Source organism: Ottowia oryzae (assembly GCF_003008535.1).
Lineage (GTDB): Bacteria > Pseudomonadota > Gammaproteobacteria > Burkholderiales > Burkholderiaceae_C > Ottowia > Ottowia oryzae.
The window spans coordinates 2808703-2923704 of the sequence record NZ_CP027666.1 but is presented as its reverse complement, the minus strand read 5'-3'; the positions used below and the strand labels follow the sequence as shown (position 1 = coordinate 2923704).

Below are 115002 nucleotides of genomic sequence, written 5' to 3'. Positions count from 1 at the left end.
GCACCGGCAGACCTTTGAAGTGGCTTGCCACGTGGCAGAACGCAATTTGACGCAAGTCGGCCAGGGCGCGTCGCGCCGCGCGGCCGAACAGGCGGCCGCCGCAGCCATGTTGCAGGCGCTGGAACAATCCGTGCAGAAATGAATGCTACAAATGATATAGCTGGCGGCGCTGGTGCAGAGGGCGCTGGCGGCCAATTGGACTCGAATTCGTCGCCTTCGCCGCTGGCGCCAGGCGCGGCTGCTGGTGAGGCCCAGCGCTGTGGGCTGATCGCCATCGTCGGCAAGCCCAACGTGGGCAAGTCCACCTTGCTGAATGCGCTGGTGGGGCAAAAGATCAGCATCACCAGCCGCAAGGCGCAGACCACGCGGCACCGTATCACCGGCATCCGCACGCTGGCCAACGGCGAGGGCGGCGGCACCCAGTTCGTCTTCGTCGATACACCGGGCTTTCAGACGCGGCACACGGCGGCGCTGAACAAGTCGCTGAACAAGACGGTGCTGGGCGCGATCGACGGGGTGGATCTGGTGCTGTTCGTGGTGGAGGCCGGCAGCTTCACATTGGGCGATGCCAAGGTGCTGTCGCTGCTGCGCAGCGAGACGCCCACGATTCTGGTGGCCAACAAGCTCGACACCGTGCATCGCCGCGCTGAAATCGCGCCCTGGCTCAAGAGCATGCAAGAGCGCCACCCCTTCGCTGAATTCGTGCCGATGTCCGCCAAGAACCCGCGCGACGTGGCGCACCTGCTGCATGTTTGCGAGCGCTATCTGCCCGTGCAGCCTTGGTGGTACAGCGAAGACGAGCTGACCGACCGCAGCGAGAAGTTTCTGGCGATGGAGGTCGTGCGTGAAAAGCTGTTCCGCCTGACCGGCGACGAGCTGCCCTACACCTCCACGGTGATCATCGAAAAGTTCGAGGAAGAAAAGAGCAAGCAGCACAACCGCATGGTGCGCATTGCCGCCACCATCGTGGTGGAGCGCGACGGCCACAAGGCCATGGTCATTGGTGACAAAGGCGAGCGCCTGAAGCGCATTGGCACAGAAGCGCGCCAGGAGCTTGAAAAGCTGATGGATGCCAAGGTATTTCTGGAGTTGTGGGTCAAGGTCAAATCCGGCTGGGCCGATGATGAGGCCCGGGTGCGCAGCTTCGGCTATGAATGAGGGCCGCCCTGCAGCGTTCGCATGGCGCATTCGCGCCGGCGGCACCACGCCGTGCGTCGGCCAGGGCCGATCAACCAAGTCCCGCGCACTCGGCGTCCGCCAGGTCTTGGTGATGCCATCGGTCGCTGGCCCCACCGTCGGAGCCTGAGCTGAAGCGCGTTTCGCACGAACCGGCTTACGTGCTGCACCACTACGACTGGAGCGAATCCAGCGTGATCGTGGAAGCCTTCACCCGCTCGCACGGGCGCATCGCGCTGGTGGCCAAGGGGGCCAAGCGGCCTTCGTCCAACTTTCGCCCGGTGCTATTGCCTTTGCAGCAGCTCTCGCTGAGCTGGAGCGGCGATGCCGAGATTCGCACGCTGAAAAGCGCGGAATGGGGCGGCGGCCAGGTCATGCCCACGGGCGAGGCGCTGCTGTCGGGCTACTACGCCAACGAGCTGCTCATCCGCCTGTTGGCGCGCGAAGACGCGCACCCGCGCCTGTTCGACGCCTACGCCACGCTGGTGCACGTGCTGGCCGCGCAAGAGGGCGAATCGCTGGTCGCGGCCGCGCTGCGCGCTTTCGAGCTGCTGGTGCTGCGTGAGGCGGGCCATCTGCCCGCGCTCGACGTGCAAACCCTGACGCTGGGCGCGTTGAAGGGCGACCAGCCCTACCGCCTGGTCGCCGAAGGCGGCCTGCGCGCCGCGCACGACGACGACGGCGCCTGGCTGCTGGGCGCGCAGTGGCTGTCGCTCAGCCGCGCGCTGGCCGATGAGGCGCCGCTCACCGCCACGCTGCAGGCGGCCGCGGCGCTGCCCGGCGAGCAGCGTGCCCACCTGCGCCAGCAACTGCGCGAGCTGCTCCACTACCATTGCGGCGTCGGCACGCTGCGCACGCGGCAGCTGATGATGGATTTGCAATCGCTGCAGGCGCCGTCCAGCCGGTCCAAGGGCGCCGCACCCCTGCCGTAATACCGCCGTGACCCACACCACCCAGCTTTCCGTCAACGTCAACAAGGTCGCCCTGGTGCGCAACACGCGCCACCTGGGTATTCCCAGCGTGCTGCGCGCGGCCGAGCAGTGCCTGCGCGCGGGCGCGAACGGCATCACCGTGCACCCGCGCCCCGATGAGCGCCACATCCGCCCGCGCGACGTTTTCGAGCTGGCTGAGTTGCTGCAAGGCTGGCCGGGGCGCGAATACAACATCGAAGGCAACCCCACGCAGAACCTGATGGGTTTCCTGCGCGATCTGGCGGCGCGCGGCCAGGCACCCACGCAATGCACCTTTGTGCCCGATGGCGAAGACCAGTTCACCAGCGACCACGGCTGGCCCTTGGCCGACGCCGCCGCCCGCGCCCGCATCGCGCCGCTGATCGCCGAGGCGCGCGCGCTGGGCGTGCGCGTCAGCCTGTTCATGGATGCCGACGCCGCGCTGATGCCCTGGGCGCGCGAGCTGGGCGCCGACCGCGTCGAGCTGTACACCGAGCCCTACGCCGCCGCCTACGCCGACCCCGCGCAGCGCGCCGAGCAGATCGCGCGCTACGCCCATGCCGCGCGCGCCGCACTGGACGCGGGCCTGGGCGTCAACGCCGGGCACGACCTGAACCGCGACAACCTGGGCCACTTCCTGGAGCAAGTGCCGGGCGTGGCCGAAGTGTCCATCGGCCACGCCTTCATCGCCGATGCGCTGGAGCTGGGCTACGCCGACACCGTGCTGGCGTACCTGCGCTGCATGGGCCGCGCCTGATTGATCCTGAATAAATAGCTTCCAACGCTTGCCAGCAAAGCGCTGGCGGCCATTTTCGTTCCAAGTCCATGCCCGCCAGAGCCGCCACCCGCCTCACCACCAACGAACTGCGAAAACGGCTCGCTGCCTTTGCCCACCAATGGCAGGGCACCAGCAGCGAACGCGCCGACGAAAAGCTCTTCACCGCCGACTTTCTGGCCTGCTTCGGCATTGCCGCGCACCAGTACCAGCGCGAATACCGTGTCACCCTGGCCGACGGCGGCACCGGCTACATGGATGGCTTCATCCCCGGCAAAGTCATCGTCGAAGGCAAAAGCCTGGGCAAAGACCTCAAAAAAGCCCGCCAGCAGGCCGAAGCCTACCGCTGGGCCTGCCCGCCGCACCAGCAGCCGCGCTACGTGCTGCTGCACGACTTTGGCCGCTTCGCCCTGTTCGACCTGGCGCAGGACGCGCAGCACACCTGCACCCTGGCCGAGCTGCCCCGGCACGCCGAGTGGTTCCGCTTTCTCACCGACGACACCCCGCCCGTCATCACCGAAGAAACCGAGGCCGACCGCCGCGCCGCCGAGCAAATGGCCGCGCTGCACGACGCCCTGCTGCGCAGCAACTTCACCGGGCGCGACCTCGAAACCTTCCTCACCCGCCTGCTGTTCTGCCTGTTCGCCGACGACACCGCCATCTTTGGCGACGACGGCCAGTTCCGCCGCCTCATCGAAGCCACCCGAGACGACGGCAAAGACCTGGGCGCCACCCTGGCCGAATTGTTCGAGGTGCTCGACACCGCCCCCGCCCAGCGCAGCCGCCTGCTCGACGAAGCCCTGGCTGCCTTCGCCTGGGTCAACGGCCAGCTCTTTGCCGGGCGCACCCGCATCCCCGCCTTCGACAGCACCCTGCGCCAGCTGCTGCTGGACTGCGTGCGGCTCGACTGGTCCGGCATCTCGCCCGCCATCTTCGGCGCCATGTTCCAGGGCGTGCTCGAACAGCAGACCCCCGACCAGAGCCGCACCGCCAGCCGCCGCGAGCTGGGCGCGCACTACACGTCCGAGCGCAACATCCTGCGCGCCATCAACCCCCTGTTCATGGACGGCCTGCGCGCCCAACTGCACGCCGCTGGCAGCAGCCGCGCGCGCCTGCAGGCGCTGTACGACAAGCTGCCCCGCATCCGCGTGCTAGACCCCGCCTGCGGCTGCGGCAACTTTCTCGTCATCGCCTACCGCGAGCTGCGGCGGCTGGAGATGGCCCTCATCGAGCGCCTGTTCAGCAAAGGCGGGCAAAGCCGCGGCCTGCTCGACATCGGCACCCTCAGCCGCGTCAACGTCGACCAGTTCTACGGCATCGAAATCGACCAGAGCGCCGCCCACATCGCCCAGGTGGCCCTGTGGATCACCGACCACCAGATGAACCTGGAGGCCGCCAGCCTGTTCGGCAGCACCCGCCCCAGCGTGCCCCTGGTGCACAGCCCGCATATCCGCCACGCCAACGCCCTGCGCGTGGACTGGGCCGACGTGCTGGCGCCGGGCGACTGCAGCTACATCGTGGGCAATCCGCCGTTTGTGGGCTACAGCAACCAGACCAGGGCGCAGAAGGAAGACCTGGAAGCGGTATACGGCAACACCAAGGGCGTGGGCGTGCTGGACTACGTGGCGGCCTGGTACCTCAAGGCCGCGCACTACATGCAGGCCAACCCGCTTGTGCACACGGCCTTTGTGTCCACCAACAGCATCAGCCAGGGCGAGCAGGTGGCCGCCCTGTGGTCGCTGCTGCTGCCGATGGGCGCGCACATCCACTTTGCGCACCGCACCTTCAAGTGGAGCAACGAAGGGCGCGGCGTGGCCGCCGTGCATTGCGTCATCATCGGTTTTGCCCTGTGCCCGCCCGCGCAGCCCGTGCGCGTGTTCGATTACGGCGACGACATTGCCGGCGAGGGCGTTGAAAGCGTGGTCAGCCGGCTCAACCCCTACCTGGTCGATGCCCCCACCGTGCTGCTGGACAAGCGGCGAAAGCCGCTGCAGGACGGCGTGCCTGAAATGTCATACGGCAGCAAGCCTACGGATGGCGGGCACCTGCTGCTGTCCGCCGAAGAAGCCGAACACATTCGCGCCACCGATCCGGTGGCGGCGCGCTACATCGCCCCGTTTCTGGGGGCGGATGAATTCATCAACAACGTGTCGCGCTTTTGCCTGTGGCTGGTTGAGGCGACTTCTGCGGACAAGGCCGCATCACCCGAGCTGAAGCGGCGGCTGGCTGCGGTGCGTGCCATGCGTATGCAAAGCAGCAAGGTGCCCACTCAACTTTTAGCCCAGACCCCGCATCTGTTCGGGGAAATACGTCAGACGGACAAGCCGTATTTGCTGGTTCCAAGCGTTTCGTCAGAGAGGCGCCGCATCGTACCGATCGGCTACATGCCGGCCGAGGTCATTGCCAGCAATCTGGTGTTCATGCTCCCCAACGCCACCCCGTACCACTTCGGCATGCTGTGCAGCACCATGCACAACGCCTGGATGCGCACCGTGGCCGGGCGGCTGAAAAGCGACTACCGCTACTCCAACACCATCGTCTACAACAACTACCCCTGGCCGCAGCCGCTGGCAGACAAGCACCGCCAGGCCGTCGAAACCGCAGCCCAGGCCGTGCTGGACGCCCGCCAGCGCGAATTCGACCTGTGCGCCAAGGCCGGCCAGCATGCCAGCATGGCGCTGCTCTACAACCCCGACACCATGCCCGCCGAACTCGCCCGCGCCCATGCCGCGCTCGACCGCGCCGTCGATGCCGCCTACGGCTACAAGGGTGGCAAGGAGGACGCCAGCCGCGTGGCCTTTCTGTTTGGCCTGTACCAGCAACTGGCCGCGCCGCTGGACGTGCCGGCCAGACCCACGCGCCGCAGGCGCGCAAAGCCGCTTGACAACTCCTGATTCAATAGCTGCTCGCGCCCGTCCATCAAGCGCTGGCGGCTGATTTGGCTTGTAAAAATGATCTACGGCATCGGCACCGACATTTGCGACATTCGCCGCATCCGCGCCAGCTTTGAGCGGCATGGCGAGCGCTTTGCCGAAAAAATCCTGTCCGACGCCGAGCTGGCCGTCTGGCGCCGCCGCGGTGCGCGCTGGCCCGAGCGCGGCGTGCGCTACCTGGCCACCCGCTTTTCGGCCAAAGAGGCGTTCAGCAAGGCCATCGGCCTGGGCATGCGCCTGCCCATGCACTGGCGGCTGTGCGAGATCGCCAACCGCCCCAGCGGCGAGCCGGTGATCGTGCTGCACGGCGAGCTGAAGCCCTGGTTTGAAGCCAGGGGCCTGACGGCGCACATCACCGTGACGGACGAAAGCGAATACGCGGCCAGCTTCTGCGTGGTTGAGCGCGCAGGCACAGCGGCCTGAGCAAGTCTTATCAAGCCAATCGAGCTGTAGCGCCCGTGCGGCGTGCGCCAGCAGCTATCAAAACATGAGAGCGGCTACACTGCCGCACCGCTTCACTCTAGGGGCCAACGCGGCCCGCGCCACCATGGAAATCCAGTCGCCCCTGCTCATCGACATTGCCGGCACCGAACTCACCACAGACGACCGCCGGCGCCTGTCGCACCCGCTGGTCGGCGGCTTGATCTTGTTCACGCGCAACTGGCAAAGCCGCGCACAGCTGACGGCGCTCACGGCCAGCATCCACCGCCTGCGCCGCGACCTGCTGATCTGCGTGGACCATGAAGGCGGGCGCGTGCAGCGCTTTCGCACCGATGGCTTCACCCACCTGCCGCCCATGCGCGCGCTGGGCGATTTGTGGATGCAAGACCCCATGCGCGCGCAAGACGCGGCCAGCGCCTGCGGCCACGTGCTGGCGGCTGAGCTGCGCGCCTGCGGGGTCGATTTTTCCTTCACCCCCGTGCTGGATCTGGACTGGAGCGAGCAGGGCGCTGCACCAGGCCCATCGCGCAGCACAGTGATTGGCGACCGCGCCTTTCACGCCGACCCGCGCGTCGTGACCATGCTGGCCAAAAGCGTGGCGCACGGCATGCTGCGCGCGGGCATGGCGCATTGCGGCAAGCACTTTCCGGGGCACGGCCACGTGGCGGCCGATTCGCACACGCACGTGCCCATCGACCGGCGCACGCTGCGCGCCATCCTGCAGGACGACGCCGCGCCCTACGGCTGGCAGCGCAGCACGCTCACCGCCGTGATGGCCGCGCACGTGGTGTACCCGCGTGTGGACGCGCGCCCGGCGGGCTATTCGGCGCGCTGGCTGCAGGCCGTGCTGCGCGGGCGCCTGGGCTTTGGCGGCGCCGTGTTCACCGACGATCTGTCCATGGAAGGCGCGCGCCACATCGGCGGCCAGCAGCTGACCCCCACCGAAGCCGTGCTGGCCGCGCTGGACGCGGGGTGCGACTTGGCGCTGATGTGCAACCAGTCGCTGCAAGGCGGCGACGTGCTGGACGACGTGATCGACGGGCTGGCCAAAGCCCAGCTGACCGGCCGCTGGCGCCCCAGCGCCGCCGCCGACGCGCGCCGCACGGCCTTGATACCCGCCACGTCGTCGCCAGATTGGGACGAACTGATGCGATCGCCCGAGTACCTGCAGTCGCTGGGGCTGCTCCCTGATACGAATCCGCCCTCAAGAATATAAGAACCGTTCGGGCTGAGCCTGTCGAAGCCCTGCGCGGTGCATGCACTTCGACAAGCTCAGTGCGAACGGTTTCTGACGGATTGAACGCAATTTGGTAATAGCCTGGATCAGCCCAGCTTTCGTGACAGAAAGCCGAACTTTGCAGGTCAATTCACGTCAAAATGCCATGAACGACATGCCTTACCGCTACCTCACCCCTCCTGCCGCCGCGCCCGGCAATGCTGCCGAGCGTTTTTTTGGCCGCCTGATGAGCCTGATGGTCTGGACGCTGCTGGCCACCATGGGCGTGGTGTTCGCGCTCAGCCTGCTGGTGTGGCTGGCGGTGATGGTCGTCACCAGCCTGATCGCTAGCGTGTTCACCGGCCGGCCCGCCGCCGTCACCGTGCTGTGGCGCCGCTACCGCGACATGACGCGCGGCCTGGCCCGCCAGGGCTGGCGCAAGGCTGAGCCCGCCAGCGCCACGCCGCGCGCCGACGCCAACGGCTTCACCGGCGCTGCCCCCACGGCGCCCACCGCCGTGCAGGACGTGGGCTGGCGCGAAGTGAAAGCGCCCGCGCCCGACGCGGCCGGGCACACCCCCTCGCACCCCTGATCGGCTGGCGCCTCTGGCGCGCCCCTTCATCCGCGCGCGCTGGCATGCCACCGCGCGCGGTGTCGTTTTGGGTGCTTCTGATTTCATAGCTGCTAGCGCTGGTGGCACCTGCGCCAGAGGCCGTTTGGTTCATTGAAATTCAACATGTGATCGGCCGCGCTGCCTGCGCGGCGCCCGCACCGCCGGGTGCGCTACGATGCCGCCAAGGCCCGCCATACGCCGTTGGCGGCGGGCCATCCAAGGCAAGACCGGAGACAAGCATGGCCGCCACTGCGCTCGACGCCTTCACCCAGGCGCGGGATTTCCTGCTCAAGCATCGAACCGACTACACCACCGCGTACCGCGATTTCCAGTGGCCCGCGCTGACCGAGTTCAACTGGGCGCTGGACTATTTCGACGCCATGGCCCGCGGCAACGACGCCACGGCCCTGCACATCGTGGCCGAAGACGGCAGCGAAGTGCGCCGCAGCTTTGCGCAACTCAGCGCCCGCTCGGGCCAGGTGGCCAACTGGCTGCGCGCGCAAGGTGTGCAGCGCGGCGACCGCATTCTGCTGATGATGGGCAATGAGCTGCCCCTGTGGGAGCTGATGCTGGCCTGCATCAAGCTGGGTGCGGTGATGATCCCCGCCACGCCGATGCTGACGCCCGACGACCTGGCCGACCGCCTGGCGCGCGGCAAGGTGAGCCACGTGGCCGCCGCCAGCGAACACGCGCCCAAGTTCGCCGACCTGCGCGGCCGCTTCACCCGCATCGCCGTGGGCCAGCCCGTGGCGGGTTGGCTCGACTACGCCGACAGCGCCACTGCGCCGGCCGATTTCACGCCCGACGGCCCCACGCAGGCCACCGACCCGCTGCTGCTGTATTTCACCAGCGGCACCACGTCCAAGCCCAAGCTGGTGCTGCACACGCACCAAAGCTACCCGGTGGGGCACCTCAGCACCATGTACTGGATCGGCCTGCAGCCCGGCGACGTGCACCTGAACATCAGCTCGCCCGGCTGGGCCAAGCACGCCTGGAGCTGCTTTTTCGCGCCGTGGAACGCGGGCGCCACCGTCTTCATCTTCAACTACAGCCGTTTTGCGGCGCCCGCGCTGCTCAAAGCCATCGAGCAGCACCGCGTGACCACGCTGTGCGCGCCACCCACCGTGTGGCGCATGTTGATCCAGGAAGACCTGCGCCCCTGGGCCGCCCGCCTGGCGCTGCGCGAAGTGCTGGGCGCGGGCGAGCCGCTGAACCCCGAAATCATCGACCAGGTGCAACAGGCCTGGGGCCTGACGTTGCGCGACGGCTTCGGCCAGACCGAAACCACGGCGCAGATCGGCAACACGCCGGGCCAGCCCGTCAAGCCCGGCAGCATGGGCCGGCCCTTGCCCGGCTACGAAGTGGTGTTGCTGGACGTGGACGACAACCCGGCCGACGAAGGCGAAGTGGGCCTGAACCTGGCCGTGCGCCCGTTGGGCCTGATGGTGGGCTACGAAGACAGCGCCCAGGCCACCACCAACGTCATGCGCGAGGGCTGCTACCACACCGGCGACACCGCCACGCGCGACGCCGACGGCTACATCACCTTCGTGGGCCGCGCGGACGATGTGTTCAAGGCCAGCGACTACCGCATCAGCCCGTTTGAGCTGGAAAGCGTGCTGATCGAGCACCCCGCCGTGACCGAGGTGGCCATCGTCCCCAGCCCCGACGCGCTGCGCCTGGCCGTGCCCAAGGCCTACGTCACCGTGGGCCTGGGGCACGCGCCGGGGCCAGAGCTGGCCGAAGACATCCTGAGCTTTGCGCGCGCGCGCCTGGCGCCGTACCAGCGCGTGCGCCGCCTGCAGTTTGTCGATGAGCTGCCCAAGACCATCAGCGGCAAGATCCGGCGCGTGCAGATGCGCCGGTCAGAGGCCGAACGCAGCGCCGCGCCCGAAGCGCGCGGCCCGCTGGAGTTTTTCGAGGAAGACTTTGCGGCGCTGAAGCCTTGATCGATGCGGCCTCCAATGCGCCCTGATGGGCCTTGATGCGGCGAGGGCGTTGCCGGTTCATCAGTCCAATCCGACGCCAGCGCCCGTCTGACGTGCGCCGGGTGCTCTCATCGGGATAGCGGTGGGTGCGCGGGGCCGGATGGGACGGTCCGCCTTCGCGCAGCCAGCGGATCGGTCGATTGGCTTCAAAAAAGATAGCTGCCAGTGCAGGCGCAGACTGCGCTGCAGGTCGATTTAGCTGGTATTCGGCGCCTCATGCCAAATTGCGTTCAATCCGTCAGAAACCGTTCGCACTGAGCTTGTCGAAGTGCATGCACCGCGCAGGGCTTCGACCCTTCGACAAGCTCAGGACAGGCCAGGCTCAGCCCGAACGGTTCTTATATTTTTGAGGGCGGATTCGTATCAGCCGTCGCCAGGCGCCCGGAAGTCGGTGCCCGCCCGCCAGCGGCGCAGCGATTTCTGAAAGAACAGCGTGTTCGGCACCTGGAGCAGGGCGCCCGGGTGCGCGGCGTCTTGGTCTTGCATGACGGTGTAGATCAACCGGATGTCGACCACGCGGCCCTTGATTCCGGGCTTGTCGCCCGAGTCGATCACCTCCACCACGTCGCCTTCGCGAAACGGCCGGGTGGTGAAGATCAGCAGCGCGCAGAACAGGTTGGACAGCACGCTCCATGCGGCAAAAAACGCCACCGCCGCCACGGTCACGAAGCTGGTGATGCCCGTCCACAGCACGGTGGATGACACGCCAATGCGCTCGAGCACCGCCACCACCGCCACGCCGTAGATCACCCAGCGCGCCAGGTTGCGCGTGGGCGCCACCACGTTGGCGGGCAGCTGGTAGCGCTGGCCCAGCCGGGTCAGCAAACGCCGGATCAGCGCCTGCAGCACCCAGGCCACCGCCACGATGGCGGCCACCTGCAGCGTGGGCCAGATCACGTCCGACCAGCCAACAGCCCAGGCGGGCAAGTAGGGTTTGATGGGTTCCATGGGGTGAGGATAGAGGCAAGGCCCGGCGGCGGTGTGGCGCGACGCGCGGCTGGGGTGGGTAAGCAGTGGCCGTCTAGGCGCGATCGGCAGCGTGATGCGCGGTAGGCCGGTCAGAGCGCGTCGGCTGACGCGCGCCTTCGATGTTTCACGCTGTGCTGGGCTTCGTCGGCGCCTCATGACCAGCGGCGAACAAACCCAGCCGCTGCATCACACGCCTTTATGGCAAATCGCCTTCCAGCGCAGGCTGCACCAGCGCCAGCAGCTTCCAAAAAAATAGTGAAAGCATCGCGGACGCACGCCTGGAAGTAGCCAGCGCAGGCCCATGCTTGTCACGCAGCGTGCCGGGCGGGATGCTTCTTGCCCACTGAAACGCTGCCGCCGACTCACGCAACTTCGCACCGTGGCTGTCCGAGGCGCGGCCAGCGGTGCGGCCGGGCCGCACCGCGCGCGTTCACTTGCTTTCGTGCCGCAGCGCCGGGAAGAGGATCACGTCGCGGATGCTGGCGCTGTCGGTCAGCAGCATCATGAAGCGGTCGATGCCCACGCCGCAGCCGCCGGTGGGCGGCATGCCGTATTCCAGCGCGCGCACGAAGTCGGCGTCGTAGAACATGGCTTCGTCGTCGCCCGAATCCTTGGCGCTGGCCTGCGCCTGAAAGCGCGCGGCCTGGTCTTCGGCGTCGTTCAGCTCGCTGAAACCGTTGGCCATTTCGCGGCCGGTGATGTACAGCTCAAAGCGCTCGGTCACCTCGGGGCGCTGGTCGTTGGCGCGCGCCAGCGGGCTGATCTCGGTGGGGTGTTCCATGATGAAGGTGGGCTCCCACAGCTCGGATTCCACCGCTTCTTCAAAGTACATCACCTGCAGCGCGGGCAGGCTGCGCTGCGACAGCTTGTTCTTGTCTTCCGACAGGCCCAGCTTTTTCAGGCGGGCGATCAGCTCGGCGGCGTCGTCCACGCCCGCGCCGATGTCGGTGTGCGCGTGAATCGCTTCGCGGATGGTCAGGCGCTTGAAGGGCTGGCTCAAATCGACCGCGCGGCCCTGGTACTGCAACTGCAGGCCGCCCGTGGCCTGGCGCGCGGTGGCGCGCAGCAGGTCTTCGGTGTAGGTCATCAAGTCCTGGTAGTTCCAGTACGCGGCGTAGAACTCCATCATCGTGAATTCGGGGTTGTGCCGCACGCTGATGCCTTCGTTGCGGAAGCTGCGGTTGATCTCGAACACGCGCTCGAAGCCACCGACGATCAGGCGCTTGAGGTACAGCTCAGGCGCGATGCGCAGGTACATCTGCTGGTCGAGTGCGTTGTGGTGCGTGACGAAGGGCTTGGCGTTGGCGCCGCCCGGAATGGGGTGCAGCATGGGGGTTTCCACCTCCATGAAACCGTGCTCGGTCATGAAGCCGCGCATGGCCGCCAGCGTGCGGCTGCGCGCGGCAAAGCGCTCGCGCGCGGCCTCGTCCATGATCAGGTCGACGTAGCGCTGGCGGTACTTCAGCTCCTGGTCTTGCATGCCGTGGAACTTGTCGGGCAGCGGGCGCAGGCTTTTGGTCAGCAGGCGGATGCGAGTGGCGTGGATGGACAGCTCGCCCGTCTTGGTTTTGAACAGGTGGCCTTCCACCGCCACGATGTCGCCCAGGTCCCAATGCTTGAAGGCGGCGTAGTCGGCCTCGCCCACGTCGTCGCGGGCGATGTAGGCCTGGATGCGGCCGGTGGCGTCTTGAATCGTGGCAAAGCTGGCCTTGCCCATCACGCGTTTGAGCATCATGCGGCCGGCCACGCTGGCCAGCACTTGCTTGCCTGCGGCGATGTCGGCGTCGAACGCTTCTTTTTCGATAGCGCCATGCGCTTGGTGCAGCTGCGCTGCGCGGTCTTTGGGCTTGAAATCGTTGGGGAAGGCCACCGCGCCGGTTTCCGCCTGGCTTTGGCGCAAACCCTTGAGCTTCTCGCGCCGTTCGGCGATCAGCTTGTTCTCATCTTGTTCGGGCGCGGCATCCGGTGCGGGCGTGGCGGTGGTGTTCATGGGGTTCTGGTAAGGATTCGGGGCCCGGTTGCGCAAAGTGGCGCGGCAAGCGGCGGGATAATCGCGGTTGACCGCACATCCTGTGCCTGATTTTGGGCAGAACCCGCAATTTTAGGCGCGCACGGCGCCCCTTCAATGTCTAAGCCCCCGTCTTTCCGCTGCTACCGCAAAACCGCCCACGCCCGTGCGTGCGCGGCGGCGGGCGCGAGGTGCGCGGCTTGACAAAGCGCCCAGGCCCCACGCTGGCCACCGACGCGCTGACGCTGCTGGCCGGCGGCGCGCTGGCGCAGCTGCTGCCCTTGCTGCTGGGGCCCGTGCTGACGCGCCTTTTCACGCCCCAGGCGTTTGGCGTGTTCACCCAGTTCACCACCATCGCCGCCACGCTGGCCGTGGTGGCCAGCCTGCGTTACGAGCAGGCTTTGCCGATGGCGCTGGACGAGGATGACGGCGCGGCGCTGCTGGCGCTGGCCTTGCGCGTCCTGCTCGTGGCCATCGGCATCAGCGTACCGCTGGCCTGGGCGCTGCACGCCGGGGGCTGGCTGCCCTTGCCGGCGCTGCTGCCCTTGGCATTGGCGGGGGCGGGCCTGTTGCAGGTGTTGATGCTGTGGGCCAACCGGGCGCGGCGGTTCAGGGCTTTGGCGATCAGCCGCGTGTTGCAGTACGGCGGCGGCGCGCTTTTGCAGTTGCTGGCTGGGCTGCTGCTGTGGCAGGGCGCACCCAGCGGGGTGGAGGGCGCCTGGGCGCTGGTGGCGGCGCCCTTGGTGGCGCAATGGCTGGCCCTGGCGTGCCTGTTGCGGCCTGCGCCCCGGCAGGGGTGGGGCCACGTGCTGGCACCAGCCGGTGCGGCGCTGCGCTTACGCATGAAAGCCATGGCACGCCGCTTCAAGGATTTCGCCTGGGTGAACAGCCCGCACGCCTTTTTGGGCACCGCGCAAGACGCCGTGGCCGTGGCCTTGATCATTGCCTGGGCGGGCGACCCGGCCGCTGGCTTTTGGGGCCTGGCCCTGCGGTACCTGAAGGCGCCGGCCACGTTGATCGGCAGCGCCGTGTCGCAAGCGCTGTACCCGCGCCTGGCCGCAGCGGCCTTGCCTGAAGGGCGCCGAATGGTTCGGCAGGTGATGGCGTTGCTGGGCGCCTGCGCATTGGCCCTGGCGCTGGTGCTGGTGCTGGCGGGGCCGTGGCTTTTCGCCATGGTGTTCGGCCCTTCCTGGCGCGAGGCGGGCGAATTGGCGCGCGCCTTGTCGCCCTACATCGGCGCGCACTTTGTGGCCGCGCCGCTGGCCGTGGTGACCATGGCCTGGGGGGCGCAGCGATGGGCGTTTCGCGTGGCACTGGTGGGGCAGTTGGTGTTTGCGGTGGCGCTGGCCGCGGGCCTGCACTGGGGCGGGCTGGTCGGGGGCGGCTGGGCCGTGTCGGCCGCCATGCTGCCGTACTTCGGCTACTACTTCTGGCGGCTGGCGCATTGGACGGGGCCTGTGGCCACGGCGTCGGCCACCGGGCAGGGGAGTGCGGCATGACGGGCGTGCGCGCATGGGTGAACCGGCTGCGTCGGCGCGCGTGGCGCTGGGTGTTCTTTCGCATGGTGTTTGGCGAACGCAGCGGCGGCGCTTTGCTGGCGGGCACGCGCATATCGCCATCGACCTGCATCGAGCACGAAGAGCGCCTGGTGCTGGAAGACGACGTGTTCATTGGTCACTTCAATTTCATCGAGGCCAGCGCCGGTGTGCGCATTGGCAGGGGATCGCAAATCACCAACTACGTCAGCATCGTCAGCCACAGCACGCACCGGGCGGTGCGCGCGGCCGCTGCCTTGTCGGGCAACGACTCGCCCGCGTCGGATGGCGCCGTCGTGCGCCAGCCGATCGAGATCGGCCAGCGCTGCTTCATTGGCCCACACAGCACCATCGAGGCGGGCACCGTGCTGGGCCACGGCACGCTGGTCGCCAGCCACAGCCGGGTTCGCGGGCGCTTCCCAGACTTCGCGGTGCTGGCGGGCAGCCCGGCCACCGTGGTGGGCGACACGCGCGAGCCAGATCGGGCGTGGCTGGCCGCCCATCCGCAATTGAGAGATGGTTACGAAGCGTGGCTGCGCTCGGTAGCGGCAGAGGCCAAGCCATGACTGCGCCGCACCTGGTTCTGCTGGGCGACGCCACCAGCCCGCACGTTCAGCGCTGGTCGCGCGAGATGCTGGCGCGCGACTGGCGGGTCTCGCTGGTCACCGCGCGCCCGCAGCCTATCGACGGGGTGGCGCAAAAGGTGCTGCGGCCGGTGCGCCGCTCCAGCGACTGGCTGTGGCGCGTGGGTGAAGCCCGCGTCACCATCCGAGGCTTGCAGCCCGACATCGTGCACGCGCACTACGTCACCTCCTACGGCTACCTGGGCGCGCGCGCTGCGCGCCATCCGCTGGTGATGACGGCCTGGGGTACCGACCTGCTGGTCACGCCGAGGCGCCACGCGGCCCTGCGCTGGCTCACGGCCTGGGCCTTGCGCCAGGCTGACCTGGTCACCGGCGATTCGCAGGATTTGCTGGCGGTGTCGCGCCAGCTGGCGCCCCGGACCCCGGCCAAGCTCATTCATTGGGGCGTGGACCGCGGCCGCTTCGCGCCCGCCGATTGGGCGCAGAAGGAGCCGCTGGCGGCGGTCAGCCTGCGCAGCTGGGAGCCCAATTACCGCATCGACACCATCATCGAAGCACTGGCGCGTGTGCGCCAGCGCTTCGCCGGGGTGCACCTGCACTTGCTGGGCGGCGGCAGCCAGGAGGCGCAGCTGCGCGAGCAGGTGCAGCGGCTGGGTCTACAAGACGCCGTTCGCTTTCATGGTCGGCTGGACGACGCCGGCATGGCCGCCGTGCTGGCGCGCAGCCAGCTGTCCATCAGCGTGCCTCAAAGCGACGCCACCTCGGTTTCCGTGCTGGAAAGCATGGCCTGCGGCCTGCCGGTGATCGCCAGCGATCTGCCCGCCAACCGGGAATGGCTGGCGCCTGCCATGCTGGTGCCTTCTGGCGACGTGGGCGCGCTGGCCGAACGCTGGCAAGCGCTTTTGGCCGACGACGCAAAGGCGAGGGCGGTGGGACAGGCCAACGCCGAGCGGATCGCGCAAGAGGGCGACCGGCGGGCACAGATGGATGCGATGGATGCGCTGTACCGGCGCCTGCTTCGACGCGAGGGCGTGGTATGAGCCAAGCCGGCAGAACGAACCATGTCGACCCTGGCGTGCCGGACTGCACGCGCCTGCAGGGCGCTGGCGACGAACGCCTGGTGAGCATCGTCGTGCCGTGCCGCAACGAGCGCGAGCACATCGATGCGTTTCTGGACAGCGCCACCGCGCAGCAGTTGCCTGCCGGGTGGCGCATGGAAATCCTGGTGGCCGATGGCGAAAGCGACGATGGCACGGGCGAGCGCATTCAGGCGCGCGCCGCTTTGGACGCGCGGCTGGTGCCTGTCGCCAACCCGGGCCGCATCGTCTCGACCGGCTTGAATGCCTGCCTGGCCCGTGCACGCGGCGCGGTGATTGTGCGCATGGACGTCCACACGCAATTCGCGCCGGATTACGTCGCGCAGTGCATCGCCGCCCTGCAGCGCACGAGCGCCGACAACGTGGGCGGTGCGTGGGTCGCGCGGGGCGAAGGCGCGATGGGGCAGGCCATTGCCGCCGCGTTTCAAAGCCGCTGGGTGGTGGGTGGGGCGCTGTCGCGCGATGTCGCCTACGAAGGCGAGGCCGACACCGTCTACCTGGGCTGTTGGCCGCGCCAGACCTTTGCGCGCGTGGGTGGGTTTGATGAAACCCTGGTGCGCAATCAGGACGACGAGCACAACCTGCGCCTGCGACTGACGGGCGGTCGCGTGTGGCAAAGCGCGCTGATTCGGTCGTGGTACCGCCCGCGCGACGCGCTGGGCCATCTGTTTCGCCAGCAGGTTCAGTACGGTTACTGGCGCCCGTTTGTGATGAAAAAGCATGGTCAGCCCGGATCGGTTCGCCAATTGGTGCCCGCGGTCTTCGTGGCTGCGTTGGTGGTGACAGCCATGCTTGCGTGGGCATGGCCGTGGCCATTCGTTGGCCTGATCGCGGTCTATGCGACGTACGTGCTAGGGGTATCGGGGGGCGCGGCGTGGCCATCCACAGCCGCTCGCGCGGGCGGGCCTGCGTCATGGGGCAAAATCCAACGGTTTGTTTCGCTGGCGCCGCGTGTTTTTCTGGCGGTGGCGGCCTACCACCTGGGTTACGGCCTCGGGACGTGGCGGGGTTTGTTCGACCTGGCCCGCGGGCGACGCCTCTCGGGCGCGCTTGCAAAACTCACGCGTTGATGCCCTGTTTTCCTTCTTTGGATTGATATTGCTCTGATGTCTGCTGCTAAGTCATTGATTCCGTTTGCGCGGCCAGATGTTGGCGACGCGGAAATCGACGCCGTCGCGCGCGTGATGCGCACGGGTTGGTTATCGACCGGTGCCGAGACGCGGGCGTTCGAGCAGGAGTTTTCCGCATTTCTGGGCGATGGCCTGCAAGCGGTGGCGGTCAACTCGGCCACCGCCGGGCTGCATCTGGCGCTGGAAGCAATCGGCATTGGCCCCGGCGATGAGGTGATTGCGCCCACGCTGACCTTCACCGCCACGGTCGAAGTCGCCCGCTACCTGGGTGCGGACGCGGTGTTGGTGGATGTGGACCCGGTCACGCTGAACATGGACCCGGCCGCGTTGGAAGCGGCCATCACCCCGCGGACCAAGGCCATCCTGCCCGTGCATTACAGCGGTCTGGCCTGCGACATGGAGGCGATCTACGCCGTGGCCCAGCGCCACGGCCTGAAGGTGGTTGAAGACGCGGCCCACTCGCTGCCCACCACGTACAAGGGCGCGACCATCGGCACGCTGCCCAGCGCGGCGACGGTGTTCAGCTTTTACGCCAACAAAACCATGACGACCGGCGAGGGCGGCATGGTGATCACGCGCGACGAGGCGCTGGCAGCGCGCATGCGCGTCATGCGTTTGCACGGCATCAGCCGCGACGCGTTTGACCGCTTCACCAGCACCAAGCCTGCGTGGCACTACGAGATCGTGGCGCCCGGCTTCAAGTACAACATGACCGACATGGCTTCTGCCGTGGGCCGGGTTCAGTTGCAGCGCCTGCCCGCGTTCCTGGCGCGGCGCCAGCAGTTGGCGGCGCGCTACATGCGTGAATTGCGCGACCTGCCGCTGGTCCTGCCGGCCGACGCGCCACCGGGCGAGAAGCACGCCTGGCACATGTACGTGGTGCGCCTGTCGGACGACGCCCGTGTCACGCGCGATGAGGTCATCCAGCGGCTCAGCGACGCGGGCATTGGCACCAGCGTGCACTACCTGCCGCTGCACCGTCAGCCTTACTGGCGTGATCGCTACAGCCTGCGGGCTGAAGACTATCCCGTGGCCGACAAGGCTTTCGAGCGGATGATCAGCATCCCGCTGTACACGACGATGACGGACGACGACCAGACCCGCGTCATCGCCGAGCTGAGCGCAATTCTGCGCTGACCCAAAGTGCGCGGCCAAAGGCGCAGCGGGCTTGGCGCCGTGCGGTTGGTGCGTCGGCAGCCGCCAAGTTGCGCCCGCCGCGTGTCCTGCGTGGTGCTGTCGCGCTTCATGGGGCGGCTTCAGCGCTGCTGCGAAAGGCCAACGTGACCACGGCGAGCCCCGGTTTCGCCAAGCGCGCGATGGACGTTGCGCTGGCCGCGCCTGCGCTGGCCATCCTGGCGCCGGCCATGCTGTGCATTGCGCTCTGGGTGCGCCTGGATTCGCCTGGGCCCGCCCTGTACCGCCAGCAACGCGTGGGGCGCGGCGGCAAGGTGTTTCGCATCCACAAGTTCCGCACGATGCGCGTGCATGACGGCAGTGGGCCGCAGGTCACCGTGGCGGGCGATACGCGGGTGACGCGCGCTGGGCGCTGGCTGCGGCGCACCAAGCTGGACGAGCTGCCGCAACTGATCGACGTGCTCAAGGGCGACATGAGCCTGGTGGGCCCGCGCCCTGAGGTGTCGCACTACATGGCGCTGTACCCTGCCGAGGCAAGGGCGCAGATCCTCTCAGTGCGCCCCGGCATTACCGACCGCGCGGCGATTGAATTCCGGGACGAAGAGCGCATCCTCGCTGGCGCGGCCGATCCGGCGGCCGCCTACGTGGCGCATATCATGCCGGTCAAGCAGCGCTATTACCTGGCGTACGTAGCGCGGCACAGTGTGGCGGGGGATCTGCGCATCCTCTGGGACACCTTGAAGGCGCTGGTGCGCTGAACTTAATTTCATGAAAAACTGCCTTCCAGCGCCCGCCCCATCAGCGCTGACAGCTATCTTTGTCATAGCGATCCGTTCCGTTGCCAACGCCCAGCCGGCTGGGGTGTCGCAGTGCTGAAAGGCTGGCGCAGCCTGATCGTCAGCCAGAACTGGCTGGTCGATTTACCGCTGATTGTGTTCGGCTGGTGGGCGGCGTTCTGGCTGCGCTTCAACCTGGGCATTCCTTCGCCATACCGGCAAGAAGCCTTGGCTACCACGCTGCCGGCGGCCGTCTGCATGGCCGCCGGGCTGGTGCTGCTGCGCGTGCCGCGCCAGTCCTGGCGCTACGTCAGCCTGGCCGACTTGCGGCAACTGGCCTTGGGCGTGGCGGTGGGCGGCTTGCTGACGATTGCGGTGGTGATGGGCCTGCGCATCGACGGTTTCCCGCGCTCGGTACTGCTGATCTGGCCCCTGCTCACGCTGATGCTGCTGGCGGGCAGCCGCGCGACGTGGCGCACGCTCAAAGAGCGCCCCCAGGCGCAGCTGGCGGGTGCGGCGGCGCAGCAGCCCTTGCTGGTCGTGGGCACTTTGCCCGAGGCGGACCACGCCTTGCGCGCGCTCAAGGGCGTGGCGGGCTGGCAGGTGGTCGGTATCGTCGCGCCCAGCGCGGCCGACGTGGGGCGCACGCTGCAAGGTGTGCCCGTGCTGGGCGGCGCCGAGGTGCTGGACGAGGTGGCGCGCCAGCACGGCGTGACCACGCTGCTGCTGGCGGGCGCGCCGGGGGCCGAGTTGCGGCGCGAAATGCTGCTGCGCTCCAGCGGGCTGGGCCTGAACCTGCTGACGCTGCCCACGGCCGAAGAAATGCTGGGCCCGGACGCCGTTGGCCGCCCGCGCAGCGTGCGGCTGGAAGACCTGCTGGGCCGCGTGCCCGTGCAGCTGGATGCGCAGGGCTTGTCGCAGCTGCTGACGGGCCAGACCGTGCTGGTCACGGGCGCGGGCGGCTCCATCGGCTCTGAGCTTTGCCGCCAGGTGGCGCGCTTTGGCGTGGCGCGGCTGGTTTGCGTGGATGTGTCCGAGTTCGCGGTGTACCAGCTCGAGCAGCAGCTGCGCCAGTCGCACCCCGGCATGGCCGTCAGTTACTACACCGCCAACGTGCGCGAGCTGGATCGCCTGCGCGCCATCGCGCACCGCCACCGGCCCAACGTGGTGCTGCACGCGGCCGCGTACAAGCACGTGCCGCTGATGGAGACCGACAACGAGATCGAGGCGCTGCGCACCAATGTGCTGGGCACCTTGAACGCGGCCACGGTGGCCGGCGAAGTGGGCGCGGCGCGCTTCGTGCTGATTTCAACCGACAAGGCCGTCAACCCCACCAACGTGATGGGCGCCAGCAAGCGCGTGGCCGAGCAGGTGGTGCAGGCGGTGGCGCAGACCTTCCCGGCAACGCGGTTTATTGCCGTGCGCTTTGGCAACGTGCTGGGCTCCAGCGGCTCGGTCGTGCCGCTGTTTGAGGCGCAACTGGCGCGCGGCGGCCCGCTGACCGTGACGCACCCAGACATCGTGCGCTACTTCATGACCATCCCCGAGGCGACGCAGCTGGTGCTGCAGGCAGGGCTGATGGGGCAGACCGGCCAGATCTTCGTGCTGGACATGGGTGAGCCGGTCAAGATAGTCGAGCTGGCCCGCATGATGATCCGACTGTCTGGCAAGACCGAGGCGGACATCCCCATCGCCTTCACCGGCCTGCGCCCGGGTGAAAAGCTGTTTGAAGAACTGCTGGCCGACGACGAAACCACCGCGCCCACGCCGCACCCCAAGCTGCGCGTGGCGCAGGTCGCGCCTTCGCAGGCGGATGCGCTGGGGCAGGTCGAGGCCTGGCTGGCCCAGGCGGGGCCTTCACCCACGCCGCAGGCGCTGCGCCACTGGCTGCAGGAGCGGGTGCCGGAATACCGCCCGCAACCGGCGGTGTTTTGAGGTGGTCCTAAGCAAAAAAGGCCTCCAGCGCCCGTCCATTCAGCGCTGGCAGCTATGAAAATTGAAGCGTTGCCAGCTGCCCGCGGGCCGCTTCATGGCGTCGATGTGCCGATGCCTGCCTTCGCCAGAAAGTCGGCCACCAGCTCCAGGCGCAGCAAAGGATTGTCCAGGCTCATCAGCCGCTGCCGCGTGGCCGCGGGCAGGGGCAGCAGCTCACACCAGCGGTTGGATACCCACGCGCAGTCGTCGTAGTGCGCGTCGGCGTCGCCGTAGTCCTGCGCACCACCGGGGCGCAGTTGCAGCTTGGCGCGCACCTGCTGCAAGGCCTGGGCGACGGCGGTCAGATCGGTGGGCACGGGCACCGTGGCGTCGTCGGCCAGCAGCGTGACGTCGGCCACCCACAGGCCGTGTTTCAGCCGGCTTTGGCGGTCGATGCGAAAGCGCTGCGCCCCGGCGCATTGCAGCGACAGCAGGCCTGGCTGCTCCTTCACCAGGCTGGCAATGTGGGCGAGGGTACCGATGGACTCAAGTTGCTCGTCCGGGGCGCCGGGGCGAATCACTTCGCTGCCCTGGCGCAGCGACACCACGCCGAAAGGCGCACCGGCTTCGTGGCAACGGCGCACCATGTCGAGGTAGCGCACCTCAAAGACCTTGAGCGACAGATGCCCGCCAGGAAAAAGCACCGTATCGAGAGGGAAAAGCGGAAGCTGCGTCAGCGTGAGGAGAATTTCAGTCATGGATGAGTGCGCCCGCCGCCCTGACAGGGCAGTGTGCTGCGGCGCCGCGGCTATCATCGCACGCACATCGAGGGTGCATGTGCCCGTGCACCCGCCGCTCTGCCTAACCCGACCGATTTCCCCTGCCCATGCTGTTCGACGTGATCAATTTTCTGCTGGAAGTGGTCAGCACGCTGATTGGCGGCGCCTGCCTGCTGCGCATGTACATGCACTGGCGGGGAATGGGCATGGGCAACCCGGTGGGTCGGCTGGTGATGGCGCTGAGCGACTGGCTGGTGCGCCCGCTGCAGCGCGCGCTGCCGCCTTCGGCCAAGGTGGACGCCGCCAATCTGTTGGGCGCGTGGCTGCTCAAACTGGTTCAGTACGGCGTTTTCATGGCCATGCTGGGCATGACGCATTGGGCCTTACTACCGGTGCTGGCCTTGCTGGGCGTGGGGAAACTGGCGGCATCCGTGGCGACGGCGCTCATTGTGGTGGCGGCGGTGCTTTCGTGGACGCAGCCGCACTCGCCGGTTGCCGATGTTCTGAACCGGCTGACGGCGCCGCTGCTGGCGCCACTGCGGCGCTTCATCCCATTGGTGGGCGGTGTGGATCTGACCCCGATGGCCGCCGTGGTGGTGCTTCAGGTGCTGGGCATGGTGCTGGGCTCGGCGCAGGCGCGGTTGCTGGGCGCCGGCTTGCTTGCCGCAGTTTGATCCGCCAGCGGCTGCGCCCAGCCTTCGCGCTGCCCCCGCTCAACAGCGGGGTGCATGCCAAGCAGGGTTTTATTGAACCGCGTCGGCCGGCTGGCGCTGAAGCATCGCCAGGATGTTGGCGATTCTCTCGCGCAGTTCACGGCGGTCACAGATGAAGTCCACTGCGCCCTTGGATTCCAGGAACTCCGCGCGCTGGAAGCCCTCTGGCAAGGTCACGCGCACGGTGTTCTCGATCACGCGCGGGCCGGCAAAGCCGATCAGCGCCTTGGGCTCGGCAATCACCACGTCACCCACAAAGGCAAAGCCAGCCGACACGCCACCCATGGTGGGGTCGGTCAGCACGCTGATGTAGGGCAGGCCTTTCTTGGCCAGGCGCGTCAGCGCAGCGTTGGTCTTGGCCATCTGCATCAGCGACAGCAGGCCTTCCTGCATGCGCGCACCGCCGGTCGCGGTAAAGCAGATGAAGGGCACTTTCTGCTCGATCGCGGTTTCAACGCCGCGCACGAAGCGCTCGCCCACCACACTGCCCATCGAGCCGCCCATGAATTCAAACTCAAAGGCGGCAGCGACCAGGTTGATGGAGTGCACGGCACCGCCCATCACCACCAGCGCGTCGGTCTCGCCCGTGGCTTCCATTGCCTCTTTCAGCCGCTCGGGGTACTTGCGACTGTCCTTGAACTTGAGCGGATCTACCGGCACCACTTCTTGGCCCAGCTCGTAGCGGCCCTCGGCGTCGAGAAAGACGTTCAGCCGCTCGCGCGCGCCAATGCGGTGGTGGTGGCCGCAATGCGGGCAGACGTTCTGGTTTTGCTCCAGATCGGTCTTGTAAAGCACCGTCTCGCATTGCGGGCACTTGATCCATAGCCCTTCAGGCATTTGACGCCGCTCAGCGGCGTCGGATTTCTGGATCTTGGGGGGCAGGAGTTTTTCAAGCCAACTCATGGTTCAACAAGCCTTTTAGTTCAGCAACCAGCGGCCACCGAAGGGACGAACCCAACGATCCGTCGAAAACACTGGGCCGCATTGTGCGCCAGCAACCGGAACAGGCCGAAACCTGTGGGTTCAATACCTGTGGGTTCAATATTCGCGCGTCAAGCATCCAACGCTGCCCGAATGGGCTGCAGGAAATCCGCCGCTGCCGCAACCACCTTCTCGTGCGGCTGCTCATCGATCACCTGGATCAGGCGGCTGCCGATGACCACAGCGTCGGCCACGCGGCCCACGGCGCGGGCGGTGTCCGCGTCGCGGATGCCAAAGCCCACGCCCACCGGAATCTTCACATGCTGGCGAATGCGGGGCAGCGTCGCCTCGACTTCAGCGGTGTTCAGCGCGCCAGAGCCCGTCACGCCGCGCAGCGACACGTAGTAGACGTAGCCGCTGGCCACATCGGCCACCTGCTGCATGCGCTGCTCGGTCGAGGTGGGCGCCAGCAGGAAGATCAGGTCCATGTCGCTGGCGCGCAGCTTCGCGGCAAATTCGGCGCATTCCTCGGGTGGGTAGTCGACGATCAGCACGCCATCCACGCCTGCGGCGGCCGCGTCGCGCACGAAGGCGTCGGCGCCGTGCTGCTGGTCGTAGCGCTCGACCGGGTTGGCGTAGCCCATCAGCACCACCGGCGTGGCGCTGTCGGTTGCGCGGAATTCGCGCACCATGGCCAGCACCTGGGCCAGGCCGATGCCCAGCGCCAAGGCGCGGTCACCTGCCTTTTGAATCACCGGGCCGTCGGCGCTGGGGTCGGAAAACGGCACGCCCAGCTCGATCACATCGGCACCTGCGGCGACCATGCCGTGCATCAGCGCGGGCGTGATGTCGGCATAGGGGAAGCCTGCAGTGACGTAAGGAATCAACGCCTTGCGGCCCTCGGCCTTCAGCTTGGCGAAGGTGGTGGCGATGCGGCTCATGCGCGCTCTCCTTGCGCGGGGGCGCCTTTGACGACATGGCCGCGCATCGAGGGGCGATCGTAAAAGTCGGCCCCGTCCAGGTCGGCGACCGTGCCAATGTCTTTGTCGCCGCGGCCAGACAGGCACACCAGGATGGATTGGTCTGGCCGCATGGTCGGCGCCAGCTTCATGGCATACGCCATCGCGTGGCTGGATTCCAGCGCAGGGATGATGCCCTCGGTGCGGCACAGGTGGTGGAATGCCGCCAGCGCTTCGGCGTCGGTGGCGCCCACGTACTCGGCGCGGCCAATGTCTTTGAGCCACGCATGTTCGGGGCCGACGCCGGGGTAATCCAGCCCCGCGCTGATGCTGTGCGTTTCGGTGATCTGGCCGTTGGCGTCCTGCAGGATGAAGGTGCGGTTGCCGTGCAGCACCCCGCTGCTGCCGCGCTGAAGGCTGGCCGAATGTTTGCCACTGTCCAGCCCCTCGCCGGCGGCCTCGACACCGATCAGGCGCGTGCCTTCGTAGGGGATGTAGGGGTAGAAGATGCCCATGGCGTTGCTGCCGCCGCCCACGCAGGCGACGACGGCATCGGGCTGCTCGCTGGCTGCTTTCTGGTCGGCCAGCATGGCGGGCATTTGCTCAAGGCATTCGCGGCCGATCACGCTCTGGAAGTCGCGCACCATCATCGGGTAGGGGTGCGGGCCCGCCACCGTGCCGATGATGTAGAAGGTGTTGTCCACATGGGCCACCCAGTCGCGCATGGCCTCGTTCAGCGCGTCTTTCAGCGTTTTGCTGCCGGATTCGACCGGCACCACGGTGGCGCCCAGCAGCTTCATGCGGTACACGTTGGGGCTTTGGCGCTTGACGTCTTCGCTGCCCATGTACACCACGCATTCCATGCCATAGCGCGCGCAGATGGTGGCTGTGGCCACGCCGTGCTGGCCCGCGCCGGTTTCGGCAATGATGCGCGGCTTGCCCATGCGCTTGGCCAGCATCGCTTGGCCGATCACGTTGTTGATCTTGTGGGCGCCGGTGTGGTTGAGGTCTTCGCGCTTGAGGTAGATCTGCGCGCCGCCCAACTCGCGGCTGGTGCGTGCCGCGTGGTAGACCGGGGACGGGCGGCCCACGTAGTGCGCCAGTTCGTACTGAAACTCGGCCAGAAAAGCCGGGTCGTGCTGGTAGCGCGCGTAGGCGTCCTTCAGCTCGTTGATGGCGTAGGTGAGGGTTTCTGAGACAAAGCTGCCGCCGTAGCGGCCAAAGTGCCCGCTGGCATCGGGCTGGTGATAGGTGGTCATGGAAGATAGGGATAGGCTGCGTCCGCTGCACGCACGGCAGCGACGAAGCGGTCAATTTTGTCGGCGTCTTTGATGCCCTTGAGCGGCTGGCCGTCAGGGCCATCGGCTTCGACGCCGGATGAAACGTCAACCGCGAGCGAGAGACCCCGCCCGCGCAGCGCGGCAATGCCTGCGCTCACATTTGCAGGTGTTAACCCACCAGCCAAAACGAGGTGAGCGGGTATGTTTGCTGGCAGCTGTGACCAATCGAATGTCCTTCCGCCTCCGCCGTAGCCCTGGACGTGCGCGTCCAGAAGCAGGGCCTGTGCCTGCGCGAAGTCGTGCGCAAATTCTAGCAAGTCGAACGGCGCGGCGCCGTCCGTCGGTAGGCGCGCCGCGCGCCAGAACGGGCGCTGCAGTCGGGCGGCCAGCGCGGCGCATTCCGCTGGCGATTCATCACCATGAAATTGAATGGTAGCGCCCGCCACCATTGCGCAAGCAGCTTCTATATTGATAGCATCCTCGTTCACGAACAGCAGCACCGGCGTGACCATGGGAGGCAACAGGCGCGCCAGTTGTGCGGCCCTGGCCGGTTCGACGTAGCGCGGACTCTTGGGATAGAGGTTGAATCCAATGGCGTCAGCGCCGGCGGCCACCACCGCGGCCACGTCGGCTTCACACGTCAGGCCGCAAATCTTGATGCGTGTGCGTGGGGCGGGGCGACTGCCCGTGGGCGAAGTATCAGCGGTCATGGCAGCCAATCATAGGCGGCGGTGCGCTCTGGCAACGCCCAGTGCGCGTCGTAAACCGGACCGAGAAAATACAGGCCGTCGGGCGAAAACGTAGGCGCGGCGGCATCGCGATCGCGCGCGGCCAGCACGTCGGCCATCCAGTCGGCCGGCTTGAGGCCCTGGCCGACCTGAATCAAGCAGCCCATCAGGTTGCGGATCATGTGGTGCAAGAAAGCGTTGGCCGCGAAATCAAACCGCCAATACGCGCCGCGCCGCTGAATGCCCACGTGCGTGAGGTGTTTGACGGGCGACAGCGCCTGGCAAGCCGAGGCGCGAAACGAGGTGAAATCGTGCTCACCCAACAAATGGGCTGCGGCGGCCAGCATCGCTTCGCCGTCCAGCGGCCGGAACGACCAGCCTACGCGGCCAGCATCGAGGGAGGGGCGCACGGGTGATTCACGAAGCAAATACGCGTAGCGGCGCCCCAGCGCACTGGCGCGGGCGTGGAAGGTGTCGGCAACGGGTTGCGCCCACTCTACCGCGATGTCGGCTGGCAAGAACCGGTTGGTGCCGCGTACCCAGGAGAACGGCTCGCGATCGATCTGCGAGTCGAAGTGCACAACCTGCATCAAGCCGTGCACGCCCGCGTCCGTTCGGCCCGCGCAAAGCGTGTGGATGGGTTCGGCCGCAAATTGAGCCAGGGCGCGCTCCAGCCGGTCTTGAACCGTCTGGCCCGATGGCTGGCTTTGCCAGCCTTGGTAGGCCGTGCCGAGGTAACTGATGCCAAGAGCGATGCGCACCGGGGAATTGTCGCTTAAGGAAGAAGTGAGGCCAGGCCAATGGCAAAAGACGCGAGCGGTCGGGGTCGCCAAAAAAGAAACGGCGCCCATGGGGCGCCGCTTGGGGCATGAGCGTCCGCGCAGTGCAAGGACGCTCGGGCCAGGCAGGATCAGCTGAGTTCGGCCAGGAAGCGCTCTGCGCGGGCGCGCATCGAGCCAGAAGACTCGGCAATCACTTCCTTCACCAGTGCGCGGGCGCCTTCGGTGTCGCCAATGGCGTGGAATTCTTGCGCCAGCGAGAGCTTGGTGCCTACGGGGTCTTCATCGGCATCGTCAGGCTGCTCGGTACGCAGTTCGCCGCCAGAGCGAGAATCCGGATCGACCGACAGGGCATCCATATCGAAATCGATCATGCCCGAGTTCCGGCCACCAGCAGGTGCGATCGGTGCAGCAGCGGTGCGAACAGGCGCGCTGGGCGCGGCTGAGTCGGGGCGCAGCTCGGAAGGTGGCGAGAAGTCCATGTCCAAATCGAGATCGACCGGGACGGCGGCGGTCGGCACTTCCGCTGCGGGGGCGGCGACCGGCGCCGGACGCACGGGTGCGGCTGCGGCAGGAGCGCTGGGGGTGCGGGCAGGCGCTGCCGCCGGCGCGCGCACCGGGGCGTCATCCAGGTCCAGGTTCAGATCCAGCGGAATGCCGGAGCTGGCGGCGCCTTTCTTGTCGATCAGCTGTGCGGTTTGGGGCTCGGTATCAGCGCCGAACGAGGGGCGAACCGGTACCGGCGCCGTTCGCGCCACAGGTGCGCCACCTGGTTTGTAGAGCGGATTGTCCGGATCGAGCTCGGCCCCCAGATTGGTGATCGAAACCCAGTCAGCGCCTTCACCGTTGGTCAGATGGTAGGCCTCGGTAGCGATGGCCTCCAGGGCGCGGGCATCGCGGCGCTTGGCGTAGATGGCGGCCAGATTCTTATGGATGGCGACGCGGCCCGGCTGGGTGCGCAGGGCTTCCTTGAGGATTTCCTCGGCTTGCATGTCGCGGCCATAGGCCAGGTAAACGTCGGCTTCGGCGACAGGGTCGACGTCGCCAGCGGCGTCCAACTGGCTGGGCGAGTAAGCCATGGAGGAAGCGCCACCACTGACAGGGCCAGCGTCCTTTGTGTTCACTCTTTGGCCGCCGCTGGCGCCGAAGAAGGAATCGGGCTGCAGGCGGCTTTCGATGAAAGCGCTGTCCAGCGGCGCCGCGTTCTTCTTGGCTTTGCGCGAGCGGTAAACGCCGAAGCCGATCAGGCCAAGCGCAGCAAGCACGCCGGCGGGAATCAGAGGGTTCTCGGCCAGAGTGTCCAGGAAGGACGGCTCTTCGACGGGAGCAGGTGCGGGTGCTGGCCGCTTGCGTGCCGCTGCAGCAGAGGCGGCAGACGCGCGAGCTGCTGCTTCCTGGGCGGCCGCAGCGGCTTCAGAAGCTGCATCGGATGCAGCGCTGGCAGCGGGCAGTGCGTCGGAAGCTGCCGACACTGCGGCACTGGCGGTCGACAAAGCCGCGCTGGCTGCGTCCGTGGCGGCGACAGCAGCAGCCGAGGCCGTTGCTGCAGCGGCGGAAGCTGCCGATGCCACTGGCGAAGCGCTGGGTGCCGGGGCGGCGACGGGCACGGAAATGCCGGGGGTGGCAGACCCGGTTGGCTTGCCAGTTGCGGGGCCAGAAGCCGCCTGCAGCTTGGCCAAGTCTTCGATGTTCTTGTTCAGTTCGGCGACACGTTCCGACTGCTCTTTGGCTTGGCGCGATTGCGCAACTTTGGATTCCGCGCCGCTTGGTGTTGCCCCTTTGGAAAGGGTGAGGCGATCTTGGGTGGGCGCCGGTGCGCGGCTGTCCTGAACCTGAGCTTGCACGCCACCCGAAGCGCTGCGGCCAACAGCCACCGTAGGGGTGGATTGAACGCGAGACGCCAGGCCACGTCGGAAGCCGCTGAAGTCTTTCGTCTGCGCGACGACAGCGCGGCGGGCATCGCGGCGGGACACTGCGGAGGCTTGCTCGGCCGTAGGCATGTTCAGCACTGCGCCGGCGCGCATGCGATTCACGTTGCCACCGACGAAAGCGTTGGGGTTGGCGCGCAGCATGGCGATCAGCATCTGGTCGAGCGAGACGCCTTGCGCGCCTGCGGCACTGGCGATGCCGTAAGCCGTATCGCCGCGCTGCACCGTCACTTGCCCACCGCCGCCGGACGCCTCAGACGCGGCGGGTGCGGGGGTAGGGTTGGCGCGACGCGAAGGACGCGCGGGCCGCTCGGCACGCTCTACCGGTGCGGATTCAGGGCGCGCCGGAGTGGTTTGCTGCGCCACGGGGGCTGGCGCGGTGACGACGGGGGCAGGTGCAGGCGGCGCCGAAGGGGCGGTGCGCGATTCGGTCACGGTGACCGGGGGCGGTGCGGCGCGGCCAGGGGGATCGACCAGCATGGTGTAGTCGCGAACCACACGGCCATTGGCCCAGTTCGCTTCAATCACCATGCCCAAGAAGGGCTCATTGATGGGCTTGTCACCCACGACGCGCAGGTAAGCCTGACCATTCGGGCGGCGGTGCAGGGTGACGCGGGCACCACTCAAGGATGCGCTGTACTCAACGCCGGCAGCGCGAAAAGCCTGCGGGCTGCCCATGCTGGCCTGCAGCGAAGAAGCCTCTTCCGAGGAAATCTGGGGCACTTCGATTTCGGCGCGCAGCGGCTCGCCCAGCGAAGACCGGACGGTGACAGCGCCCAGCGCCAAGGCCTGGGCGTCCAGGCTGGCGCCCAGCAACGCGAGGCCGGCGGCACTGGCCAGAAGGCCTTTTTTCCAGAACGGAGCGGTGCTTCCGTGGGGCAACGACGATCCCATCTGGATCAAGGCGGTCTTATTCTGCATAGCGGATAAATGGCAGGCGTAGCCTGGCCGAGACGAAATTGAAAATCGACATTAACATCAACAAATTAGGCTGACAAGCTGAGACACCGGTTAACTCTTCTCACAAGTTACCCCGGCGCCGAAAGCGTCGCCTGGATGTTGTCGGTTGGCAACGACGGGCGGCAGACAGCCGCCCGAGCGCAAGGGTATCAGGCCTCAAGCAGGATGCGCAGCATGCGGCGCAGCGGCTCGGCCGCCCCCCAGAGCAGTTGATCGCCGATGGTGAAGGCGCCCAGGTACTCCGGCCCCATGGCCAGCTTGCGGATCCTGCCCACAGGAATGGTCATCGTGCCGGTGACGGCCACCGGGGTCAGGTCGGCCAGGGTAGCTTCCTTGTTGTTCGGCACGACCTTCACCCAGTCGTTGTCTGCGGCGATCATGGCCTCGATCTCGTCCAGCGGCACGTCCTTCTTCAGTTTGAAGGTCAAGGCTTGGCTGTGGCAGCGCATGGCGCCTACGCGCACACAGAAGCCGTCCACTGGAATCGCGGCGCTTTCAAAGCCTTCGCCCAAGCCAAGGATCTTGTTCGTCTCGGCCATTCCTTTCCACTCTTCGCGGCTGACCCCGTTGCCCATGTCCTTATCGATCCACGGGATCAGCGAGCCGCCCAGCGGCACGCCGAAGTTGGCCGTTTCTTCGGCCGTGAGCGCGCGCTGCTTGGCGATGACTTTGCGGTCGATCTCGAGGATGGCGCTTTTGGGGTCCTGCAAAAGCGCCTTGACCTCGGCGTTGAGCGTGCCGAATTGGGTCAGCAGTTCGCGCATGTGTTGTGCGCCGCCGCCGCTGGCGGCTTGGTAGGTCTGCGTGCTCATCCATTCGACGAGGCCGGCCTTGTACAGCGCGCCAACGCCCATCAGCATGCAGCTGACGGTGCAGTTGCCGCCAATCCAATTGTTGCCGCCCTTGGCCATGGCCGACTGGATCACAGGCAGATTGACCGGATCCAGCACGATCACGGCGTCGCTGTTCATGCGCAATGTGCTGGCTGCGTCGATCCAGTGGCCTTTCCAGCCCGCTGCGCGCAGCTTGGGGAACACCTCAGACGTGTAATCGCCACCCTGGCAGGTCAGGATCACGTCGCACTTCTTCAGTGCGTCCAGATCGTGTGCATCCTTGAGGGTTTTATCATTCTTGGCCATTGCGGGGGCTGCACCGCCCGCGTTGCTGGTCGAAAAGAAGATGGGCTCGATCAGGCTGAAATCGTTCTCGGCCTCCATGCGATCCATGAGCACGGAACCGACCATCCCCCGCCAGCCGACGAGGCCTACGACGTTGCCAACTTTCATTTTCTTGCGCGCCTTTCAAACAAAGTTAATCTGTTTGACCCCTCCGGCTCGTCAGGAGCTCCGGGTAGGCGGGCGCACGACGAACCAGACTGGAGTCAGTCTTTCTTGGTGGTCGTGGTAATGCGTGAACGCAGCGCGGCCAGCGAACCGACGGAGGGCGTCGGAAGCGTGCGGTGGAAGCAGGCCAGGGCGTTCATGAATTCGGCATTGTAGCGGCCAACGCTGTTCGTTTTGCCGGCAACCCTGTGCGGAGCCCGCAAACTGTGGGCCCCAAACGACGCGCCGCCCGCCAACGCAATTCGGTGAAAGGCGTTGGCGGGCGGCGCTGCCGGGCGCGGAGGGCGCTCAGGTCGGGTCGATAAAGCTGCGCAGTTTGTCGCTGCGGCTCGGGTGCTTGAGCTTGCGCAGCGCCTTCGCTTCGATCTGGCGGATGCGTTCGCGCGTCACATCGAACTGCTTGCCGACTTCTTCCAGCGTGTGGTCGGTTGACATTTCAATGCCAAAGCGCATGCGCAGCACCTTGGCTTCGCGCGGGGTCAGCGAATCCAGGATGTCCTTGACCACGTCACGCAGGCCAGCCTGCATGGCCGCCTCGATAGGCGCCGTGTTGTTCGAGTCCTCGATGAAGTCGCCCAGGTGGCTGTCATCGTCGTCCCCGATCGGCGTTTCCATGGAGATCGGCTCTTTGGCGATCTTCATGATCTTGCGGATCTTGTCCTCGGGCATTTCCATCTTTTCAGACAGGATGCCTGCGTCGGGCTCGAAACCGAATTCCTGCAGATGCTGACGCGAAATGCGGTTCATCTTGTTGATCGTCTCGATCATGTGCACCGGAATGCGGATGGTGCGCGCCTGATCGGCGATTGAGCGGGTGATGGCCTGGCGAATCCACCACGTCGCGTAGGTCGAGAACTTGTAGCCGCGGCGATATTCGAACTTGTCCACCGCCTTCATCAGGCCGATGTTGCCCTCTTGAATCAAATCGAGGAACTGCAGGCCGCGGTTGGTGTACTTCTTGGCAATCGAGATCACCAGGCGCAGGTTGGCCTCGATCATCTCTTTCTTCGCGTCACGCGAGGCGGCTTCGCCTTCGTTCATGCGCTTGTTGATGTCTTTCAGCTCGTCCAGGGGCACCACGACTTGCGATTGCAGGTCGAGCAGCTTTTGCTGCAGATCTTGCACGGGCGGGATGTTGCGCTCCATTACCGTGCTCCAGGGCTTGCCGGCAGCGGCCTGCTTTTCCACCCACTTCAGGTCCAGCAGGTAAGAGCGCACCTTGTTGCCATTGCGGTCACGGCCAGAGAAATCGGCGATGAACTGCTCTTGCGGATAGCCGCATTTGTCCACCACGATGCGGCGCAGCTCGCGCTCGTACTTGCGAACGTCGTCCACGCGGCTGCGCAGCATGTCGCACAGCTTTTCAATGGTTTTGGCGGTAAAACGGATCGTCATCAGACGCTCCGACAGCGCGGCCTGGGCCTTCACGTAATTGGGCGAACCCCAGCCTTCCTTGTCGTAGGCCTTGTGCACCTTCTCGAACAGACCGGCGATCTCGTCAAAGCGCTCCAGCGCCTGGTTCTTCAGCGCTTCGAGCAGCTTGGTCATGGCCTTGGAGCCGCCCTTGCCGTCGTCGTCGTCCTCTTCGTCGTATTCGTCGAAGTCTTCTTCGGCCACGTAGTCGTCGTTTTCGTCGGCGTCGGCAAAGCCGTCCACCACGGTGTTGATGACGACCTTGCCTTCACGAATCTCCTCGGCCATGCGCAGGATTTCCGCGATGGTGGATGGGCTGGCGCTGATCGCCTCCATCATGGCCATCAGGCCACCTTCGATGCGCTTGGCGATTTCAATTTCGCCTTCGCGCGTCAGCAGTTCGACGGTGCCCATCTCGCGCATGTACATGCGCACGGGGTCGGTCGTTCGGCCGAATTCGCTGTCCACGGTAGACAGCGCGGCTTCGGCCGCTTCCTCGGCTTCTTCTTCGCTGGAGCCGGACGGTGCGTTGTCCGTGATGATCAGCGCTTCGGCGTCGGGCGTCTGCTCGTACACCGCCACGCCCAAGTCGTTCAGCGTGGCGATCACGGCTTCGAGCGTTTCCGCGTCGAACAGCTTGTCGGGCAAGTGGTCGGAAATCTCGACGTGGGTCAGGTAGCCGCGCGTCTTGCCCAGCTTCAGCAGGGTTTTCAGGTTGGAGCGGCGGGCGCTCATTTCCTCTTCGGACAGGATGGTTTCATCCAGGCCGAATTCCTTCATCAAGGCGCGTTCTTTCGCCTTGCTGATCTTCATGCGCAAGGGTTTCGGCTTTTCGGCACCGGCTTCGGGTGCTGCCACCACCACTTCGGGCTCGCCCTGCAGATCGTCTTCGATGTCCGCCATGTCCGCGTCGTCGGCCGAAGCCTTGCCGGGCCGGCCGCGCTTAGCGGGGGCCGATTTTTCAGCAGCGGCTTTTGCCGGGCGACCGGCCTTTTTGGCGGGCGCAGCGGCAGCGGAGGCGGTTTTCTTTGCGGCGGGCTTGGCCGCTTTTTTCAACAACTCGTCTGCCTGGGCGGTCAGCGACTTGCTGGAAACGGTTTTGGCGGCAACCTTGGCGGCGGGCTTGGGACTGTTGGGCATGAATCAACCTTGCAATGGGTGCGCGATGGCGCCGCGCGGCCTATGCAGGCAGCCGCGGAGCTTCAAGGGCGCAACAAACGGACAACGGAACTGCGCGCTGCAAACTGGCTTGGCCTTGTGACAAGGCAGGTCGGCTGCAGGCACTCCGTCAGGGCAAGGGGAGGGCGATCATTTGGGGTGCAGTCCTTGCGGTATGTTGGCCATCCCTTGGGTAAGGTAGGGCGCGCTTGACGTAGGCGCGCTGGCCGGGCCGGAGGTGCTGCTGTCGCTCTTGCCGGTGACAAGCCTTTAATTATAGCGTCGCAGCCTGGTTTCAAGGGCGCTGGACACACTTTGGTGTCGCCCGAGCAGCGCTGGATTGCGCCGCGGCTCTTCTGGACCTGGTCAAAGGCCAAGCACACCTACCAGGCCGATCAGGGTGGTCAATCGACCGATTCCCTCGGCTGAGGGCGCTTCAGCGCAGCCAGCTCGCGCGTCAGCGACTGGTACAGCGGCGCGTCGCCGGCGGCCAGCGCGGCGTCCATGCCGCGCTTGATCTGCGCCTCATGTTCTTGCCGCAGGATGTCGCGCAGGTCGGTGGCGCTGGCTTCGATGCCTTCGTACTGCTCCACCATCACCTGCTGCGCCACGCTGGCGTAGGGCTGCTCGACCACCGCCTCGCGCAGCGCCGCCCAGGGCTGCGGCCCGTGGTCCAGCATTTGTCCGGACAGCCATACGAAAAGCGGCCCGTGGGGCGCTGGCAGGTCGCACAGCATGGCTTGCTCAACCTGGCTGATCTGGTCCCACAGCGCGGGCTCGGTCAGCACGATTTGCAGTGCGCGGCTGGCGCGCGAGCCGGGTTGGGCTCGCACGGGGCGCCCCGCCTGACGGCCTTCGCGCGCTTCAGGCCTTTGTGAAGAAAACTGCGGTTTGCGCCCATCCGGCTTGCGCTGGTAGCTCCTGTTTTCAGAGCGTTCGCCACCCATGCGACGTGCGCCAGGGCGCTGCAGGCCCCAAAGCTGCTCCAGCTCGTGCGTGCCCAGCTGCACTTGCGCCGCAATCTCACTCAGCAGCTGCTGCGCCAGTGCGCCAGCGGGCAGCGCCTGCCACAGCGGGCGCGCGTTGGCCGCGAAGTGCGACCGCCCCTCGGCACTGGCCATGTCGCAGCCTTCGGTGGCGGCCTCCAGCATGAAGCGCGACAGCGGGGTGGCTTGGCGCACGGCTTCGCCAAACGCCTCGGCGCCCTCGGCGCGGATGAAGCTGTCCGGGTCGTGCTCGGGTGGGAGAAACAGAAACTTGATGCTGCGCGTGTCGGTGGCCATGGCCAGCGCGGCGTCGAGTGCCTTGCGCGCGGCGCGTCGCCCGGCCGCGTCGCCGTCAAAACTGAACACCACGCTGTCGGTGAAGCGAAACAGCTTTTGCACATGCTCGGGCGTGCAGGCCGTGCCTAGCGTGGCCACGGCGTTGCCAAAACCCAGCTGCGCCAGGGCCACCACGTCCATGTAGCCCTCGGTGACCAGCGCGTAGCCGTGTTCGCGCAAGGCGCTGCGCGCTTCAAACAGCCCGTACAGCTCGCGGCCCTTGTGGAACACCGGGGTTTCGGGCGAATTGAGGTACTTGGGCTTCTCGTCGCCCAGCACGCGCCCGCCAAAGCCGATCACGTCGCCCTTGACGCTGCGAATGGGGAACATCACCCGGTCACGAAAACGGTCGTAGCGCTTGCCGTCGTCGTCTTCGCCGGTGATGACCAGGCCGCTTTCATCGAGCAGCGGGTCGGCGTAGTCGGGGAACACGCTGGCCAGGGCGCGCCAGCCTTCGGGGGCGTAGCCCAGCCCGAACTGCTTGGCGATTTGCCCCGACAGGCCTCGCTGCTTGAGGTACGCGACCGCCTTGGGTGAGTGCTTCAGGTGGTCGCGGTAGGCGTCGGCCGCGCGCTGCAGCACGCTGGTCAGCGTGGCGCGCTGGGCGGTTTCTTGTGCGGCGCGTTCGCGCTCGGCGGGGCTGCGTTCGTCCTCGGGCACCTGCATGCCGTACTGCTGGGCCAGATCGTGCACCACTTCGACAAAGCCGGCGCCGGTGTGGTCCATCAGAAAACCGATGGCGTTGCCGTTCTTGCCGCAACCAAAGCAGTGATAGAACTGTTTCGACGGGCTGACGGTGAACGAGGGCGATTTTTCGCTGTGAAACGGGCACAGCCCCGAGAAATTCGCGCCGGTTTTCTTCAGCTGCACATAGCGGCCGACGATTTCCACCACGTCGGCGCGCGCCAGAAGTTCCTGAATGAAATGTTGCGGGATGGCCACGGGTCGATTGTGACGGATGGGCGGTGCGCGCGGGACGCGCTGGCGCGCCATGGCCCTTCAGCGCGGGGCGTTTTCAGGTGCGGCGCGCCCGCAGCATCAGTTGCACGTCTTCGATCTGCAGGCCGGCGGGCAGTTTGTCCAGCCCGTCCACGCGCAGCGCGACTTCGGGCGGCAGATCGTGCGCCTGGCCGCTGTCCAGGTCGATCCAGTGCGGGTGCAGCGTGGGATTGCTGTCGTACACCACGGCGCCAGTGCCGGTGTGCAGCTCGCGCAGCAAGCCTGCCTGCGCGAACTGAGCCAGCGTGGCGTAGACGGTGGCGCGCGAAATCGGCGCCCGGCTGTCGGCGTCAGGCGCTTTGTTTTTGATAGCTGCTGGCGCACTGCTGGCAGGCTCCAGAAGCAGTTTAAGCACCTCATCTGCGGTGAGGTGCGTGGGGCGCGTCAGCATCACCTGCGCCACCGCCAGGCGCTGGCGCGTGGGCTGCAGGCCTGCATTGCGCAGGCGCTGCACCATGGCCAGATCAGGCGGTGGGCGCTGTGCCATGGTCGCGCTGCGCTTACTTCTTGCCCGGCACGACGATCGGCGCGAAGGGGTCGGGGCGCGGGGTGGCGTCGCTCGACACCGGCAGGATCGGCAGCGTGATCTTCGGCTGGTCGCCCGTCAGCGTTTTCAGGAAGGCCACGATCTGGGCGTTTTCCTCTTTCGAGTACACGCGCCCCAACTGCAGCCGGCCCATGATGTCCACCGCCTCGGTCAGTGTTTTGGCCGCGCCGTCGTGGAAGTACGGGTAGGTCAGCTCAACGTTGCGCAGCGTGGGCACCTTGAAGGTGAAGCGGTCAATGGCGTTGCCGGTGACGGCAGAGCGGCCCTCAGCCGGGTGGTTGGTCTTGTACTCCTCCACCACGCCCATCTTCATGAACATGGTGCCACCCACGGCCGGGCCGTTGTGGCAGGCCACGCAGCCGGACGACTTGAACAGCTGGTAGCCCTTCAGTTCAACATCGGTGATGGCTTTCTTGTCGCCCTTGAGCCATTGGTCAAACCGCGAATTGGGCGTGACCAGCGTGGCTTCGAACGCGGCCAGGGCGTCGGTCACCTGCTGGATGTCGATCGCGTCGACCTTGTAGACGCTCTTGAATTCCTTCACGTAGCCGGGAATGGACTGCAGCGTGGCCACGGCCGCGTCGTGCGTGGAGGCCATCTCGATCGGGTTGGCGATGGGGCCACCAGCCTGGGCGGCCAAGTCCTTGGCGCGGCCGTCCCAGAACTGGGCGATGCTCAGGCCCGAGTTCAACACCGTGGGCGAATTGATGCCGCCTTTTTGCCAACGGTCACCAATCGAGGCGGCGACGTTGTCGCTGCCGCCCATGCTGAGGTTGTGGCACGAGTTGCAAGAGATAAAGCCCGAGCGCGACAGCCGGGGGTCGAACCACAGCTTCTTGCCCAGTTCGACCTTGGCCGGATCGGTCACCTTGGCGGGCTGCAGCGGCTGGATGGGTTCGTCGTTGGCGGACTGCACCGGCAAGGACAAGCCCATGATCAACGCGGCAGCGGCCAGGCCAAGTGTGGTGGGAAGAAATGGCTTGCGTTTCATCGTGAACCTCTCTAGTTGTGAACCCCTCGTCTGGACGCTGTCCAGCCTTTGTAAGAATTGTGTCAAGAGTGGTTGCGGTAGGCTTTGCGGTGGGTCTACGCCGGGTGTTACTGACGCTATATGCGCTATAGACGCTTGGGACGCCATGTCAGGCCGGTGTGGGCGTCGCTGGCTATGATGGAATGAGCCGTACAAACACGAAGGCGCCCGAGCGCCGCCCCCTGCCCGAACGACGGAGGAGAATCCCGTGGCCAGCATCTACGACACCGACCTGCCGCGCACCCCCGCCAACTACGCGCCGATGACGCCGCTGGTCTTCATCCAGCGCACCGCGGAGGTCTATCCCAACCACCTGGCCATCGTGCATGGCGCGCTGCGCCGCAGCTGGGCCGAGACGTACGCGCGCACCCGCCAGCTGGCCAGCGCGCTGCAAAAGGCCGGTATCCGCAAGAACGACACCGTGGCCGTCATGCTGCCCAACACGCCGCCGATGGTGGAGGCGCATTTCGGTGTGCCGATGGCCGGTGCGGTGCTCAATACCCTGAACACCCGGCTCGACCCGGAGGCGGTGGCCTTTATGTTGGACCATGGTGAGGCCAAGGCCCTGATCGTCGACCCGGAATTCGCCAGCATCGTCAAGAAGGCGCTGCCGCTGCGCCAGTCCAAGGCGCCGCTGCTGGTGATCGACGTGGAAGACGCGCTGTACGGCGAAGGCGAGAAGCTGGGCAGCACCACCTACGACGCGTTTGTCGCCACCGGCGACCCCGACTTCGAATGGCACCTGCCCGCTGATGAGTGGGACGCCATCGCGCTGAACTACACCAGCGGCACCACGGGCAACCCCAAGGGCGTGGTCTACCACCACCGGGGCGCGGCCACCAACGCCGTCAGCAACGTGCTGGAATGGGACATGCCCAAGCACGCGGTGTATCTGTGGACGCTGCCCATGTTCCACTGCAATGGCTGGTGCTTTCCGTGGACGGTGGCCGCGCGCGCGGGCGTCAACGTGTGCTTGCGCCGCGTGGAGGCCAAAGCCATCTTCGACGCCATCCGCCAGCACGGCGTCACGCACTACTGCGGCGCGCCCATCGTGCACGGCTTGCTGGTCAACGCGCCGGCCGAGTTGAAGGAAGGCGTGCCGCGCGGCGTGAAATGCATGGTGGCCGGTGCAGCGCCACCGGCTTCGATGATCGAAGGCATGGAAGAAATGGGGTTCGATCTGACCCACGTGTACGGCCTGACCGAGGTGTACGGCCCCGCCACCGTGTGCGCCAAGCAAGACAGCTGGGCCGCGCTGGACATTGGCGAGCGCGCGCGACTGAACGCGCGCCAGGGCGTGCGCTATCACCTGCAGCGCGACGCCCGCGTGATCAACCCCGAGACGATGCAGCCCGTGCCGATGGACGGAGAAACCATGGGCGAAATCATGTTCCGCGGCAACATCGCGATGAAGGGCTACCTGAAGAACCCCAAGGCGACGGACGAGGCCTTCGCCGGCGGCTGGTTCCACAGCGGCGACCTGGCCGTGCAGTACCCCGACGGCTACATCAAGATCAAGGACCGCAGCAAGGACATCATCATCTCGGGCGGCGAAAACATTTCGTCCATCGAGGTGGAAGACGTGCTGTACCGCCACCCGGCGGTCATGGCGGCGGCCGTGGTGGCCAAGCCCGACCCGAAGTGGGGCGAAACGCCGTGCGCGTTTGTGGAGCTCAAGCCCGGCGCCGAAGTGACCGCCGCCGACATCGTGGCGCACTGCAAGCAGCACCTGGCCGGCTTCAAGGTGCCGCGCGCCATCGTCTTTGGCGAGCTGCCCAAGACCAGCACCGGCAAGATCCAGAAGTTCGAGCTGCGCAAGCAGGCCGGCTCGGCCGAAGCCATCGACGTGTGATCGTCGGCGCGGTGGCCTGAGGGCGCTGCGGCACGTCCGCGCAGCGCCCGGGCGCACCGCCGCTGGCCACCGTGCGCTTGGCGGCGCGGCCAGTGATTCATGCACTTGCGGCCGTGCGGCCATCCTTCTTCACCGCTTTGGCGCCACGCCGCTAACACTCAGTTGCGGCCCCGCTGCGGCCAGTTGTCGCCCGGTTGCAGCCCATTTGCCGCGATCCTTCTGCTATTACATAGATAGCTGCCAGCGCTAGCCGGTGCTGCGCGGGGAACCAATCCGGCCCCTCATCCTCCATCAGTCTTTCGCGGTGCGTGCGCTGGCCTGCCAACAGTGGGCCGCCCGCACCTCAAGACATGGGCGGCCGTCACACTCGGCGCCCAGAATGATCCGAGGAGGCATTCGAATGGACCAACTTCCCCCATTTTCATTGGACCAGCCCTGGGCTCAGGCTACCCTGGGCGTGCTGGGCCTGCTGCTCGTCGCGTGGGTGGCGCAGTGGCTGGCGCGGCAGGTGCTGGCGCGCGGCCTGGCGCGCTTGGCGGCGCACACCCAGCCGGGCGTGGTGGCGGTGCTGCTCAACCCTGGCGTGCTCAGCCGCGCCGCGCAGATCGTGCCCACGCTGGTCATCCAGCTGGGCATTGGCCTGGTGGAGCACCTGCCGCCCACGCTGGTCACGGTGGTGCAGAACGTGGCCGCGGCGCTGACGGTGCTGTGCATCGCACGCACGCTGATCGAGGTGCTCAGCGTCACGCAAACCGTGCACCAGCAGCGCGCGCTGGCCGAGGGCACCGAGCGGTCGCGCTCGATCAAGTCGTACATCCAGCTGGGGCAGTTGGTGGTGGGCGCCGCCGCGGTGGTGGTGATGATCGCCGCGCTGGCCGACAAATCGCCGCTGATCGTGCTGTCGGGCTTTGGCGCCATGTCGGCGGTGCTGATGCTGGTGTTTCAGGACACCATCAAGTCGTTTGCCGCGGGCTTGCAGATCGAAGGCAACGACATGCTGCGCGTGGGCGACTGGATCGAGATGCCGCAGGCCGGGGCCGACGGCGATGTGATCGACATCGCGCTGAACACGGTAAAGGTGCAGAACTGGGACAAGACCATCGTCACCATTCCCACCTGGAAGCTGATGAGCGAGAGCTTCAAGAACTGGCGCGGCATGAGCGAATCGGGCGGGCGGCGCATCAAGCGCACGCTGATGATCGACGCGGGCAGCATCCGCTTTCTGGACGACGAAGAGATCGACCGGCTGAGCGAGGTCGAGCTGATCGCCGATTACGTGCGCGAAAAGGCCAGCGCGGTGAAAGTCTCGCGCAGCATGAAGGCCAGCGAACTGGGCGAAGCCCTGGCGCGCGTGCCCGCCAACCAGCGGCGCCTGACCAACCTGGGCACCTTCCGCGCCTACACCAACGCCTACCTGCAAGCCAACAGCAGCATCCACAAAGACATGACGCTGATGGTGCGCATGATGCAGCCCACCGCCGAGGGCGTGCCCATGGAGCTGTACTGCTTTACCACCACCACGCGCTGGGTGGAGTACGAGGCGATTCAGGGCGACCTGTTCGACCACCTGCTGGCCATCCTGCCGGAGTTCGGCCTGCGCGTGTTCCAGGCGCCGGGCGGCGCCGACATGCGCGGCCTGACGGCGCAGCTGGCCGCGCAGCAAGCGGGCATGGCACCGCCCGACCGGCGCAGCGCGCAGGAGGGGTAGGCGCGGGCAGGGCGGGCAGGGCGCCGCTGGGGGCTGGCACGCGTCGCCGGTGCGGTGCGGTGCGGTGCGGTTGGGGGTGGCGAGTGTGGCCCACGCCGGGCGCTGCGAGCCACACCTCAGTCCTCAGGCATTTGCTTCTAAAAGAATAGCTGCTGGCGCTGGTGCAGCCTGCGCTAGAGCCGTTTTTCTATCCGATCTAATTCGGGCGCCGGCCAAACTGCGGCTGCAGCGCTGGCGCACCGCGAAGTTGCCGCCGCCGGGCTGCGCCAACTGCGCGCAGTCAACCCAGGCGCACCACGTGCCCGTCGTCCGGCCGTGCCTGGCCCACCAGCAGCTGGCCCCAGATCTGCGCCACCGCGTCGGCGCCGCGGTGCTCTTGAATCGACAGCCACGGCTGCGGTGGCGCGCCCACCTGCTGGCGGAAGGCGTGCCACACGTCCGCCATGCGCTGGGTGAAGGCCTCGTGCCCCCATTCCTTGGTGCGCTTCTTGATCTGGGCGGGCGCAAAGAACACGGTGACGGGCGGCCCGGGCAGAGGCGCGACGGACAGGGTGCTGGGCCGATCCAGGCGGGTGTAGCCCACGCTCAGGCTGTGGCGCAGGCCCTGCAGGTGCTCATGCACGGCGCGCGTCACCGCGGCATCGCCCGTGAAGTCGACGTAGACCAGCGGCAGGTCGGGCGGCAGCGCGGCCAGCTCGTCGTAGGCCAGCACCTCGTCGTAGCAGCCCAGCCGCTGGCAGAACGCGCGGTTGCGTGGCGAGGTGAGGCCGACCACCCGCACGTTCGGCTGCTGCGCCAGGCAAAACGCCGTGCCGTACGCCGTCTTGCTGGACGCGCTGGACAGCGGCACCGTGGCCTGGCCTTCCCACAGCGCGCCAAAGCAGTCGTTGTCGATCTGAAAGTCGGCCACCAGCCACGAGGTGATGAACAAGGGCCGCAGCACGGCCTGCACGGCTTCGCTGTCGGCGGTGTACTGCGGATCGGCCGCGCAGCGGAAATAGGCGTTGTAGGCGGCAGGCAGCTCGGCGCGGTGCGGTGCGGCGTCCACCATGCGCAGTGGCGAAACGCGGCCCGGCGTCATCACCGCGTGCGAAGCCATGGGCCAGAAGCCGTACAGCCGCTCGCCCACTGCCACGCCGTCGTGCGTGGATTCGGTGACGGTGGCGAAGCCCCACACGGGCACGATGCCCCAGCCGGCTTCGCCGCTGGGGAAGAAGCGCCAGTAGCTGCCCGCATCGCCAAACGCGGCGTAGGTGATGTTGTTGGCCGAGAGCGAAAACAGATCCACCGCCACGCGCACCTGGCCGGGCGCCAGCGGCAGCGCCACGCCGGGCCGCGCGCGCAGCTCGGAAAAGTCTTGCTCACGGATCAGAAAGTCGATGGCGGTCATGGGCGGGCCTGCGTTGGGAGGTGGACGTGGGCATACCCTAACCAGGGTGGCGGCATCGCACCACCCCGGCGCTGTGACAGTGCGGCCGAATGCGTCGCAAGGGCGACTGGGCGCGGCGGCGCTGGCGTGCGTGAAAGCGACTTGCGTGAGCGCCTGGTGCGCATGGGGTGCGCTTCGCATGCGTGCCGACGGGTGCATCGGGTGGAATGGATGTGTCGATTGGCATCCCTCCAGTGCTTTCATAAAGATAGCTGCCAGCGCTGGTGAAGTCAGCGCTGGAGGCCGATTTCGTTATGAATACGCGCGATGGTCGCCGTGTGCCAACCGTTGCACAGTGACCGATGGTGCGGCGCTATGTGGCCCAATTCGACGGCGTTCGACCAATGCGATCGGGGTTGATCGCGTGCCACAAGTGCGATCAAGTGCGATCAAGTGCGACCGAGTGCCGCCGCCGGTCATCCCCGCGCCGCGCCCGCCTACAGATGAAAGTCGCCCGCCGCCTCCGGCTGGTACAGCACCTTGCGGATGCGGATGTGGCAGGTGCGGTTGGGGATGCGCCAGTTGAAGGCGTCGCCCTCCTTGTAGCCCAGGATGGCGGTGCCGATGCCCGAGGCCACCGACACCTTGTCGGCGCTGCTGTCCGCGTCGTCGGGGTACACCAGCGCCACTTCCCGCTCTTCGTCGTCCACCTGCAGCAAGGCCTTGGAATTCATCGTCACCACGTCGTCGCCCACCTGCCGCGGATCGACGATGGTGGCGCGTTCCACCTCGTGCTCCAGCTCGAAAGCGTCGGGGCCATCCCAGTACTCGACCAGGCTTTGCAGCCGCGTCTTGTCCAGCTCGGTGATGCAGATCGCGCGGGTGTGCGGCGCGGGGCTTTCGCGCAGCAGGCGCAGGTAGCGCTGCGAGGGCATGACGAAGGATTTCGTCGTCGGCGTTTCGCTGTCCAGCACGAAGCCGCTGCGCTCGAAGGCTTTGAGCGACCGCGCATTGGCCGAATGGATCTTGGCCACCAGCTCATCGGCGCGCATCTCGAAGAAGGCCAGCTTCATGCCTTCACGGATCGCGCTGGCGCCCAGCTTGCGGCCCCAGTTGTCGCGCTCGCCAATCACCAGTACGATTTCGCAGCGGCGGTCGCTCTTGACCAGCCGCACAAAGCCCACGGGCGTGTCGTGCCGGTCGCAGGCCATGAAAAAGCGGCCGCCCTGGTTGAACAGGTGCGTGAGCGTGGGCAGATGAACGCGCTCGACCATTTGGGCGATGCTGCGCGAGACATCGCGCGAATCGCTCAGGTAGCGGGTGACGGCCTCGTCGGCCAGCCAGTCCTTCAGTGTCAGCGCGTGGGCCCGGGTGATCTCCGGGCTGAGAAAAATGAAAGGGTCGCTCATCTTCACCCCTGTGGATGTCAAGAATGAAAGCCTTTCATGGCCCGTGGCCAGCCGGTTCTTCCGGGAAAGCGGCCATTCTAGGCCGGTGCGCCCAGCGTGGCTGTCACGCCGGGGCTTGCAGGATTCGCCATGCAGCGGACGGGCGGGTGAGGGCGAGGGTGAGCGCGGGCGCGCTTGGCCCGCTGCGCAATCAGCTCGTTTTTAGAACACCAGCGTGCGCCAGCGCAAATCCAGCGCGCGGGCCATGAACTGCACCGCGCCGCCGCGCCCGGTGTATTCGGGAATCAGCGTCACGCCGTCCAGGCCCTGCGCGATAAGCGCGTCGGTGCAGGCGAAAAAGCGCGCGCCGTGGCCGGCCGCGTCCTGCATGTGGGCCAGCACGGTCTTGTCGATGCGCGGGCTGGCGCGCAGCGCGGCGGCCACGCCGGGGGCCAGCAGCTGCACGCTGGCGGCGGTGAAATAAATCTCCACCGGTGCGTCCATGGCCGCAGCGGCGGCGGCGTGAAAGAAGGGCGTGGCCAGCCGCTCCGGCGCGCTGGGGTCGGTGGCCCACAGCAGAATCGCCACGCCTTCGGCGCTGTGCTCGGCGTAGCTCATGGCGCGCTGCCGCTGTCGCTGTCGCTGTCACTGTCACTGTCACTGTCACTGTCACTGTCACTGTCACTGTCACTGTCACTGTCACTGTCACTGTCGTTCTGCGGGCCCGCCGACGGCGCCGCGCCGGGCGTGGTGGCGGGCACCAGCGCCAGCCGGTTCAACCAGGCGTGGTGGGCCATGGCGGGGGCCACGGCGTCGCCGGTCACCAGATCGGCCATGTCACGCGCCAGATCGGTCAGGCGCAGCCGCGCAATCCAGCCGGCGCCGTACGGGTCGCGGTGCACCAGCTCGGGCCGGTCTTCCAGCGCTTCGTTGACTTGCACCACGGTGCCGCTGACGGGCGTTTTCACCGCCACCACGGATTTGGACAGCTCCACCACCGCCATCGTCTCGCCCTGCGCCAGCTCGGTGCCCACGCGCTTGGCGCGGCACATGTACACCTCGCCCGACAGGTGAATGCCCAGCTGCGTGATGCCCACCGTGGCCGTGCCATCGCCCTCGGGCCGCGCCCAGACCTGCTGGGGCACCAGGTACAGCCAATCGGGCGGGTCTTGCAGGGGCGGCAACATGCTCATGGCTGTATTGTGGCAGCGGGGTGAATGCTTCTGAAATGATAGCTGCCTGCGCCCGCTACACTTGCGCCAATTGCCACTTTCAGTGAGATTTTGCGATGACCCAACCCACCATCCGCCGCGCCTTGGTCTGCCTGCTGGGCACGCTGGCCGGCGCCGCGCAGGCCCAGCAGATCGGCGACGTCAGCACCGCCTTCCAATGGATTGGCCCCAACCACAAGATCGTGGTCGAAGCCTACGACGACCCGCAGGTCGAAGGCGTGACCTGCTACGTCTCGCGCGCGAAAACCGGCGGCATCAAGGGCGGCCTGGGCCTGGCCGAAGACCGCGCCGAAGCCTCGATCGCCTGCCGCCAGGTGGCGCCGGTGCGCTTCAAGCAGCCGCTGCCCAAGGAAGACGAGGTGTTCTCTGAACGCATGTCGGTGCTGTTCAAGCGCCTGCGCGTGGTGCGCATGGTGGACGCACCGCGCAACACGCTGGTGTACCTGACGTACTCCGACAAGCTGATCGAAGGATCGCCCCAAAACGGCGTGACGGCCGTGCCGATCGACCGGGCGACGCCGATTCCGGTCAAGCATTGAGTCGCTGGCGACAGCGGGGGCGATGCTGCTTGCCAGAAGCTTCGGCGCCGATTGAGGCAGTAGCCGGGCGCTAGCCCCGGCTTATCCCCAAGCCGCGCCGGAAGTAGCGCAAAGCGTTGTCGCACAAGGCTGTTTGGCGGAAGGGCATGGGAGTCGAACCCACCCGGCGACGCATGGCGTCACCCACCGGGTTTGAAGCCCGGCCCACCCACCAGGATGGTTGCCCTTCCGAATTGAGAACTCCCCCCTGAGGCGCCTTGGGCGCCTTCCCCCTCTCTCTGCGGGAGGGGGGACAACGCCAGTGCTCGGTGCATGCCCGAGCACGGCGTTGGCTGGATGGAGCGGTGGCTGACGCAGGTGGCCCCGCCGAAGCCAGGGCCGTGATTGTGCCTGTATCTGAACCCGATCGACGCGGCGCGCCCATGGCGCGGGGCGAATTCACGCCATCTGTTCGCGGAATGGCTCGGGTGGCATGCACAGTCTTGGCCGGATCATCGGCAGATAGGGCGGCGCTTGGTCATTCGATGAACAGCGTCGATTCCGCCCGCAGCTTGTGCAGATCGCCCACGCGGCGGGTCAGGCCGATGCGGTCGAAGTACTCCAGGATCTGGATGGCGCGCTTGCGGCCCAGGCCGGTGGCGTCGCGGAACTGCGCGGCCAGCACGTCGCCGTCATGTTCCGAGCCCACCTCGCGCGCGATGGCCGCCAGGCGCGCCATGGTGGCGGGCGCGTAGTACAGGTCTTTCACCGTTTGGTGCAGATCGCCCTGGCGTGCCAGGCGTGCCAGCGTGATGCGCACCAGCGCTTCGCTTTCGCCCGCGCCCTTGGCCAGGTCGCGCACCCAGGCGCCTTCAAAACCGGCGGCGGCCAGGCCGGGCGCCACTTTTTGGGCGATGCGGGTTTCTTGCGCCGTCAGTTGCGCGCCGTGGCTGGGCAGGTGGGCGACGGCGCCGCGCAGGCCCAGGCGGCCGTCGGCGGCCAAACGGGCCAGCAGCGTCTGCCACAGCGGCGCGGGCAGGCGCGGCGCGGCCAGGCGGCGCAGGCGCGCGGTGTCGGGGCCGAGTTCGTCGGGCTGCTTGTCGTGAAAGGCGGCCAACGCGGCCAGGGCGGCCTGCTCAAATGCTTCGGTTTGTGTAGCGCCCAGCGCAAGCCCTGCCTGCGCCAGCGCCTTGTTGGGTACTGAATCTGGCGTCAGGCTGGCCAAGCCTTGCGCGGCGGCGAAGCGGGCCACGTCCACGCCGTAGGGCGCCACGGCCAGCAGGCCGGCCAAGCGCTCAGGCGCGGTCGGCAGGGTCAGCGCGCGCAGCTCGGCCAGGCGCTGGGGCGTGCGGCGGTAGCGCGTGGGCGCAAAGGGGTCGAGCACGGTGCCGCCGGCCACGGTGCGGCTGGCGGCGGCGTCGCGCAGCAGCACGCGTTCGCCATGCCATGCGCCCACCGGGGCGTGCAGCACGAGCTGGGCCAGGGCCGATTCGCCGGGCGCGAGCACGTCGACATCCAGCAGCGCCACGCTGGCGGCGACGTGGGCCGCACCGATGTGTACGAGCACGCGCGCGCCCGATTTCATCGCCTTGGCTTCGCCATGCCACAGCGTCAGCTGCACGTCGATGCGGTGGGTTTGCAGCGCGATGGCCGGGTCGCACAGCCACTGGCCGCGTTCGACGTCGTTCTTGGCGATACCGGGCAGCGCCACGGCGCAGCGCTGGCCGGCCTGCGCGGCCTCCACGGCGCGGTTTTGCGCGTGCAGGCTGCGCGCGCGGGTGAGGACGGGCTGCCCGCTGGGCGTGGGCAGCACGGCCAGTTCGTCGCCCACGCGCACCTGGCCCGCGTGGATGGTGCCGGTGACCACGGTGCCCGTGCCGGCCAGGGTGAAGCTGCGGTCGATGGCCAGGCGAAAGGCTTTGTGGTCAAAACCGCCTTCAGCGCCCGCTGCATCAGCACGGGCAGCTTCCAAAATGATAGCTTTCAGCGCGTCAACGCCTTCGCCCGTTTGTGCCGATACGGCGAGGATGGGCGCGCCCGACAGCGGCGTGGGCGCCAGCAGGGCGGCCATTTCGGCGCGGACTTCGGCGATGCGCTCGGGCGATGCGCGGTCGGCCTTGGTGATGGCGACCACGCCGCGGCGGATGCCCAGCAGGCTCAGTACGGCCAGGTGTTCCAGTGTTTGCGGCATGGGGCCGTCGTCGGCCGCCACCAGCAACAAGGCCATGTCGATGCCGCTGGCGCCGGCCACCATGGTGTGCACCAGCCTTTCGTGGCCGGGCACGTCGATGAAGCCCACGCGCGCGTCGCTGCCTTCGACATCCAGGAAGGCATAGCCCAGCTCAATGCTGATGCCGCGCTTTTTTTCTTCGGGCAGGCGGTCGGTGTCTACGCCGGTGAGGGCGCGCACCAACGTGCTCTTGCCATGGTCGATGTGGCCTGCGGTACCAATGATCATGGCGCGAGCTTAACCGCGCCGCACCGCGCCTGCCTGCGGGGCGCGGGCGGCGGGCCGCAACGGCGTCAGGCCGCGCGGTACTGCGGGTAGGGCAGCACGGGCGGCGCGATGCCGCCGAACAGTTCAGTGAACATGAAATCCGCCCAGCGGAAATCGTCCTTGTAGAGCGAGACCGTGCGCTCGTTGAAGTCACGCTGTACCTGACGGATGCGACCTTCACTGTCGAAGTCGTAGTCGAACTGCACGTTCAGCGCCTCGCCGGGTGAGCCGTTGACCACCATGTAGCACAGGTTGTCTGGCAGGCGTTTTTCGGGCGTGCGGCCCGCCAGCCGCTCGCTGATCTGGTAGGCGACGATGCGGCCCAGGCGGTTGGCGATGTGCGCGCTCTTGGGGTAGTAGCGGAAGGGCAGGCTGGAGACGGCCTGGATCGCGTCGCCGATGACGAAGGCGCGTTCGTCGCCAGCGACCTGCATGGTCAGCTGATCCACCTCGGCCCAGCCGTTGCTGTTGGCGCTGACGGTGCCGGCCAGCCAGGCCAGATCGCCCGCCTGATGCGGCGCCATCAGGATGGCGTGGTCGAACTTCTGGTCGCCCGCGGCGGTGCGGATGCGCTTGTTGAAGGGGTCCACCTCTTGCACGTGCGCGTTGGGCACGTAGGTGATGTAGTCCTTGTACAGCTGCTCGAACGCGGCCTTATAGCCGCCACCAATCGGCATGATGCCGGGCTTGTGGTCCAGGATGGTGACGTGGCCCTTGATCTTGTTGGTCTTGAGGTACCAGCCGATCAGGCAGGCGCGCTCGTACGGGCTGGGCGGGCAGCGCTGCGGGGGCGGGGGCAGGGTCATCACCAGTTCGCCGCCCTTGAAGGCCTGCAGCGAACGCTTGATGGTCAAAAACTCGCTGTTGCTGGCGTAGGCGCTGGGAAAGCGCTGGCGCGCGGCGTCGGCGGCGCGGCGGTCGTTGCCGAACCAGGCTTCGTAGTTGTAGCGAATGCCGGGCGCCAGCACCAGCCAGTCGTAGTCCAGCGTGCCGATGCTGGTGGTCACGCTGCGCTGGGCGCGGTCAACGCCTTCCACCTCGGCCTGCACGAAGTGCCAGCCCAGCTGCTGCGAGGCGCGCTGGTAGTCGTGGCTGAGCAACTCGCCATCCAGCATGCCGACCAGCCACATGTTGGACAGGGGGCTGGAGAAGAAGTTGGGGTTGCGGTCGATCAGCACCACTTCCACCTGCGGCGCCAGCTTGCGCAGGTTGGCGGCGGTGGTCAGCCCGCCCCAGCCGCCGCCGCAGATCACCACGCGCGGGGCCTTGCCCTTGGGCATCAGTTTTTGGGTGGGCTGGCCGATGAACGCGGGCATGGGTGCGGCCTGCAGGCCCGCCACGCTGGGGGCGGCGCTGCCGGCCGGGGTGGTGGCGCAGCCCGCCAGGGCGGCGGTGCTGGCCACGCCTGCGATGAAGTGGCGACGGTCGATGGTCATTTATTCCTCCTGTTTAAATAGCAGAAAAGCCTGTGTTTACGGGCGCAAGAACGGTATTTGTTGTGTGAGGCTGCTGGCCTCTTCGAGGCAGCGGCAGTCCAGGATCAGCCGCCCGTCGGCGATGCGGCCGACCACCGGCAGGGGCAACTGGCGCAGCGCCGTGGCCAGCGCATCCAACGCACGGCCGCTGCGGGGCGCATCAACCGGGGCGATGGCCACGCCCGCCGAGGGCAGGCGCTCGACCGGCAGCGAGCCAGAGCCAATCTGCCCTTGCAGCGCCACCACTTCCACGCCGTAGCGCGGCGCCAGCGCGGGGCCCAGTGCGGCCAGCACGGCCTGCGCGGTGGCCTGAATGTCGGCCAGCGGGCGCGTCAGCAGGCGCAGCGTGGGCAGCGCCTGGGCCAGGTGCTCGGGCTGCTGGTAGAGCATCAGCGTGGCCTCCAGCGCGGCCAGGGGCAGCTTGCTCATGCGCAGGGCGCGCTTCATGGGGAATTTGCGGATGCGGGCGATCAGCTCGTTGCTGCCCACGATCAAGCCCGCCTGCGGCCCACCCAGCAGCTTGTCGCCGCTGAAGGTGACCACGCCGCAGCCGGCGCGCAGCATTTCCTGTGGTGTGGGCTCGCGCGGCAGGCCGTAGGCGGCCATGTCGATCAGCGCGCCAGCGCCCAGATCAGTGGCCAGCGGTAGCCCGCGCGAGCGCGCGATGCCCGCCAAGGTGGCTTCATCCACCGCGCTGGTGAAGCCCTGCACCTGGTAGTTGCTGGTGTGCACCTTCATCAGCAGGGCGGTTTGGTCGGTGATGGCGCGCTCGTAGTCGGCGGGGTGCGTGCGGTTGGTGGTGCCCACCTCGACCAGCTTGGCGCCGGCGCTTTCCATCACGTCGGGCATGCGGAAGGCGCCGCCGATCTCAACCAGTTCGCCGCGCGAGACGATCACTTCCTTGCCCCGCGCCAGGGCGGCCAGGGTCAGCAGCACGGCGGCGGCGTTGTTGTTGACGACGGTGGCGGCCTCGGCGCCCGTCAGCTCGCACAGCAGGCCTTCGACGATGCTGTCGCGGTCGCCGCGGCTGCCGGTGGCCAGGTCGTATTCCAGGTTGTTGGGCCCGGCCATCATGGCCTGCACGTGCGCCAGCGCCGCGTCGGCCAGCAGCGCGCGCCCCAGGTTGGTGTGGATGACGGTGCCGGTGAGGTTCAGCACCCGCTGCATGCGCGGCGCCAGGCGGGAAGCCAGCCGCTGCTGCAGCGCGTCGGCCAGGGCGGCGGGGGCGACGGCGTCCAGGGGCAGGGTGCCGGCCAGGGCCTGTGCGCGCAGATCAGCGAGAAGTACGCGGCCGGTATCGGCCACGAGGGTGTGGCCATGTGCCGCGACGGCGGCCGCCGCGCTGGGCAGGCGCAGCAACTTGTCCAGCGCAGGCAGCTGCTGGGGCAGGGCGGTGGGAACGGGGTGGTTGGAGGCTGTCTGAGGGGCCTGCGAACCGTGGACCACGGATTCTGGGGGCCGGGGCATCAGTGTGGCCCCTGGCTTGGCGGCGGCGCGGCGCCTTCGTCATCGGGCTCGCCGAACAGCAGCAGCAGGTTGACGCCGTGGCGGGCGTAACCGGCGTCGGACACCAGCAGATCCAGCGTCAGCGTGGCCAGATCGTCGGCGACGGGGTTCACCTGGGCGTCCTGAGTCATGTGCATGATCTTAAGGTAGTGCCAGCAGGTATCGCACGTTTCGGCCTGGATGACGGGCCGCTTGCCGGCGGGCAATGGCGCGTCGCCCGCCACCGATTCAAGCGAACGGAAGCGCACGCTGCCCGTTTGGCTGCAGTGCACGCATTTCACGCGCACCACGTGCCATTCGGCGTTGCACAGCGTGCAGTGCAGGTAGCGGTAGCCTTCCGACGTGCCGCCGATGCGCGTCACGCTGGCCACCGGCAGGCTGCCGCAGCAGGGGCAGCGCCCTTCGTCCTGCGTGTAGCCGAAAGCGCTGGTCATGGCCGCCTGCGTGGCCATGACCAGGTGCGTGAAGTACAGCTGCAGCCCCGCGGCCAGCAGCGGGGCCAGGCCCATGTCCAGCCCGAGCGACACGCCCGTCAGCAGGCGGGCGGCTTGTTGGTCGAGCGTGGCGTCGTCCACGGCCAATGCGGCGCTGACGCCCGCGCGTGCCGGGCTGTCGGCGGGCAGCTTGGCCAGCACGTCGCGCATCAGCGTGCGCCACTGGTCGCGCCAGAACGCTTCGCGCGGCCAGGTGGCGGCGTCGAGCAACGGTACGCCTTGCTGCGAAGCGGTATCGGCCTGCGCGGCGGTGGGCAGCGCAGGTTCCGGGTAGGTGGGCAACTGCGCTGACTGGGCTTCGGCCACCACGGCCATCAGCATCAGGTAGTCGCGCATGGGGTGGTTGGCGGCCAGCTGGCGCAGGCGCAGGGCCTGTTCGGCAAAGACGTCCGCCTTGGGCAGCAGCAGGCGCGGCACTTCCATGCCTGCGTTAAGGGCGATCTCTTCGGGGGACCGCAGTCGGCTGGTAATCGACATTACAAATAAAAATGGCTGCCAGCGCTTGTCCTGCAAGCGCTGGCAGCTATGAAAAAACTAGCAATCAGCGTGGCTGGCCGATGCCATCAGCCCCATTGGGCGTCGAATCGCTGGCTTGCTGCACCTTCTCGCGGTACCACAGCAGGTGGTGCCGCTTGGCCCAGCCCGACGATACGGTGCCCTGCGTCATGGCGCGCAGCGTGCCTTTGACCCAGATGGCCGCATAGATGTGCACCACGGCCGTCAGCGACATGACGAACGCCGCCACCGAGTGCAGCAGAACCGCCACGCGCTGCACCGGAATCGGCACGGTTTCGCCAAACCACGGCTGCCAGAACAGCACGCCGGTGCACAGCAAGACCAGCAGGCAGACCGTCATCGACCAGAACACCAGCTTTTGACCGGCGTTGTACTTGCCCACGGGCGGCATCTTCGACTCGTCGTTGTCCAGCACCAGGCTGGGCGCGTCCTTCACCCACTGCGTATCGCTGCGGCGCCACAGGTTGGCCCCCACGAACATGACGAACATGATCAGGAACAGCAGGAACACGCCGATACCGAAGTACGGGTGCACGATGCGCGCCCACTGCGGGCCCCCGAAGAACTGCGTCAAAAAGAACAGGTTGGGGTGGAAAAGCGCCAGGCCGGAAAAGCCAGCCATGCCGAAAAGCACCACCACCAGCCAGTGGGTAATGCGCTGGTTGTCGGAATAGCGCTGGAGATAGACCTTCTTCATCGCACTTCCCCTTCAGGATGAGACTCGGCGTGCTGGTGCACGCGGGTGCCGTCCAGTTCGATCACGTTCGGCTGGTCGTCCGGCACGTAATCGTCCTCGTTTTCGGGCACTTCGAGCGGGCCTTGCTTCATGTGGTGGAAGAAACCCACCAGTGCAGCGCCCACCATGGTGGCCAGCGCGACCGGCTTGGCCAGGCCCTTCCACACCGCCACCATGGGGCTGATGGATGGGTTCTTGGGCAGGTCGGCGTACAGCTCGGGCTTGTCGCCGTGCTGCAGGACGTACATGACGTGCGTGCCGCCCACGCCTTCGGGGTTGTAGACGGAAGCTTGGTCGTAGCCGCGCGTTTTCAGCTCGGTGACGCGGCCCGCGCCAAACTCCAGCATGTCTTCCTTGCTGCCAAAGCGGATGGCGCCCGTGGGGCAAGCCTTGGCGCAGGCGGGTTCCTGGCTGTCGGCCACGCGGTCGGCGCACAAGGAGCACTTGTACGCCTTGTGGTCGCGCTCGCTGATGCGGGGCACGTCAAAGGGGCAGCCCTTGACGCAGTAGCCGCAGCCGATGCAGTGCTCGCTGATGAAGTCGACGATGCCGTTGGCGTACTTGACGATGGCGCCGGGCGAAGGGCAGGCCTTCAGGCAGCCCGGGTCTTCGCAGTGCATGCAGCCGTCCTTGCGGATCAGCCATTCCAGGCGGCCGGGGGTGACTTCCACCTCCGAGAACTTCATCACCGTCCAGGACTGCGGGGTGAGGTCCACCGGGTTGTCGTAGGTGCCGTGGCAGGTGCCGACCTCGTCGCGCAGGTCGTTCCATTCCATGCACGCCACTTGGCAGGCCTTACAGCCGATGCAGCTGGACACGTCGATCAGCTTGGCGACTTCCGGAATGCGGTGCCGCGCGTCGGGCGACGGCGTGGTCGTCGCCGAACGCTTGGCGATATCGAGAGATTGAAGAGATGACATACCGCTGGCTCCTCAAGCTTTCTCGATGTTCACGGTGAACGACTTGTACTCAGGCGTCTGGGTGTTGGCATCGCCCACGAACGGGGTCAGCGTGTTCACCAGGTAGCCCTGCTTGGTCTGGCCCACAAAGCCCCAATGGTTGGGCAGGCCCACCGTGTGCACCTTCTGGCCGCCGCAGTCCAGAACGGGAATGCGCTTGGTCACCACCGCCACGGCCTTGATGTAGCCGCGGTTGGACGAGACCTTGACCCAGTCGCCGTGCCCGATGCCTTTTTCCTTGGCAAGCGCTTCGCTGATTTCAACGAATTGCTGCGGCTGGATGATGGCGTTGAGCTTGGAGTGCTTCGTCCAGTAGTGGAAGTGCTCAGTCAAGCGGTAGCTGGTCGCGGTGTACGGGAAATCCTTCGGTTTGCCAAAGGCCTCCATGTCGCCCTTGAAGACGCGCGCAGCCGGGTTGGACTTGGCACGCGGGTCTTTGTAGACGGGGTTGGACTCAAAAGGCGTCTCGAACGGCTCGTAGTGCGTGGGCAGGGGGCCTTCGGCCATGCCCGTGGGCGCGAACAGGCGCGCCACGCCTTCACCGGTCATGATGAAAGGCCGCACGGCGTCGGGCGCAGTGGGGTCTGCCGTCAGGCCGATGTCGGGAACGTCGGAACCCACCCAGCTCTTGCCGTTCCAGCTCACCAGCGGCTTGTCGGCGCGCCAGGGCTTGCCGGTGGCGGGGTTCACGGACGCACCGTTGTAGAGAATGCGCCGGTTGACCGGCCAGGCCCAAGCCCAGCCAGGGGTCTGGCCGATGTGCCACGGGTCGCTGTTGTCGCGGCGGGCCATCTGGTTGCCCGCCTGCGTCCAGGCGCCGCAGTACACCCAGCAGCCGCTGGCGGTGGTGCCGTCGTCGCGCAGCTGCGCAAAGCTGCTCAGCTGCTCGCCCGCTTTCACCAACACCTTGGTCGGGTCCTTCGGATCGGTCAGATCGACCAGCGCCTTGCCGTTGTATTCCTTGGCCAGCTCGTCGGCGCCCGGCATGTGCGGAACCTTGTACGACCAGTTCAGGTTGACAACCGGGTCAGGGAACGCGCCGCCATCCTTGCGGTACATCGCACGCAGGCGCACGAACAGCTCCGCCATGATGTCGATGTCGGTCCTGGCCTCGCCGGGGGGCGGGGCCGCCTTCTCGTGCCATTGCAGCCAGCGGCTGGAGTTGGTGATCGAGCCTTGATCCTCAGCGAAGCAGGTCGAGGGAAGCCGGAACACCGTGGTCTGGATTTCGGCCGTCTTGACGTCGTTGTAGTCGCCGTGGTTCTTCCAGAACTCCGATGTCTCGGTGTTCAGCGGGTCCATCGTGACCAGGAACTTCAGCTTGGACAGCCCGGCGATGATCTTCTTCTTGTTGGGGAAGGAGGCCACCGGGTTGAAGCCCTGGCAGATGTAGCCGTTCATCTTGCCCTGGTTCATCATCTCGAACGCACGCAGGATGTCGTACATCGTGTCGTACTTGGGCAGGTAGTCGTACACCCAGTTGTTGTCGGCCGTGGCTTTGTCGCCCCACCAGGCTTTCTGCTGGCTGATAAAGAACTTGGGATAGTTCTGCCAGTAGCTGGTCTGGTTGGGTCGCAGCGGCTTGGTCGAGCGCACGTCCAGGTACTTGGCGAAGTCCTGTTCGGCATCGCGCGCCAGCGACATGTAGCCCGGCAGGTTGGTCGACAGCAGGCCCAGGTCCGTCAGGCCCTGGATGTTGCTGTGCCCGCGCAGGGCGTTCATGCCCCCGCCGGCCACGCCAATGTTGCCCAGCAGCAGCTGCATCAGTGCGCCCGCGCGCAGCATTTCGGCGCCCGTGCTGTGCTGTGTCCAGCCCAGTGCGTACAGGATGGTCATCGTCCGCTCGGGCACGGCCGTGGCGGCGATGTACTCGCAGACCTTGAGGAAATCCGCCTCTTTGGTGCCGCAGACCTTGTTGACCAGCGCCGGGGTGTAGCTGGCGTAGTGCTTCTTGAGCAGCTGGAAGACGCAACGAGGGTGCTCCATCGTCATGTCGACCTTGGCGAAACCGTCTTCGCCCTTCTCATAGGTCCAGCTGGACGGGTCGTAGCTGCGCTTGGCCTCGTCGTAGCCGCTGAAGATGCCTTCGTTGAAGCTGTACGCCTCGCCCACGATGAATGGGGCGTTGGTGTAGTGGCGCACGTACTCGGTCTGGATCTTGTTGTTGCTGAGCAGGTAGTTGATCACCCCGCCCAGGAAGGCAATGTCAGACCCCGCCCGAACGGGGGCGTAAAAGTCGCTCATCGCGGCCGAGCGCGTATAGCGCGGATCCACCACGACCAGCTTGGCTTTGTTGAAGTTGCGGGCTTCGATCGCCCACTTGAAACCTACCGGGTGCGCCTCTGCGGCGTTACCCCCCATCACGAGAACCATGTCGGCGTTCTTGATGTCCTCCCAGTGGTTGGTCATCGCGCCTCGGCCAAACGTCGGAGCCAGACCGGCTACCGTCGGGCCGTGTCAAACACGTGCCTGGTTATCGAATACCAATATCCCCATGCTGCGCATCACCTTGTGGGTGATGTAGCCAGCTTCGTTGGAGGAGGCCGATGCGGCCAGCATGCCGGTGGTAAGCCAGCGGTTGACGGTTTGCCCGGCCGCGTTGGTCGGGATGAAGTTCGCATCGCGGTCGGCCTTCAGCAGGCCGGCGATGCGGGTCATCGCCTCGTCCCAGCTGATGCGCTTCCATTCGTTGGTACCCGGCTCGCGCACCTCGGGGTACTTCAGGCGGTCTGGCGAGTGGACGAAGTCCAGCAAGCCGGCGCCTTTGGGACACAGGCTGCCGCGGCTGACCGGGTGATCGGGGTCGCCCTCGATGTGGATCACGTCGCCCAAGGCGTTGCGCGCGCGGTCGCCCAGGCTGTACATCAGCAGGCCGCAGCCCACCGAGCAGTAAGTGCAGTTGTTGCGGGTTTCGGTCGCGGCGGCCAGCTTGTATTGCCGCGTTTCAGCCAGTGCGGCGGTGGGCGAAAAGCCCAGCGCGACGAGGCTGGAGGCCGCCAGTCCTGCTCCGCTGACGCGGAAGAACTGCCGTCTGTTCATGTCCATCGTGGTTAACTCCTGTTGTTCGAGGCTGTACCTCGGAACTCCCCCGGGGTAAGCGCACGGTTTGTGTCAAGTCTACGACTTCAGCCGTGGTGGCCACGTTGCGAAAACCCTTATGAATTGGGGTGCATATGACCAGCGGCGGCCCGCCCAAACAGGGCACTGCAGGCGAAATCGAGAATCGCTATATTTTACATAGCTGTCAGCGCTGGTGCGGTAAGCGCTGGCGGCCTGTTTGATTCGCTAACTGGGGTATTCGCAAGCTGCCACGGCGCGGCGCCGACCAGATCAGATGGGCCGCTGCGCCGGCTGTGTATCCGCTGTTTGTCCGCTGCCTACCCGTTGTCTACCCGCTGTTCAAGGGTCAAAGCGGGCCACGCGCGCGCACCTTGGCCGGTGAAACCGCGCGCCGGCAGCAGCCCGGCGGTGGCGGCAGCGTGGCCCGCCGGGGCCCGTCAGTCGCCCATCACCACGCCTTCGCGGCGCGGGTCGGCGCCGCCCAGCCAGAGTTTCTTGCCGTGGATCTCGGTGCGGGTGATGGCCTGCAGGCCGCTGGTCATGTTCATCTCGCGCACTTCGGCGCCGCGCACGCGCAGGGCTTCGACGGTGGCGGGCGGGAATTTCTTCTCTTCCAGCATCGTCGGGCCGTTGGTGTTGCCGAAGTTGGGCAGGTCGATGGCCTGCTGCGGCGTCATGCCCCAGTTCAGCACGCCGTTCAGCGTCTTGGCGGTGTAGTGAATGATCAGCGCGCCGCCGGGACTGCCGGCGCTCATCACCAGCGGGCCGCGCTGGCCGTCGGCCGCTTTTTCAAACACCAGCGTGGGCGACATGGACGAGCGGGGGCGCTTGCCCGGCTGCACCCGGTTGGCGATGGGGCGGCCCTGCGCGTCGGCGGGGGCGAAGCTGAAATCGGTCAGCTCGTTGTTCAGCAAAAAGCCGCCGCTGCGCGCGGGGTTGGTGGTCACCATCTGGCGCGAGCCAAACTGGTCTTCGATGGTCGTCGTCATCGCCAGCGCGTTACCGTCGGCATCGACGATGCTGATGTGGCTGGTGCCGTACTCGATCTGGTTGGCCATGGGCGCGTAGCTGGTTTTCGCCGCGCCGGGCTGGCCGGGTTGCCCCACCTTCATGCTTTGCGCGCCGATCAGCTTGGCGCGGTCGGCCAGGTAGCCGGGGGCCAGCAGGGTGGACCAGCTGCCGCCGGGCGGCTGTACGAAGTCGGGGTCGGCCACGTACTGCGCGCGGTCGGCAAAGGCCAGGCGCGCGGCTTCGTTGTAGAAGTACAGCCAGTCGGCGGTGGGCAGGCCAGCCGCATCGGGCTTGAGCCGCGCGCCCGGCGTTTGCCCCAGGATGCCCAGGATTTGCCCCACCGCAATCGCGCCGGAAGAAGGCGGCGGAAAGCCACAAACCTGGTAAGTCTGCTGGTTGGCCTGCGACAGCAAATCGTGGCACAGCGCGGTGCGGCGCTTGGGCTGGTAGCCGGCCAAGTCGGCCATGCTGAGCTTGCCGGGGTTGGTGGGGTGTTGGTTGACCTTGTTGACGATGGCCTGCGCCACGGGCCCTTCCAGCAGCGCGACCGAGCCGCGCGCCGCAATGCCGCGCAGCACTTCGGCGTATTCGGGGTTCTTCAGCACGTGGCCCACCGGCCAGGGCTGGCCGCTGGCGTCGTAAAAGTACTTGGCGGCAACGGGGTCGTTCTTCAGGAATTTTTCGGATTGCAGCAGCGTGTTCAGGCGCGGGCTGACTTGAAAGCCGCGCTCGGCCAGGTCAACGGCGGGCTTGAACAAATCCGCCCAGGCCAGTTTGCCGTGCGCCTTGTGCGCGGCCTCCAGCATGCGCACGGCGCCGGGCACGCCCACCGAGCGGCCGCCCACCACGGCTTCGGGGAAGGGCATCGGCTTGCCGTCGGCCTGCAGGAACAGCTTTTCATCCGCAGCGGCGGGCGCGGTTTCGCGGCCGTCCCAGGCTTCCACCTCGCGCCCGGTGGACAGCATCAGGAAAGCGCCGCCCGCGATGCCGCTGGATTGCGGCTCGACCAGGCCCAGCACCATTTGCACGGCGATGGCGGCATCCACGGCCGAGCCGCCTGCCTTCAGCACCTGGTAGCCCGCGTCGGTGGCCAAGGGGTTGGCGGCGGCGACGGCGAACTTCTCGGTCGCCCAGCCGGGCTTGTCCGTCCAGCCGGACGCGCCCTCTGGCTGGGCGGGCAGGTTGGGCGCGGTGTAGTTGAACGGGCCGCTGCTGGCACAGCCAGCCAACAGCGCGGCCAGCGCCACGGCGCTCAGGGCAAAAAGGCGTGTGGGTTGCATGGGAGCTCCTTCTTGGAATGGGTGAAGGGCATATTAGCGCGCGGAAATTGGGGGGTGAGGCGCTTCTAGGTCAAATCAGCCTCTGGCGCAGGCGCCGCCAGCGCTGGCAGCTATCAAAAGCGTAGTTGTTAGGGCACAGGAGTCCGCGCATGCGCCTGCGCGATCAGGCGATGCTTCCCGTCGATCCGGCCTACATCGCCGGCTTGCGCGGGCGGGTGCTCGGGGCTGCTTGGCCCGCTGTTACCGTCTTTGGCGGCTTGGCCGCAGAAACCTTGGCCGCTTTGGATTTGGCCGCTTGGGGCGTCTTGATGGCTGCCGATGCCTTGGCCCCAGCGGCTGCTCGGCGGCGGCCTGATGCGGCGCCGGGTGCATCGGGCAACGCCTTGGCTTTGCGCCGCGCGCCCGGCGGCTGGGGCCGGGGCAGCGCTTCGGCCGTGGCCATCAGCAAGGCGCGCAGCAGGTCGCGGTCGTCCCAGCGGTCGGCGCTCAGCAGCAGGTGCGGCCTGGCCTTGTCGTAGAACTTGCCCCACACCGGCTCTGGCAGCAGCGCCTGGCCCGCGGGCGTGGGCTTGACGTACAGCTGGTCATCGCAGACGAAGGCCACCGGCTTGTCGTCCACGTACACGCAGTATTCGCCGAACATGCGCCGCGTGCGCAGACCGGGCAAGTCGCCCAGCTGGTCGAGCAGGAAATCCCGCGTCTCAGGGCGTGTGGACATGGGCTGCGTTGCGTGTGGGCGCGTGCGGCGTAAGGTTTGGGCGCTCCGCCAGCGACTTACTTCGGCGCCAGGCGAATGGCGCCGTCCAGGCGGATCACCTCGCCGTTCAGCATGTCGTTTTCAACGATGTGCTTGACCAGCTTGGCGTAGTCTTCCGGCGTGCCAAGGCGGCTGGGGAAGGGCACGCCGGCGGCCAGCGCGTCCTGCACATCTTGCGGCATGGTGAACAGCATCGGCGTGCCGAAAATGCCGGGGGCGATGGTCATGTTGCGAATGCCGTTGCGCGACAAATCGCGCGCGATGGGCAGCGTCATGCCCACCACGCCGCCCTTGCTGGCGCTGTAGGCGGCCTGGCCGATCTGCCCGTCGTACGCGGCCACGCTGGCGGTGCTGATCAGCACCCCGCGCTCGCCGGTGCTTTCAGGCTCGTTCTGCGCCATGGCGGCGGCGGCCATGCGAATCATGTTGAAGGTGCCCACCAGGTTGACCATGATGGTCTTGGTGAACACGTCCAGCTTGTGCGCGCCGTTCTTGCCCACCGTTTTTTCGGCGGGGGCGATGCCGGCGCAGTTGACCAGGCCCGCCAGCTTGCCCAGCGACGTCGCCTTGTCCACCACGGCCTGGCCGTCGGCTTCGCTGCTCACGTCGCACTTCACGAAGGCGCCGCCAATGTCCTTGGCCACCGCTTCGCCTTTTTCAACCTGCATGTCGGCGATGACGACCTTGGCGCCCTCGCGCGCCAGCATGCGCGCCGTGCCTTCGCCCAGGCCCGAAGCGCCGCCGGTGACGATGAATACCTTGTCCTTGATGTGCATGAAGCCAGTCTCCTGTTGTGTGAGCGGCGCCGTGTTGCTGCCAGGCCGCTGGTTGAAAGTGCAGCTGATTATGGCGGGCGTGTTGCGGGGTGATGGCTGGTGGGCAGTCGCCCGCGGGTCAGGGCGCCGCTTCGGTGATCGGCGGATGGCGCGCCGCGCGCTTTGGCGCTAAATCACGCCGGCTTTGGCGCTAATTAACGCGAGTTTTGGCGCACTTTCCACCGTCCCAGCCGGCCTGTGGACAACTTGGTCGCCCTCTCCGACCCCGGTTTAAACCGCGCCACCCATTCGGATCACGTCCGAAAGTTGCTGATCAGCACCTCTGATGCTTCCTGCGTCTTGTTCGAATTGATGCTGTAGCGCGTCTTTAAAGCCTCAATCCGGAACCCTGAAAGCACCTCGCGCACGCCCGATGTGTCGTTCAGGCTCAGGATGAACTTCCCTTTTAAAACCCCCAACAAGCCCGCCAACCGCGTGAAATCTTCCTTACTGAAAAGGCCAGCAGCGGCCTGGTCTTTGGTCTTGTCGTCGGACATGTGCACTCCATCGGTGTAGGCCGCATGGCGCGGCGATTACGGACGGAGTGACTGTGCCGAGGGGGGTACAAAAAACTAAGGCCGACGTGTGTCGGCCTGTGGTTGAGAGAGGTTTCCAGGCCGCTACCGAATGCTGCGTTGATGCCAGCATCTGAGCGCCGTTCGGTTATTTTTCTCGCAAAGTCCAGTGCGAACCCGAGGCTGCGTTGTAAGGATCATGTGTCCCAACAGCGTGTAGCTTTAGGGAAGGTCTGCGTAAATCGAGCCTCGATGTGCTGATCGGCGCGGGAGCGCGAAGACAATTGACGCCATGAAGCAAGCGGACCTGGGCCTGAACCTGACGACCAAGCGCACACGCAAGCGCGAGTTCCTCGCAGAAATGGAACGTGTGGTGCCGTGGGCGGCCTTGGTTACCCTGATCACGCCCTATGCGCCTGAAGGCAAGCGCGGTCGTCCACCGTTTGCCGTGGAGACGATGCTGCGCATCCATTTCATGCAACAGTGGTTCACGCTGAGCGATCCGGCGATGGAAGAGTCGCTGCACGACGTGCCTTTGTTCCGCGAGTTCGCAGGCTTGAACTGGGACACACCGGTGCCCGACGAGACCACGATCCTTCGATTCCGCCGGCTGTTGGAGGAACACAAGCTCAGCGCCCAGATCCTGGCGCTGGTCAACGAGCTGCTGGGAGCCAAAGGCCTGATGCTGCGCGCCGGCACGGTGGTGGACGCCACGTTGATCGCCGCGCCCAGCTCGACCAAGAACGCCTCGGGCGAGCGCGACCCGCAGATGAAGCAGAGCAAGAAAGGCAACCAGTGGTACTTTGGCATGAAGGCCCACATCGGTGTGGATGCCGAATCGGGCCTGGTGCACACGGTGCGCGCAACGGCTGGCAGCGTGAACGATGTGGTCGAGGCCAACACGCTGCTGCATGGAGAAGAAACCGAGGCCTGGGGTGACGCAGGCTACCAAGGAGCGGACAAGCGCCCTGATGCCAAAGCCGGCGTGCGCTGGAACATCGCCATGCGTCCAGGCAAACGCCGCGAACTGGACAAGACCAAGCTCGTCGACGATCTGACCGACCAACTCGAACGCCTGAAGGCCAGCATCCGGGCCAAGGTCGAGCACCCGTTCCGGGTGATCAAGCGCCAGTTCGGGCACGTGAAGGTGCGTTACCGCGGGCTGGCCAAGAACACCGCGCAGTTGCATACGCTGTTCGCTCTGTCCAACCTGTGGATGATGCGGCGAACGTTGATGGGAGCGCAGGCATGAGTGCGTCTGCAAACAGCCGAACGCCCAGGAACTGGGTCGAAAACGGCATCGCCCCGCGCGCTGTCGAAGCTGAGAAAACGAGTTGGCTTGGCGGCTCCGCGTCAGCACATCTCAAAGCGCATTGCGCAGACGTTCCTTAGGGGATCCTGTAAATGCAGGATCGGCAGGATCAAGTCTATTTCAATGGGTTCTTCCTCGATCATTTGGCTGGCGGTTGCCAGACGAAGATTCACGGTAACCAGACCCGTGCCATCAATCGCAACCGCCTCACCAAGATGTGTCACGGTCGGATTCGGGACTCTAGCCATATGGACATATGGTCGTAGCGCTATGTTGGAGTGGTCGAGCTCCCATTGTTTTGTTGCTTGGCGCACAGTGCAGCCGCATCTGCGTACGGGAACCACTATCCGTTGTTCTAGAGTCTCCGAGATGATGAAGGTCAGAGTGCCTGAGAGCGCATCGTCGGGACCATAGTGCAGCCTTCCTGAGATGATTTCAGTTGCGATCGCCTTTGTAGATGCCTCCAGCAAAGACAGCAGTTCATGTCGCTTTGCAGATCTGGTTCGCGTTCCGTCTCGCCACGGCACCTCGGCTTCTGGTTTCACCGACGCGTGAACGACATACGGCGCGCGATCCGTGCCGAATAGCAGCGCCTGAGCGCTTACCCCCTCGAACTGGACGTTGAGGTGGCGAATCAGATCCGGGCTTGTGGATTCAAACCGCTTCTGAACCTGCGGCCACCAGAGCGAAAGTTCCTCGCCGTTTGCGCCCGGAACCGACCGATCCTTCTCGTTGATGCCGATCACCCACAGAATGTTGTCGCCCCGCGCTGCGTTGGCGTGCCCGGCCAGCTGTCTGAACGCGCCCTCTGGCGCTGGCCATTCAGTCTTCAGTTCGACTAGGCTGTCTTCTACCTTGGTTCCGGATTTCACGGCACCAACCAGATCCAACACGCGTCGTTCCAGGCGAGCGTTATCACGCAAAAGGGTCATTTTTGATTCAGGGACGGTTTGAGCACCAAGCGCGCAATCTCTGTTGGCGCCGCCAAAGTCCAACGGACCAACGCCAGCATAGATGCTTTAAACCCGCTTTAAATCGCCGCCAGTGCGACTTTTGGGCGCTGGTTGCAGGCTATGTAGCCTAGAACAGGTTTAAAGCGTTCCAGCGGCCCGGCCTCCGGTGGGGCCAAATCGACCCGAATCAGGCGCCTCGCTCAGGCTCTCCTGCAGGCTTTTTTGCCGGCTCTGGCCGGTACCCCGCCGCCTTGGCCCGGCGATCCAGCTCGGCCTTGCCGGGGTCGCGCTGCAGCTCCTTGGCGGTGAATGGCTTGGCGCCTGGTATCTGCACCTCCCATTCTTTCATCCACGGGATGGCCACACAGCCGCAGTGAATGACTTGCTCAACGGGCGCCTTGGGGTCGTGCGGGCCTTGCATCAGGTCTGCGCCGCCGTTGGGATTGGGCACGCGGAAGGGCTTGTCCGCCGCCACCATCTGGCCGTCCATGATGTCGTGGTTCCAGCGGCTGTGAATCTTGCCGCTGCGCCGCCATTGCTTGCCCAGGCCGGGCACCACGCTGGCCGCCTGGTCAAGCCGCTGCTGCGACGCCACGGCGAATGCGCGGCTGACTTCCGTGTGCACGATGGTGGCGGCGCGCGCGGGTGATCGAGATGACCAGGCCGCCAAGATCAAGTGGCTGTGGAAGAAGATCGGCGAAGTCGGCGGCCTGCGCGATGCCAGTGCAGCAGCGCTGCTGATCTTCGTGGGGCGCCACACAGGCACCGGTGTGGACGATGTGAAATTCCTGCCCACGGCCGATGCATCGAAGGTGATCGAAGCGCTGAAGGCCATGCTGGATCGGGCGAAGCGGGCGCAGGGGGCCGCTCAATGAGGACGTTCCTGATCGTGATCCTCGGGCTTATCACTGCGATTGGCTTCCTGGTTTGGTTTGAGCACCAAATCGAGCGCATCGTGGCCGCCGCTGGCGTGGTGGCACCTGTGGATAGACGGCAGGCGACGCTGTTTTAAAGGGGCGGCTCGGGGCTTTAAAGGGCGTCCGACCTTGCGCAGGTCAAAAATCAGTCTGCCCACGGGCAAGCGATTGATTTCATTGAGTTTCCTGAGGTCGCACGTTCTGCCGGCGTCCGGCCTCGCAACGTCCGACCTCACGTCCGTCGGCAGATTGCCTCCGAGACGCCGGTCGGGCGCCCCCGCCCTCTATGAAAACGGGGCACGCGCCCCGCAAACCGGTTCAGGCTACCTGGCCCACCCCAGCCCAAAAACCGCCCATTGTGGCCGTTCTGAGCGTCCAGGCCGCCCATTCCGCGCCAAAGCCGCCGTGAACGCCCGAACGCCCCAAATCGCCCGGAAACCCGCGCCAGCATTGAATGCGCCAAAACTTATCCACAGCCCCGGTCAGTGCCAAAGCGAGCAGTCCCCCATCGGCGCGCGAGCAAGGCGTCTGCCGCAGCATCGCACCCGCCGCCGCGCTGCCTGGCAGGCGCTTCGCGCCCATTGATCCAGCGCACAGTTTTGAACAATTCAGCGCGGCATTTCCTACCAAATGAGAATCATTCGCATATACTGAAGCCTTGCTGCAGCCGTTGCAGCGCCACCCAAGGAGTACCCGAGCGCATGCCCACCGACCCATGTACCGAGGAATACCTTCTGCCCCAGGTCGAAGCGCTGCTGGCCGGCACCCTGGCGCTGATGACCGGCCTGTCACACACCGAAGGCCCGTGCGCCCGGCGCGAGCTGATGCGCGACAAGGTGCGCGCCAACCTGAAGGAGCTGGCGGCCCACCCGCACGTATCGGCCACGCTGCGCGTCGTGCTGGCGCGCTTGGTGGACCACTGGCGCGCTGCACCCACTGCAGCCCCGGCCGACCGCGCAGGCGCACCGCCGCGCGCGGCCTGGCTGCATTGAGAGCGTGGCCATGAAAGCGTGCGCCACGATCCAGCTCAGCCAGCAGGAACACCTGTGCCTGCAGCGCCACCTGGCGGTGCTGCAGGCGCGCGTCAGCGAGCAAATGGCCACGCTGGCCGAGGCGCAGGCGCTGGCCGAGGCCCGCGCCGCCACGGCGGAATGCCGCTGCCATGCGCTGGAACGCGCGCTGATCCGCGAGCGGGCCCGCGCCGTGCTGGCGTGCACGCGCTGGTCATGGGGGCTGGGCGGCCCGCCGCCCCATGACCTGCCCGCACCACGCGGCACCGGCGCCGAACAGACCCCGCTGGTCAGCGCCACCGACGTGCTGTGCCAGACCGGCTGCCAAGGCCACGCCCACCCCTGGCTGGACGCCGACGGCGCCTGCCGCCTGACGGGGGGCGAGTGCACGCGGGTGGGCGCGCCGGCGCGGGTGGCGGCTGGCGAGGACGAGCACGCACGCGATTGATCGGCTGGCTGCTGCTGCACGGCTGGGCGCTCGGGCCGATGCGCGGACGGGGCATCCGCAGGACGTAGGCCCTTGCGGCCAAGCATCGATAAAAAACAGGCTCTAGCGCACGCGCAGACTGCGCCGGCAGCTATCTAAACCGTAGCGGATGGCGCTGCGCTGCGCCGCTCCAGCGTGAAGGGTGGCAGCCCCTGCAGCAGGCGCTGGCCGTAGCCCGTTTGCACCAGCCGCTTGTCGTAGCAGAAGACGCGCGCGCGGTCGTCTTCGGTGCGGATGGCGCGGCCTACCCATTGGGCCAGGCGCATGGCGGTGGCGGGCACCACCAGCTCGCTGAACGGGTCGCGCCCGGCGCTGCGCAGCCAGTCGGCGCGGGCTTCGCCCACCGGGTCGTCGGGCGGGGCGAAAGGCAGCTTGGTGATGAAGAGCGTTTCACACAGCGCCCCAGGCAAGTCCAGCCCTTCGCCGAACGACTGCATGCCGAAGATGATGGACGGCTGGCCCGCGGCCACGCGCTCGCGGTGCTGGCGCAGCAGTTGCGGGCGCGGCAGGCTGTTTTGCACCAGCACCGCGGCGCGCAGGCTGGCGGGCAGGCGTTCGGTGGCCTGGCGCATCTGGTCGCGCGAGGTGAACAGCACCAGCGCGCCGGCTTTCACCTGCGCCAAGTCGCCCAGCAGCGCGCTGACCATGTCGGCGGTGAAGGCCTGCAAATCGCGCGGCTCGGCCAGGGTTTCGGCGGCCACCAGCGTGCCTTGGCGGGCGTAGTCAAAAGGGCTGGGCACGGCCAGCGTGCGCACGGCGTCGTCGCCCGACAGGCCGGCTTCGCGCAGAAAGAAGTCGAACTGGCCGCAGCTGGTCAGCGTGGCCGATGTCAGCACCGCGCCGCGCACTTGCGACCACAGCTGGTTGCGCAGCGTGTTGCCGGGCAGGATGGGGCTGGCGTGCGCTTTCACGACGATGAAGTCGCCGTCCATCGCCAGCGTGAACCACTTGGCTGCGGGCGGGGCGCCCTCGGCCGGTTCCAGCAGCATGAGCTGCGCCGTGCCGTGCACCGCCTCCAGCCGGGGTGCCAGGGTGCCCAGTTGCGCGTACAGGGTGGACAGGCGGCGCGCCTCGTTGGGCTGGTCGCGCATGGCCGCGCGCAAGGCCTTGGCGATGTTACGCAGCACCGCCAACAGCCCTTCGGCGTGGTGCGCCGCCTGCGCGAACGGATCGACCAGCGCGGCGGGCAGCACGCCACCGCTGACGCGCGCGCGCGTGCTGCTGGCGCTGGGCGCAAATCGGGCCAGGGCGCTGGCGCCGTAGGCCTGGCGTGGGGCGCGCAGGGTGTCGCCGTACGTGTCCATGGCCAGGCGCGCGGCGTCTTCCAGCGCGGTGCGCAGGCGCGTGGCGTGTTCAGGGATTTCGCCCAGGTCGTCGACCTGCATCAGCTGGCCCACGCGCAGCGCGCGGCTGGCCAGCTTGCCGATCCAGGCCAGGCGCGACAGATCGGCCTCGCCGGCAAAGCGCTCCAGCGCGGTGCTGGGCAGGTGGTGCGCCTCGTCGATCACCAGCAGGCAGTTGTCCAGCTCGGGCAGCAGGCGCGCGCCCAGCGATGTCAGCAGCAGATCGTGGTTGGCCACGATGACCTGCGCGCCCACCAGTTCCTTGCGGCGCTCGTAGTAGGTGCACTGGTTGAACACCGGGCAATGCTTGCCGGTGCAAGAGCTGCCTTCGGCGCCAATGGGCTGCCACACCTCGGGCTCGGGCGGTGTATCCAGCGTGTCGCGGTCGCCGTCCCAGGCGCCGGCGGCCAGCACGTCGGCCATGCGGCGGTACAGCTGCACGCGCGCTTCGGTCTCGGTCGACGAGGGGCGGGCGCTGCGCTGCGCGGCGGTTTCTTCGGCAAACAGGTCGTCGTCGGGCAGGTCGTCATCGCCCGGCGCGCCGCCGCTGGCCAGGCGCTCCAGCTTCAGCTTGCAGATGTAGCGCCCACGGCCCTTGGCCAGGGCGAACTTGAAGGGCGTATCCAACTGCTTGGCCAGCGCCGGCAGGTCTTTGTTGACCAGCTGTTCCTGCAGCGCGACGGTGGCGGTGGAAATCAGCACCCGCGTGCCGCGCGCCAGCGCCAGCTGAATGGCCGGCACGCTGTACGCCAGCGACTTGCCCACGCCCGTGCCCGCCTGCACCACGGCAATCGCACGCTGCGGTGCGTCGGTTGCCGAAGCCGCTACCGCCGAAGCAGGCTTGGATGAAGCAGCGGATGCGCCTTCCGCTTCGGGCTTGCCCAACTGCGCCTGGCTGAAGGCCAGCGCCACCGCTTCGGCCATGCGCCGCTGCCCATCGCGCGCGCGAAAGCCGCCCGTGGACTGGACCACGGTGTCGAAGGCCTTCAGCGCATCTGAGGCGAGGGTGGCGGGGCTTGTCACACCCATGGAAGGGCGGGGCTGCGTGCGGGCGCCGGCAGGGGCACCGCGGGCAGGCCCATGGCGAAAAGACTGTGCATGTATCCAGCGATGTTAGCCGACGGCAGGCGCAGCCGCTTCGTCGGCCTCGTGCGGGCCAGGGGCATGAAAGCGCACGGTGACGCGCAACCCCGTGTTGCCATCGGCGTGGCCGCTCAAACTGACTTCCGCGCCAAAAGCGCGGGCCACTTCGCGCACGATGGCCAGGCCCAGGCCGCTGCCGGGCGTGGCGGTGTGCTCGCCACGGTAAAAGCGCTCGAACACGCGCTCGCGCGCTTCGGCGGCAATGCCCGGGCCGTTGTCGTCCACCGTCAGTTCCGCCACGTTGCCAGCCTGCCGAACGCCTATGGTGACGCGGCCGCCTTCGGGCGTATAGCGCAGCGCGTTGTCGATCAGGTTCACGACCAGCGCATCCAGCAGCGCGGCTTGCGCCAGTATGTGCACGCGGGCGCCTTCGGCGGGCAGATCCATGCCCAGGTCGATGTGGCGTTTGTCGGCCAGCGCGGCCAGCTCCTCTACCGCTGCCAGCGCCGCGGCGCCCAGGTCCAGCGGCGTCAGGTGGTGGTGCGCTTCGTCCTGCTCGGCCTGCGCCAGCAGCAGCAGCTGGTTGGACACGGCGATCAGCCGCTGGTTGCTGCTGGCCATTTGCTGCCACATGGCGTCCATGTCGGCGCGCCGTGTGTCCCAGTCTTGGCGGTGCGCGCGGGTGTAGCGCGCAAATTCGATCTGCGAGGCTTGCAGCGCCAGCGGCGTGCGCAACTGGTGCGCCGCGTCGGCGATGAAGCGGCGTTGCGCCTGCGAATGCGCGCGCAGCTGGCGCGCAAAGGCATTGACGGTGTCGGTCAACGGGCGCAACTCGTTGTGCAGGCCGCGCGGGTCCAGGGCCAGGTCCTGCTGCAGCGGGTCGCGCGCGGCCAACTGGCGGTTCAGCCGCACGATGGGTCGCAGCTCCCAGGTCAGCGCCACGGTGCTGAGCACCACCGCCAGCAGCAGCGCCAGCAGCAGGTATTCCATGGTGGGGCGCCACAGCGTTTGCAGCATCTGGTCGCGGCTGCGCGTGGTCTTGGCGACGGCGATGGTGATCTCGCGTGCGCCGCCGGCTTCGTACATGGCGCGGCGCGTGACCACGGCGCGCATCGGCAGGCCCTGCAAGGCCGTGTCGTACCACTGGGCGCGGTCGGGCCCGCGCAGCGCCAGCGGTTGCGGCAGCGGAAAGTCGGCCTTGCCCGCCAGCACCTGCCCGTCGGTGCCGATCACGCTGAGGAAGACCTGGTCGTGCGCGGGCGACACGAAAAGGCTGAGCGCCGCCGGCGGCACGCTGGCGCGCACGTCGTTGTCTTCCCAGATCAGCCGGTCCGACAGCACCTTGGCCGAGGCCAGCAGATCGTGGTCTTGCACGTAGTCGGCCACGCTGGCGGCGTTGCGCCAGCTCAGCCACCCGCACAGCGCCACCAGCAGCGACAGCGGCAGCAGCAGCCACAGCACAAGTCGCACGCGCAGGCTGGTCATGGCGTGCAGGCGCATCAATCCTGCCGCGTGCGCAGCAGAAAGCCCACGCCGCGCAGGGTGACGATGGTGGTGCTGCTGGCTTCCAGCTTCTTGCGCAGGCGGTGCACGTACAGGTCGATCGCGTCGGCGCTGGCTTCTTCGTCGATGCCGAAAAGGCCATCCACCAGCGCCTGGCGCGATACCGTGGTGCCCGCGTGCAGGATGAGCGTTTCCAGCAAATGCCGCTCGCGCGGGGGCAGGGCCAGGTCGGCGCCGGCCAGTGTGAACTGGCGGGTGCGCAGGTCGTAGCGCAGGTCGCCGCAGGTGATGTCGTTGGCCTTGCCGGGGCGCTGCCGCCGCAGCAGCGCCTGCATGCGCGCCACCAGTTCGCGCACCTCGATGGGTTTGACCAGGTAGTCGTCGGCGCCCATTTCCAGGCATTGCACCTTCTGGTCCAGCGAGGCGGACGCCGTCAGCACGATGACGGCAGCGTCGTCCTGCCGCTCGCGGATGCGGCGCAGCACGCCTTTGCCCGACAGCTGCGGCAGGTTCAAATCCAGCAGCACCACGTCGTAGTGCGATTGCGCCAGCAGGCGGTCGGCCGCGCCGCCGTCGGCCACATGGTCGACCAGGAAGTCCTGCTCGCGCAGCAGCTGCACCAGCCAGTGCGCCAGTTGCGCATCGTCTTCGATCAGCAGCAGTTTCATGGCGGGGACATTGTAGATGTCGGTACCTTGCCAATACTATCGTTTTGATAGCTGGTGGCGCACGCTGCACCTGCGCCAGAGGGCGATTTGGCTTGGAATGATCGCCGTCCTAGGGTAATCCCTGAGATTTGCTGCGGTGCAGCGAAAGCCGGCTGAAATGCGGCGCTGCCTACATTGAGACCACGGGCAGGCGAAGTCTGACCGCCAAGCCACCTTCACCGCAGGAGACAAACATGAAAGCACTTCCCCGCCGCACTTTGCTGGCCGCCGCCCTGGGCGCCGCGCTGGCCGCTGGCGCGCCGCTGGCGCAGGCTGCCGACACACCCATCACCATCATGGTGGGCGGCATCAACAAGATCATCTACCTGCCGGCCAAGCTGACCGAGGCGCTGGGCTACTTCAAGGACGAAGGGCTGAAGGTCGAGCTGCAGTCGCAGCCTGCCGGCGTGGATGCCGAAAACCAGCTGATCGCTGGCGCCGTGCAAGGCGTGGTGGGCTTTTACGACCACACCATCGATCTGCAAAGCAAGGGCAAAGAGATCGAGGCTATTGCCGTGTTCGGCAAGGTGCCCGGCGAGGTCGAATTGGTGTCCACCAAGGCCTTCAACGCGGGCTTCAAAAGCATGGCCGACGCCAAGGGCGGCAAGACGCTGGGCGTGACGGGGCTGGGATCGTCCACCGACTTTCTGACCCGCTACCTGGCCGACCGCGCGGGCGTGGCGTCCAAAGAGTATTCGTTGCTGCCCGTGGGTGCTGGCGCCACCTTCATTGCCGCCATCAAGCAAGACCGCATCCAGGCGGGCATGACGACCGAGCCCACCGTGTCCGAGCTGCTCAAGACGGGCGACGCCAAGGTGCTGGTCGACCTGCGCACCGAAGAGGGCACCAAGGCGGCCCTGGGCGGTCTGTACCCGGCCGCCAGCTTCTATGTGCAAAACGCCTGGGCCGACAGCCACAAGGCCGAGGCGACCAAGCTGGCGCGCGCCTTCAGCAAGACCATGCAGTGGATCAGCACCCATTCGGCCGAAGAAATCGCCGAGAAGATGCCCAAGGACTACTACGGCAGCGACAAGGCGCTGTATGTATCGGCGCTGAAGGCCTCGCTGCCCATGTTCACCAAGGACGGGCGCATGCCTGAAGGCGGGCCAGAAACGGTGCTGAAGGTGCTGGCCACGTACAAGCCGCAGGTCAAGAGCGGCAACATCAACCTGGCCAAGACCTACACCAACGCCTTGGTGGCGGGCAAATAAGGCGGTTGATCAACATGACAGACCAAGCCTTGCCCACCACCGCCCACGTCACGGCCCTGCAGGGGCGCCGCGCGTCGCCCGGCACCGCGCCCGCCATCGAGTTTGACGACGTCTCGCTGCGCTTCATATCGGCCGACGGCAACGCCACTGTGGCGCTGCGCAACTTCAGCATGAAGGTGGCGCGCGGCGAATTCGTCGCCATCGTCGGCCCCACGGGCTGCGGTAAATCGACCACGCTGAACATGATCACCGGGCTGCTCAAGCCCACGGTAGGCAGCGTCAAGATCATGGGCCAGCCGATTCAGGGCATCGACCCGCGCATTGGCTTCGTCTTTCAGGCCGATGCGGTCTTTCCGTGGAAAAGCGTGCGCGACAACGTGGCCGCAGGCCCTATTTTCCGGGGCAAGCCCAAGGCCGAAGCCCTGGCGCTGGCCGACCAGTGGATTCGCCGCGTGGGGCTGGAAGGCTTTGGCGACCACTACCCGCACCAACTGTCGGGCGGCATGCGCAAGCGGGTGGCGCTGGCGCAGACCTTCATCAACCAGCCCGAAATCCTGCTGATGGACGAGCCGTTTTCGGCGCTCGACATGCAGACGCGCACGCTGATGCAGGACGAGCTGCTCGGCCTGTGGTCGGGCACGGGCGGGTCGGTGGTGTTCGTCACCCACGATCTGGAAGAGGCCATTGCGCTGGCCGACCGGGTGTTCGTGCTGTCGGCACGCCCTGCCACGCTCAAGCGCGTGTACGACATCGACTTGCCGCGCCCGCGCGTGATGAGCCAGGTGCGCTACGACCCGCAGTTCATCGACCTGTCCAAGCGCATCTGGGACGACCTGCGCGAAGAAGTCGTCATTCACTGAACGCCGCCAACATCGGAGACCACCATGAACACCCTTGTCAGCCCGGCGATGGCCGCAGGCGGCCCCGCGCCATCGCGCGGCATTCAGGCAAGCGGCGTGCCCGCCGCCCTGAGCGACGAAGCCCTGGCGCGCGAATCTGAAATTGCGCAGCGCGCCATCCGCCAGCGCAAGCAACTCATCATCTGGCTGCGCGTGGCCGTGCTCGTGCTGGTGCTGGGCGGCTGGGAAGTGGCCGCGCGCATGAAGTGGATAGACCCCTTCTTCTATTCGCAGCCCAGCCTGATCTGGCGCCAGCTGGTCGAATGGGTGACCGAAGGCACTTCGCAAGGCCCGCTGTGGCAGCAGGTGCTGGTGACGCTGGAAGAAACCGTGCTGGGCTTTCTGATCGGTGCGGTGGCGGGCGTGGTGGCCGGCATTCTGCTGGGGCGCAACAAGCTGCTGTCGGACGTGTTCAGCCTGTACATCCAGATTGCCAACTCCATCCCTCGCGTGGTGCTGGGCTCGGTGTTCGTCATCGCGCTGGGCTTGGGCATGGCGTCCAAGGTGGCACTGGCCGTGGTGATGGTGTTCTTCGTCGTCTTCGGCAACGCCTTTCAGGGCGTGCGCGAGGCCGACAAGTACATGATCGCCAACGCGCAGATCCTGGGCGCCTCGCCGCGCCAGGTGACGATGTCGGTGGTCATCCCGTCGGCCATGTCCTGGATTCTGGCCAGCCTGCACGTCAGCTTTGGTTTTGCGCTGGTGGGCGCGGTGGTGGGCGAATTCTTGGGCGCCAAAGAAGGCATTGGCTTGCTGATCTCCACCGCCCAGGGCGCGTTCAACGCCAGCGGCGTGTTCGCCGCGATGATCGTGTTGGCGGTGGTTGCCTTGCTGGCCGACTTCCTGTTGACGCGGGTGGAAAAGCGCCTGCTGAAATGGCGGCCTGCTGCGTTCTGACGATGGCCTACGGGCAGGTTTCTGGATGCCTGCCGCGCTGTCTCTGCAAGCGCCCCGAAAGGGGCGTTTTGCTTTTTATGCTACCTAAAATATAGCTGCTTGCGCAATAGGGGTGGGCGCTGGGGCACTGTTTTGTAAGTAGGCCGTCGCGCAGGCGATCAAGCCCATCGTTCGACAAATTGGGTCGTGCCCGCAGGCAGGCCGACGTCGCCCGCGCCTCAATCCAGCCGCTCAATCCGCAGGCGCGCGACGGGGCCGCAGCATGCCGACAAACCCTCCATCTGCCCAGCCGCGTGCTGCGCCACGCCGTCGGCCACAGGCGCCGTGACGATCAGCGCATGCAGCCCGGCGTGTGCGCCGCTCGGCTGCACATGCACCGACATGGTGACCGGCGTGACGCCACGGGCACCCAGCGCCGCCGCCAGTTCGGCCATCGCTTCACGCCGTGCCAAGGGCACCCGCAGGTAGTGCGCGGTGCGCACGCTGGCCATCGGCAGCACGGGGCGATCCACCTGCGCGTGGGGGTGAAAGGCCAAGCCCGGCACGCAGGGGCGCCGGCCATCCAGCGTTTGCCGCGCCATGTCGATCAGGTCGGCGATCACGGCCGACGCGGTGGTCTCTGACCCCGCCCCCGCGCCGTAGTGCATCGTGATGCCCGACGCATCGCCCTTGACCAGCACGCCGTTCATCGCGCCATTCACGGCCGCCAGCAGGTGGTCGGCCGGGACCAGCGCCGGGTGCACGCGCAGCTGCACGCCCGCGTCCTGCAGGCGCGCAATGCCCAGCAGCTTGACGCGATAGCCCAGCCGCTCGGCGCAAGCCACGTCCACCGCCTGCAGCGCGCGGATGCCCTCCACATGCGCTTGCGAAAAGCGCACCGGCATGCCGAAGGCGTTGGCGGCCAGCAGGGCGGTCTTGTGCGCGGCGTCGATGCCGTCCACGTCAAAACTGGGGTCGGCTTCGGCGTAGCCCAGGGCTTGCGCTTCGGCCAGGGCTTCGTCAAATCCCAGGCCGGCCTCGCGCATGCGCGTCAGGATGAAGTTGGTGGTGCCGTTGACGATGTCCGCCACCCATTCGACCTGGTTGGCGGCCAGCCCTTCGCGCAGCGCTTTCACGATGGGGATGCTGACGGCCACCGCGCCTTCGTAGGCCACGGCCACGCCGCGCTGGTGCGCGGCGGCAAAGATCTCGTTGCCGTGCTCGGCCAGCAGCGCCTTGTTGGCGGTGACGACGTGCTTGCCGTGCGCGATGGCCGCCAGCACCCATTCGCGGGCGGGCCCGGTGCCTCCGGCCACTTCCACCAGCACGTCGATGTCGGGCCGGGTGGCCAACTGCAGCGGGTCGCTGGTCAGCGCCACGCCAGGCGCGTCGCCCAGCAACTGTGCGGCGCGCGTCAGGTTGCGGGCGGCGACGGCCAAGATCTCGATGGCCCGGCCCGCGCGCCCGGCGATGGCCGTCTGGTTGCGTTGCAGCACGCGCCAGGTGCCGATGCCCACGGTGCCGATGCCGATCATCCCCACGCGCAGGGGCGCGCCGGTGGCTGCGGAGTGGGCTAACGCGGGGCGCGAAGCGGGGTCAGAAAACATGGCGGGTCATTCCTTCAATCAACCAACAACAAAAAACCCAGCGGGCCAGGCTGGGTTCGTTCGATGAGGGAATGACACCAGGTGGCCGCCGGTACGGCCACCCCGCGCAGGCTAGGGGGCCGCGGTGGACATGGTGGTAATCATTCGCGCACAAGGCGTGGCGGCACGCCCGGCCGAAGAGGCGAGGGTGCGGCTGTCAACGCAAAGATGGCGCGGCATGATGGCGGGCAGTGTACCGGAGGCTGGGCGGGCGCCTCAGCCTTTTTTCTCAGGCGTGGCCACGCCCAGCATGGCGTGCAGGCGCGGGCTGGTGGTGGTGTACTGAAAGAACACGTCCTTGCCCGGGTACACGAAGGGCAGGGCGCCATAGGCGGCCAGCGTGGCTTCGTGAAAGCCGCAAAGAATCAGCTTTTTCTTGCCCGGGTAGGTGTTGATGTCGCCCACGGCGAAGATGCCGGGCACGCTGGTGCCGTAGGTTTCGGTGTTCACCAGCAGCTGCTTGCGTTCGATGTCGATCTGCCAGTCGGCAATCGGGCCCAGCTTGGGGCTCATGCCCAGGAAGGCCAGCAGCGCATCGGCCGCCAGCGTGCGTGTCACGCCGTCTGGGCCCATCACCCGCACGGCGCGCAGGCGATCGTCGTCGGCCTCAAAGCCCGCCACCTGGCCGACCATGAACTGCATCTGCTGCGCCTCGCACAGCGCGCGCATGCGCGCCACGGCGGCGGGCGTGGCCTGAAAGCCGTCGCGCCGGTGCAGCAGCACCACGCTGGCGGGGCGGTGCTCAGCCTGGCTGGCGAAGTGCGCGGCCCAGTCCAGCGCGGAATCGCCGCCGCCCACGATGACGAGCTGCTGCCCGGCAAATTGCGCGGCGCTGGGCACGCGGTAAAAAAGCTGTCGCCCCTCGAACGCCTCAATGCCCGGCACCGTGAGGCGCCGAGGCTGGAAGGCGCCCACGCCCGCGGCGATGAACACCGCCTTGGCCAGCAGCTTCAGGCCCTGGGCCGATTCCAGCAGAAAGCGCCCATCGGGCTGCGGCTGAAGCGTGCTGACTTCGTGGCCCAGGTGAAAGGTGGGGGCGAAGGGGGCGATCTGCTGTTGAAGCGCCTCGATCAGCCCCAGCCCACTGCACATGGGGATGCCGGGAATATCGTAGATCGGCTTGTCGGGGTACAGCTCAGCCGGCTGGCCGCCGACGATGGGCAGCGCGTCGATGACGTGGGCCTTGATCTCCAGCAGGCCCAGCTCGAACACCTGAAACAGCCCCACCGGCCCCGCGCCGATGATGGCGGCGTCGATTTCCTGCGGGGCCTGGAGCGCTTGGGCCATGGATTTTGCTTCCAATTCAGGAGCTTCCGGCGCTGGTGCAGCCTGCGCTGGCGGTCGATTTGACACAAAAACCGTGCGACGGCGATGGCAGCACCACGGCGCGGTGCCGCGGGGCGATCAGCGCTTGAGGAAGGGCAGCTTGTCCGTGCGGTCTTTCCATTCCTCGGCGTCGGGCAGCGAATCCTTGCGCTTGGTGATGGTCTTGTAGCCGGGGTCGCGCGCCAGCTCGGCGTTGATCTCGGTCATGTGGATCTGGTCCTTGGGCACATCTTCTTCGGCGTAGATGGCGTTGACCGGGCATTCGGGAATGCACACCGCGCAGTCGATGCATTCGTCGGGGTCGATGGTCAGGAAGTTGGGGCCTTCCTTGAAGCAATCGACCGGGCAAACGTCCACGCAATCGGTGTACTTGCAGTTGATACAGGCTTCGGTGACGACGTGGGTCATGTTCTTGGAGCTGAGAGCAAACGAATAAGGTGTGCGGGCGGGTGTCGCCAGTGCGGGGCGCTGTCGTAACCTGAACTGCGGCGGCATGGCACCGCCCGGCCAAAGTCCGATTTTAACGGCTGCCCCGCCCCAGGGCTGGGGTAATCCCGGGTGGCAAAAGGGCTGTGGTATGTAGGGCCAATGGCGCCGGCCTTGCGCCGCGCCGATGACCCGGCAGGTAATCGACCCTTGGCGCCGACCGGTGCAAGCTGGCCGGCCACCGCGCCCGGCGGCCAGCCAGCGTCGTCGAACCCGCCAACCACCATCACCCGCCCCGAAAGGACGACGCGATGAACCTCGCACCGAATCTGCCCCACGTGCCCGCGCCGGCCCACGAGGCCCAAGCCGTCGGCGCGCTGCTGCGCGGGTGGCGCCAGCGCCGGCGCCTGAGCCAGATGGCCGTGGCGCTGGACGCCGGCGTGTCGCCCCGCCACATGAGCTTTGTGGAAACCGGGCGCTCGCGCCCCAGCCCCGAGGTGCTGATGGCGCTGGCCGACGTGCTGGCCGTTCCACTGCGCGAGCGCAATGCGCTGCTGCTGGCCGCTGGGTACGCGCCGCGCTTTTCGCAGCGCGCGCTGGACGCGCCTGACATGCGCCCGGTGCAGGCCGCGCTGGCGCGCCTGCTTGCTGCGCACGACCCTTACCCCGGCTTCGTGCTGGACCGTGCCTGGAACGTGGTGCAGGCCAACACGGCGGGCGCGGGACTGATGGCGGCGCTGCTGCCGGCAGCGCTGCGTGCGCCGACGGTGAATGTCTACCGAGCCTGCCTGCATCCGGACGGCTTGGCGCGGGTGACGGTCAACTTCGCGCAATGGGCCAGCGACATGCTGGGCAACCTGCGCCGCGCGGTGGCGCAAAGCGGTGACGACGATCTGGCGGCGCTGGAGCGCGAGGTGCTGGCCTACCCGAACATCCGGGCGCTGAGCGATGACGTGCGCCAGCCCGCCGGCCCGCCGCCCTTGCTGCTGCCCTGCGTGCTGGATCTGCCCGTGGCGGGCCGCCTGTCGCTGTTCACTACCGTGTGCACGCTGGGTGCGCCTGGTGACGTGACCTTGTCCGAGCTGTGCGCCGAGCTGTTCTACCCCGCGGATGAAGCCACCGCCGAGCGCCTGCGCGCTGCGGCCGCCAGCGCATAGCCGAACCCTGAAAGGCGCGCCGCACGACGCGCCACCATGACCTCGCAGGTCATCGACGTATGGCCAGCGGGCGTCTAGATTGAGGGCCAGCGCTGCCCCACACACCGGGCTGCGCGCGCCGTGTCCCGGGCGTGACGAGGGGCGTTGGCCAGAAGGAACCCGCACCATGCCTACCCTTGAACCCACCCCGTTTTTGCGCCGCGTGCTGAAGGCCGATGCGCTGCTGTGCCTTGCCGCCGCCGTGCTGCACCTGGGCTTTGCCGCACGACTGGACAGCCTGTTGGGCTTGCCCGCGCCCTTGCTGGTCGGCCCGGGCGTCTTCTTGCTGGCGTATGTGGCGCTGCTGGCGGCCATGGCGACGTCGCGCGCGGTGTGGTCCTGGTTGTTTCCGCTCATCGTGGGCGGCAACGTCGGCTGGGGCCTGTGTTGCATCGGCTTGTCGGCGGCGGGCGGGGTCACCGCGCTGGGCCACGCGTACCTGTGGCTCAATGCGTTGGCCGTGTTCGTGTTTGCAGCGCTGCAATGGCGCGGCTGGCGAGCTACGCCAGCGGGTGGCTCGGCGTGGCGCGCTGCGTAACGCACTTGCTGCCCATTCACACCAGACCCGCCCGGCGCGTTCAGCGCACCAGCACCGCGCCGGCCGTGCGCTGGCTGGCGCTGTCCACCAGGATCAGCGCGCCCAGGGTGCGGCTTTGGGTGAACGGCGCGGCGGGAATGGCTTCTTGCAGCGCCAGCTCGACATGGCCGATGGCGTTGGCGTCCAGCTGCGTGGCGGCCTCGGCAGCCAGGGTGTGGATGTCCACGCGTTCCACGATGCGTTGCACCTTGGCTTTCACCCAGCGGTGGCCGTGCAGCGCCCAGTACACGCGCCCAGGCAGCAGCGGCTCGTCGTCCAGCCACGCGATGGTGGTGGACAGTGTGCGCGTGGCGGGCCAGGCGGCGGTGGGGCCGGCGGTTTCGTCGTCGAAAGCGAAGTCGTCTGGCGCGGCGGGGGCGGGCGCTCCGGCGGCGGCGGTGGCCACGATCCAGTCGCCGCGCGACACGTCCAGCTCGCGGTCCAGCACGATGCCGGCGCTGTGGCCTGCGGCCACGTTGGCGGGGCGGCGGGCGTGGTCAAGCACCTGCGCTACCACGGCGGTCCGCCCGCCCGGCTGGACTTGCACGGTGGCGCCAGGCAGAACCTGGCCGGCAGCGACGCGGCCCCAGAACACGCGGCGGCCGTGCTCGCCACTTACGGCGGCCCCGGCTGACGCTGCCGCGCCATCGGCGCTGGGTTTTTCCACCCACTGAACCGGGAAGGCCAAGGGCAGATCGACCTCGCGCGGGGTGACGGGCAGGCGCTCCAGCAGCTGCAGCAGGCTGTCGCCGTCGTAGCCGGCCCAGCCGGGGTGCGGCTCCACCACGTTCCAGCCTTTCAGGGCCGACACCGGCACCGTGCCGCGCACCTGGATGCCCGCCGCCTGGGCAAAGCGGGCCAGGGCGCCGCGGATGTGGGCGAAGGCCAGCTCGGCGTCTTCCACCGCGTCCAGCTTGTTCACGGCGAAGACGATGGACGGCACGCGCAGCAGGTGCGCCAGCAGCGCGTGGCGGCGCGTTTGCGGCAGCAGCGCCAGCTGGTCGTTGCGCCAGTCCAGCTTGGTGGCGTCCACCAGCACCACGGCGGCATCGGCCTGCGACGCGGCGGTGACCATGTTGCGCGTGTACTGCTCGTGCCCCGGTGCGTCGCCAATGATGAACTTGCGTGCTTCGGTGCTGAAGTAGCGGTACGCCACGTCGATGGTGATGCCTTGCTCCCGCTCGGCCTGCAGCCCGTCGGTGAGCAGCGCCAGATCGGTTTCGCCCGACCGGGTGACGCCCGCCAGGTGGTCTTGCAGCACGGCCTTGCTGTCGACCAGCAGGCGGCCGATCAGCGTGCTCTTGCCATCGTCCACACTGCCGCAGGTGATGAAGCGCAGGGCGGATTGGGTGTCAAAAGTGGCTTCAGCGCCCGTCTGATCTGCGCGAGCAGCTATCAATTCGGTAGTTGTCATGGTCTTCCTTCAGAATTCAGATCTGCAAGCTTTTGGCGCAACCGTGGTGCCAGCCGCGCGGCGCACGCAATGCAACCGCCCCGTCCAGGGCAGCCGGGCGAAGGCTTTGCCAAGCCCTGGCTGCGTTCCCATCCGAGGGATGCACGTCAGAAATACCCGTCCTTCTTGCGCTTTTCCATGCTCGCCTCGCTGGTCTTGTCGTCCATGCGCGTGGCGCCGCGTTCGCTGACTTCGGCGGCCAGCGTCTCGATGACGATCTCGCCCGGCGTGGCGGCGGGGCTTTCCACCGGGCAGGTGCAGGTGATGTCGCCCACGGTGCGAAAGCGCACGGTGCGCGTTTCCACGGTTTCACCCTCCTTGGGCGGGGTGAGGTCGGTCACCGGCACCAGCAGGCCGCGCCGCTCTACCACCTCGCGCTGGTGCGCGTAGTAAATGCTGGGCAGGGCGACCTGCTCGCGCTCGATGTACTGCCACACGTCCAGCTCGGTCCAGTTGCTGATCGGGAACACGCGAAAGTGCTCGCCCGGCTGCAGGCGGGTGTTGAACAGCGTCCACAGCTCGGGCCGCTGTGCCTTGGGCTGCCACTGGCCGAAGCTGTCGCGGTGGCTGAAGATGCGCTCTTTGGCGCGGGCTTTTTCTTCGTCGCGGCGGGCGCCGCCGATCAGCGCGTCAAAGCGGAATTCCTCGATCGCCTCGAGCAGCGTGACCGACTGGTGCACGTTGCGGCTCTCGCCCGGGTGCGCCAGGCGCACGGTGCCGCGCGCCATGCTGTCTTCCACGCTGCGCACGATCAGCTCGGCGCCCAGTTCCTTGGCGCGCAGGTCGCGGAAATCGGTTACCTCAGGAAAGTTGTGGCCGGTATCGATCATCAGCAGCGGGTAGGGAATGCGGCCTTGGCTACCGGAGGGGCCCTTCGTGTTCACGAAGGCTTTTTCGGCGCACTTGAGCATCACCAGCGAATCCTTGCCGCCCGAAAACAGCAGCGCCGGGCGCTCAAACGCCGCCGCCACTTCGCGCAGGATGAAGATGGTTTCTTCTTCCAGTGCGTCCAGGTGCGCGTTGCTCAGGTGGTGGGCGCCGGCCTGGTTCAAGGCCGACTCGATCGCATCAGGTTTCACAGGAGCGTTCATCGGGGCAGTTTCGGTATCCGGCATTTGTTCTCAACATCTAAGACACGCTGGGTCGGCTTCGCTCGCACTTCAACGGACGGCTGGGCAGCGCCCCAATCACCAGCGAACGGCGTGCACGAACCTGCGCCCGGCACTGACGTTGTCCCCTCCCGAAGAGAGAGGGGGAAGGCGCCGCAGGCGACTCAGGGGGTAGCACGCTAGTGCTCTATGTGCAACCCGCATTCGCGGTTGTCCTCGGCCTTGGTTGGGTCCACGTAGTCGAAGTTGTTCGGCAGGCCGTGCGCCTGGCAGTACTCGTACAAATCCTTGGACGACCAGTGCAGCAGCGGCGCCACCTTGATCAGCCCGTCGGGGTTGATGCTGACCGGCTCCATCGCCGCGCGCACGGCGGTGTCGGTGGCGCGCAGTGCGGTAAACCAGACCTTGGGCGCGGTTTCGCGCAGGGCGCGGGCAAAGGGCTCCAGCTTTACCTCTTCGGTGAAGGCGGCGTGGCGCGGGTCATCCAGCGCGGGGGCGGGGCCTTCCAGCGCTTCGCGGTGCGCGCGGCTGCGGCGCGGCAGGTAAATCTGCAGGTTCAGCTTCAGCTGCCGGGTCACCTCGTCGGCAAAGCGGTAGGTGGCTTCGGTGTTGTAGCCGTTGTCCATCCAGACCACGGGCACGTCGGGCTGCACGCGCGTGACCATGTGCAGGATCACCGCCTCGAAAGGGCGGAAGTTGGTGGTGACGATGGCCCGCTGCCCCAGGCCCAGCGCCCAGCGCACCAGCTCGGGCGCGTAGCGCCCCAGCTGGGCGTTGACTTCGGCCAGGTTGGGTGTGGCGAGCGCGGCGTTCATGGTGCTTCCCGGGCGAACAGCGGCTGCGGGTTTTGCGCATCGCCTTGGTAGAAAGCGCTGTAGCGGGCGAACTGCCGCTCGGCCGCGGCTGCGTCAACCCCTTCAGCCAGCACGGCGCTGGTGAAGCCACTGCGGTGCATCTGCACCAGCTGGTCGATCAGCACATCGCCCGTGGCGCGGATGTCGCCCTGAAAGCCGTAGCGGCGGCGCAGCGTGACGGCCTGGCTGAAGGCGCGCCCGTCGGTGAATTTGGGGAACTGAAGCTCGATGCGATCCACGCCGCTGAAGGCGTTTTCGGCCGCCAGCGCGGCCAGATCGGCGTCGTTGGCGATTTGCAAGGTTTTTTGGCTGTCTGCGCTGGCTGCACCGGCGCTGGAAGCTATCAGTTTCATAGTGTTGATCGTGGAGTCTGGGCCGGCACGCCTGGCGCGGTGCCGATCCGTTGTGGGGAGACTTTAGGGCGCCAGGGCGCCAACGCAAACTACAGAGTTCTTTGGGGTATATGCAGTGGATGAATAAGGAAATGCGGATGCGCACCAGTGGCTGCGCAGCCGTGATCGCACGCGAACCAGCCTGTTACTGACGCCATTGCGCGCCAAAAGCGGCACTTTTGGGGCGCTGCTGACCCAATCGGCTGAGCGCAGCCTGGCCGCTTAGCCCGTGTTGCGCAGCGCCGCCGCAATGCCGTTGATCGACATGTGGATGCCCAGCTTCACGCGCTCGTCCGCCGCGCCGTCGCGCCAGCGGCGCAGCAGCTCTACCTGCAGGTGATGCAGCGGATCGATATACGGAAAACGGTGGCGGATTGAGCGGGCCAGCGCCGTGTTGTGCGCCAGCCGGTCGGTGTCGCCGGTGATCAGTGCCAGCGCGTCGGCGGTGCGCTGCCATTCGGCCTGGATGGCGCTGAAGATGCGGCGGCGCAGGCGGGGGTCGGGCACCAGTTCGCTGTAGCGCGAGGCCAGGGCCAAGTCGCTCTTGGCCATCACCATGTCCATGTTGGACAGCAGCGTCTGGAAGAACGGCCACTGCGCGCCCATGCGCTTGAGCAGCGCGGTCTGCTTGGCCGGGTCGGCGCCATGGGCGTTCACGAACTGCTGCACCGCCGTGCCAAAGCCGTACCAGCCGGGCAGCGTCAGGCGGCACTGGCCCCAGCTGAAGCCCCAGGGGATGGCGCGCAGGTCTTCGATCTTTTGCGTGGCCTTGCGCGAGGCGGGGCGCGAGCCGATGTTCAGCTCGGCAATCTCGCGGATAGGCGTGGCGGTGAAGAAGTAGTCGGTAAAGCCGGGCGTTTCGTAGACCAGCTGGCGGTAGGCGGCCATGCTGGCCTGCGACAGCGCCTCGGCCGCCTGCAAAAAGGCGGCGCTGGCGCCCTTGGTGGGCTGCAGCAGGGTGGCTTCCAGCGTGGCGGCGACAAGTGTTTCAAGGTTGCGGCGGCCGATTTCGGGGTTGGCGTATTTCGACGCGATGATCTCGCCCTGCTCGGTCAGCCGAATCTGCCCGCGCACCGTGCCGGGCGGCTGCGCCAGGATGGCCTGGTAGCTGGGGCCGCCGCCGCGCCCCACGGTGCCGCCGCGCCCGTGGAACATGCGCAGGCGAATGCCGTGGCTGGCTGCCAGGGTGTCGAACACCTCGACCAGCGCCAGCTCGGCCCGGTACAGCTCCCAGTTGCTGGTGAAGATGCCGCCGTCTTTGTTGCTGTCGCTGTAGCCGAGCATGATGTCCTGCTCAGCGCCGCTGCGCTGCCACAGCGCGGCGATGCCCGGCAGCGCGTAGTAGGCGCGCATGATGGGTGCAGCCTGGCGCAAATCGCCAATCGTCTCGAACAGCGGCACCACCACCAGATCGGCCACGGCGCCGGCGCTGTCCAGCGTGCCGCGCATCAGGCCCACTTCTTTCATCAGCAGCAGCACTTCCAGCAAGTCGCTGACGGTTTCGGTGTGGCTGATGATGGCGTGGCGCAGCGCTTCGGGGCCGTAGTCGGCGCGGGCGCGCAGGGCGGTTTCCAGAATAGCCAGTTCGGACTGCGTGTGCGCCGAATAGGTGGCGCCCATCACGCGCAGCGGGCGCGCGTCGTTCAGCAGGCGCAGCAGCAGTTGCTGGCGCGCGGCCTCATCCAGCGCGCCGTAGTCCGCCTCGAGCTGGGCGGTGGCCAGCAGTTCTTGCAGCACGGCTTCATGCTGGTCTGAGCTTTGGCGCAGATCTACGGTGGCCAGGTGAAAGCCGAAGACCTCCACCGCGCGGATCAGCGGGGCCAGGCGCAGCTCGACCAGCGCCTGGCCGTGGTGCTGGCGCAAAGACGCTTCGATGGTGCGCAAATCGGCCAGAAACGCTTGCGGCGTGGCGTAGGCATTTTGCGGGCTGACCGCGTGGCGCGCAGCCTCGCCGCCCGTCAGGTGCCGCAGCGTGGCGGCCAGGCGCGCGTACACGCCGGTCAGGGCGCGGCGGTAGGGTTCGTCCTCGCGGTGCGGATTCTGGTCGGGCGAGGCCTCGGCCAGCGCCTGCATGGCCGGCGACACCTGGGCCAGCCGGGCCGCCATCGACAGCTCGCCGCCCAGCAGATGCACTTCCGTCAGGTAGTGGCGCAGCACCACTTCCGACTGGCGCCGCAGCGCCGTGGCCAGCGTGTCGGCCGTTACGAAGGGGTTGCCGTCGCGGTCGCCGCCAATCCACTGGCCCATGCGCAGGAAGGGGTGCAGGTGCGCACCGCCCAACTGCGCCTCCAGCTCGGCGTAGATGCGCGGAATCTCGCGCAGGAAGGTGGTTTCGTAGTAGCGCAGCGCGTTTTCAATCTCGTCCGACACCGTCAGCTTGGTCAGCCGCAGCAGCCGCGTTTGCCACAGCTGCACCACGCGCGCCTTGATCTGCGCCTCATTGGCGGCCAGCTCGCGCGGGGTGAGCGCGTCTTGCCCCTTGGCGTACAGCTGCGCCTGCTCGAGCAGGGCGTCGCGCGCGGCCAGCAGCTCGGCAATGCCGCGCTCGGCCGCCAGGATGCTTTGCCGTTGCACCTCGGTCGGGTGGGCGGTGAGCACCGGCGCCACGTAGGCCTTCGACAGCGTTTGCACGATGGCGTCGTTGCTGATTTGCTTGTCGTCCAGGCGCTTCAAGGCCACGGCCAGGCTGCCTTCCTGGCTGCGCCCGGCGCGTTCGTGCACCTCGCGGCGGCGGATGTGGTGCTGATCCTCGGCCAGATTGGCCAGGTGCGAAAAGTACGTGAACGCGCGGATCACGCTGACGGCCTGGTCGCCGCTCAAGCCTTTCAGCAGCTTTTTCAGCGCCTTGTCGGCCGCGTGGTTTTCATGCAGCCGGAAGGCCACCGAAAGCTGGCGGATCTGCTCGACCAGCTCGTAGGCGGCTTCGCCCTCCTGCTCGCGGATCACGTCGCCCAGCAGGCGCCCCAGCAGGCGGATGTCGTCGATCAGCGGCTGGTCTTTGTCGGACGCAGCGGGCGGCTTGCTTGACCGGGCGGTGGCGGCGGTGGCGGGGCGGGAAGGCGGGCGGCGTGTGGCGTTCATGCGCAGATGCTATCGGTTTGCTGGAGGCCCGCCGGCCCGATGAGCTAGGCGTTGCGTCGGCCGATGGTCTACTCGCGGCGAAGCAGTGCAGCGTCGCCGGGGGCCGTGCCACACCCTTCGTGGAAAATCGGCGTGTAGCGCAGTAGCAGACTGCCCTGGGTGCTACTAATTCAATAGCGATTGGCGAATGGATGGCGGCGCGCCCTCGCGCCATCGGAACTCAGGCGGAGGCCGTTTCCGCCGCCTGCCGCGTGCGGTGCCCAGCGTCCAGGCGCGCGCCGTTGGCGGCGGCCTTGAACGGGTCGTGCCCCACGCGGCGCAGGGTGTCGATGAAGTGCTCGGCCTGGCTGGCGCGCAGGTCGCGGTAGGTGGTCAGCACGGCTTCCACCACGCCCGGCACTTCGGCCGCGCTGAAGGAGGGGCCCACGACTTTGCCGGGGTGCGCCGCGCCGGACAGGGCAGAGCCGTCGCTGCCACCCAGCGTGACCTGGTACCACTCCTTGCCGTCTTTATCCACGCCCAGGATGCCGATGTGGCCGCTGTGGTGATGGCCACAGCTGTTGATGCAACCGCTGATGTGCAGGTCGATCGGGCCGAGGTCGGTCACCTCGTCGATGTCTTGGTACAGCTCGGTCAGGGCGGCGGCGATGGGGATGGCACGCGCGTTGGCGAGCGAGCAGAAGTCGCCGCCGGGGCAGGCGATCATGTCGGTCAGCAGGCCGATGTTGGGTTGCGCCAGGCCCAGGGCGCGGGCGCGCTCGTACAGCGCGGGAAGGTCTTCGCGGTGCACCCAGGGCAGCAGCAGGTTTTGCTCATGCGTCAGGCGCGCTTCGCCGGCGCTGAAGGTGTCGGCCAGCTCGGCCAGTGCGTCCAGCGTGTCGGCGTCGGCATCGCCGGGCGCCCAGCCCAGGCGTTTGAAGGACAGGGTGACGACGGCCAGCTCGGGCAGGCGGTGCGCACGCACGTTCTGCTTCAGCCAGCGCTGGTACAACTGGCTGTTCACATCGACTTGCGAAGGCAGGTTGGCCGGGCGGAAATCCGGCACGACGAAGTTGGCCTGCACGCGCTTCAGCTCGGCGCGCGTCAAGGTGTGCGGGGCGCCATCCTGCTCGACGATGGCCTTGTATTCGGCTTCTACCTCGTCAATGAATTGCTGGCCTTCGGCCTTCACCAGAATCTTGATGCGGGCCTTCCACTTGTTGTCGCGGCGGCCGTAGCGGTTGTAGACGCGGATCACCGCCTCGACGTAGTTCAGCAGCTCGGACCAGGGCAGGAACTCGCGCACCACGGTGCCGATCACCGGCGTGCGGCCCATGCCGCCACCCACCTTGATGGTGAAGCCGACTTCGCCCGCGTCGTTGCGGCGGGCCTGCAGGCCGACGTCGTACCAGCCGGTGGCGGCGCGGTCTTCCTCGGCGCCGTTGAATGCGATCTTGAACTTGCGCGGCAGAAAGGCGAACTCGGGGTGCAGCGTGCTCCACTGGCGCATGATCTCAGCGTAAGGGCGCGTGTCCACGATCTCGTCCGGCGCAATGCCTTCCAGCGCTTCGCTGGTGATGTTGCGGATGGTGTTGCCGCTGGTCTGGATGCCGTGCATGTTCACGCTGGCCAGCAGATCCATCACGTCCGCCGCCTTGGACAAGGGAATCCAGTTGAACTGCACGTTGGTGCGCGTGGTGAAGTGGCCATAGCCGTACTTCAGCGGGGGCGCGGCCAGCGTCAGGCCAGGTTGCGAGGCCTGCAGCGCGTCCTGCGTCTGCTGGGCCGAGTCCAGCAGGGCTTGGTCCGGGCGGTCGTACTCGCGGGCGATGTGACCCAGCATGCGCAGCTGCGCGCTGCTGATCTCGCCGTAGGGCACGGCGATGCGGGCCATGGGCGCGTAGCGTTGCACGTACCAGCCGTTTTGCAGGCGCAGGGGCAACAGCTGTTCGTCGGTGAGTTCGCCGCGTTCCCAGCGCTCAAGCTGGTCCCTGAACTGCTGCGCGCGAAGCTGGACAAACTGACGGTCGAATTGGGTGTATTGGTACATCGTGTGGAAGGGTTTTCTGGCGCGCCGGGGCCGCACCCACGCTTCAGGTCGGCGTGGCAATGTAACGGCTGCGCGGGCAACGGCCAACCAATCAATTGTTGTTCACATATGCCGATGTCGCATAAGCAGATGCCTGAATGCCGATACGGCTTGGGGCGAATGGACCGAACGGGTTGCCCCTGAAGCCGCCGCGCGTGCGCGGAACTTTGGAGGGCTTGAGCGCGTCTGTTTCTTTCGCTTACCTGTTTGGCTGGTTCACTCCGGCGCCAATTTTTATGGATTTTCGCCTCCTCCCAGCCTTTCAAACCAGCCATTCGCGCCGCTTATGGCTGCACGGCATAGGCGCTGCGGCCGCGGTGGCAGCGCTGCAGACGCTGGGCACGCAGGCGCACGCCCAGACGGCGCGAAGAGATAAGGCGCAGCAGCGCATGCCGGTGATTTTCATCGGCCACGGCAGCCCCATGAACGCGATCAGCGATTCCGCCTTCACGCGTCGTCTGGCCCGTTGGGGGCAGGAGCTGCCTCGCCCCAGCGCCATTCTGAGCATTTCGGCCCACTGGCTGACGCGCGGCAGCACGGCCATCGACGTGCAGACGCGGCCTAAAACCATCTACGACTTCAGCGGCTTTCCGCCTGCGCTCACCGACATCAGCTACCCCGCGCCGGGCGACCCGGCGCGCGCCCGCCAGGCCGCTGCCCTGGTGAAGCAGGCCAAGGTGGTGGCCACGCAGGACTGGGGGCTGGACCACGGCACCTGGACGGTGCTGCACCACCTGTACCCCAAGGCAGACATTCCGGTGTTTCAGCTGTCGATCGACTACGACCAGCCGGCCGCGTTTCACCGCGCCGTGGGGCGTGACCTGGCCGCGCTGCGCGACAGCGGCGTGCTGATTCTGGGCAGCGGCAACGTGGCGCACAACCTGCGCGCCACCGACCGTGGCCGTCCCGATGGCGTGATGGCCAGCCGGCCCTGGGCCCAGGCCTTTGACAATGCCGTCAAACAGGCGCTGGCCGAGCGCGACGACGCGGCACTTACCGCCTACGCCAAGCTGCCCGGTGCCGATGTCGCCGTGGCCACGCCCGACCATTACTACCCGTTCATGTACGCGCTGGGGGCCGCAGACGCGCAGGAACGGCCCAAAACCATCTACGAAGGCTTTCAGGCCGGCACCATCAGCATGCGCTGCGTGCAATTCGGTTAACGCGCAGCGGGCAAATGTCCGCGCGCGCCCTAGCGCCCGCGGGATGGCTGATGAAATAGAATCCAAATAGAATCCAAATTGCGTTAAACTTTCCTATTGGTATCTAGGAAAGACGGTTTGACGCATGCGGTTGCGCAAAGCCCTGTTGCCATGCGGCAGTCCTAGATGCCAGCGCCGGCACGCAGAAACCGCCCGGTTGCACCGTTGTTTGTTGGGAACGTGCTGGTTGACAGCGCATTTGGAGGAGGTTTTCATGTTCAAACCGATCGCGCTGCGGTGCGCGCGCGTCTTGGCCGCTGCGTTGGCCACTTGCAGCCTGCCCGCAGTGGCTGCGGTGCCCGCTGCCGAGTTCACCGTACTCGCTGCGCTGTTCATCAATAACAACGGCAGCAACTGGACCAACAATACCAATTGGGGCACCGGCGACCCTTGCGATGACGCGTGGTACGGCATTACTTGCAACGCGGCCGGCACCAACGTCGTTGAAATCAGTCTGCCAGGCAACAACCTGGTTGGCACGCCAGGTGGCGTGGGCAGCTTGCCGGCCAACTTCAATGCGTTGACGCGCTTGGAAGAGGTGCGCCTTTCGGGCAATCGAATGAACGGGCATATTCCTGACTTGTCAGGCTTGAATGCCTTGGCAGTTTTCAGCGTTGGCAACAATGAGTTAACGGGCACCATCCCGCCAGTGTCCCTGCCTGCTTTGACCTACTTTGACGTGTCCGAAAATCGACTGGCAGGCGCCATTCCGGCGCTGGACAACGTGCCGTTGTTGGAAGTTTTTGCAGCAGAAAATAACCTGCTGACAGGGGATATCCCGCCATTGGATGCGGTGCCTTCGTTGGACGGCTTTTACGTTGGCAACAATCAATTGACTGGCGTCATTCCGCCACTGGTCGGTCTGGCTGCGTTGGAGGGCTTCGATGCCTCGAACAACCGATTGACCGGGCCTGTTCCGGCCTTGCCCAGTGGCCTTATACAGCTGAACGTCCATGGAAACGACCTCAGTGGCCCGATGCCGGCGGCGCCGGCGCTGCTTGCGCCGGGCAGAAGCGAGTTGTGCCTGCCTGTCGTCCCCGGCCGCGCCAACAATCCCAACCTGCAACTCTCGCCTGACCCGGCCACCAACACCGCCTGGAACGCTGCCACCGGTGAAGCCGACTGGAACGCCGGCTGCCGCGCCGCCGCGGCCGTGGCGGCGGTGCCCACGCTGGGCCCGTGGGCGCTGATGGGCATGGGCGTGCTGCTGGCGAGCTTGGCGGGGCGCGGTGGCATTGGCGTGCGCCCGTTGCGCAAGCGCCGTAAGCTCTGATAACGATAGCTGTATATGCAGTTGCAGTAGGCGCCTGAAGGCTATTTGCCATTGGTTCTCGGGTGCAGTCAGGCGCCATCCCCACAGCCCTGTGACGGGTGCGGCGCATGGCGATGAAAGAGCAAGTGGCCATCCACCTTTGGCCCTGGACGCACGCGCTATCTCTCGTGGCGCACGCATTGGAAGGAGATTCGACATGTCCAAACCCATCGCTGCGCGCTGTGCGCGTGCCCTCGCCGCGACCGCGCTGGCCGCTTGCAGTGTTTCTGCGCTGGCTGCCGTACCTGCCGTCCAGCGGCAGGTGCTTGAGGATCTGTACAACAGCACCAACGGCCCAGGCTGGACCATTAGTACAAACTGGTTGGTCGGCGACCCGTGCGAGCAGGCGTGGTATGGCGTGGTCTGCTCCTCCTTCGGCGACGCTGTCACGAGGATCACGCTGCCAGGTAATAACTTAGTTGGTACTTCGGGAGTCGCCAGCTTGCCAGTCAACTTCAATGCGCTTACCAGTCTGATAGAAGTAAATCTTGATGCAAACGCCCTGACAGGTGCCATTCCTGCACTCACGGGGCTGAACGACTTGTTTTATTTCCGTGTCAGCAACAACAACTTGACAGGGCCAATACCGCAACTCTCCGGTCTGCAGGCGCTGGAGAAATTCCTGGCTTACAGCAACGGCTTGACGGGCCCTATCCCGGAACTGACCAACTTGCCCGCGTTGGAGGTGGTTAGTGTTTCCTATAACCGGCTGACGGGGTCAATTCCGCCACTGGCTGGTGTGCCCACTCTGAAGCTGTTTTGGGCGAGAGACAACCAACTGGAGGGGGCAATTCCGGCGTTGGACAGCCTAGTCGCACTCGAGGGCTTCGAGGTCTCTCGCAATGCGCTGAGCGGCGTCATTCCACCGCTGGGCAGTTTGGCTGTTCTGAAAGAACTCTACGTTTCCGATAACCAGTTGAGCGGCCCCATTTCGGCCTTGCCGAACACGTTGATCCGGTTAAACGCCAGTGGCAACAACTTCAGCGGTCCAGTGCCGCCCGCGCCGCCCGCATTGCTCCCAGGCCTGAGCCAGCTATGCCTGCCGGCCGTTGCCGGGCGCGCGAACAACCGTGACATGTTGCCGTCGCCCGACGCGGCCACCAACGCCGCTTGGAACATCGCCACCGGCGAGACCGACTGGAACGCCGGCTGCCGCGCCGCCGCGGCCGTGGCGGTACCCACGCTGGGCCAGTGGGCGCTGATGGCCATGGGCTTGCTGATGACCGTTATGGCTGGGCTGGGCTGCGCTAGGACGCGGCAGTTGCACCAGCGCCGCCAGCTCTTATAACGATAGCATCTGGCGTAGGCACACTATGCGCCTGAGGGCTGTTTGGCTCTGTTTTGGCCCGTTAGTGGGCCGGCCCTGACGTCCACTGGTGCGGCGGGTGCGCGCCCCGTCGCGCTGGCACGCAGCAATCGCCGTGCTCGTCTAATGCGCCTCGGCCTGCTTGGCGGCCTTGATGGTCGCCTCGGTATCGCCCTTGGCGCCGTTGAAGAACAGGTTCAGCAGCACGGCGCTGATGGAGGCCAGCAAGATGCCCGATTCGATCAGCGGGTGCATGCCGTGCGGCATCCACTGCAGGTAGCGTGGGGCGATCAGCGGGATCATGCCCATGCCGATGGAAATGGCCACGATCAGCGCGTTGTTGCGGTTGTGCATATAGTCCACGCCGCCCAGGATGCGGATGCCGGTGGTGGCCACCATGCCAAACATCACCAGGCCAGCGCCGCCCAGCACCACGGTGGGCAGCGATTCCACCAGCGCCGCCATCTTGGGCAGCAGGCCCAGCACGATCAGGATGAAGCCCGCGGCCACGCACACGTAGCGGCTCTTGACGCCGGTGACGGCCACCAGCCCCACGTTCTGCGAAAAGCTGGTGTAGGGGAAGGTGTTGAAGATGCCGCCGATCAGCGTGCCCAGCCCGTCGGTGCGCAGGCCGCGCGCCAGGGCGGGCTGGTCGATCTTGCGGTCGGTCATCTCGCCCAGCGCCAGGAACATGCCGGTGGATTCGATCATCACCACGATCATCACCAGCACCATCGTCAGGATCAGCACCGGGTCGAAGATTGGCACGCCGAAGTGAAACGGCAGCACCACGTCGAACCAGTGCGCCTTGCCCACCTTGTCAAAGTTCATCATGCCGGCGGCGGTGGCGATGACGCCGCCCACCACGATGCCGATCAGCACCGAGATGTTGGCCAGAAAGCCCCGCGCGAAGCGCGCCACCAGCAAGATCGTGGCCAGCACGGCGGCCGACACGGCCACGCCGGGCAGGGCGGCGTAGTTGGGGTTGGGCACGGTGGGTGCCAGCACCAGACCTGCAGGTACGTCCGGAATGCCTGCCTGGCCCACCGCGGCCGCGCTGCGCAGGCCGCTGAGCCATTCGCTGTGTTCGGGCGCCACCGTCATCGGCGCCGTGGGGCCGACGGGGTTGCCGAAGATCCAGTTGATGCCCACGCGCATCAGGTTGATGCCGATCACCGCAATGATGGTGCCCGTGACCACCGGCGGGAAAAACCGCAGCATGCGGCTGATCAGCGGCGCGATCAGGATCGAGATGACGCCCGCGCCAATGATGGCCCCGAAGATCATCCGCGCCCCGTCGGGCCCGGGGTTGGCGTTGGCCATGGCCACCATCGGGCCGACCGACGCAAACGTCACGCCCATCATCACCGGCAGCTTGATGCCGAACCACTGCGTGGCGCCCAGCGCCTGGATCAAGGTGACCAGGCCGCAGCAGAACAGGTCGGCCGAGATCAGCAGCGCCACCTCATCCGGGCTGAGCTTGAGCGCGCGGCCCACGATCAGCGGCACGGCGACCGCGCCGGCGTACATCACCAGCACGTGTTGCAGGCCCAGGGCGGTCAGTTTGCCCGCGGGTAGTCGTTCATCGACCGGGTGGGTGCTCATGCGTCTCTCCTAGATTCTTGGAATGTTTTTGGGCTCTGGCGCCGGTGGGGCGGGCGCTGGCAGCTATGGTTATTGAAGCAAATCGAACAGCGTGCGGGCCACGACCTTGGTGGCGCGGCGCAGGTCTTCGAGGTTCAGGCGCTCGTCGGCGCGCTTGGCATGGCTTTCCAGTACGGTGCGCGGGCCGGCGCCGTAGATCACCCCCGGAATGCCATGTTCGACGTACAGGCGCACATCGGTGTACAGCGGCGTGCCCACGGCCGGGGGCGTGTCGCCGAAGACCGCTTCGCCGTGCTTTTGAATGGCTTGCACCAGCGGCGCGTTGCCCGCCAGCGGCGTCATGGCGTTGGCCAGCAGCAGGCGCTTGATGTCCACGCGAATGCCTTCGTCCGTGCGCCCGGCGTTGAAGCCGTCCACCGCGTCGGCGATCACCTGGCGGATCAGCGCTTCCACGTCGGCGGGGTTTTCTTCGGGGATCATGCGGCGATCCAGCTTAAACACCACTTTGCCGGGCACCACGTTGGTGTTGGTGCCGCCTTCGATGCGGCCAATGTTCAGGTAAGGGTGCTGGATGCCGGGCACGCGCGAGGTGATGTTTTCATAGCGGCGGTTTTCGGCGTACAGCTGGTTCATGATGGCCACGGCGCCCTGCAGCGCGTCCACCCCCGTGCTGGGCACGGCAGCGTGGGCCATCTTGCCGTGTACCGTCACTTCCATCTGCAGGCAGCCGTTGTGCGCGGTCACCACTTCGTAGCTGAAGCCGGCGGCGATCATCAGGTCGGGCTTGGTCAGGCCCTTTTTCAGCAGCCAGCCGGGGCCCAGTTCGCCGCCGAATTCCTCGTCGTAGGTGAAGTGCAGCTCGACCGCGCCGTGCGTGGGCTTGGCCACGGCTTCGAGGGCGCGCACGGCGAAGCTGAACGTGGCGAAGTCGCCCTTGCTGACGGCGGTGGCGCGGCCATACATCTGGCCGTTGTCGATTTCGGCGCCGTAGGGGTCGTGCGTCCAACCTTCGCCCGGAGGCACCACGTCGCCGTGGGCGTTCAGCGCCACGGTGCGGCCGCCATCGCCGTAGCGGCGGCGCACGATCAGGTTGGTGATGCTCTCCATGCCATAGGCCTGCACTTCGGCGGCGGGCACGGTGTGCTTTTCAGCGTCGAAGCCCCAGGCGGCGACCAGCTCGGCCGTGCGTTCGGCGTGCGGCGCGTTGTTGCCGGGCGGCGTGTCCGTGGGCACGCGCACCAGTTGCTGCAAAAAGGCCACTTCTTCGTCGAAGTGCGCGTCTATCCAGGCGTCCAGCTGGGCGTAGGTGGTGTCGTGGTTGCTCATGGTGTTTTGAAGAGAATAGGGCGTTGGCGCCGATGGGATAAGCGCTGGCAGCTATTTATTTGATAGTATTTTCGGTGGCCACGGCCTGCAGCAGGTGCTGCATGGCGCGCACCGCCAGGTCCATGTCGTCGGCCGTGCTGGATTCAAGTGGGTTGTGGCTGATGCCGCTGTTTTCACCGCGCACGAACAGCATGGCCTGGGGCATCACCTCGTGCAGTTTCATGGCGTCGTGGCCCGCGCCGCTGGGCATGCGGAAGATGGGCAGGCCCAGCGAATCAACGGCGGCTTCCCAGTGGCGCTGCCACTCAGGCGCGCTGGGCGCGGCGGCGGCGCGCATGGATTCCTCCAGCTTGTAGTTCAGCCCCCGGCGCATGGCGATCTGCTGCAGGCGCTCCAGCACGTCGGCGGCCAGGCGGTCGCGCTGCGCGTCGTTGGGGGCGCGCATGTCCAGGCTGAAGCGGCAGCGCCCCGGCACCACGTTGATGGAGCCGCTGGGCACTTCCAGCATGCCCATGGTGGCGACGGAATCGCCATCTTTCGCGGCACGCTCTTCCATGTACAGCGCCAGCTCGGCCGCGGCGGTGGCGGCGTCGCGGCGGCGGTCCATGGGCGTGGTGCCGGCGTGGCTGGCCTGGCCGAAGAATTCGCCCACGAAGCGGATGCCGCCGTTGATCGACGTCACCACGCCCAGCGGCAGGTTCAGCTCGTTCAGCACCGGGCCTTGCTCGATGTGCACTTCGATGAAGCCCAGGTATTTGGCCGGGTCGCGCTTCAAGCCCTTGATGTCGGCCGGGTTCAGCCCGGCGTGCGCCATGGCCTGCTGCATGGTCACGCCGTCGGCGTCGGCCTGGCTGAGCCAGTCGGGGTTGAACTGGCCGATCAGCGCGCCCGAGCCGAGGAAGGTCGCCTTGTAGCGTTGGCCTTCTTCTTCGGCAAAGCCGATCACCTCGAAGTCGAAAGGCAGGCGCCGGCCGGCGCGCGCCAGCTCGCGCACGCAGGCGATGGGCACGAAGATGCCCAGGCGCCCGTCGTACTTGCCGCCGTTGCGCACGGTGTCGTAGTGGCTGCCGGTCATCAGCGTCTTGGGGTGGCGCACGGCCGGGTCGGCCTTGTAGCGGCCGACCACGTTGCCCACGGCGTCGATGTGCACTTCGTCGAAACCGGCTTCCTGCATGTCGGCGCGGATCTGCGCGGCGCAAGCGCGGTGCGCGTCGGTCAGGTAGGTGACGGTGAGCTGGCCTGCCTCTTTAAAGCCTGGGTCGCTGTGCTGGGCCAGGCGCTCGTGCGCGTCCCATGCGGCGTTGCCCAGCGTGGGCTCGGCGGCGAACTTGTCGGCCAGGCGGATTTCGGCAATGCGGTGGATGTTGCGCAGCGCCTCGGCACGCTCGAAATCGGGGTGGTTGTCCAGCCGGCGCGCGAAGGTGTCGATGATCTGCTGGCGCGCCAGGCCCGTGCCGCGCGGGCCGCGCACGGCCAGGATGAAGGGGAAGCCGAACTTGGCGTTGTAATCGGCGTTCAGGCGCTGGATGCGCTCAAACTCTTCGGGCGTGCAGTCGGTCAGGCCCGCCTTGCTTTGCTCGTTGGTGGATTCGGCCGTGAGCGACTTGGCCACCATCGCTTTGCCCGCCAGCTCGGGGTGGGCGCGGATCAGCGCCAACTGCGCATCCACATCGGCGCGCGCCAGCACATCGGCCATCGCCCATTTCAGCTGCGCCAGCGAGCGAAAGGGCCGCTGCTTGATCGCCTCGGCGGCGATCCAGGGGGTGTGCTCGTACAGGCCGTCGAGCATCTGCTCGGCTTCGGCCTGGGTGGCGTCGTTGAGTTGGTCAAGCGTGTAAGGCATGTCGGCTGTCCTGGCGTCGCTGGCGCGGGCCATGCGAAGGGTTGGTAAGCAAGTGGCGTGCCGCCAAGGGGCTCAAGCGCGGCACGCGGGGGTTTCAGGCGGGGTCAGGCGGCGGTGTGCGGGTGCGTGGCGATCCAGTGCCGCGCGATGTCGATGCGGCGCGCCACCCACACGTCAGGGTGCTTGGCGACGTGGTCCATGAAGCGCTGCAGCGCGGTGATGCGCCCCGGCCGGCCCAGCAGGCGGTTGTGCATGCCAATGCTGAGCATCTTGGGCCGGTCCAGCCCGGCCGGGTCGCCCTCGGCGTACAGCGTGTCAAAGCTGTCTTTCAGGTACTGGTAGAACGGTTCGGCATGGCTGAAGCCCTGGGGCAGGGCAAAGCGCATGTCGTTGCTGTCCAGCGTATAGGGCACGACCAGGTGCGGCGCCACGGTACCGTCGCTTTTGCGCACGCGCATCCACAGCGGCAGGTCGTCGCCGTAGTAGTCGCTGTCGTACAGCAGACGGCCGTCGTCGGCCACCAGGCGGCGGGTGTTGGGGCTGTCGCGGCCGGTGTACCAGCCCAGCGGGCGCGTGCCGGTTTGCTGCTCGATCATGTCCAGCGCATGGGCCATGTGCAGGCGCTCGGTCGCTTCATCGACGCCCTGGTAGTGGATCCACTTCAGGCCGTGGCAGGCAATCTCGTCGCCCCGGCGGATGAAAGCCTGCGTGACTTCGGGGTGGCGCACGAGCGCCGTGGCCACGCCAAACACCGTCAGCGGCCAGCGGCGCTGGTCAAATTCGCGCAGGATGCGCCACACGCCCGCACGCGATCCGTATTCGTAAATGCCTTCCATGCTCATGTGCCGCTCGGGGTAGGCGGCGGGGTTGAACATCTCGGACAGAAACTGTTCGCTGGCTGCGTCGCCGTGCAGCACGCTGTTCTCGCCGCCTTCCTCGTAGTTGAGGACGAACTGCACGGCGATGCGTGCGCCGCCGGGCCAGCGTGCGTGCGGCACATCCGCGCCGTAGCCGATCAAGTCGCGGGGGTAGGGGGCTGTGGTGTCGTACATGAAAGATGCAGTTTGCTATGCAATAAATAGCTGCTGGCGCTGGTCAGGCGCGCGCCAGCGCCGTTTTTAGATCATCACTGGGGCCGGGCTGGTCCAGGTTCAGGCCCGCCTCGACGTGGTCCAGGTGTTCGCGCATCAGGCGCACCGCTTGCGCAACGTTGCCGGTGGCAAAGCATTCGACCAGCGCGGCGTGCTCAGCCGCCGAATCGTGCGCGGCGCTGCTGCTTTGATAAACGAGGGTGGCGATGGCGCAGCGCGCCAGCAGGTCGCGCAGCACTTCGGCCAGCACGTCGTTGCCGATCAGCTGGGCCATGCGCACGTGAAAGTCGCCCAGCAGCTCGCTGCGGTCGGCCACATCGCCTTGCTTGAGCGCCGATTGCTCGGCCGCCACGTGCGCGCGCAGGGCATCGATGTGCTCGGGCGTCACGGCCTCGACGAAGGCGCGGGTGAGTTCCACCTCCAGCATGCGCCGCACGGCGAACACCTGGCGCGCTTCGGCGGCAGAAGGGCTGGCCACGAACGCGCCGCGCGCGGGCTCCAGCCGGACTAGGCGCTTTTGCGACAGCTGAAACAGCGCCTGCCGCACCAGCGTGCGCGAGACTTCAAAGTGATCGGCCAACGCCTGTTCGACCAGCTTGCTGCCGGGGCGCAGGCGATGCTCAACAATGGCGCTGGTCAGCGCCTGAGCGATGGTCTCAGTGCTCGAGGCTTCCATGGAAACTCATCATAGGCGCGATTCCAAAAACTGTATACACTTTTGTGAACAATCTTGAATAGGAGCACCGCATGGGCTTGAGCACGCATGTTCTGGACACGATGCACGGCACGCCTGCCGCTGGCATGGGCGTGGCCTTGTACGAAACCAAGGGCGACACGCTGACGCTGGTCAAGCGCTTCACGCTGAACGCCGACGGCCGTAACCCCGACGGCCCGCTGTACGACAACGACAGCCTGCGCGCGGGCACGTACCGCCTCAGCTTTGACGTGGCGGCGTACTTTCGCGCCCAGGGCGTGACGCTGCCTGAGCCGCCTTTCCTGGACGTGGTGCACCTGGACTTCGGCGTGGCGCACACCGACCAGCATTACCACGTGCCGCTGCTGTGCAGCCCGTGGAGCTACTCCACCTACCGCGGCTCTTGAGGCGGGTGCGGCGGACGCTAGACGGCGCCGCGCCGCAGCCGATAGGCGCGGGGTTAGGGCGCTGCCGGCCAGACCAACGGCGTTGAGCCCTGCGGCTTAGTCAGTCATGGCGCCGCCGCGCGCGCTCCGCGTGGCCTGAAGCTTGCGTTGGCGCAGACCCTTTGTGTGCATACTGCGCGACTCTCCCCCACGCTGTCAAAGCCCACCGTGCGCGACCTTGATGCCCTTGCCTTGCGCCTGCAGGCGGCGCCCGCCGTGCTGGTGCGTGTGTCGTGCGCACAGGGCTCGGTGCCGCGCGAAGTGGGCGCATGGATGGCGGTCTGGCCCGCCGATCAGGTGGGCACTGTGGGTGGCGGGCAGCTGGAATGGCAGGCGCTTGCGCGGGCGCGCCAGGCACTGGCCAGCGGCACCGCGCTGGCCGATGAGGTGCGCTATCCGCTGGGCCCCAGCCTGGCGCAGTGCTGTGGCGGCGTGGCGTGGCTGTCGTTTGAGTCGGTAGCCGCGTCCGACTGGCCTGCGCTGCAGCAACGCCTGGCTGCGCCGCAAAGCACCGTTGCGCTGTTTGGTGGTGGCCATGTCGGGCAGGCCATCGTGCGTCTGCTGGCCGATTTGCCGCTGGAGGTGCTGTGGGTGGACAGCCGCGACGGGGTTTTTCCGCAAGCGACGCCCGCCCACGTGCGCTGCGAGCATTCCGACCCCGTGCAGGCCGCGGTGGCCGACGTGCCGCCGGGTAGCCGGGTGGTGGTGATGAGTTTCAGCCACGCCGAAGACTTTGAAATCATCGCGGCTTGCTTGCACCGGCAACGGGCGCGCGGTGATTTGCCCTACATCGGCCTGATCGGCTCCAGCACCAAATGGGCGAGCTTTCAGCGGCGCCTGCGCGACCGCGGCTTCACGGCAGGCGAGCTGGCACGCGTCACGTGCCCCATCGGGGTGCCCGGCATTGGCGGCAAGCAGCCGGCTGTCGTCGCAGTGGCCGTGGTGGCGCAACTGCTGCAAAGCAACGCAGCCACTTGGTCGCTACCCAAAGACCAGACATAAAAAAAGGCGCCAGCCGGCGCCTGATCTTCGGGGGCAGCTCCTGAATCAGGAGCAAGCGCCCGGCTGCGTTGGCCGCAGCATCAACCCTGGTGCGGACGCTTGCCGGGGTTTTTCTTGCTGCGGGTGTGCGCGCCGCGCTCTTGGCTGCGCAGCTGGCCCGTGGCTTGCTTGCGAACGGTAGCGCCTGGCAGCGGCGCAGTCGCCTTGCGCATGGCTTCGGTAACGATCTTGTTGCCCATGATGATCCTTTATTGGGTTGGTGGGTGCCGGAACGGTAAACCGCGCATTTTCGCCGATTTTTGGGTCACTTGGTGCAAATTGTTGTTTGACGCGCAGATGACAGTCAATTTATGGAATCTGCACACAACTGTGTATACAATTTTTTGGAGATCGCAGCGGTGCCCTGGGTAGCGTTTGGCCATGTGCCAATCGACGCCAAAAGCGCGGTCATTCTTTACCTGGTTCGCAGCGCCCGCAGTGGCGAACCGACATGGGGCATGCATGGAAGCATATCTGCTGGATTGGGCCAACCTGTTGCTGCGTTGGCTGCACGTGATCGTGGCGATCGCCTGGATCGGCTCGTCGTTCTACTTCGTCTTTCTGGACAACAACCTGCTGGCGCCCACGGCCGACGACCTGAAGAAAAAAGGGGTCGACGGCGCCATGTGGGCGGTGCACGGCGGCGGTTTTTACAACCCGCAGAAGTACATGGTGGCGCCGCAGGGCGGCATCATTGATTCCAAGCTGCACTGGTTCTACTGGGAAAGCTATTCCACCTGGCTGTCGGGCTTCGCGTTGTTTTGCGTGCTGTACCTGTGGAACGCCAACGCCTTCCTGATCGACAAGCAGGTGTTTGATTGGTCGCCCATGGCGGCGGGCTTTACCGCCATCGCCTTCCTGGTGGGCTTCTGGTTCATCTACGACACCATCTGCCGCGTCTTCGGCTTTCGCCAGAACGGTGAGCGCACCGTGGCGCTGATGCTGATCGTGGTGGTGGCCGCTGCTACCTGGCTGGCCTGCCATCTGTTCTCGGGCCGCGCGGCCTTCCTGATCATCGGCGCCATGCTGGCCACCACCATGAGCGCCAACGTGTTCTTCTGGATCATCCCCGGCCAGCGCAAGGTGGTGGCGGCCATGACCGGCGGCGGCGCGTACGACGCCAGCAGCCTGGCCATCCACGGTAAGCGCGGCAAGCAGCGCAGCGTGCACAACACCTACTTCACGCTGCCGGTGCTGATCGCCATGCTCAGCAACCACTACAGCTTCCTGTACAGCCACTCGCACAAGTGGGTGGTGCTGTTCGTGCTGATGATGGCCGGCGCGCTGATTCGCCAATTCTTCGTGCAGCGCCACGGCTGGCACTTGGGCCGCGCGCGCAACCCCTGGCCGTTTGCGGCAATGGGCGTCGTGCTGCTGCTGGGCCTGATCGTCTGGCTGCGCCCCGCACCCGCCCCGGCCGGCGCCGCGCCCAGCGCTGCCGCCGCGCCCGTCACCTACGCCCAGCTGCGCCCGGTGCTGGAGCAGCGCTGCTATTCGTGCCACGGCGATGTGGTGCAGATGAAGAACGTGCGGGTCGATTCGCAGGAGCAGGCCGAACTGCACGCCCAGCAGATCTACCAGCAGGTGGTGGTGACGAAAATCATGCCGCTGTCGAACGCCACGCAGATCACCGACGACGAACGCGCGCTGATCGGACGCTGGTTCGAAGGCCAGAGCGCGAAGAAGTAAGCACGCATTGGCGGCGCGCGGGCCAGGGCGGCCCGAGGCCGCCTGGTGACCGATGAGCGCTTAGTGGCTCCGCTGCCGGTCGCGTCCTCGAACGGCCTTCTGTGGGGAGCCTTGGGTCACAGATGTTGACGCGGCATCGGCAGGTGCCTACGCACATCCCAAAGGCGCTGCCGCTTAGCGGCACTACGCTACTCAAATAATAGCTGCCGGCGCCCATGCGGCCAGCGCTGGCGCGCGATTTGATGGATAGGATTGACGTGGGCTGGCTGGCGGACTTCCACGCGGCCGATTGTTCAGCCGAAGCCCCAAACACCTTCGCGCGCCGCTGAAGTGGCCACACTGGCAGGCCAAAGAAAAGGCGCCCAAGGCGCCCGGTAGCTGATTCGGCCCGTGATCGGCCAGCGTGGCTGAACCCGCTTCGCGAAAAAAACCTTACTGCACAGGCGGCACGATCACCGAGCTGCCTTCGCGTTCATCGCGGCTGGCGCGCACGGAAAGGCCTCGCACGCGGCGCACGGTCTTCTTCTCGGCCGGCGGTGGCAAGGCCAGCGGCGCTGCCAGGGCGACCTTCACGCAATCGCGAATGTGCTGCTCGCCCAGGTAGCGCAGCGCGGCGTACCCCAGCGCGCCGGACACCAACTGGCCCGCCAGCGGGACGTACTTGGCCGCCTGCGCTGCCGTCAGCCGCACGCCCACGACGCGCGCAAAGCGCAGCACCAGCGTTTTGGTGACCACCCGCCCGATCAGCACCGAGCCGATCATCGCAATGGCCTTTTGCACGCGCTCTTTCTCTTTGGCGTCCAGCTGCTCGATCTGCTGCTGCGCCAGCCCGAATTCGCTGTTGATGCGCGGCAGCAATTTGGTCAGCAAGGCGGCGTCCACAGCCCAATCCAGGCCGGGGAAGGGCACTGCCGCGGCCACGCCGGCCACCGCAGCGCGTTTGCGCAGCAACTGGCGGCTGCGCTGCACGGCGTCAACCAACTCTGGGCGCCCTTGGGCCAGCGCCATTGCGTCGGGTTCGGATTTGCGTAATGCCATGGGCTGTCTCGAAACTCAGGGAAGGCTCAGGGCCACGGCGGGTGCGCCAGCGCGGCAGGCCCGCCGTGCGGTGTTCAACCTTTCTTGGTGACCAAGCCGTACAAGAACAGCACGACGATGGCGCCGATGATCGAGGCGATCCAGCCCACGGGCGAACCAGCCGGGTACAGGCCCAGCGCGGCGCCGCCGTAGCTGGCCACCAGCGAGCCGACGATGCCCAGGATGGTGGTCATGATCCAGCCCATGGCCTGGTTGCCGGGCATGATGGCGCGGGCGATCAGGCCCACGATGAAGCCCACGATGATGGTGACGATGATGCTCACGGTGCGTTCCTTTCAGAATCGTCCAAGTAGAAGAAAGACAACGCAAACTGTAATGCCGTCTGCGGTGGATTTCAGCGCAGGCGGGCCAACTTGCGGCGTTGGCCTACATCGTCGCGGGGCAGGCGAAAGCGCCCCGGGGCTCAAGCGGCGGGTGTCTGCTCCAGTGTCTGCAATTGGTCAGACAGCTCCAGCCAGCGCGCTTCCAGCTGATCGAGTTCGTCGCCCAGGGCCTTCAGCCGGCGCCCGGCCTGGGCGATTTCGTCCGAGGGCAGCGGCTGGCTGAGCTGGGCCTCCAGCGCGCCGCGTTCGGTGCCGATGGCGTCCATGCGCTCTTCCGCCTGCGCCAGTTCGCGGCGCAGGGGGCGGGTTTGCTCGGCCAGCTGCTGGCGGCGTTGCGCGTCCGCGCGGCGCTGCTCGGCGGCGCTGAGGGCCGGCGCAGCAGGTGCAGCGGGTGGGGCGCTGGCCGCTTTCGGCGGTGCAGTTGGGGCATCTTTTGAGGCGCCAGCGCTGGCGGGTGCTGCGGCAGCCGCTATGGATTCACTAGCGCTTCGCTTGGCGTTGGCTTCGCGCACGCGCTTGGCTTCGTCCAGCAGATAGCGCTGGTAGTCGTCCAGGTCGCCGTCGAAGTCTTTGACCACGCCCCGGCCGACCAGCCAGAACTCGTCGCACACGCTGCGCAGCAAAGCGCGGTCGTGGCTGACCAGCATCAGCGTGCCCTCAAATTCGTTCAGCGCCACGGCCAGTGCCTCGCGCGTGGCCAGGTCCAGGTGGTTGGTGGGCTCGTCCAGCAGCAGCAGGTTGGGGCGCTGCCAGACCATCATGGCCAGCACCAGCCGGGCCTTTTCGCCGCCGCTCATGGTGCCCACGGGCTGCTTGACCATGTCGCCGCTGAAGTTGAAGCTGCCCAGAAAGCCGCGCAGGTCCTGCTCGGTGCTGCGGCCGGGCGCATTCGGGCCCAGCTCGCGCGCCAAGCGCACCATGTGCTCCAGCGGGTTGCTGCCGGGGTGCAGCACGTCCAGCTCCTGCTGCGCGAAGTAGCCGATGTTCAGGCCCTTGCCCTCGGTCACCGTGCCGGCCAGCGCGCCCATTTCGCGCGCAATGGTCTTCACGAAGGTGGATTTGCCCTGGCCGTTGGCGCCCAGGATGCCGATGCGCTGCCCCGCCAGCACCGAGCGGTTGACGTGGGTGAGGATCACCTTGGGCGGCCCATCGTCTTGCTCGTAGCCAAAGCTCGCGTCGCTGACGGTGAGCATCGGGTTGGGGATGTTGGCCGGCTCTTTGAATTCGAAGGTGAAATCCGCCTCGGCCAGCAGCGGCGCCACTTTTTCCATGCGCTCCAGCGCCTTGACGCGGCTTTGCGCCTGCTTGGCCTTGCTGGCCTTGGCCTTGAAGCGGTCGATGAAGTTCTGCAGGTGGGCGATCTTTTCCTGCTGCTTGGCGAAGGCCTGCTGCTGCTGCTCCAGGTGCAGCGCGCGCATGTCCTCGAACTTGCTGTAGTTGCCGCCGTAGCGCGTCAGGCGCGCGTTTTCGATGTGCAGGGTGACGTCGGTCACGGCGTCGAGAAATTCCCGGTCGTGGCTGATGACGATCATGGTGCCCGCGTAGCGCTGCAGCCAGCTTTCCAGCCAGACCAGGGCGTCCAAGTCCAGGTGGTTGGTGGGTTCGTCCAGCAGCAGCAAGTCGCTGGGGCACATCAGCGCGCGCGCCAGCTGCAGGCGCATGCGCCAGCCGCCCGAGAAGCTGTTGACGGGCTGGCTCAGCTCATGCACCTGAAACCCCAGGCCCAGGATCAGCGCCTGGGCGCGGGGCACGGCGTCGTGCTCGCCCGCGTCGGCCAGGTCGGTGTACGCCTGCGCCAGGGCCATGGCCGCTTCGGCGTCGTCCGGGTTGCTGGCGTGCAAAGCCTCGGCAGCCGCCAGGGTCTGCCGTACTTCCATGAGGCGCGTATCGCCGGCCACCACGAATTCGGTGGCTGGCTCGTCGGTTTCGGGCATGTGCTGCGCCACCTGGGCCAGCCGCCATTGCCGGGGCAGGGAGAAGTCGCCCCCGTCTTCGCTCAGCGTGCCGTTGATCAGCGCGAACAGGGTGGACTTGCCCGCGCCGTTGCGGCCCACCAAGCCCACCTTTTCGCCGGGATTCAGGGTGACGCTGGCGCCGTCCAGCAAGACTTTGGCGCTGCGGCGCAGGATGACGTTCTTCAGGATGATCATGGGAGGGGGGATTATCCGCGCGCTGCGCATGCCCCTTCAGTGCGCTTGAAGAGCGCGCAACGACAGAGGCACCTGCCCGCCACTGCGCGGCCTGGCCTCACCTGGGCCAACGTGATCGCGGTGATCCGCGCGCGGTATCGGCTGCGCCCGCCGATTCGATCCGACTTCAGCCGGGCAGACAGGCTCGGTACCGCTCACTGGCGAGTGGTCTCTGATGCGCAGAAATGGCACTTCATGGAGACGGGTCATTTCAGTTATTTATAATGAGAATCATTCGCAAAAATAATCGGCGATTCAAAACAGATCGGCGGCCAGTGCGCCTGCTGACGTCCGTGTCGTCTTTTCTGGAGGGTTTGGGGTATGCAACGGAGTAAAAACAAGGGCGTGGCTGGGTGTGCCGCCGCAGCAACAGCTGGGCTACGAGGCGGCCAGGCTCGTCCGACGGCGATGGCCGCTGCGCTGGGCGCGATGAGCGTATTCGCTCCATGGGCAGCGCAGGCCGAAGACGGCAACGGTGGTGGCGCGGCCACTTTGGATACGGTGGTCATCACCGCGTCGGGGTTTGAGCAGACGGTGGCCGATGCCCCTGCCTCGATCACCGTCGTCCCGCGCGCCGAGCTGGAAAAGCGTGCCTACAAGGACGTCACCGACGCCTTGCGCGACGTGCCGGGCGTGGTGGTCACGGGCGGGGGCAGCAGCAGCGACATCAGCATTCGGGGCATGGCAGCGGGCTACACCATGCTGCTGGTGGACGGGCGCCGCCAGAATTCCCGCGAGACGCGCCCCAACAGCGACGGGGCGGGCATCGAGCAAGGCTGGTTGCCGCCGCTGAATGCCATCGACCGCATCGAGGTGATCCGAGGGCCGATGTCCTCGCTCTATGGCTCGGACGCCATGGGCGGGGTGATCAACATCATCACGCGCAAAGTACCCAAGGCCTGGAACGGTTCGGTTCGCGCCGAAGGCACGCTGCAGGAATCGTCCCGCTCGGGGGATATCGCCATGGGCAACTTCTACTTGGGCGGCCCCATCAAGGACGACGTGCTGGGCCTGCAGATCTATGGCCAGAAATCGCACCGCAACGAAGACCGTTTTGTCAGCGGCTTCAACCAGCAGGACACGACGTCAGGCACGCTCAAGCTGAGCCTGACGCCGAACAAGGATCACGACCTGGTGTTCGAAGCCAGTCGAACGCTCCAGGACCGCATCGCCACGCCGGGGCGCACCATTGCTTCCGAGACTTGCCGCGCCGGACGGTGTACGCCCAACGTCGCGTCCAAGAGCGCTTACGACAAGAACCTTTTCGCGCTGTCGCACACCGGGCGCTGGGGTTTGGGCACTTCGACAACCTACCTGCAGCAGGACAAGGTCGACAACCCCGGGCGCGATATGTACCTGAAGAACACCGAGTTCAACAGCCAGATCACGATGCCGCTGGGGGGCGGCAAGCACCTCGCGACGCTGGGCGTGTCCTACCAGAAGGAAAACCTGGAAGACTCAGGCAACCAAATGGTGGTGGCCAACCCGATCAGCAAGCTCAGTCGCTACCAATGGGCGCTGTTTGCCGAGAACGAATGGAGCGTGACGCAATCTCTGGCATTAACGGCGGGCCTGCGCATGAATCGCGACCAAAACTACGGCACGCACTGGACGCCGCGCCTGTACGGCGTGTGGCATGCCACCGAACAGCTCAGCGTCAAAGGCGGGATTTCCACCGGGTTCAAGGCGCCCAGCTTGCGGTCGGCTGTGGCCGACTGGGGCCAGGTCACCGGCGGCGGAGGCGATCCGGCGGTGATTCGCGGCAACCCCAACCTGAAGCCCGAAAAGAGCACCAGCCAGGAAATCGGCGTGGTATGGGACAACCGCCGCGGCCTGGGTGCCAGCTTCACGGTGTTCAACACCAACTTCAAGGACAAGATCACCGAGATCCGCAGCTGCTCCGACACGGAGGGCGCGGGCTCGCGCATCATCACCGGCAACTGCACCATCTACGGCACGCCCTACAAGTTCATCAGCGACCGGGTCAACGTGGACAAAGCCACCATGCGCGGCATTGAAGCCACCTTGACCTGGGACGCCACCGACGCCCTGCGCCTGGCCACCAACTACACCTTCACCCATTCAGAGCAAAAGAGCGGCACGTTCAAGGGCAAGCCGTTGAACAAGATGCCCAAGCACATGTTCAACGCCACCGCCGACTGGCGTGCGTTGCCCCAAATGAACGTGTGGAGCCGCGTCAACTTTCGCGGCCGCACCTCGGATTACCTCAGCCGCACCAGCATGGTGGAAGGTACGCCAGCCTTCACCTTCGTCGACGTGGGCCTGAACTACAACTTCACCAAGAACATGAAGCTGGGCGTGGGCATCTACAACCTGCTGGACAAGAAGGTCGACAACGATATCTATGGTGCGGTGTACGACGGGCGGCGATACTGGATCAGCCTGAACGCGACATTCTGAGGCGACGGGTGTCGTCCGCTGCCCAAGCAGCGCGTGCTGGCGCGGGCGCGGCCATCGGCGGTCACACCGCTCCAAAAACCAAGGCGGCGGGCCACAAAGGCGGAAGACTGCGCCGAGCGCTGGGCGGCGATCACAGTATCTTTCCGCGCCAGCGGGTGAAAGGATGGCTTGGCCGGTATCAGCGCCAGGCAAACTGCGGTTGGTCGAAATGCGCCACGCGGGTGGCCTGGCCGCGCAGGCAGACTTCGCGAAACTGGTACAGCAAGGCGGTGGTGGGCGCGGCGATCCAGCTCGTGCCTACGGGCATGCGCAGCACGGGGTGGGGCGAATGCTCGCTCGCGTCCAGCAGCGGCGCGTCGGGCCGCAGGAGTTCAGTCAAGGGAATGCGGTGGGTGCTGGCGACTTCGTTCGCGTCGGGCGCCAGAGCGGGCACCGCGCCCGCCCATACGACGATGGGCGTGATCACGAAGCCGGATCGCGTGGCGTAGTCGTCCAGCCGCCCCAGCACCTGCACACGGTGGGGGGCCAGGCCGACTTCTTCGTGCAGCTCGCGCAGCGCCGCCTGCTCGGGCGATTCGCCGGGCTCGATGCGCCCGCCGGGCAGCGCCCATTGGCCTGCGTGGCGCTTCAGGTGCGCGGCGCGCCGGGTGAGCAGCAAGGCGGCGGCGTCGCTCCAGCGCGCGGGTGCGGCGATGCCGTGCACGTCGGCGCCGAGTCCTTCGTCCAGCACGGTCAGGGTGACCGCGGCGCGTGGCGTGCCCTCCGGCGCGTGGACCGCTTGCACGGCGAAGCGGCTCAGGGCGGCCCGGATCTGGTCGCGCAGGGCGTCGGACAAGGACCATGCCGCCGCGCTGCTGGATGCGGCCATCTCTGCGCCGGTGCGGCGATCAGGCGCTACCTGGGTGCCCGGCACGCCAACCGGGTCAGGCACGCAAGGCCTGGCGGGTCAGCAGCAGCACCGCGTCGCCGCCCGCGCTGGTCTCCAGCCACACCGGGTTCAATGTGGGGAAGGCGGCCTCGAAATGCGCACGCTCGTTGCCGATTTCCAGCACCAGCACGCCTTGCGCACTGAGGTGCTGCGGAGCAGCTTCGATCAGCTGGCGCACAAAATCCATGCCGTCGGCGCCGCCTGCCAAAGCCAGTTCTGGCTCCGCCAGGTATTCCGCCGGCAGCGTCGCCATGCTTTGCGCGTTGACGTAGGGCGGGTTGCACAGCATCAGGTCGTAAGGCCCGTCGCACCGCGCCAGCCCGTCGGATTCGATCAGGCGGATGCGGTTCGTCAGCGCGTGGCGCTGCACGTTGAGGGCGGCCACGGCCAGCGCATCGGGCGACAGATCGGCCGCGTCCACTTGCACGTCCGGCCATGCCATCGCGGCCAGCACGGCCAGGCTGCCGTTGCCGGTGCACAGGTCCAGCACGCGGTGCGTCTTGTCGCCCAGCCACGGATCCACGCTGCCATCGGCGATCACTTCGGCGATCAGGCTGCGCGGGACGATGGCGCGTTCGTCCACCGTGAACGGCACGCCTTGCAGCCAGGCCTCGCCAATCAGGTAGGCCAGGGGTTTTCGGGATTCGGTTCTTGCTCTTAAAAGCGTAGCTGCCTGCCCAAGCTGCTCGGGCGCCAGATCCTGGTTTTGCTTGGAATCGGTGAAGTCCGTATGCAGCGGCAGGCCCACGGCGTGCAGCACCAGCCAGGCGGCCTCGTCGTGCGCGTTGGTGGTGCCGTGGCCAAAGCCCACGCCCGCGGCGGTCAGGGCGCGTTCGGTGTCGGCGATCAGCTCGGCCAGCGTCATGCGGCCGCTGGCAGCGCGGCCAGGTTTTCCAGCACGCGGCGGTAGATGGCCGTCAGCGGCTCGATGTCGGCCACGGCGATGTGCTCGTCGATCTTGTGGATGCTGGCGTTGGGCGGGCCCAGCTCGATCACCTGCGGGCAGATCTGCGCGATGAAGCGCCCGTCGCTGGTGCCGCCCGTGGTGGAAAGCCCGGTATCCAGCCCCGTTTCGGCGCGGATGGCGGCCTGCACCGCCTGCACCAGTGTGCCGGGCGGCGTGAGGAAGGGGCGGCCGCCCAGCGTCCATTTCAGGTCGTAGTCGAGCCCGTGCTTGGCCAGCACCGCTTCCAGCCGTTGCTGCAGCGATTCGGGCGTGGATTCGGTGCTGAAGCGGAAGTTGAAATCCACCACGACCTGGCCCGGAATGATGTTGCTGGCGCCGGTGCCGCCGTGGATGTTGCTGACCTGCCAGCTGGTGGGCGGGAAGAAGTCGTTGCCCTTGTCCCACTCGATGGCGACCAACTCGGCCAGCGCGGGCGCCAGCTCATGAATCGGGTTTTTTGCGAGGTGCGGGTAGGCGATGTGGCCCTGGATGCCCTTGACCGCTAGCCGGCCCGACAGCGTGCCGCGGCGGCCGTTCTTGATCATGTCGCCAGTGTGGTTCACGCTAGTGGGCTCGCCCACGATGCAGTAATCCAGCACTTCACCGCGGCTTTTCAGTGCCTCGCACACCACCACGGTGCCGTCCAGCGCCGGGCCTTCTTCGTCGCTGGTGAGCAGCAGGGCGATGTTCAAGGGCGCATCGGGGTGCGCGGCCAGGAATTGCTCGGTGGCCACCACGAACGCGGCGATCGAGGTCTTCATGTCGCTGGCGCCGCGGCCGAACAGCTTGCCATCGCGCTCGGTGGGCGTGAAGGGGTCGCTGGCCCACTGCGCCAGCGGGCCGGTGGGCACCACGTCGGTATGGCCCGCGAATACTATGGTTTTTATAGCTGCTGACGCAGGTGCGGAAAGCGCTGCAGGTCGTTTTGACCACAAATTGCGCACACGGAAGCTGTCGGGCCCGCTGTCGATGATTTCGTTGACGAAGCCCAGGGGCGCCAGCCTGGCGGCCAGCAGGTCGATGCAGCCCGCGTCTTGCGGCGTGACGGAGGGCCGGGCGATCAGCGCTTCAGCGAGGGCGCGCGTGGCGCTGGGTGCTGCAGACATGGAAGAAGGCCGTCCGCCGATCAACCGCCGCCCAGGCGCGAGTCGGTAAAACCGCCGAGCTTGGAGTCGGAGTAGCCCGATTGGCTGAAACCGCTGTCGCCGTAGCCGGTGCGCGCAAAGCTGCGCCGGTTCATGGCAGGCACGTCCAGCGTGATTTCGGTGAAAGAGGGCTCGTTGCTGACGGCTTCCTCTTCCTGCGGCTTGTTGGCCGTCACGCGGGCCGTGTCGTTCTGCAGGCGCCAGAGCAGGTTGGTGGGCGAATCGGCGTGCACCAGGCCTTCCTGACGCTCCACACGGCCCGCATTGATGAGGCGCGCCAGGTCATGCTCGAAGGTTTGAGAGCCTTCGGCGATGGAGTTGTCCATGGCTTCCTTCACGCCGGAGAAATCGCTCTTCTCGATCAGGTCGGCCACCAGCTTGGTGTTCAGCATCACCTCGACCGCGGGTGTGCGCCCGCCGTCCACCGTGCGCACCAGGCGCTGCGACACGATGGATTTGAGCGCCGAGGCCAAATCCCCCAGCAGGGTAGGCCGCACTTCAACCGGGTAGAAGCTCAAGATGCGGTTGAGCGCCTGGTAGCTGTTGTTGGCGTGCAGCGTGGCCAGGCACAGGTGGCCCGACTGTGCGTAGGCGATGGCCGAGGACATCGTTTCGCGGTCGCGAATCTCGCCGATCATGATCACGTCGGGCGCCTGGCGCAGCGCATTCTTCAGGCCGGTCTGCAAGGCGCCGGTGTCGGTGCCCACCTCGCGCTGGTTGATCAGCGACTTGCGGTTGGTGAACACATATTCGATCGGGTCTTCGATCGTCAGGATGTGGCCCGAAACCAGCCGGTTGCGGTGGTCCAGCATCGAAGCGAGCGAAGTGGATTTGCCGGCGCCGGTGGCCCCCACCATCAGGATCAGGCCGCGCTTTTCCATCACCAGAGTCTTCAGCACGGGCGGCAGGTTCAGCGAGTCGAACGGCGGAATATGGGGGCTGATGAAGCGGATCACCGCGGCGTAAGTGCCGCGCTGGCGCATGGCCGACAGACGGAAGTTGCCCACGCCTTCGATGGGCAGCGCCATGTTCAGCTCGCCGCTCTCACGCAGCTCTTCGATGCGGTTGGGCGGCACCACGTCGATCAGCAGATTCATCACCGCCTCGGGCGGCAACAGCTGCGTGTTGATCGGGTGGCACACGCCGTTGATCTTGATGGTGGCCGGTGCGTGCGCGGAAAGGTACACATCCGAAGCCTGCTTCTCGGCCATCAGGTACAGGATGCGTTCCATCATCGATTGCGGTGCGGCGGGCATGGGGCTTCCTTTGGCTCTGGCGTTCGGATGTGCGGGTCAGCGGTGCGGCGCTCAGGGGCGCAGCAGGTCGTTGATGCTGGTCTTGCTGCGCGTTTGCGCGTCCACGGTCTTGACGATGATGGCGGCGTACATGCTGTAGTCCTGGCCGCCGGCGGTTTTCTTGGGCAGGTTGCCGCTGACCACCACGCTGCCGGAGGGCACGCGGCCGTAGCTGATCTCGCCGGTTTCGCGGTTGAAGATCGGGGTGCTCTGGCCCAGGTACACGCCCATGCCCAGCACCGAGTTTTCTTCGACGATCACGCCTTCGACCACTTCTGAGCGCGCGCCGATGAAGCAGTTGTCTTCAATGATGGTGGGGCCGGCCTGCAGCGGCTCCAGCACGCCGCCGATGCCTACGCCACCAGACAGGTGCACGTTCTTGCCGATCTGGGCGCAGCTGCCCACGGTGGCCCAGGTGTCGACCATGGTGCCTTCGCCCACGTAGGCGCCGATGTTCACGTAGCTGGGCATCAGCACGGCGCCGTTGCCGATGTAGCTGCCGTGGCGCGCCACGGCGGGCGGCACCACGCGCACGCCCGAGGCGCGCATGGCCGCCTCGTCCAGATCGGAAAACTTGGTTTGCACCTTGTCGAAGAAGGCCAGCTCGCCCGCGCGGATGGTTTCATTGCCCTTGAGGCGGAAAGACAGCAGCACGGCCTTCTTGATCCACTGATGCACCGTCCACTGGCCCACGCCTTCGCGGGTGGCCACGCGCAGCTGGCCGTTGTTCAGCTGGGCGATCACCTGCTCGACGGCGCTCGCGACTTCGGCGGATGCGGTGACGGGCGAGAGGTCGGCGCGGTTTTCCCACGCGGCGTCGATGGTTTGTTGCAGTGCTTGGGTCATGTCTGGATTCAGGCTTTGGATTGGATGAACTGGACGATGCGCTCGGCGGCCTCCACGCATTCGTCGGTGTCGGCGACCAGCGCCATGCGCACGCGGCCCCGGCCCGGATTGGCGCCGCCCGCGTCGCGCGCGAGGTAGCTGCCGGGCAAAACCGTCACATTGTATTGAGCGAGCAGCTCACGGGCGAAGTCGGTGTCGGAACTATTCCACGCCGCGGGCACGCCGGCCCAGAGGTAGAAGGCCGCGTCGGGCAGGCGCACGTCCATCACCGATTCCAGCATGGGCGTCACGCGCGCAAACTTCTCGCGGTACTGGCGGCGGTTGTCTTCCACATGGGTTTCGTCGCCCCAGGCCGCGATGCTGGCGGTGGCCACCACGGGGCTCATGGCGCTGCCGTGGTAGGTGCGGTACAGCAGGAATGGCTTGATGACCTGGGCGTCGCCCGCTACGAAGCCCGAGCGCATCCCCGGCACGTTGCTGCGCTTGGACAGGCTGGTCAGCATGACCAGCCGGCGGAAATCGGTGCGGCCCAGCGCCATTGCGGCCTGCAGGCCACCCAGGGGCGGCTCGCCCTGGAAGTAAATCTCGCTGTAGCACTCGTCGGACGCGATGACAAAGCCGTGGCGGTCGCTCAGCTCAAACAGCAGCTGCCATTCCTCCAGAGGCATCACCGCGCCCGTGGGGTTGCCGGGTGAACACACGTACACCAGCTGCGTGCGGGCCCAAACCTCATCGGGCACCTGGTCCCAACGTGGTGCGAAGTTGCGCGCCGGGTCGCTGGCCACGTAGTGTGTTTGCGCACCGGCCAGCAGCGCCGCGCCTTCGTAGATTTGGTAGAACGGGTTGGGGCAGACCACGGTGGCGCCCGGCCGCGTGGGGTCGATCACTGTTTGCGCCAGCGAGAACAGCGCCTCGCGCGAACCCAGTACCGGGATGACTTGAGTGGCTGCGTCCACAGCCACCCCGTAGCGGCGTTGGAGCCATCCCGCGCAGGCTTCGCGCAGGGCAGGTGTACCGGCCGTCGGCGGGTAACCCGAAAGCCCCGTGGCCAGGTCGGCCGCCAGCGCATCCTGGATGAATTGCGGCGTGGCGTGTTTCGGCTCGCCAATGCCCAGGCTGATGGGACGGTAGGCCGGGTTGGGCGTGACGCCCTCGAACAATTTGCGCAGCCGCTCGAAAGGGTAGGGTTGCAGCTGGGAGAGCAAGGGGTTCATGGCGCCTGATTATGGCGCCGGGCGCAGGGGCGGCTGGCTTGGCGGCTTGCGCACCCTGGCGGTGACACGGCCGAACGCGGGCACGGCCGCAAGGCGCAGCTCAAACGGCTTAGGCGATGCGAAAAAGCTGCGCGTGCCCCGAAGCATATGGGGTTTAAGAATGCCTTCAGCTTCCGGCGTCATCCCCGGCTGGTTGGCCCGCGTTGGAGGGCCATGCATGTGTTTTCATGCGCCCCCAATCGAGTCATCGTCATGAAATTTGCACCGCTTTTCGTTGCCGCCGCTGTAGTTTGTTCAGGCGCAGCCTGGGCCCAAGGCGCCGCTGCCCCCGCCACGACCGGCGCGGCCACCGTGCACGCCGTTTGCAAAGATGGCACGCCCTTTGAAGGCGCCAAGATGAGCGGCGCCTGCCGCGGCCACGGCGGTGTAGACAAAAAAGTCACAGCCGCTGCTGCCGGTGGCGCCGCCCCCGCCGCACCGGTGGCCGCCGCATCGGCTGCACCCGCTGCCCCTGCCGCACCCGCCAAAGGCCTGACCAAAACCGCGCCCGCTACGGCGTCGATGCTTGCTGCCGGTGCGGCTCCTGGCCAGGTGTGGGCCAACGACTCCACCAAGGTCTACCACTGCGCCGGTGATAAGTTCTTCGGCAAGACCAAGAAGGGCGAATACATGAGCGAAGCCGACGCCAAGGCGAAGGGCTTCCACGCCTCTCACGGCAAGGCCTGCGGCGCCTGATCGGCACCCGAGCTGACGCAACGGCGCGGGGCGCCGGGCGGTGTGGCCCCTTGGGGCTGCACCATACCGGCCCCGCGCCGTTGCGTTTTGTG

Annotated in this window: 96 protein-coding genes and 1 tRNA gene (1 of these 97 only partly in view); 38 read left to right on the top strand and 59 right to left on the bottom strand. The window is 66.8% G+C overall.

The features are described 5' to 3' along the window. The 9 genes from rnc to C6570_RS13265 all read left to right on the top strand — a co-directional run. Window positions 1-142 carry the 3' end of a ribonuclease III gene (rnc, locus tag C6570_RS13305; protein ID WP_106704696.1) on the top strand. Its footprint begins 551 nt before the window's first position, so the window shows 142 of its 693 coding nt (coding positions 552-693); its start codon lies beyond the left edge, outside the window; its stop codon occupies window positions 140-142. Further along, complete coding sequence (gene era / locus C6570_RS13300; protein WP_106703646.1) at window positions 139-1158, top strand: GTPase Era; 1020 nt, start codon at window positions 139-141, stop codon at window positions 1156-1158. The genes rnc and era overlap by 4 nt, the downstream gene beginning before the upstream one ends. Before the next feature lie 149 nt (window positions 1159-1307). Beyond that, window positions 1308-2108: a DNA repair protein RecO gene (gene recO / locus C6570_RS13295; RefSeq protein WP_106703645.1), complete on the top strand. Its 801-nt coding sequence runs from the start codon at window positions 1308-1310 to the stop codon at window positions 2106-2108. Window positions 2109-2115: 7 nt separating this feature from the next. Next, the gene (locus C6570_RS13290) at window positions 2116-2883 is read left to right on the top strand and encodes a pyridoxine 5'-phosphate synthase (RefSeq protein ID WP_106703644.1); all 768 of its coding nucleotides are present in this window, start codon (window positions 2116-2118) and stop codon (window positions 2881-2883) included. Window positions 2884-2951: 68 nt separating this feature from the next. Further along, entirely contained in the window at window positions 2952-5795 is a 2844-nt protein-coding gene (locus C6570_RS13285; RefSeq protein WP_106703643.1) for a class I SAM-dependent DNA methyltransferase, read from the top strand. 57 nt (window positions 5796-5852) lie between these two features. Next, on the top strand, window positions 5853-6257 hold the full coding sequence (gene acpS, locus C6570_RS13280; RefSeq protein WP_106703642.1) for a holo-ACP synthase: 405 nt from the start codon (window positions 5853-5855) through the stop codon (window positions 6255-6257). A 124-nt stretch (window positions 6258-6381) separates the two neighbouring features. Then, window positions 6382-7491: a beta-N-acetylhexosaminidase gene (nagZ, locus tag C6570_RS13275; RefSeq protein ID WP_106703641.1), complete on the top strand. Its 1110-nt coding sequence runs from the start codon at window positions 6382-6384 to the stop codon at window positions 7489-7491. Between the two features lie 166 nt (window positions 7492-7657). Beyond that, on the top strand, window positions 7658-8083 hold the full coding sequence (locus C6570_RS13270) for a hypothetical protein (protein ID WP_106703640.1): 426 nt from the start codon (window positions 7658-7660) through the stop codon (window positions 8081-8083). Window positions 8084-8343: 260 nt separating this feature from the next. After that, complete coding sequence (locus tag C6570_RS13265) at window positions 8344-10053, top strand: AMP-binding protein (RefSeq protein WP_106703639.1); 1710 nt, start codon at window positions 8344-8346, stop codon at window positions 10051-10053. A 402-nt stretch (window positions 10054-10455) separates the two neighbouring features. On the opposite strand, the gene C6570_RS13260 is transcribed toward C6570_RS13265, so the two are convergent. Together C6570_RS13260 and lysS are read right to left on the bottom strand one after the other, a co-directional pair. Then, window positions 10456-11040: a mechanosensitive ion channel family protein gene (locus C6570_RS13260; protein ID WP_106703638.1), complete on the bottom strand. Its 585-nt coding sequence runs from the start codon at window positions 11038-11040 to the stop codon at window positions 10456-10458. Window positions 11041-11491: 451 nt separating this feature from the next. After that, window positions 11492-13051: a lysine--tRNA ligase gene (gene lysS / locus C6570_RS13255; RefSeq protein WP_106703637.1), complete on the bottom strand. Its 1560-nt coding sequence runs from the start codon at window positions 13049-13051 to the stop codon at window positions 11492-11494. 218 nt (window positions 13052-13269) lie between these two features. Between lysS and C6570_RS13250 the strand changes: the two genes are divergently transcribed. The 7 genes from C6570_RS13250 (at window position 13270) to C6570_RS13220 (ending at window position 21260) form a co-directional block, all read left to right on the top strand. Further along, window positions 13270-14568, top strand: coding sequence for a lipopolysaccharide biosynthesis protein (locus C6570_RS13250; protein ID WP_245896194.1), 1299 nt, complete (start codon window positions 13270-13272; stop codon window positions 14566-14568). Continuing rightward, a complete protein-coding gene (locus C6570_RS13245; RefSeq protein WP_342747933.1) occupies window positions 14565-15170 on the top strand; it encodes an acyltransferase in 606 nt (201 codons plus the stop codon). The genes C6570_RS13250 and C6570_RS13245 overlap by 4 nt, the downstream gene beginning before the upstream one ends. Next, window positions 15167-16228, top strand: a complete 1062-nt coding sequence (locus tag C6570_RS13240) for a glycosyltransferase (protein WP_106703636.1) — start codon at window positions 15167-15169, stop codon at window positions 16226-16228. Before C6570_RS13245 ends, C6570_RS13240 begins: the two co-directional genes overlap by 4 nt. Beyond that, window positions 16225-17355 (top strand): glycosyltransferase family 2 protein, encoded by a 1131-nt coding sequence (locus C6570_RS13235; RefSeq protein WP_106703635.1) that lies wholly within the window; start codon window positions 16225-16227, stop codon window positions 17353-17355. The genes C6570_RS13240 and C6570_RS13235 overlap by 4 nt, the downstream gene beginning before the upstream one ends. 36 nt (window positions 17356-17391) lie before the next feature. Beyond that, window positions 17392-18552 carry a DegT/DnrJ/EryC1/StrS family aminotransferase gene (locus C6570_RS13230; RefSeq protein ID WP_106703634.1) on the top strand — a complete coding sequence of 387 codons (1161 nt, stop codon included), beginning with the start codon at window positions 17392-17394 and terminating at the stop codon, window positions 18550-18552. Between the two features lie 143 nt (window positions 18553-18695). Then, on the top strand, window positions 18696-19307 hold the full coding sequence (locus tag C6570_RS13225; RefSeq protein WP_342747932.1) for a sugar transferase: 612 nt from the start codon (window positions 18696-18698) through the stop codon (window positions 19305-19307). 111 nt (window positions 19308-19418) lie between these two features. Next, the gene (locus C6570_RS13220) at window positions 19419-21260 is read left to right on the top strand and encodes a polysaccharide biosynthesis protein (protein WP_245896193.1); all 1842 of its coding nucleotides are present in this window, start codon (window positions 19419-19421) and stop codon (window positions 21258-21260) included. 92 nt (window positions 21261-21352) lie between these two features. Here C6570_RS13220 and C6570_RS13215 read toward each other — a convergent pair whose 3' ends face one another. Then, window positions 21353-21997, bottom strand: coding sequence for an LON peptidase substrate-binding domain-containing protein (locus C6570_RS13215; RefSeq protein WP_106703633.1), 645 nt, complete (start codon window positions 21995-21997; stop codon window positions 21353-21355). A gap of 128 nt (window positions 21998-22125) precedes the next feature. On the opposite strand from C6570_RS13215, the gene C6570_RS13210 reads away from it, so the two are divergent. Next, window positions 22126-22692 (top strand): YggT family protein, encoded by a 567-nt coding sequence (locus C6570_RS13210; protein ID WP_106703632.1) that lies wholly within the window; start codon window positions 22126-22128, stop codon window positions 22690-22692. 69 nt (window positions 22693-22761) lie between these two features. Here C6570_RS13210 and accD read toward each other — a convergent pair whose 3' ends face one another. The 11 genes from accD to C6570_RS13150 all read right to left on the bottom strand — a co-directional run bounded on the left by accD (window position 22762) and on the right by C6570_RS13150 (window position 38059). Continuing rightward, on the bottom strand, window positions 22762-23634 hold the full coding sequence (accD, locus tag C6570_RS13205; RefSeq protein WP_106703631.1) for an acetyl-CoA carboxylase, carboxyltransferase subunit beta: 873 nt from the start codon (window positions 23632-23634) through the stop codon (window positions 22762-22764). A 149-nt stretch (window positions 23635-23783) separates the two neighbouring features. Next, the gene (gene trpA / locus C6570_RS13200; RefSeq protein ID WP_106703630.1) at window positions 23784-24593 is read right to left on the bottom strand and encodes a tryptophan synthase subunit alpha; all 810 of its coding nucleotides are present in this window, start codon (window positions 24591-24593) and stop codon (window positions 23784-23786) included. Then, window positions 24590-25870, bottom strand: a complete 1281-nt coding sequence (trpB, locus tag C6570_RS13195; protein ID WP_106703629.1) for a tryptophan synthase subunit beta — start codon at window positions 25868-25870, stop codon at window positions 24590-24592. Before trpB ends, trpA begins: the two co-directional genes overlap by 4 nt. Then, window positions 25867-26601: a phosphoribosylanthranilate isomerase gene (locus C6570_RS13190; protein ID WP_106703628.1), complete on the bottom strand. Its 735-nt coding sequence runs from the start codon at window positions 26599-26601 to the stop codon at window positions 25867-25869. Before C6570_RS13190 ends, trpB begins: the two co-directional genes overlap by 4 nt. Next, window positions 26598-27380 (bottom strand): tRNA pseudouridine(38-40) synthase TruA, encoded by a 783-nt coding sequence (gene truA / locus C6570_RS13185; protein WP_106703627.1) that lies wholly within the window; start codon window positions 27378-27380, stop codon window positions 26598-26600. The genes C6570_RS13190 and truA overlap by 4 nt, the downstream gene beginning before the upstream one ends. 149 nt (window positions 27381-27529) lie before the next feature. Next, window positions 27530-30247 (bottom strand): motility hub landmark protein FimV, encoded by a 2718-nt coding sequence (locus tag C6570_RS13180; RefSeq protein ID WP_245896192.1) that lies wholly within the window; start codon window positions 30245-30247, stop codon window positions 27530-27532. A gap of 188 nt (window positions 30248-30435) precedes the next feature. Further along, on the bottom strand, window positions 30436-31572 hold the full coding sequence (gene asd / locus C6570_RS13175) for an aspartate-semialdehyde dehydrogenase (protein WP_106703626.1): 1137 nt from the start codon (window positions 31570-31572) through the stop codon (window positions 30436-30438). Window positions 31573-31917: 345 nt separating this feature from the next. Further along, a complete protein-coding gene (rpoD, locus tag C6570_RS13165; protein ID WP_106703624.1) occupies window positions 31918-34182 on the bottom strand; it encodes an RNA polymerase sigma factor RpoD in 2265 nt (754 codons plus the stop codon). Window positions 34183-34604: 422 nt separating this feature from the next. Next, on the bottom strand, window positions 34605-36464 hold the full coding sequence (gene dnaG, locus C6570_RS13160; protein WP_106703623.1) for a DNA primase: 1860 nt from the start codon (window positions 36462-36464) through the stop codon (window positions 34605-34607). Window positions 36465-36537: 73 nt separating this feature from the next. Next, on the bottom strand, window positions 36538-37008 hold the full coding sequence (locus tag C6570_RS13155) for a Fur family transcriptional regulator (protein WP_106703622.1): 471 nt from the start codon (window positions 37006-37008) through the stop codon (window positions 36538-36540). A 13-nt stretch (window positions 37009-37021) separates the two neighbouring features. Further along, window positions 37022-38059 (bottom strand): cytochrome-c peroxidase, encoded by a 1038-nt coding sequence (locus tag C6570_RS13150; protein WP_106703621.1) that lies wholly within the window; start codon window positions 38057-38059, stop codon window positions 37022-37024. A gap of 247 nt (window positions 38060-38306) precedes the next feature. Here C6570_RS13150 and C6570_RS13145 point away from each other — a divergent pair, with 247 nt between their 5' ends. Further along, a complete protein-coding gene (locus C6570_RS13145; RefSeq protein WP_106703620.1) occupies window positions 38307-39950 on the top strand; it encodes an acyl-CoA synthetase in 1644 nt (547 codons plus the stop codon). Between the two features lie 400 nt (window positions 39951-40350). After that, window positions 40351-41658 (top strand): mechanosensitive ion channel family protein, encoded by a 1308-nt coding sequence (locus C6570_RS13140; RefSeq protein WP_106703619.1) that lies wholly within the window; start codon window positions 40351-40353, stop codon window positions 41656-41658. 280 nt (window positions 41659-41938) lie between these two features. Here the strand turns inward: C6570_RS13140 and C6570_RS13135 are convergent, their stop codons facing one another. From C6570_RS13135 to C6570_RS13120, 4 genes are all read right to left on the bottom strand, one after another. Continuing rightward, window positions 41939-43048, bottom strand: a complete 1110-nt coding sequence (locus C6570_RS13135; protein ID WP_106703618.1) for a DUF2855 family protein — start codon at window positions 43046-43048, stop codon at window positions 41939-41941. A gap of 476 nt (window positions 43049-43524) precedes the next feature. Then, window positions 43525-44436 carry a bifunctional GNAT family N-acetyltransferase/nucleoside diphosphate kinase regulator gene (locus tag C6570_RS13130; RefSeq protein WP_106703617.1) on the bottom strand — a complete coding sequence of 304 codons (912 nt, stop codon included), beginning with the start codon at window positions 44434-44436 and terminating at the stop codon, window positions 43525-43527. 201 nt (window positions 44437-44637) lie between these two features. Then, window positions 44638-45033 carry a DsrE family protein gene (locus C6570_RS13125; RefSeq protein ID WP_106703616.1) on the bottom strand — a complete coding sequence of 132 codons (396 nt, stop codon included), beginning with the start codon at window positions 45031-45033 and terminating at the stop codon, window positions 44638-44640. Next, the gene (locus tag C6570_RS13120) at window positions 45030-45608 is read right to left on the bottom strand and encodes a glycine cleavage system protein H (RefSeq protein WP_245896191.1); all 579 of its coding nucleotides are present in this window, start codon (window positions 45606-45608) and stop codon (window positions 45030-45032) included. Before C6570_RS13120 ends, C6570_RS13125 begins: the two co-directional genes overlap by 4 nt. A 95-nt stretch (window positions 45609-45703) precedes the next feature. On the opposite strand from C6570_RS13120, the gene C6570_RS13115 reads away from it, so the two are divergent. Then, window positions 45704-46186: a CreA family protein gene (locus C6570_RS13115; protein WP_106703615.1), complete on the top strand. Its 483-nt coding sequence runs from the start codon at window positions 45704-45706 to the stop codon at window positions 46184-46186. A gap of 134 nt (window positions 46187-46320) precedes the next feature. Here C6570_RS13115 and C6570_RS13110 read toward each other — a convergent pair. The 12 genes from C6570_RS13110 to C6570_RS13050 all read right to left on the bottom strand — a co-directional run bounded on the left by C6570_RS13110 (window position 46321) and on the right by C6570_RS13050 (window position 61768). After that, window positions 46321-46416 (bottom strand) — tRNA-Sec (locus tag C6570_RS13110). A 287-nt stretch (window positions 46417-46703) separates the two neighbouring features. Next, the gene (gene selB, locus C6570_RS13105) at window positions 46704-48623 is read right to left on the bottom strand and encodes a selenocysteine-specific translation elongation factor (RefSeq protein WP_106703614.1); all 1920 of its coding nucleotides are present in this window, start codon (window positions 48621-48623) and stop codon (window positions 46704-46706) included. A gap of 65 nt (window positions 48624-48688) precedes the next feature. Continuing rightward, the gene (locus C6570_RS13100) at window positions 48689-50098 is read right to left on the bottom strand and encodes an FAD-dependent oxidoreductase (RefSeq protein ID WP_211297600.1); all 1410 of its coding nucleotides are present in this window, start codon (window positions 50096-50098) and stop codon (window positions 48689-48691) included. 36 nt (window positions 50099-50134) lie between these two features. Next, window positions 50135-51604, bottom strand: coding sequence for an L-seryl-tRNA(Sec) selenium transferase (gene selA, locus C6570_RS13095; RefSeq protein WP_106703613.1), 1470 nt, complete (start codon window positions 51602-51604; stop codon window positions 50135-50137). Then, window positions 51604-52614, bottom strand: coding sequence for a formate dehydrogenase accessory protein FdhE (gene fdhE, locus C6570_RS13090; RefSeq protein WP_106703612.1), 1011 nt, complete (start codon window positions 52612-52614; stop codon window positions 51604-51606). Before fdhE ends, selA begins: the two co-directional genes overlap by 1 nt. Before the next feature lie 64 nt (window positions 52615-52678). Further along, window positions 52679-53350 carry a formate dehydrogenase subunit gamma gene (locus C6570_RS13085; RefSeq protein ID WP_106703611.1) on the bottom strand — a complete coding sequence of 224 codons (672 nt, stop codon included), beginning with the start codon at window positions 53348-53350 and terminating at the stop codon, window positions 52679-52681. Then, window positions 53347-54309, bottom strand: a complete 963-nt coding sequence (fdxH, locus tag C6570_RS13080) for a formate dehydrogenase subunit beta (RefSeq protein ID WP_106703610.1) — start codon at window positions 54307-54309, stop codon at window positions 53347-53349. Before fdxH ends, C6570_RS13085 begins: the two co-directional genes overlap by 4 nt. Window positions 54310-54321: 12 nt before the next feature. After that, a complete protein-coding gene (fdnG, locus tag C6570_RS13075; protein WP_164675546.1) occupies window positions 54322-57393 on the bottom strand; it encodes a formate dehydrogenase-N subunit alpha in 3072 nt (1023 codons plus the stop codon). 452 nt (window positions 57394-57845) lie between these two features. Continuing rightward, the gene (locus C6570_RS13065) at window positions 57846-59699 is read right to left on the bottom strand and encodes a gamma-glutamyltransferase family protein (protein ID WP_106703607.1); all 1854 of its coding nucleotides are present in this window, start codon (window positions 59697-59699) and stop codon (window positions 57846-57848) included. 190 nt (window positions 59700-59889) lie between these two features. Further along, window positions 59890-60417 (bottom strand): TfoX/Sxy family protein, encoded by a 528-nt coding sequence (locus C6570_RS18295; protein WP_106703606.1) that lies wholly within the window; start codon window positions 60415-60417, stop codon window positions 59890-59892. 56 nt (window positions 60418-60473) lie between these two features. Then, on the bottom strand, window positions 60474-61232 hold the full coding sequence (locus tag C6570_RS13055) for a 3-hydroxyacyl-CoA dehydrogenase (RefSeq protein WP_106703605.1): 759 nt from the start codon (window positions 61230-61232) through the stop codon (window positions 60474-60476). Between the two features lie 293 nt (window positions 61233-61525). Then, window positions 61526-61768 (bottom strand): DNA adenine methylase, encoded by a 243-nt coding sequence (locus C6570_RS13050; protein ID WP_106703604.1) that lies wholly within the window; start codon window positions 61766-61768, stop codon window positions 61526-61528. A 310-nt stretch (window positions 61769-62078) separates the two neighbouring features. Here C6570_RS13050 and C6570_RS13045 point away from each other — a divergent pair, with 310 nt between their 5' ends. Next, window positions 62079-63038: an IS5 family transposase gene (locus C6570_RS13045; protein ID WP_106703603.1), complete on the top strand. Its 960-nt coding sequence runs from the start codon at window positions 62079-62081 to the stop codon at window positions 63036-63038. 101 nt (window positions 63039-63139) lie between these two features. Here C6570_RS13045 and C6570_RS13040 read toward each other — a convergent pair whose 3' ends face one another. Continuing rightward, entirely contained in the window at window positions 63140-64030 is an 891-nt protein-coding gene (locus C6570_RS13040) for a hypothetical protein (protein WP_123812264.1), read from the bottom strand. 208 nt (window positions 64031-64238) lie between these two features. After that, window positions 64239-64676, bottom strand: coding sequence for a hypothetical protein (locus C6570_RS13035; protein ID WP_211297599.1), 438 nt, complete (start codon window positions 64674-64676; stop codon window positions 64239-64241). A gap of 1 nt (window position 64677) precedes the next feature. On the opposite strand from C6570_RS13035, the gene C6570_RS13030 reads away from it, so the two are divergent. The 4 genes from C6570_RS13030 (at window position 64678) to C6570_RS13020 (ending at window position 66426) form a co-directional block, all read left to right on the top strand. Beyond that, window positions 64678-64926 (top strand): phage protein GemA/Gp16 family protein, encoded by a 249-nt coding sequence (locus C6570_RS13030; RefSeq protein WP_106704689.1) that lies wholly within the window; start codon window positions 64678-64680, stop codon window positions 64924-64926. Continuing rightward, the gene (locus C6570_RS18190; protein ID WP_164675545.1) at window positions 64923-65063 is read left to right on the top strand and encodes a hypothetical protein; all 141 of its coding nucleotides are present in this window, start codon (window positions 64923-64925) and stop codon (window positions 65061-65063) included. Before C6570_RS13030 ends, C6570_RS18190 begins: the two co-directional genes overlap by 4 nt. 606 nt (window positions 65064-65669) lie before the next feature. After that, entirely contained in the window at window positions 65670-65960 is a 291-nt protein-coding gene (locus C6570_RS13025; RefSeq protein ID WP_106703601.1) for a hypothetical protein, read from the top strand. Between the two features lie 10 nt (window positions 65961-65970). Then, window positions 65971-66426 carry a hypothetical protein gene (locus C6570_RS13020; protein ID WP_106703600.1) on the top strand — a complete coding sequence of 152 codons (456 nt, stop codon included), beginning with the start codon at window positions 65971-65973 and terminating at the stop codon, window positions 66424-66426. Between the two features lie 134 nt (window positions 66427-66560). Here C6570_RS13020 and dinG read toward each other — a convergent pair whose 3' ends face one another. The 3 genes from dinG to C6570_RS13005 all read right to left on the bottom strand — a co-directional run bounded on the left by dinG (window position 66561) and on the right by C6570_RS13005 (window position 71062). Then, window positions 66561-68837 carry an ATP-dependent DNA helicase DinG gene (gene dinG / locus C6570_RS13015; protein ID WP_106703599.1) on the bottom strand — a complete coding sequence of 759 codons (2277 nt, stop codon included), beginning with the start codon at window positions 68835-68837 and terminating at the stop codon, window positions 66561-66563. Between the two features lie 84 nt (window positions 68838-68921). Continuing rightward, window positions 68922-70376 (bottom strand): sensor histidine kinase, encoded by a 1455-nt coding sequence (locus tag C6570_RS13010; RefSeq protein WP_164675544.1) that lies wholly within the window; start codon window positions 70374-70376, stop codon window positions 68922-68924. Window positions 70377-70390: 14 nt separating this feature from the next. After that, window positions 70391-71062 carry a response regulator transcription factor gene (locus C6570_RS13005; RefSeq protein WP_106703597.1) on the bottom strand — a complete coding sequence of 224 codons (672 nt, stop codon included), beginning with the start codon at window positions 71060-71062 and terminating at the stop codon, window positions 70391-70393. A 233-nt stretch (window positions 71063-71295) separates the two neighbouring features. On the opposite strand from C6570_RS13005, the gene C6570_RS13000 reads away from it, so the two are divergent. From C6570_RS13000 to C6570_RS12990, 3 genes are read left to right on the top strand one after another with little or no spacing between them, the layout of a single operon-like run. Further along, window positions 71296-72312: an ABC transporter substrate-binding protein gene (locus C6570_RS13000; protein ID WP_106703596.1), complete on the top strand. Its 1017-nt coding sequence runs from the start codon at window positions 71296-71298 to the stop codon at window positions 72310-72312. A 14-nt stretch (window positions 72313-72326) separates the two neighbouring features. Then, complete coding sequence (locus C6570_RS12995) at window positions 72327-73172, top strand: ABC transporter ATP-binding protein (protein WP_106704688.1); 846 nt, start codon at window positions 72327-72329, stop codon at window positions 73170-73172. A gap of 48 nt (window positions 73173-73220) precedes the next feature. Continuing rightward, window positions 73221-74108, top strand: a complete 888-nt coding sequence (locus C6570_RS12990) for an ABC transporter permease (RefSeq protein WP_106704687.1) — start codon at window positions 73221-73223, stop codon at window positions 74106-74108. A gap of 218 nt (window positions 74109-74326) precedes the next feature. Here the strand turns inward: C6570_RS12990 and C6570_RS12985 are convergent, their stop codons facing one another. From C6570_RS12985 to fdxA, 3 genes are all read right to left on the bottom strand, one after another. Then, a complete protein-coding gene (locus C6570_RS12985) occupies window positions 74327-75694 on the bottom strand; it encodes a homoserine dehydrogenase (RefSeq protein ID WP_106703595.1) in 1368 nt (455 codons plus the stop codon). A 255-nt stretch (window positions 75695-75949) separates the two neighbouring features. Next, entirely contained in the window at window positions 75950-77020 is a 1071-nt protein-coding gene (locus C6570_RS12980; RefSeq protein ID WP_106703594.1) for an NAD(P)/FAD-dependent oxidoreductase, read from the bottom strand. Between the two features lie 117 nt (window positions 77021-77137). Beyond that, on the bottom strand, window positions 77138-77467 hold the full coding sequence (gene fdxA / locus C6570_RS12975) for a ferredoxin FdxA (protein ID WP_106703593.1): 330 nt from the start codon (window positions 77465-77467) through the stop codon (window positions 77138-77140). A 329-nt stretch (window positions 77468-77796) separates the two neighbouring features. Here fdxA and C6570_RS12970 point away from each other — a divergent pair, with 329 nt between their 5' ends. Together C6570_RS12970 and C6570_RS12965 are read left to right on the top strand one after the other, a co-directional pair. Then, window positions 77797-78642: a helix-turn-helix domain-containing protein gene (locus C6570_RS12970; RefSeq protein WP_106703592.1), complete on the top strand. Its 846-nt coding sequence runs from the start codon at window positions 77797-77799 to the stop codon at window positions 78640-78642. A 166-nt stretch (window positions 78643-78808) separates the two neighbouring features. Further along, on the top strand, window positions 78809-79219 hold the full coding sequence (locus C6570_RS12965) for a hypothetical protein (RefSeq protein ID WP_123812263.1): 411 nt from the start codon (window positions 78809-78811) through the stop codon (window positions 79217-79219). A gap of 40 nt (window positions 79220-79259) precedes the next feature. Here C6570_RS12965 and C6570_RS12960 read toward each other — a convergent pair whose 3' ends face one another. From C6570_RS12960 to C6570_RS12935, 6 genes are all read right to left on the bottom strand, one after another. Next, window positions 79260-80672, bottom strand: a complete 1413-nt coding sequence (locus tag C6570_RS12960) for a sulfate adenylyltransferase subunit 1 (protein WP_106703590.1) — start codon at window positions 80670-80672, stop codon at window positions 79260-79262. A 146-nt stretch (window positions 80673-80818) separates the two neighbouring features. After that, the gene (gene cysD, locus C6570_RS12955) at window positions 80819-81802 is read right to left on the bottom strand and encodes a sulfate adenylyltransferase subunit CysD (RefSeq protein WP_211297598.1); all 984 of its coding nucleotides are present in this window, start codon (window positions 81800-81802) and stop codon (window positions 80819-80821) included. A gap of 197 nt (window positions 81803-81999) precedes the next feature. Continuing rightward, the gene (locus C6570_RS12950) at window positions 82000-82635 is read right to left on the bottom strand and encodes a phosphoadenosine phosphosulfate reductase domain-containing protein (protein ID WP_106703589.1); all 636 of its coding nucleotides are present in this window, start codon (window positions 82633-82635) and stop codon (window positions 82000-82002) included. Beyond that, a complete protein-coding gene (locus C6570_RS12945) occupies window positions 82632-83027 on the bottom strand; it encodes a DUF934 domain-containing protein (protein ID WP_106703588.1) in 396 nt (131 codons plus the stop codon). Before C6570_RS12945 ends, C6570_RS12950 begins: the two co-directional genes overlap by 4 nt. Window positions 83028-83288: 261 nt before the next feature. Next, the gene (gene ppc / locus C6570_RS12940; RefSeq protein ID WP_106703587.1) at window positions 83289-86147 is read right to left on the bottom strand and encodes a phosphoenolpyruvate carboxylase; all 2859 of its coding nucleotides are present in this window, start codon (window positions 86145-86147) and stop codon (window positions 83289-83291) included. 220 nt (window positions 86148-86367) lie between these two features. After that, complete coding sequence (locus C6570_RS12935; protein ID WP_106703586.1) at window positions 86368-88176, bottom strand: nitrite/sulfite reductase; 1809 nt, start codon at window positions 88174-88176, stop codon at window positions 86368-86370. A gap of 275 nt (window positions 88177-88451) precedes the next feature. On the opposite strand from C6570_RS12935, the gene ygiD reads away from it, so the two are divergent. The 3 genes from ygiD (at window position 88452) to C6570_RS12920 (ending at window position 92017) form a co-directional block, all read left to right on the top strand. Continuing rightward, on the top strand, window positions 88452-89378 hold the full coding sequence (gene ygiD / locus C6570_RS12930) for a 4,5-DOPA-extradiol-dioxygenase (RefSeq protein WP_106703585.1): 927 nt from the start codon (window positions 88452-88454) through the stop codon (window positions 89376-89378). Window positions 89379-89631: 253 nt separating this feature from the next. After that, the gene (locus tag C6570_RS12925; protein ID WP_106703584.1) at window positions 89632-90690 is read left to right on the top strand and encodes a hypothetical protein; all 1059 of its coding nucleotides are present in this window, start codon (window positions 89632-89634) and stop codon (window positions 90688-90690) included. A 196-nt stretch (window positions 90691-90886) separates the two neighbouring features. Next, window positions 90887-92017: a leucine-rich repeat domain-containing protein gene (locus tag C6570_RS12920; RefSeq protein WP_106703583.1), complete on the top strand. Its 1131-nt coding sequence runs from the start codon at window positions 90887-90889 to the stop codon at window positions 92015-92017. Between the two features lie 141 nt (window positions 92018-92158). Here the strand turns inward: C6570_RS12920 and C6570_RS12915 are convergent, their stop codons facing one another. The 5 genes from C6570_RS12915 to C6570_RS12895 all read right to left on the bottom strand — a co-directional run bounded on the left by C6570_RS12915 (window position 92159) and on the right by C6570_RS12895 (window position 98576). Further along, a complete protein-coding gene (locus C6570_RS12915) occupies window positions 92159-93640 on the bottom strand; it encodes a nucleobase:cation symporter-2 family protein (RefSeq protein ID WP_106703582.1) in 1482 nt (493 codons plus the stop codon). A 69-nt stretch (window positions 93641-93709) separates the two neighbouring features. Next, window positions 93710-94966: a M20 family metallopeptidase gene (locus C6570_RS12910; RefSeq protein WP_106703581.1), complete on the bottom strand. Its 1257-nt coding sequence runs from the start codon at window positions 94964-94966 to the stop codon at window positions 93710-93712. Window positions 94967-95021: 55 nt separating this feature from the next. After that, complete coding sequence (gene uraD, locus C6570_RS12905; protein WP_106704685.1) at window positions 95022-96809, bottom strand: 2-oxo-4-hydroxy-4-carboxy-5-ureidoimidazoline decarboxylase; 1788 nt, start codon at window positions 96807-96809, stop codon at window positions 95022-95024. A 104-nt stretch (window positions 96810-96913) separates the two neighbouring features. Continuing rightward, window positions 96914-97861 carry an allantoinase PuuE gene (gene puuE / locus C6570_RS12900; RefSeq protein ID WP_106703580.1) on the bottom strand — a complete coding sequence of 316 codons (948 nt, stop codon included), beginning with the start codon at window positions 97859-97861 and terminating at the stop codon, window positions 96914-96916. A 43-nt stretch (window positions 97862-97904) separates the two neighbouring features. Further along, complete coding sequence (locus C6570_RS12895; RefSeq protein WP_106703579.1) at window positions 97905-98576, bottom strand: GntR family transcriptional regulator; 672 nt, start codon at window positions 98574-98576, stop codon at window positions 97905-97907. Window positions 98577-98647: 71 nt separating this feature from the next. Between C6570_RS12895 and uraH the strand changes: the two genes are divergently transcribed. Further along, the gene (gene uraH / locus C6570_RS12890) at window positions 98648-99001 is read left to right on the top strand and encodes a hydroxyisourate hydrolase (RefSeq protein WP_106703578.1); all 354 of its coding nucleotides are present in this window, start codon (window positions 98648-98650) and stop codon (window positions 98999-99001) included. A gap of 207 nt (window positions 99002-99208) precedes the next feature. Further along, window positions 99209-100042 (top strand): xanthine dehydrogenase accessory protein XdhC, encoded by an 834-nt coding sequence (gene xdhC / locus C6570_RS12885; RefSeq protein ID WP_106703577.1) that lies wholly within the window; start codon window positions 99209-99211, stop codon window positions 100040-100042. An 80-nt stretch (window positions 100043-100122) separates the two neighbouring features. On the opposite strand, the gene C6570_RS18185 is transcribed toward xdhC, so the two are convergent. Then, entirely contained in the window at window positions 100123-100281 is a 159-nt protein-coding gene (locus C6570_RS18185) for a hypothetical protein (RefSeq protein ID WP_164675543.1), read from the bottom strand. A 262-nt stretch (window positions 100282-100543) separates the two neighbouring features. Here C6570_RS18185 and C6570_RS12880 point away from each other — a divergent pair, with 262 nt between their 5' ends. Beyond that, window positions 100544-101770, top strand: a complete 1227-nt coding sequence (locus C6570_RS12880; protein WP_106703576.1) for a urate hydroxylase PuuD — start codon at window positions 100544-100546, stop codon at window positions 101768-101770. Between the two features lie 432 nt (window positions 101771-102202). On the opposite strand, the gene C6570_RS12875 is transcribed toward C6570_RS12880, so the two are convergent. From C6570_RS12875 to C6570_RS12865, 3 genes are all read right to left on the bottom strand, one after another. Next, window positions 102203-102808 (bottom strand): hypothetical protein, encoded by a 606-nt coding sequence (locus C6570_RS12875; RefSeq protein ID WP_342747931.1) that lies wholly within the window; start codon window positions 102806-102808, stop codon window positions 102203-102205. Window positions 102809-102882: 74 nt separating this feature from the next. Beyond that, window positions 102883-103131, bottom strand: coding sequence for a GlsB/YeaQ/YmgE family stress response membrane protein (locus tag C6570_RS12870; RefSeq protein WP_106703575.1), 249 nt, complete (start codon window positions 103129-103131; stop codon window positions 102883-102885). Window positions 103132-103271: 140 nt separating this feature from the next. Continuing rightward, the gene (locus tag C6570_RS12865) at window positions 103272-105341 is read right to left on the bottom strand and encodes an ABC-F family ATP-binding cassette domain-containing protein (protein ID WP_106703574.1); all 2070 of its coding nucleotides are present in this window, start codon (window positions 105339-105341) and stop codon (window positions 103272-103274) included. Window positions 105342-105809: 468 nt separating this feature from the next. On the opposite strand from C6570_RS12865, the gene C6570_RS12860 reads away from it, so the two are divergent. Further along, a complete protein-coding gene (locus tag C6570_RS12860; RefSeq protein ID WP_245896190.1) occupies window positions 105810-107801 on the top strand; it encodes a ligand-gated channel protein in 1992 nt (663 codons plus the stop codon). 178 nt (window positions 107802-107979) lie between these two features. Here the strand turns inward: C6570_RS12860 and C6570_RS12855 are convergent, their stop codons facing one another. The 6 genes from C6570_RS12855 to dapC are packed head-to-tail and all read right to left on the bottom strand — an operon-like array spanning window position 107980 to window position 114175. Next, window positions 107980-108732, bottom strand: coding sequence for an NUDIX hydrolase (locus tag C6570_RS12855; RefSeq protein ID WP_245896189.1), 753 nt, complete (start codon window positions 108730-108732; stop codon window positions 107980-107982). Further along, on the bottom strand, window positions 108725-109594 hold the full coding sequence (gene prmB / locus C6570_RS12850) for a 50S ribosomal protein L3 N(5)-glutamine methyltransferase (RefSeq protein WP_106703572.1): 870 nt from the start codon (window positions 109592-109594) through the stop codon (window positions 108725-108727). The genes C6570_RS12855 and prmB overlap by 8 nt, the downstream gene beginning before the upstream one ends. Next, window positions 109591-110781 carry a succinyl-diaminopimelate desuccinylase gene (gene dapE, locus C6570_RS12845; protein WP_106703571.1) on the bottom strand — a complete coding sequence of 397 codons (1191 nt, stop codon included), beginning with the start codon at window positions 110779-110781 and terminating at the stop codon, window positions 109591-109593. Before dapE ends, prmB begins: the two co-directional genes overlap by 4 nt. A gap of 20 nt (window positions 110782-110801) precedes the next feature. After that, window positions 110802-112076: a PilT/PilU family type 4a pilus ATPase gene (locus C6570_RS12840; protein ID WP_245896188.1), complete on the bottom strand. Its 1275-nt coding sequence runs from the start codon at window positions 112074-112076 to the stop codon at window positions 110802-110804. A gap of 51 nt (window positions 112077-112127) precedes the next feature. Continuing rightward, the gene (gene dapD / locus C6570_RS12835) at window positions 112128-112961 is read right to left on the bottom strand and encodes a 2,3,4,5-tetrahydropyridine-2,6-dicarboxylate N-succinyltransferase (protein WP_106703570.1); all 834 of its coding nucleotides are present in this window, start codon (window positions 112959-112961) and stop codon (window positions 112128-112130) included. Between the two features lie 8 nt (window positions 112962-112969). Then, window positions 112970-114175 carry a succinyldiaminopimelate transaminase gene (gene dapC, locus C6570_RS12830; RefSeq protein ID WP_106703569.1) on the bottom strand — a complete coding sequence of 402 codons (1206 nt, stop codon included), beginning with the start codon at window positions 114173-114175 and terminating at the stop codon, window positions 112970-112972. A gap of 252 nt (window positions 114176-114427) precedes the next feature. On the opposite strand from dapC, the gene C6570_RS12825 reads away from it, so the two are divergent. Then, the gene (locus tag C6570_RS12825; RefSeq protein WP_106703568.1) at window positions 114428-114910 is read left to right on the top strand and encodes a hypothetical protein; all 483 of its coding nucleotides are present in this window, start codon (window positions 114428-114430) and stop codon (window positions 114908-114910) included. Window positions 114911-115002: the final 92 nt, after the last annotated feature.

Excerpts from the sequence above, each read along its gene's own strand:
- era (WP_106703646.1), top strand. The coding sequence starts at position 139 with ATGAATGCTACAAATGATATAGCTGGCGGCGCTGGTGCAGAGGGCGCT.
- C6570_RS13285 (WP_106703643.1), top strand. The coding sequence starts at position 2,952 with ATGCCCGCCAGAGCCGCCACCCGCCTCACCACCAACGAACTGCGAAAA.
- acpS (WP_106703642.1), top strand. The coding sequence starts at position 5,853 with ATGATCTACGGCATCGGCACCGACATTTGCGACATTCGCCGCATCCGC.
- nagZ (WP_106703641.1), top strand. The coding sequence starts at position 6,382 with ATGGAAATCCAGTCGCCCCTGCTCATCGACATTGCCGGCACCGAACTC.
- C6570_RS13270 (WP_106703640.1), top strand. The coding sequence starts at position 7,658 with ATGAACGACATGCCTTACCGCTACCTCACCCCTCCTGCCGCCGCGCCC.
- C6570_RS13265 (WP_106703639.1), top strand. The coding sequence starts at position 8,344 with ATGGCCGCCACTGCGCTCGACGCCTTCACCCAGGCGCGGGATTTCCTG.
- C6570_RS13260 (WP_106703638.1), bottom strand. The coding sequence starts at position 11,040 with ATGGAACCCATCAAACCCTACTTGCCCGCCTGGGCTGTTGGCTGGTCG.
- lysS (WP_106703637.1), bottom strand. The coding sequence starts at position 13,051 with ATGAACACCACCGCCACGCCCGCACCGGATGCCGCGCCCGAACAAGAT.
- C6570_RS13245 (WP_342747933.1), top strand. The coding sequence starts at position 14,565 with ATGACGGGCGTGCGCGCATGGGTGAACCGGCTGCGTCGGCGCGCGTGG.
- C6570_RS13240 (WP_106703636.1), top strand. The coding sequence starts at position 15,167 with ATGACTGCGCCGCACCTGGTTCTGCTGGGCGACGCCACCAGCCCGCAC.
- C6570_RS13235 (WP_106703635.1), top strand. The coding sequence starts at position 16,225 with ATGAGCCAAGCCGGCAGAACGAACCATGTCGACCCTGGCGTGCCGGAC.
- C6570_RS13230 (WP_106703634.1), top strand. The coding sequence starts at position 17,392 with ATGTCTGCTGCTAAGTCATTGATTCCGTTTGCGCGGCCAGATGTTGGC.
- C6570_RS13215 (WP_106703633.1), bottom strand. The coding sequence starts at position 21,997 with ATGACTGAAATTCTCCTCACGCTGACGCAGCTTCCGCTTTTCCCTCTC.
- C6570_RS13210 (WP_106703632.1), top strand. The coding sequence starts at position 22,126 with ATGCTGTTCGACGTGATCAATTTTCTGCTGGAAGTGGTCAGCACGCTG.
- accD (WP_106703631.1), bottom strand. The coding sequence starts at position 23,634 with ATGAGTTGGCTTGAAAAACTCCTGCCCCCCAAGATCCAGAAATCCGAC.
- trpA (WP_106703630.1), bottom strand. The coding sequence starts at position 24,593 with ATGAGCCGCATCGCCACCACCTTCGCCAAGCTGAAGGCCGAGGGCCGC.
- trpB (WP_106703629.1), bottom strand. The coding sequence starts at position 25,870 with ATGACCACCTATCACCAGCCCGATGCCAGCGGGCACTTTGGCCGCTAC.
- C6570_RS13190 (WP_106703628.1), bottom strand. The coding sequence starts at position 26,601 with ATGACCGCTGATACTTCGCCCACGGGCAGTCGCCCCGCCCCACGCACA.
- C6570_RS13180 (WP_245896192.1), bottom strand. The coding sequence starts at position 30,247 with ATGCAGAATAAGACCGCCTTGATCCAGATGGGATCGTCGTTGCCCCAC.
- asd (WP_106703626.1), bottom strand. The coding sequence starts at position 31,572 with ATGAAAGTTGGCAACGTCGTAGGCCTCGTCGGCTGGCGGGGGATGGTC.
- rpoD (WP_106703624.1), bottom strand. The coding sequence starts at position 34,182 with ATGCCCAACAGTCCCAAGCCCGCCGCCAAGGTTGCCGCCAAAACCGTT.
- C6570_RS13155 (WP_106703622.1), bottom strand. The coding sequence starts at position 37,008 with ATGGCACAGCGCCCACCGCCTGATCTGGCCATGGTGCAGCGCCTGCGC.
- C6570_RS13150 (WP_106703621.1), bottom strand. The coding sequence starts at position 38,059 with ATGAAACGCAAGCCATTTCTTCCCACCACACTTGGCCTGGCCGCTGCC.
- C6570_RS13140 (WP_106703619.1), top strand. The coding sequence starts at position 40,351 with ATGGACCAACTTCCCCCATTTTCATTGGACCAGCCCTGGGCTCAGGCT.
- C6570_RS13135 (WP_106703618.1), bottom strand. The coding sequence starts at position 43,048 with ATGACCGCCATCGACTTTCTGATCCGTGAGCAAGACTTTTCCGAGCTG.
- C6570_RS13130 (WP_106703617.1), bottom strand. The coding sequence starts at position 44,436 with ATGAGCGACCCTTTCATTTTTCTCAGCCCGGAGATCACCCGGGCCCAC.
- C6570_RS13125 (WP_106703616.1), bottom strand. The coding sequence starts at position 45,033 with ATGAGCTACGCCGAGCACAGCGCCGAAGGCGTGGCGATTCTGCTGTGG.
- C6570_RS13120 (WP_245896191.1), bottom strand. The coding sequence starts at position 45,608 with ATGAGCATGTTGCCGCCCCTGCAAGACCCGCCCGATTGGCTGTACCTG.
- C6570_RS13115 (WP_106703615.1), top strand. The coding sequence starts at position 45,704 with ATGACCCAACCCACCATCCGCCGCGCCTTGGTCTGCCTGCTGGGCACG.
- selB (WP_106703614.1), bottom strand. The coding sequence starts at position 48,623 with ATGATCATTGGTACCGCAGGCCACATCGACCATGGCAAGAGCACGTTG.
- C6570_RS13100 (WP_211297600.1), bottom strand. The coding sequence starts at position 50,098 with ATGACCATCGACCGTCGCCACTTCATCGCAGGCGTGGCCAGCACCGCC.
- selA (WP_106703613.1), bottom strand. The coding sequence starts at position 51,604 with ATGCCCCGGCCCCCAGAATCCGTGGTCCACGGTTCGCAGGCCCCTCAG.
- fdhE (WP_106703612.1), bottom strand. The coding sequence starts at position 52,614 with ATGTCGATTACCAGCCGACTGCGGTCCCCCGAAGAGATCGCCCTTAAC.
- C6570_RS13085 (WP_106703611.1), bottom strand. The coding sequence starts at position 53,350 with ATGAAGAAGGTCTATCTCCAGCGCTATTCCGACAACCAGCGCATTACC.
- fdxH (WP_106703610.1), bottom strand. The coding sequence starts at position 54,309 with ATGTCATCTCTTCAATCTCTCGATATCGCCAAGCGTTCGGCGACGACC.
- C6570_RS13065 (WP_106703607.1), bottom strand. The coding sequence starts at position 59,699 with ATGCAACCCACACGCCTTTTTGCCCTGAGCGCCGTGGCGCTGGCCGCG.
- C6570_RS18295 (WP_106703606.1), bottom strand. The coding sequence starts at position 60,417 with ATGTCCACACGCCCTGAGACGCGGGATTTCCTGCTCGACCAGCTGGGC.
- C6570_RS13055 (WP_106703605.1), bottom strand. The coding sequence starts at position 61,232 with ATGCACATCAAGGACAAGGTATTCATCGTCACCGGCGGCGCTTCGGGC.
- C6570_RS13050 (WP_106703604.1), bottom strand. The coding sequence starts at position 61,768 with ATGTCCGACGACAAGACCAAAGACCAGGCCGCTGCTGGCCTTTTCAGT.
- C6570_RS13045 (WP_106703603.1), top strand. The coding sequence starts at position 62,079 with ATGAAGCAAGCGGACCTGGGCCTGAACCTGACGACCAAGCGCACACGC.
- C6570_RS13040 (WP_123812264.1), bottom strand. The coding sequence starts at position 64,030 with ATGACCCTTTTGCGTGATAACGCTCGCCTGGAACGACGCGTGTTGGAT.
- C6570_RS13030 (WP_106704689.1), top strand. The coding sequence starts at position 64,678 with ATGGTGGCGGCGCGCGCGGGTGATCGAGATGACCAGGCCGCCAAGATC.
- C6570_RS18190 (WP_164675545.1), top strand. The coding sequence starts at position 64,923 with ATGAGGACGTTCCTGATCGTGATCCTCGGGCTTATCACTGCGATTGGC.
- C6570_RS13025 (WP_106703601.1), top strand. The coding sequence starts at position 65,670 with ATGCCCACCGACCCATGTACCGAGGAATACCTTCTGCCCCAGGTCGAA.
- C6570_RS13020 (WP_106703600.1), top strand. The coding sequence starts at position 65,971 with ATGAAAGCGTGCGCCACGATCCAGCTCAGCCAGCAGGAACACCTGTGC.
- dinG (WP_106703599.1), bottom strand. The coding sequence starts at position 68,837 with ATGGGTGTGACAAGCCCCGCCACCCTCGCCTCAGATGCGCTGAAGGCC.
- C6570_RS13010 (WP_164675544.1), bottom strand. The coding sequence starts at position 70,376 with ATGACCAGCCTGCGCGTGCGACTTGTGCTGTGGCTGCTGCTGCCGCTG.
- C6570_RS13005 (WP_106703597.1), bottom strand. The coding sequence starts at position 71,062 with ATGAAACTGCTGCTGATCGAAGACGATGCGCAACTGGCGCACTGGCTG.
- C6570_RS13000 (WP_106703596.1), top strand. The coding sequence starts at position 71,296 with ATGAAAGCACTTCCCCGCCGCACTTTGCTGGCCGCCGCCCTGGGCGCC.
- C6570_RS12995 (WP_106704688.1), top strand. The coding sequence starts at position 72,327 with ATGACAGACCAAGCCTTGCCCACCACCGCCCACGTCACGGCCCTGCAG.
- C6570_RS12990 (WP_106704687.1), top strand. The coding sequence starts at position 73,221 with ATGGCCGCAGGCGGCCCCGCGCCATCGCGCGGCATTCAGGCAAGCGGC.
- C6570_RS12985 (WP_106703595.1), bottom strand. The coding sequence starts at position 75,694 with ATGTTTTCTGACCCCGCTTCGCGCCCCGCGTTAGCCCACTCCGCAGCC.
- C6570_RS12980 (WP_106703594.1), bottom strand. The coding sequence starts at position 77,020 with ATGGCCCAAGCGCTCCAGGCCCCGCAGGAAATCGACGCCGCCATCATC.
- fdxA (WP_106703593.1), bottom strand. The coding sequence starts at position 77,467 with ATGACCCACGTCGTCACCGAAGCCTGTATCAACTGCAAGTACACCGAT.
- C6570_RS12970 (WP_106703592.1), top strand. The coding sequence starts at position 77,797 with ATGAACCTCGCACCGAATCTGCCCCACGTGCCCGCGCCGGCCCACGAG.
- C6570_RS12965 (WP_123812263.1), top strand. The coding sequence starts at position 78,809 with ATGCCTACCCTTGAACCCACCCCGTTTTTGCGCCGCGTGCTGAAGGCC.
- C6570_RS12960 (WP_106703590.1), bottom strand. The coding sequence starts at position 80,672 with ATGACAACTACCGAATTGATAGCTGCTCGCGCAGATCAGACGGGCGCT.
- cysD (WP_211297598.1), bottom strand. The coding sequence starts at position 81,802 with ATGAACGCTCCTGTGAAACCTGATGCGATCGAGTCGGCCTTGAACCAG.
- C6570_RS12950 (WP_106703589.1), bottom strand. The coding sequence starts at position 82,635 with ATGAACGCCGCGCTCGCCACACCCAACCTGGCCGAAGTCAACGCCCAG.
- C6570_RS12945 (WP_106703588.1), bottom strand. The coding sequence starts at position 83,027 with ATGAAACTGATAGCTTCCAGCGCCGGTGCAGCCAGCGCAGACAGCCAA.
- ppc (WP_106703587.1), bottom strand. The coding sequence starts at position 86,147 with ATGAACGCCACACGCCGCCCGCCTTCCCGCCCCGCCACCGCCGCCACC.
- C6570_RS12935 (WP_106703586.1), bottom strand. The coding sequence starts at position 88,176 with ATGTACCAATACACCCAATTCGACCGTCAGTTTGTCCAGCTTCGCGCG.
- ygiD (WP_106703585.1), top strand. The coding sequence starts at position 88,452 with ATGGATTTTCGCCTCCTCCCAGCCTTTCAAACCAGCCATTCGCGCCGC.
- C6570_RS12925 (WP_106703584.1), top strand. The coding sequence starts at position 89,632 with ATGTTCAAACCGATCGCGCTGCGGTGCGCGCGCGTCTTGGCCGCTGCG.
- C6570_RS12920 (WP_106703583.1), top strand. The coding sequence starts at position 90,887 with ATGTCCAAACCCATCGCTGCGCGCTGTGCGCGTGCCCTCGCCGCGACC.
- C6570_RS12915 (WP_106703582.1), bottom strand. The coding sequence starts at position 93,640 with ATGAGCACCCACCCGGTCGATGAACGACTACCCGCGGGCAAACTGACC.
- C6570_RS12910 (WP_106703581.1), bottom strand. The coding sequence starts at position 94,966 with ATGAGCAACCACGACACCACCTACGCCCAGCTGGACGCCTGGATAGAC.
- uraD (WP_106704685.1), bottom strand. The coding sequence starts at position 96,809 with ATGCCTTACACGCTTGACCAACTCAACGACGCCACCCAGGCCGAAGCC.
- puuE (WP_106703580.1), bottom strand. The coding sequence starts at position 97,861 with ATGTACGACACCACAGCCCCCTACCCCCGCGACTTGATCGGCTACGGC.
- C6570_RS12895 (WP_106703579.1), bottom strand. The coding sequence starts at position 98,576 with ATGGAAGCCTCGAGCACTGAGACCATCGCTCAGGCGCTGACCAGCGCC.
- uraH (WP_106703578.1), top strand. The coding sequence starts at position 98,648 with ATGGGCTTGAGCACGCATGTTCTGGACACGATGCACGGCACGCCTGCC.
- C6570_RS18185 (WP_164675543.1), bottom strand. The coding sequence starts at position 100,281 with ATGGGCAACAAGATCGTTACCGAAGCCATGCGCAAGGCGACTGCGCCG.
- C6570_RS12880 (WP_106703576.1), top strand. The coding sequence starts at position 100,544 with ATGGAAGCATATCTGCTGGATTGGGCCAACCTGTTGCTGCGTTGGCTG.
- C6570_RS12875 (WP_342747931.1), bottom strand. The coding sequence starts at position 102,808 with ATGGCATTACGCAAATCCGAACCCGACGCAATGGCGCTGGCCCAAGGG.
- C6570_RS12865 (WP_106703574.1), bottom strand. The coding sequence starts at position 105,341 with ATGATCATCCTGAAGAACGTCATCCTGCGCCGCAGCGCCAAAGTCTTG.
- C6570_RS12860 (WP_245896190.1), top strand. The coding sequence starts at position 105,810 with ATGAGCGTATTCGCTCCATGGGCAGCGCAGGCCGAAGACGGCAACGGT.
- prmB (WP_106703572.1), bottom strand. The coding sequence starts at position 109,594 with ATGACGCTGGCCGAGCTGATCGCCGACACCGAACGCGCCCTGACCGCC.
- dapE (WP_106703571.1), bottom strand. The coding sequence starts at position 110,781 with ATGTCTGCAGCACCCAGCGCCACGCGCGCCCTCGCTGAAGCGCTGATC.
- C6570_RS12840 (WP_245896188.1), bottom strand. The coding sequence starts at position 112,076 with ATGCCCGCCGCACCGCAATCGATGATGGAACGCATCCTGTACCTGATG.
- dapD (WP_106703570.1), bottom strand. The coding sequence starts at position 112,961 with ATGACCCAAGCACTGCAACAAACCATCGACGCCGCGTGGGAAAACCGC.
- dapC (WP_106703569.1), bottom strand. The coding sequence starts at position 114,175 with ATGAACCCCTTGCTCTCCCAGCTGCAACCCTACCCTTTCGAGCGGCTG.
- C6570_RS12825 (WP_106703568.1), top strand. The coding sequence starts at position 114,428 with ATGAAATTTGCACCGCTTTTCGTTGCCGCCGCTGTAGTTTGTTCAGGC.